We start from the raw sequence: 115,343 nt of genomic DNA, 5'->3' as shown, positions 1-115,343 counted from the left end.
TGGGTCGCCGACGGCCGCGCGGCCGGCGTCCGCCGCCGCGGCACCGTGGTCGGCCGCGCCAGCGTCGACGGCGAAGAGGGTGACCTCGTGGAGATCGGCCTGCTCTACCCGGAATCGGCCGCCGACTGGATCAGCGCGCAGGGCCCCGACGTCGTCGTGTTCGAACCCGACGTGCTGGCCAAGAGCGTCCAGGACCGGCTGGAAGCCGTCGTCGCCCGGCAGGTGAGCGCGCGGTGAGCGGGTCCACCGACCGGATGCCGAGACTGCTCGCCCTCGTGCCGTACCTGCTGGCGCGCCCGGGTGTCCGCATCGACGACGCGGCGCAGGACTTCGACGTCTCGCCGAAGCAGCTGCGCAAGGACCTCGAGCTGCTGTGGATGTGCGGGCTGCCCGGCTACGGCCCCGGCGACCTGATCGACCTGTCCTTCGAGGGTGACACGATCATCGTCACGCACGACGCGGGGATGAGCCGCCCGCTGCGCCTGACCGGCGGCGAAGCGACCGCGCTGCTGGTGGCGCTGCGCGCGCTGGCGGAGACCCCGGGCGTGGTCGACGGCGACGCCGTCCGCCGCTCCATCGCCAAGATCGAAGCCGCCGCCGGGCAGGCCCAGCCGGCCGGCGTGGTCGTCGGCGGGGGAGTGCGCGAGGGCGAGAAGACCGCGCGGACCCGCGAGGAGGTCGCCCGCGCGCTGCGCGACGGGCGCGCGCTGCGGATCCGCTACTACACCGCCTCGAAGGACCAGATCACCGAGCGCACGGTCGACCCGATGCGGCTGCTGATCGTCCAGGCGGTGGGCTACCTCGAGGCCTGGTGCCGCCGCGCCGAGGACGTCCGGTTGTTCCGGCTCGACCGGATCGACGAGCTGACGGTCCTCGACGAGCCGGCCCGGCCGCCCGCGCATGCCCACCCCACCGACATCTCCGAGGGTGTCTTTCGCGAGCGTCCCGACCAGCGGGAGGCCGTCCTGGTCCTCGACCCGGACGCACGCTGGGTAGCCGAGTACTACCCGTGCGAGGAGCTCGACGAGCTCGACGGCGGCCGGCTGCGGATCCGGATGCGCTACGCCGACCAGTCGTGGATGGTGCGCCTGGTGCTGGGATTGGGCGGAGAAGCGCTGGTGGAGAGCCCGGCCGACCTCGCTTCCGACGTCGGCCGCCGGGCCGCCGACGCCGTGGCCCGAGCCCGTCACCTACCGTCAACCTGCGGCCACTAGGCTGACGGCGTGCCGTACCTGCCCACCGCCGTGCTCATCGTGCTCGGCCTCGCCGGCCTCGTGGTCCTGCTGGTGCGGACCGTCAAGGTCTTGCGTGCCTTCCGGCAAACCACAAGCATGGTGGCTACGAACACCCAGGACCGGGCGGGGCTCGTGCGCGCCCGGTCGGCGGCGTTGCGCGTCGCGTTCGCGCAGCGCCACCGCAAAGCGGAAAACCAGTAACATCCCTACCAGACGCAGATAGGAGGCCACCATGCTGAACGGATTGCAGCCGTGGCATTTGATCATCTTGGTGCTCGTCGTCGTGCTGCTGTTCGGGGCCAAGAGGCTTCCCGACGCGGCCCGGTCCATCGGCAAGTCCATGAAGATCTTCAAGGCCGAGACCAAGGACCTCACCGGCGACAAGGCGCACGAAGACGCCGAGCCCGTCGAGACGAAGCAGATCCCGGCCACGCCCGCCGCGCCCGCTTCGACCGACCAGCAGGTCGCCGACCTGCAGCGTCAGCTCGACGAGCTGAAGAAGCAGCAGGCGGCCGAGCAGCCGCAGAAGAACGTCAGCTGAGCGGCTCCGGCCACACCCGGTCCCCGGTCCACGGAGCGCGCCGCACCCGGCGCGCTCCGGCGGACTCCGACGAGAACGGAACAACCCGTGGCGGAATCCGCCTCCGGAAACGGTGACAGCCGCAGCTCCAAGCGGCGCAAGCGCAGCCGTCGCACCAACCCCGACGGCACGATGACGCTCATCGAGCACATCTACGAGTTCCGCCGCCGTCTCGGCTTCGCGCTGCTCGCCGTCGTCATCGGCGGCATCTTCGGGTTCATCTGGTTCGGCACCAAGCTCGGCCCGATCCCGTCACTGGGCGACCTCGTCAAGGACCCGTACTGCGCCATCCCGCCGCAGCGCCGGCTCGACAGCGCGGAGGGGTGCCGGCTGCTGCAGACCGTGCCGTTCGAGGCCTTCATGACGCAGCTGAAGGTCGGCCTCGCGGCCGGGGCGGTGCTCCTCTCGCCGGCCTGGCTGTACCAGCTCTGGGCGTTCATCGCGCCCGGCCTGTACAGCAAGGAACGCAAGTACGCGCTGACGTTCGTCGGGTTCGCGTCGGTGCTGTTCGCCACGGGCGCCGTGCTCGCCTACATCCTCTTCCCGCACGCCCTGCAGCTGCTCATGGGCTTCGGGCAGGACGCGTTCGTCACCGCGCTCACCGCGGACAAGTACATCTCGTTCCTGCTGTCGCTGCTGATCATCTTCGGGATCAGCTTCGAGCTGCCGCTGCTGGTGGTGATGCTCAACCGCGTCGGCGTCGTCAAGTACGTGCAGCTGAAGAAGTGGCGCCGCGGCATCGTGTTCGCGTTGTTCGTCTTCGCGGCCTTCGCCACCCCCGGCTCGGACCCGTTCTCCATGCTCGGCCTCGCCGGCGCGCTCACCGTGCTGTTCGAGATCGCCGTCCAGATGGCCCGCTTCCACGACCGCAAGCTCGAAAAGGCCCGCGGCGACGAAGGCTGGGACCAGCTCGCCGACGACGAAGCCGCGCCGTTCGACTACACGCCGAGCACCGTCGACGACGAGCCGTCCACCCCGACCGCGTCCGGCGGCCGCTCGAGCACCGACGACGTCACCTAGTGGGGATCCACGCCGCGCTCGCCGTGCACCCGGCGTCGGGGCACGGCGCGGCCGCCCGGGTCGCCGACACCGTCGCCGAGCGGCTGCGCACCGCCGTGGACCGGCTCGACGTCCTCGTCGCCCACTCCGTCGAGGAGTCCCGCGCGCTGATGCAGTCGTCCCACGCCGCCGGGCTCGACGTCCTGGTCGTGCTCGGCGGGGACGGCGCCGCCCACCAGGGCGTCCAGTTCTGCGCCAACCACGACGTCGCGCTCGGCCTGGTCCCGGCGGGCACCGGCAACGACTTCGCCCGCGCCCTCGGCCTCCCCGGCGAGCCGCTCCCGGCGGTCGACGCCCTGGTCGCGGCCCTGCGCTCGGGCGCCCGCCGGCGGATCGACCTCGGCCGCGTCGGCGACACGTGGTTCGCGACGGTGCTGTGTGCCGGGTTCGACGCGAGTGTCAACGAACGCGCCAACCGGATGCGCTGGCCGTCCGGGCCGCGCCGCTACGACGTGGCGATCCTGGCCGAACTGGCGGGGTTCCGCTCCCGCCCGGTGGTCGTCGACACCGGCACCGGCCGCCTCGAACTCGACGCGACGCTCGTGGCGATCGGCAACACCCGCTTCTACGGCGGCGGCGTCCCGATCTGCCCGACGGCCGACCCCGAGGACGGCGTCTTCGACGTCACGATCATCGGCCACGCCACCCGCCGCGGCCTGATCCGCCTGCTCCCGGGCCTGCGCACGGGCAAGCACCTGACCCACCCGGCCGTTCGCACGCTGCGCGCCCGCTCGGTGACCCTGGCCGGCAACACCTGGCCCGCCTACGCCGACGGGGAACCGCAGGGCACGGTCCCGGTGACGGCCAGCTGCGTGCCGGGCGCGCTCACGGTGCTGGCCTAACGGTCGTAGCCGCCCGCCCGCGCCACCAGCTGCCGGAAGTGGGCCGGGGTCAGCAGCCGTCCCGCCTCGGCGAAGTAGACGCCGCCGCAGCGGTGGCAGAACCAGCCCTGCTCCCACACCTGCCGCGCCGCCGGGACCCCGCGCCGCTGCCGCCGGTGCGCCCGCACCCGCCGCACGTACAGCCACACCAGCACGCCGGCCGCGACGTACACGCACACCGAAGGCAGCGAGAACAGCGCGACACCCAGCGCCTTCGCCGCCGCGCCGCCGGGCGGCGGATCGTCGGACGCCGAGAACGGCAGCACCAGGAAACAACTGCCCACCATGGCCAGCACGATCGCCGCCGCCAGCAGGCCGCCGCCGCGGCGCGGGGGAGGGAAGGGGTCCAGCGCCCGGGCCACCGCCGTCACCGACACGCCGCTGACCTGGCTTTTCGTCACGATCACGGCATCACCGGCCGGCACCGCGACCGACGGGCCCTGACCGCGGTAGAACGAGTGGCCGCCGTGGTAGGCCGCGGGCACGTGCTGCACCCGGTCCAGCAGGCCACAGCTCGGACACGGTTCGGTCATGCCCGCTCCGACGCCGCCGGACGGCGCCCGGTTCCCCGGATATCGCAGTGTATAACGCCCTATACCGCGGGCCGGTTTTCTTGATCGACAATTTCACCAGCAGAACAGAAAAGCCGCACTGACGAGGAGCGCCACGCCGTCGGTCACGCGGCGTGCGGACCGGCGGGGTGATGTGAAACCCTGACGACGTGGCCGATAGCCCTTCTTCGTCCCCGGCCGAGGCCTATGCGGCCTCCGCACGCCGCGGGAAGTACCCCCAGCTGACGCGCTTCGCCGCGGAGGCGTCCTTCGAGTTCGACCCGTTCCAGATCCGCGGGTGCGAGGCCCTGGAAGACGGCCACGGCGTGCTGGTCTGCGCGCCCACCGGGGCGGGCAAGACCGTGGTCGGCGAGTTCGCCGTGCATCTGGCGCTCGCCGAGGGCCGCAAATGCTTCTACACGACGCCGATCAAGGCGTTGTCGAACCAGAAGTACGCCGACCTCGTGGCCCGCCACGGCGCCGACGCCGTCGGGCTGCTGACCGGGGACACCTCGATCAACGGCAACGCGCAGGTGGTCGTGATGACCACCGAGGTGCTGCGCAACATGCTCTACGCGGGCTCGTCCACGATCATCGACCTCGGGTACGTCGTGATGGACGAGGTCCACTACCTCGCCGACCGGTTCCGGGGCGCGGTGTGGGAAGAGGTGATCCTGCACCTGCCCGAGCACGTCCGCGTGGTGGGGCTGTCGGCGACGGTCAGCAACGCCGAGGAGTTCGGCGAGTGGCTGGTGGAGGTCCGGGGCGACACGACGGTCGTCGTGGACGAGCACCGGCCGGTGCCGCTGTGGCAGCACATGCTGGTGGGGAACCGGCTGCTGGACCTGTTCGCCGGGGACGACGTGCACGCGCCGGGCGCCGAGCTGCGGATCAACCCGACCCTGCTGCGCCGGACGGAAGAGATCGGCCGCCAGTACGCGCCGGCGGGGTTCCGCGGGCCGCGGGGCCGGCGGGGTGCGCCGCCGCGGATGCCGCGGTTCCGGCCGCCGTCACGGGTCGACGTCGTCGAGCAGCTGGACCGGGCCGGGTTGCTGCCGGCGATCGTGTTCATCTTCTCCCGCGCCGGTTGTGACGCCGCGGTGGCGCAGTGCGTCCGGTCGGGGTTGCGGCTGAACGGGCCGGGTGAGGTCGAGGAGATCCGCCGGGTCATCGAGGAGCGCACGGCGGATCTGCCCGAGGGTGATCTGGGCGTGCTGGGGTACTGGGAGTGGCGGGAGGCGCTGGAGCGCGGGATCGCCGGGCACCACGCCGGGTTGCTGCCGGCGTTCAAGGAGACCGTCGAGGAACTGTTCGTCCGCGGGCTGGTGAAGGTCGTGTTCGCCACCGAGACCTTGGCGCTGGGGATCAACATGCCCGCCCGGACGGTCGTGCTCGAGCGGCTGGTGAAGTACAACGGCGAGGCGCACGTCGATCTGACGCCGGGGGAGTACACCCAGCTCACCGGCCGGGCCGGGCGGCGGGGCATCGACGTGGAGGGGCACGCCGTCGTCGCGTGGCAGCCGGGCGTGGATCCGAAGCAGGTCGCGGGGCTGGCCTCGACCCGGACCTATCCGCTGCGGTCGTCGTTCCGGCCGGGGTACAACATGGCGGTCAACCTGGTGGCGCAGGTCGGGGCGGCCGAGGCGCGCGAGCTGCTGGAGCAGTCGTTCGCGCAGTTCCAGGCCGACCGGTCGGTGGTGGGCACCGCGCGCCGGATCGAGCGGAACAAGGAAGCGCTGAAGGGCTACACGGCCGCGGTGACCGGCGACTTCGACGAGATGCTCGAGTACGTCGAGCTGCGCGCGAAGATTTCGGCGCGGGAGAAGGCGTTGTCGCGGCAGAACACGGCCGTGCGGCGGGCGGGGACCGCGGAGTCGCTGGAGAAGCTGCGCAAGGGTGACGTCATCGCGGTGCCGGCCGGGCGGCGGGCGGGGCTGGCGGTGGTGGTCGATCCGGGGCTGGACCCGATCCGGGAGCCGCGTCCGGTGGTGGTGACCGAGGACCGGTGGTCGGGGCCGTTGTCGGTGGCGGACTTCCCGGCGCCGGTGGAGGCGCTGGGGCGGATCAAGCTGCCCAAGCACATCGAGCTGCGGTCGCCGCGGACGCGCCGGGACATCGCATCGACGCTGCGCAACGCCGGGATTTCGCTGCCGGGCCGGCAGAAGCGGCGGTCGGGGGCGAACGAGGACGGCGAGCTGGCCGTGTTGCAGCGGGCGCTGCGGGCGCATCCGTGCCACGGGCTGGCCGAGCGCGAGGCGAACCTGCGCTGGGTGGAGCGTTATCAGCGACTGGCCGAGGAAACGAAGCAGCTGGAGCGGAAGGTCGCGGCGACGACGCACTCGCTGGCGCGGGCGTTCGACCGGATCCTGGCTCTGCTGGGTGAGCGCGGGTACCTGGCAGCGGCGCGGAGCGCCTCCGTTGAGGGTGCTGGCGGGGGCATGGATGGATTGGGGCCGGAGTCGGCCGGGGACGGCGAGGATCGCGTCACCGAGCACGGCCGGCGGCTGACGCGGCTCTACAGCGAGTCGGACCTGCTGGCGGCGGAGTGCATCCGGCACGGCGTGTGGCGGAAGCTGAACCCGGCCGAGCTGGCCGCGGTCGTGTCGACGCTGGTGTTCGAGGCGCGCCGGGACACCGCCGGTGAGCCGCGGCTGCCGGGCGGGGCGGTGCCCGAGGCGTGGCAGGAGACCGCGCGGCTGTGGGTGGAGCTGACCGAGGACGAGCGGCGGCACCGGCTCGACCGGACCCGGGAGCCCGACGCGGGGTTCGCGTGGCCGGTTTATCGGTGGGCTCGTGGTGAATCCTTGGAGAAGGTCCTCACCGCGGCCGAGGCCAACGGCCAGGAGCTGTCGGCTGGTGACTTCGTGCGCTGGTCGCGTCAGGTGATCGACCTGCTCGACCAGATCCGGGACGTGCTCGGCAAGGCGGATCCGGTGGGTGCGGCGGCGGCGGAAGCGGTGAAGGCACTCCGTCGCGGAGTCGTGGCCGCGGGCGCGGCGTGAACTCGGTGTTAGGCCTGTTCGGTGGCTGCGCGGGCGGTGAGCGTCGACACGTGTGCTCGGCTCCGACCTGTGGTTGGATCGCGTGCGACACCGTGTGTGCGCGGCTTGCCGGTGTATCGGGGTGGACAGCGAGATGAGCGAAGCAGGCGGAGGCAGACGATGAGCACGCCGTATGGCGGCAACGACCCACAGCAGCCCCAGTACGGGCAGCAGCCGGGCGGCGCGTACCCGCCGAGCGGCTCGCAGGAGCAGCCGCAGTGGGGGCAGTCGCAGCAGCCTTCTTACGACCCGAACCAGCAGCAGCAATGGGGCCAGCCGCAGCAGCCCCAGCAACCGCAGCAGTGGGGGCAGCAGCCGGGCGGGTACACCCCGCCGCAGCAGCCGCAGTGGGGGCAGCAGCCGCCGCCCTACGGTCAGCAGCCCGGGGGTGGGTACCCGCAGAGCGGGCCGCAGGCGCAGCCGCAGTACGGGCAGCCGTCCGGTGGGGCGTACCCGCCGAGCGGGCCACAGGCGCAGCCGCAGTACGGGCAGCAGCCGGGCGGCCAGTACGACTACGGCCAGCAGTTCCCCGGCGCGGCCGCCCCGGAGGGCGAGAAGCCGGCGAAGTCGAAGAAGGGCCTGCTGATCGGCGTGGTCGCGGTGATCGTGGTCGTCGCCGTGTTCCTGGTCCTCGGGTTCGTCGCGCCCGGGTTCCTGAAGACGCAGGTCTTCAACAACACGCAGATGCAGACCGACGTGCAGAAGCTGCTGACCGAGACGTACAAGATCGACGGCGTCACCGGCGTCACCTGCCCCGCCGAGCAGAAGGTGGAGGACGGGGCGAAGTTCACCTGCACCGCCACGATCGCCGGGAAGCCGCAGCAGGTGCCGATCACGGTGAAGGGCAACGGCGGCAACTACGAGGTTTCCCCGCCCGTCGCCAAGTAGCGACCCCCAGCGACTCCGAGGTCCGGCTGCCGGTGTCTTCCGGTGGCCGGGCTTCGGCGTTTCCGGAGATGATCCGGGCATGAGCGACTTCGAGATCCGGACGCTGGGCACCGGGGAGCACCGGGCGGCGAGCAACCTGTTCCGGGAGACCGTGCACTTCCCGCCGTCCGACGACGCCGAATGGGTGTACGCGGCGCGGTACTACCAGCCCGGGGGTGCCATCGGGGCGTTCGATCCGGAGCTGATCGGGACGGCGCGGTTCTTCGACGCGGAGCTGACGGTGCCCGGCGGGACGCGGCTGCCGATGGTGGGGGTCACCTCGGTGGGGGTGCGCGCCGATCGCACTCGTCGTGGGGTGCTGCGGGCGCTGATGACGACGCAGCTGGCGGACTTCGCCGCGCGCGGAGTGGTGTTCGCGAACCTGCTCGCCTCCGAAGCCGGGATCTACAGCCGGTTCGGCTACGGCTTGGCCACGCGGTACCGCACCTACAGCGTCGACCGGCGCCGGGGGCGGCTGCGGCCGGACGCGCCGGTGGGCGGGGAGCTGGAGCTGCTGGACCTCGACCGGGCGCTGGAAGTCTGCCCCGGTGTGTACGACGGTCTCGAGCACCGGCCGGGGATGATGTCCCGGCCGGAGGTGCTGTGGCGGCTCTACGAGATGCAGCTGCGGCGGCACGCTTCGCCGGTGAAGGCGGTCGTGCACCACGGGCCCGGTGGGCCGGACGGGTTCGCGACCTACTCCGTCGGGGGCGCGCTCGTCCACCCGTGGACCAAGACCCTGGAGGTGGCGGACCTGTTCGCCGGTTCCGCGACCGCGTTCGCGGGGCTGTGGCGGTTCCTGCTCGGCATCGACCTGGTCGATCGGGTCGTCGCGGATTCGCGGCCGCTGGACGATCCGATCGAGCTGCTGCTGGCCGACCACCGGAGCGGGAACGTCGACCGGATCGGGGACGAGCACTGGATCCGGCTCGTCGACGTCCCGGCGGCCTTGGCCGGCCGGACCTACGGGCACGCCGACCCGGTGGTCGTCGAGGTCGCCGACCCGCTGCTGCCCGGCAACAGCGGTGCCTACCTCGTCGGCCCGGACGGTGCCGGGCGCACGGACCGGCCGGCCGGGCTGCGCCTGGACGTCACCACCCTGGCCATGGTCTACCTCGGTACCTGGCGGCCTTCGGCGCTGGCGGCGGCCGGCCGGATCGAGGTTCGCGACCCGGCCGCTCCCGAGGCCGCGGACCTGCTCTTCGGCACCCGCGTGGCGGCCTGGAGCGGCAGCCACTTCTGAGCCGCCGCGGAAAACCGCGTGCCGGGCCGGATGTCCCGCGGCAAGATCGGGAGGATGACCGCCTTCGACGTCCGCCCGATCACCGAAGAGGAGCGGCGCAGCACGTTCGACCTGCTGCGCCGCGCGCTGCACCGGCCGCGCGCCACCGACGGCTTCTGGGCCCGGGTCGGGGTGTCCTGGCCTGCCGCGCACAAGTTCGGTGCGTTCGAGGCCGGGAGCCCCATCGGGATCGTCAGCGCCTACGACACCGAGATCGCCGTTTCGGGTGGGCGGACGCTGCCGGTCGCCGCGGTGGAGGGCGTCGGCGTCCGCGCCGACCGGACCCGCCGCGGGGTGCTCAGCGCGATGATGGCCGCCCAGCTGGCCGATTTCGTGGCGCGCGGACTGCCCTTGGCGGTCCTGCACGCCAGCGAACCCACCATCTACGGGCGGTTCGGCTACGGCTCGGCCGCGCTCGGCAAGATCCTGCGGGTGACGCGGCCGGCGGCCCGGCTCCACGAGCGCGTCGCGACCGGTGGTGAGGTCCGGCTGCTGACGCCCGAGGAGGCGGTGAAGGAGATTCCCGGGCTGTACCGGCGGATCGGGCTGCACCGGCCGGGCATGATCGGGCGTCCGGAGCGGTGGTGGCCGATGGCGCACGACCGGCACGTGAACGCGGACGACGGCCACCAGGTCGCGGTCCACAGTGGACCGGACGGCGACGACGGGTTCGTCGTGTACGCCACGATCGGCAGCCGGTCCGTGGACGCACCGGACCGCGGTGCCGTGCTGGACGTCCACGACCTGCACGCCGCCGGCCCGGCCGCGCGGGCCGCGCTCTGGCGGTTCCTGCTGTCGGTGGACCTGGTCTCCGAGGTGCGCGCGCGGCACCGGCCGGTCGACGAGCCGCTGGCCGTGATGCTGACCGACCACCGGCACGCGGCGACCGTCGCCGTCGAGGACGACCTGTGGCTGCGGCCGGTCGACGTCGCGGCCGCGCTCGCCGCCCGCACCTACCGCGCGGCCGGCCCGGTGGTGCTCGCGGTGACCGACCGGCTGCTGCCGGCCAACACCGGGCACTACGAGGTCGGCCCGGACGGCGCCCGGCGCACCGACGCGGCCGCGGAGCTGGCCCTCGACGTCGACACGCTCGGCATGCTCTACCTGGGGCAGTGGGCCGCGACGACGCTGGCGGAGGTGGGCCGCATCGACGTCCGCGACGCGGCGGCGCTCGGGCGGGCCGACGAGCTGTTCACCACGACCGCCGCGCCGTGGTGCGGCACGGCCTTCTAGGCGCCGGGCAGGGCCTTGAGCAGCCGTTCGACGGAGTTGCCGAGGTTCCACCGCTCGGCCAGCTCGGCGACCCGCTCCGGGTCGGCCGGCGTCGCGGGCACGGTGTCGGGGCGGGACTGCTCCACCGGCGCGTCGACCGCCACGCGGACGACGGTCGGGGCGACGGCGAGGTAGTCCGCCGCGTCCTTCAGCCGCAGCCGGGTCTTGAGCGGGAGCGCGGAGTCGCCGGCCGCGGCGGCGGCGAGGAGGGCGTCGAGCGAGCCGAACTGCGTGATCAGCTTCGCCGCGGTCTTCTCGCCGATGCCCGCGACACCCGGCAGGCCGTCGGAGGGGTCGCCGCGCATCACCGACATGTCCGCGTACGCCGGCCCGGCGGTCTCGCGGGGCAGGCTGTAGCGCTCGGCGATCTCGGCCGGCCCGAGCACTTCGGCCTTGGCCCAGCCCTTGCCGACGTAGATGACCGACGCGGGCGAGGGTTCGCTGCGCACCAGCTGGAAGAGGTCCCGGTCGCCGGTGATCACCTCGACCGGGTCGGTCTTTTCGCGGGTCGCCAGCGCGCCGATGACGTCGTCGGCCTCGTAGCCGGCGGCTTCGGCGGTGGCGAAGCCGAACGCTTCGAGCAGGTCGAGGATGATCGGCACCTGCGGGGTGAGCGTGTCGGGCACCTCTTCGACGTCCGGGCCGCTGCCGGTCTCTTCGGCCACCCGGTGCGCCTTGTAGCTGGGCAGCAGGTCGGTGCGGAACTTCGGCCGCCAGTCGGCGTCGAGGCAGCAGACCAGCCGCGCGGGTCGCCGGTCGGTGAGGATCCGCGCGATCGTGTCGGCGAACCCGCGCACGGCGTTGACCTGCGTCCCGTCCGCGGCGCGCATCGAGTCGGGCAGGGCGAAGAAGGCGCGGAAGTACAGGCTCGCGGAGTCGAGCAGGGCAAGGGATCCGGTCACCCGCACAGCCTGCCATGCCCCGGCCCCGGGCGAGGGGGAAGCCACGCGGCTCGGCACGGGTTCTCCGGTGTGCGGCGAACGGAGGCGCGCCGGGCCGGTTCGGGCGCTGTACTGATCCGGCGCAGGGGAGTGCCGCGCTCGCCCGCGCGCAAGCGGCGAGCCGACGCTACGCGGTGCCATGCTTCCCGGCGGGTGCCGGCTGTGTCACCCGGCCCGGCATGTCGTGGGCCCGGGCGCGTCCGCCGGTCGTGGCGCCCCACTAGGCTCGGCCTCATGTCGCGCCGATCCCTCCACACGTCCGCTCCCGATGCCGCCGCCCTGCGGGCGCGGCTGGACCGTGCCCGCGCTGCCGCGGCCGCCGCGGGCACCGATGCCCTGCTGATCGCGCCCGGCTCCGACCTGCGGTACCTGCTCGGGCAGGCCGGGGGCTCGTTCGAGCGGCTCACCACCCTCGTCGTCCCCGCCGACGGCACCCCCGCGCTGGTCGTGCCGAAGCTGGAGGCGCCCGGGTACGCCGACGTCCCCACCGACGACCTCGGCGTCGAGCTGCTCACCTGGGTCGACGGCGACGACCCGTACAAGCTCGTCGCCGACCGGCTCGGCAAGCCCGGCCGGGTCGCCGTCAGCGACTTCACCCCGGCCCTGCACGTGCTCGCGCTGCGGACCGCGCTCGGGGAGGCCGAGCAGACCCTGGCCGGTCCGGTCGTGCGGGAACTGCGGATGCGCAAGGACACCACCGAGATCGCGTCGCTGCGCGAAGCCGGCGCGGCGATCGACCGGGTGCACGCCCGCGTCCACGAGTGGCTGCGGCCGGGCCGCACCGAGGCCGAGGTCGGCGCCGACATCGCCGCGGCCATCGTCGAGGAGGGGCACGTCCAGGCCGACTTCGTGATCGTCGGCTCCGGCCCGAACGGCGCCAGCCCGCACCACGACGTCTCCGGCCGCGTCATCGAGCGGGGTGACGTCGTGGTCGTCGACATCGGCGGCCCGCTGCCGGCCGGCTACAACTCCGACTCCACCCGCACCTACGCCGTCGGCGAGCCGCGGGATGCCGACGTGGCCGAGACCTACGCGGTGCTGCAGCGGGCTCAGGCCGCCGCGGTCGCCGCGGTCGAGCCGGGCGTCACCGCCGAGGCCGTCGATGCCGCCGCGCGGGACGTCATCGCCGAGGCGGGCTTCGGCGAGTACTTCATCCACCGCACCGGGCACGGCATCGGCCTGGACGTGCACGAGGAGCCGTACATCATCGCCGGCAACGCGCTGCCGCTGGAGCCGGGCATGGCCTTCAGCGTCGAGCCGGGCATCTACCAGCCGGGCCGCTGGGGCGCCCGGATCGAGGACATCGTCATCGTCACCGAAGACGGCGTCGAGTCCGTCAACAACCAGCCGCACGAGCTCGTCGTGCTGGACGCATGACGCCCGGCGGCCTGGAGCCGCTGGACCAGTCGATCGTCCAGGAACTCGCGGCCGACGGGCGGCGCAGCTTCACCGACCTCGCCGAGCGCGTCGGGTTGTCGGTGTCGGCGGTGCACCAGCGGGTGCGCCGCCTCGAGCAGCGCGGGGTCATCCTCGGTTACACCGCGCGGCTCGACGGCGAGCAGATCGGCCTCCCGCTGACGGCGCTGATCTCGCTGACGCCCAACGACCCGGCGGCGCCGGACGACTACCCGCAGCGGATCCAGCACATCAAGGAGATCGAGTCGTGCTACTCGGTGGCCGGCGACGAGTCCTACATCCTGCTGGTGCGCGTCCAGTCGCCGCTGGCCCTGGAGGACCTGCTGCGCCGGATCCGGGAGGCGGCTAAGGTGTCCACCCGGACGACGGTGGTGCTCTCTACGCCGTTCGAGGGACGTTCGCCGACGTTCTGACACCGGCGCTCCGTCCGGCGGCCGGGGCGCTGGTACGGTAAAAGGTATGGCAACACGTAAGGTCACTCTTTCGCTGGACAGCGGCGCGCTGGAATTCGCCGAACGAGCCGCGAAAGCCCACGGAATCTCGGTCTCCTCCTGGCTGTCGAAGGCGGCCAGGCGCGAGGCGGTGCGCACGGGTTACACCCCGCAGAGGCCGGAACCGGCCGTCGCGGAATCGGACGAGGCCGAGCGCAACGCGGCGGAAAAGGATCTGCGTGCGCAGGGGTGAAGTCTGGACGTACCACCCCCCGACCGATCCGGCCCGGCAGCGCACGGTGGTGCTGCTGTCCTCGGACGGGGTGAACGAGTCCGAACGGCCCTGGCTGCTCGGCACCGAGCTCCTCGATCGCGACCCGATGGACATCCTCGGCGTGGCGGTCGACGCCCGTTACTGGGTGTCGACGCTCAACCTGACCCGGCTCTACCGCCCGTGGTTCGACGAGCGGATCGCCGAGATCGACCAGGACGTCCAGGAGCGCATCGACATCGCGTTGCGGGCCGCCCTCGACCTCTGACCCGCGTACCCGGAGAGTCGGTACGCGAACCGGCCCTCGGGGTCAGCGGGCCACGACCTCCGGGACCGCGTGGAGCTTGCCGTCCGCGCCGGCCAGGCAGGAGGCATTGCCGTCCTTGGCCGCGATGAACTCCGTCAGGCAGTTGGCGATCGCCGCGTGGCCGGCGGCGTTGGGGTGGAACGACTCCTGCAGCGCGTGCCCGGCGCGCTCGGCCTGGGCGAGGTCGGCCAGCTGCAGCGTCAGCCGGGTGAACCACTCCGTCGCCGGGTTCGCGCCGCCGCTGCAGGCCTCGTGCTTGACGCCCGCCTTGGCCAGGTCCAGGAAGCGGGCCCCGGTCTGCCGGGCGGCCGCCTTCAGGCCGGAGGACAACACGCCGATGCCGGTCTGGGCGATCCAGCGCAGGTCTTCGGTGCGGAACGGGCAGCCGTCGAGGGTGCGCAGGTTCTCCGGCAGGTCCGGGCCGATCGGGGCCGCGTAGGACTGCAGGATCAGCTGGTAGTCCGCCGGGACGTAACCGGCGGCGGCCAGCACCGCCTTCACGTCGGAGACGGCCTTCGCCACCTTCGGCACCATCGCGTCCACTTTGGACTGCCAGGTCTGCTTCAGTGCCGTGCTGCACGGCGGGCCGCCGGCGTCGAACCACGCCTTGAAGCAGTCGTTGACCTGGTTGGAGAACTTCGGCTCGTCGTTCGCGCCGACCGCGATCACCACCGCGGCCACCCGGTGGTCCTTCACCAGCGCGGCCAGCTGCTGCGCCTGCGAGCCCTCGGTCCACTGCTTGACGTCACCGAGCGCGACCTGCTCGGCGGGGGCGCCGGAGCAGCCGAGGTTGACGTGCGCGGTGATGCCGGGGGCGGCGATCTTCCCGGCGAAGGCGTTGGGGGAGCGGTGGCACCAGTTGCCGCCCTGGCCGTTGGTCGTGGCGGTGTACTGGCCGGCGCCTTCGCCGGAGACGGTGCTGTCACCCATGGCGACGACGGTGAGCGGGCCGGTGCCCGGCGGGCCCTGCCGCGGCTGCGGCTGCCCGGGCTCGCTTTCGGAGCCGAAGAAGACGAAGGACCCGGCCAGCAAGGCCACGCACGCGAGGACGAGGGCTCCCCAGTACCACCGAAGACGTCGCATTGCCGTCGATTCTACGGATCGGGTGATCGGCTCCGGCTTCGGACACCGTGCGTCACGGCAGCCACGTCCGCACCAGCCGGACGAGGGACTGCGCCAGCGCCGCCGAGCTGATCTCCCGGTCCCGCCGCCAGTGCCGGACCTGCTCGGCGGAGAGGGCCGCGAGCAGGACGTCCGCGGCGATCCCGGCACCGTCCGCGCCGCCGGTTTCGAGCAGGTGCCGGCAGTGCTGCCGCCACAGGGTGTGCGCGCCGGTCCGGAACCGGGCGCCGGTCGTGGCGGTCTCGGAGAGCAGGACGAGGTCCAGCTGCCGGTCGAGGAGGTCGAGGTAGGCCTCGATGAACGCGCCGAGGCGGTCCGCGGGTTCCGCGCCGGGGCCCAGGGGCGGCGGGCCGGTGAGGATCTGTTCCTGCAGCTCGCGTTCGCGCTGGTCGAGCAGGGCCATGGCGAGGCCGCTCTTGTCGCCGAAACGGCGGTAGAGCGTGCCTTTGCCGACGCCGGCGGCCCCGGCGACGTCGTCCATGGTGACCGCGTCGACGCCGCGTTCGGCGAAGAGTTTCTCGGCGGCTTGCAGGACCCGGATCCGGTTGCGGGCGGCGTCCGCCCGCTCGCGGACGGGGGCGCCGAGCACCGGCAGCTCGGCGGGCGTTGACGAAGCGGACTGCGGTCCGCTACGGTTCGAGGACATAAGCGGACTCTAGTCCGATTCTTCGCCCGGCGAAAGCCGGCACCCGTCCGAGGAGCCCCGGCATGCCCGATCTGCTGCACATTTCCGCGTCCCCACGAGGGGAAGAGTCCGCATCGCTGCGCCTGGCAGCTACTTTCCTGGACACCTACCGCAGCCTCCACCCGGACGCCGACGTCGACGAGTGGGACCTCTGGGACGGCTCGCTTCCCGCGTTCGGCCCGGCCGCGGCCCGCGCCAAGATGACCGTCTTCGGCGGCGGGACCCCGCAGGGCGGGGAAGCCGAAGCCTGGGCGGCCGCGCAGGCGGCGTTCGCCCGGTTCGACGCCGCCGACCGGATCCTGTTCAGCGTGCCGATGTGGAACTCCGGCGTGCCGTACGTGCTCAAGCAGTTCGTCGACGTCGTGTCCCAGCCCGGCTGGATCTTCGGCGTCGACCCGGTCACCGGCTACCGGCGCCTGCTCGAAGGCCGCGGCAAGCGCGCCGCGGTCATCTACACCAGCGCCGTGTGGGCCCCCGGCCTCGGCCCGGAGTTCGGCGCCGACTTCCAGTCGCCGTTCTTCACCGGCTGGCTGAACTGGACCGGCATCGACGACGTCACCGAGGTCCGGTTCCACCCCACTCTCACCGGCGACGCCCGCGAACTCGGCCGGGTCGCCGACGCGGCCGCCCGCGACGCCGCCAAGACCTTCTGAAAGGGAAAACCGTGACCGAGACCATCGACCGCGAAGCGGTCCGCGCCGGGCTCGCCGACGGCACCCTCGTCCTCGTCGACGCGCTGCCCGAGTCCTCCTACACGACACAGCACCTGCCGGGAGCGATCAACCTCGTCGCCGGCGACGTCGCGGCCGAGGCGCCCCGGCTGCTGCCGGACAAGGCCGCCGCGATCGTCACCTACTGCTCCAACCCCGCCTGTGCCAACAGTGGCCAGGTCGCCGCGCAGCTGGCCCGGCTGGGCTACACCGACGTCCGCAAGTACGCCGCGGGCATCGAGGACTGGGTGCGCGCCGGCCTGCCCACCGAAAGCGGTCAGCCCGCCTGAGTCAGGTCCGTGGCCGCCGCCAGTTCGGCCGCGACGTCGGCGATCGACCGTACCGCCGGGTTGTCGTTGCCCGGCACCCACACCAGTTCCGTGCGGGCGACATCGCCCTCCAGCGGGACGAACGCCACGCCGGTGCGGCGGAGGCTGTGCGACGAACGGGCCAGCCGGGTGACGCCGACCCCGGCCGCGACCAGCCCGAGCAGGCCCTGCACGGTGGCGGCCCGCTGCACCACCCGCGGGGTGAAGCCGGCCGCGGCGAAGTCGGCGTCGTAACCGCGGTGCCACGGCTCCCAGCTGCCGCGCGGGGTCAGCACCCACGGTTCGTCCGCCAGGTCGGCCAGCTTCAGCGAGGCCCGTCCGGCCAGTGGGTGGCCGGTGGGCAGCACGGCGCACACCTCTTCGGTCAGCAGCGTCCGGGACACCAGGTCGCCGACCAGCGGCGGCCGGGTGAACGCCAGGTTGAACCGGCCCTCGCGCAGGCCCTCGACGAGCTCGGCGATCGATGCCTCCGCCGTGGTCACCGCCAGCCCGGGAAACCGCTCCCGCACCGCGCGGACCACCGGCGGCAGCAGGTAGTTCGCCGTCGTCGCGAGGAAGACGAGCCGGACGTCGCCGATCTCGCCGCGCACCGCCCGCCCGAGCGTCGCGACGGCTTCCTCGGCGCGCGCCAGCACCGCCCGGGCCTCGGGCAGGAACAGCCGGCCGACGGCGGTCAGCCGCGCCCCGCGCGCGTCGCGGTCGAACAGCCGGACGCCGAGGGCCCGTTCCAGCACGGTGATCTGCTGGGACAGCGACTGCTGCGCGAGGTGCAGGCCGGCGGCGGCGCGGGTGAAGCTGGTCGCCTCGGCGACGGCGACGAAGTAGCGGAGCTGCCGCAACTCGGGGGTCACAGGCTCAGACTGTAGCCGCGGCAGGACATCGGTGTTGGCGCCGCGGCCGTGATCATCCCCAGGATGGAAGGGAGGAAAGCACTGGGAGGAAACGAAGATGACGAACACCGACGGCCGCGTCTGGCTGATCACCGGCTGCTCCGCCGGCTTCGGCCGGGAGATCGCGCTGGCCGCACTGGCCGCGGGCGACCGCGTGCTGGCCACCGCCCGCCGCCCGGAAACCCTCGAAGAACTGCTGGACCGCGGCGGCGACCGGCTCCGGACCGCCGCACTGGACGTCACCGACGCCGGGCAGATCGATGCGGCGGTGAAGGCCGCGCTCGAGGCGTTCGGCCGGATCGACGTCGTGGTCAACAACGCCGGCAACGGCTCGGTCGGCGCGGTCGAAGAACTCACCATGGACGAGCTGCGCGCGCTGCTGGACGTGATGTTCTTCGGCGCGGTCGCGGTCACCAAGGCGGTGCTGCCGCACCTGCGCGCGCAGGGCAGCGGCACGGTCGTGCAGATCAGCTCGATGGGCGGCCAGGTGTCCCTGCCCGGCTTCGGCGCCTACTGCGCGGCGAAGTTCGCCCTGGAAGGCATGTCGGAGGCGCTGGCCGCGGAGGTGGCGCCGTTCGGGGTCAAGGTGCTGATCGTCGAGCCGGGTGCGTTCCGCACCGAGTTCGGCGGCGGCCGCATGCACCGCTCCCGCACGATCGACGCCTACGCGGTGTCGACCGGCGGAACGCGCGAAGCGGTCGAAAACATGGACGGCACCCAGCCCGGCGACCCGGCCAAGGCGGCCGCGGCGATCGTCCAAGCGGTCGGCAGCGACGACGCGCCGCTGCGGCTCGCGCTGGGCGCGGACGCCGTCGAAGCCATCCGCGCCCACCACGAGACCGTCGCGGCGGACCTGGCCGCCTGGGAGGAGGTCAGCCGGGCCACCGCACTCGACTAGGTCTCAGCCCTGTGCGTCCTGCAGCACGCCGAGGACGTTGCCGTCGGCGTCGGTGAAGGTCGCCACCAGGCGCCCGTTGCCGACGTCCTTCGGCTCGTCCTTGACCGTCCCGCCCGCCGCGGTCACCTCGGCGAGCTTCGCCTCGATGTCGTCGACGTGCCAGTAGGTCACCGGCCCGGTCATGCCCTGCTGCGCACCGTTCGGCACCAGGCCGATGTGCTGGCCTCCGGCGTCGTAGCCGACGTAGTAGGGCGCGTCGGCCTGCGGCTCGATGCCGAGCAGCGCGGAGTAGACGGCCTTGGCGGCGGCCAGGTCGGTGACGGGGTGCAGGACGGTCTTGATCCCCTGGGTGCTCATCTTCGGTGCTCCTGAAGTCGTGGTCTGCGGTACGGGTACGACGCTATTCCCGGCCCGTTGACCAGCGCTTCTCGATTCCTGATCGGTTGGTGCGGCCACCGCCGCTACACTCCGGACCGGCATCCGACGGCGATGGGGGGACCGCGGTGAGCGGGAACAGGGTGTTGGTGACCGGGGCGAGCATCGCGGGACCCGCGCTGGCCCATTGGCTGCGGCGGCGGGGCGCCGAAGTGACCGTCGTGGAACGGGCCCCCGGGCTGCGTCCCGGCGGGCAGGCGGTGGACGCGCGCGGGGTGGCCAAGGAAGTCATCAAGCGGATGGGGCTGGACGCCGCGGTGCGCGCGGCCCGCACCGAGACCGCCGGCGCGCACACCGTGGACGTCGACGGGAACGTGCTGGAGACCTTCAGCGCCGAGGACAACGGCGGCGACGGCTACATCGCGGACATCGAGATCCTGCGCGGAGACCTGTCCCAGGTGCTCCACGACGACACGTGCGACGAGGTCGAGTACGTCTTCGACGACCGGATCGCCGAACTCGGCCAGGACGCGGACGGGGTCGACGTCACCTTCGCGAAGGGCGACCGGCGGCGCTTCGACCTGGTGATCGGGGCGGACGGACTGCACTCCGCCCTGCGCGGGATGGTCTTCGGGCCGCGCGAGCGGTTCCTCCGCCACCTCGGGCTCGTCCTGGCCTTCTACAGCGTGCCCAACGAGTTCGGGCTGGAGCGCTGGATGATCGACTACCAGGAGCCGGGGTCCGGGCGGTCCGCCGGCCTGCGGCCCCTCAAGGATCCCACCCGGGCGATGGCCATGCTGTCCTTCCCGGCGGACGGCTTCGACGTCGACCACCGCGACATCGAAGCGCAGAAGAACCTGCTGCGGGAGCGGATGGCCGGCCTGGGCTGGCAAGCCCCGCGCATCCTCGCGCACCTCGACGACACCCCGGACTTCTACCTCGACCAGGTCGCCCAGGTGGTGATGGACCGCTGGTCGGCCGGCCGGGTCGGGCTGATCGGCGACGCGGCCTTCTGCTCCTCGCCGATGTCCGGCGCGGGCACCGGCCTGGCCCTGGTCGGCGCCTACCTGCTGGCCGGCGAACTGGCCGCCGCCGGGTGGGACCCCGAGGCCGGGTTCGCCGCCTACGAGACGCGGATGCGGCCGTACGTCGAGGCCAACCAGGAAATCGGCCGGCTGCACGTGCAGAGCCGCGACGGCGCCGCCGCGCACGCCGAGCCCGACATGGAGGCGCTCATGCCGCTGATCGAGCGGGCGCTCAACGGCGTCGAGCTGCCGGACTACGCCGGTGTGCCGGACTCCGCGAATCCGGTCAGTCCAGCAGGGCGGTGAGCACTCCGTCGAGCAGGCGGACGCGGCGGTCGGCGATGCGGTGGACTTCCTCGTCGTGGGTGGCCACGATCACCGCCGCCCCCTCCGCCGCACACCGGCGCAGCAACCGCAGCACCCGGGGCGTCGAGCCGGCGTCCAGGTGTGCGGTCGGCTCGTCGGTGAGCAGGACCCGCGGCCGGCCGGCGACCGCGCGGGCCAGCGCCACCCGCTGCTGCTGCCCGAACGAGACCTCCAAGGGGTAGCGGTCGCCGAGCTCGCCGATGCCCAGCTCGTCCAGCAGGCCGGCGACCCGTTCGGCGATCGCCGAGCGCGACGGGCGCGGGACGTCCGAGCGCAGCCGCAGCGGCAGGGCGACGTTTTCGGCGATCGTCAGCTCGTGGGCCAGCCCGAGCGCCTGCGGCAGCACCGCGCAGGTGTGCCACGGCGGCGCGCCGCTGATCGGGACGCCGTCGAGCAGCACGCAGCCGGAGTCGGGGGAGTCGAACCCGCACAGCAGCGCCAGCAGCGCGCTCTTGCCCGACCCCGACCGGCCCGACACCGTCACCAGCTCACCCGCGCCGACCCGCAGTTCCAGCCCGCGCAGCACCTCGATGTCCCCGCTGGGGTGGGCGAAACTGCGACGCAGCCCGACCGCTTCCACGACTGTCATGCCGGCAGCTCCCGTTCTTCGACGCCCTCGAGCGCGCCCTTGTGCAGCCGGGCCACCCGCGCGCCGAGGTCGATCAGGCGTTCGTCGTGGGAGGCGACCAGGACCGCGAAATCCTGGTCCACCAGGTACCGCAGCGTGTCCAGCACCAGGTCGGCCGACGCCTCGTCCAGCTGCGACGTCGGCTCGTCGGCCAGGATCACCGTCGAGCGCGCGGCGAGCACGCACCCGAACGCCAGCCGCTGCTGCTGCCCGCCCGACAGCGCCGGGATCTTCCAGCCGCCGGTGCCGGCCAGGCCCAGCTGCCCGAGGATGTCGTCCGGGTGGCACTCGGTCCCGGCGGCCTCGGCCGCGGCGTGCAGGTTCTCGGCCACGGTCAGGTAGCCCAGCAGGTTGTCGCCCGGGTTCTGGAACACCAGCCCCAGGTGGTGGCGCCGCAACGCCCGCCGCTCGCGGTGCTTGAGCTTGCGGACGTCGGCACCCTGGAACGTCAGCGTGCCGCGCGCGGGCGGCTCGAACAGCCCCAGCACCCGCAGCAGCGTCGACTTCCCCGACCCCGACGGGCCGGCGAGCACGGTCATCCCGCGCGCGGGTACGTCGAGGCTGACGTCGTCGACGCCGGTGACGACCCCGGTGGGCGTCGGGTAGTCGACGCCGATGCCGCGCAGGGAAAAGATCGGTTTCTCAGGCACGGATCAGCTCCGCGGTCCGGGCGGTGCGCACCGAGCGCACCGCGATCCAGCCGGCCAGCGCGACCACCGCCACGCCGATCACGACGACGGTCAGCACGAACGGCAACGGATCCGGCAGCTCCGAACGCGGCGCCAGGAACGTCGCCGGGTCGAACCGGGGCACCGACAGGCCCGCCACCGACACCCCGCAGACGACGCCGACGACGATCGCCAGCCCGCTCAGCGTCCCCAGCTCCATCAGGTGACTGGCCAGCAGCGTCCGCGGCCGCATGCCCATCCGCAGCACCAGCGCCCCGGCCAGCGCGTTCTGCCGCCGCCGGACTTCGACCGCCACCAGCAGCGCCAGGATCGCCACCACCCCGAGCACCGCGCCCAGCAGCGCGACGAACGAGAACGTCCACGACACCACGAAGAACGGCAGACCGTCCAAAGCGGACTCGCGGCTGATCCGGTTCGGGATGAACACCCCGGCAGCGCGCAGCGCGGTGGTCGCCTCGGCCATCGGGGCCGTGGTCAGCACGCTCCACTTCGGAATGCCGTCCAGCTGCGCGTGGCTGAGCACCGTGCGCGAGACGACGTAACCGGGGGAGGTGCCGATCATCGGGAACACCGGCAGGTCGCCGGCGACGACCGCGGCGGGCAGGTCGTCGGGCAGCCGGGCGTCCTGCTTGGCCGTGTGCCCGACCCGGATCACCGGCGTGCCGCGCGGGTCCGGGTGCGAGATCTTCTCGAGCAGCCCGGCCAGGTCGTCGCCGGGCACGCGGTCCACCGCGGCGCCGCGGGCGAACGTCGCCGGGTCGATCACCAGCACCACGCTGCCGGTCCCGGTCAGCTCGCCGACCACCGTGCTGGTCCCCGCCAGCGACGCGGGCATCGGGACCTGGCCCATGCCGATCGGGCTGTCGGTGTCCAGCCGCGCGTTGCTGCCGACGAAGATCGCCGATTTGGTGTCGAGGGCTTCCTCCTGGCCGTCGGCGATGCCGATCCCGGTGGCGAGCGTCCCGATGGCGAGGGTGCCGATGACGAGCACCCCGGTCACCGGGGCGCGGGCGCCGGCCAGCCGCCGGATCGCCAGCTGCAGCGCCGGGCGCGACCAGAACCGGGCGCGGTGCGAGGCGTGCAGCGCCAGCCACGCCAGCCGCGCGGTCAGCAGGCCCACGGTCAGCACCACGAACACCGGGTAGGTCAGGGCCAGCGGGTCCACCTGCGGCAGGGGGTTGCCCAGCCGGGACGTCGTGCCGTAGTGCGCCAGGCGGGTCCAGCCCAGCCACGCCATGCCCGCGGCCGCCAGCTCCCACGGGAAGTACGCCAGCAGCCGGATTCGCCGGCCACGGCCGCGGCGGATCCGGCCGAGCTCGAACTCCCGGTGCACCCGCACCGCGACGACCAGCGCCAACAGCGCCAGTGACACGGCCAGCGTCACGGCCGCGACGCCGGCGGCCCCGAGTTCGGCCGTCGGATCCGGGGCGCCGGGCGGGCCGTACACGCCGAGCAGCAGCCGCGCCGCGATCGCGCCGGCCGCGCCGCCGAGCAGGATCGGCAGGCCCAGCTCGGCGACGGCGAGCCCGCCGAGTGCCGCCGGGCCGCTGCCGCGCGCGGAGAGCAGCCGCAGCTGCGCGTGCCGCCGCTGGTACCACTGCAGGGCGACGGTGCCGAGGCCCGCGCAGCCGACCAGGACGCTGATCAGCGCGAGCGGCAGGATCGAGACGAACACGTTGTCCTGCGCCTGGCGGGAGATCTGCACCGAACGCTGGAACGTCGGGACCTCGGCGGCGATCAGCGAACCGAGCCCCTGGGCGGTCAGGTCGGCGCGGACGTCGGCGACCAGGTCCTGCGAGCGCTGCAGGAGGTCCTCCGCCGCGCTCAGCGTCGTCGGCGCCGGCTCGTAGAAGGAGACGTGGAAGTACTGCATCGTCGGCAGGCCGATCGCCTTGATCGTGTCGTCGAAGGTCTTGCGGTCGGTGGCGAAGACGATGGAGTCGATCGGGTCGTCCACCAGCCGGTCGATGACGGCGCCGGACTGCTGGGAGCACCACCACCGCGGCGGCGGGTCGAGCAGGTCGCCGTAGATGCCGGTGACCGGCGGCAGCGGAACGCCCTGGAGGCTCGGTTTGGTGCCGACGCCGATGTGCTCGGCGCCGGCCACCACGTTGCCCAGCCACAGTCCCGGCGCACGCGTGCCCTGCTGCAGCGTCAGGTTGTCCAGGCCCACCTGGTCGCGGTAGCCGAGGCGGATCTTGTAGTGCGGGTCGCCGTTGAACTCGGTACGCGGGAGCACGTTCGTGAACTGGCCGACGACGGGCGCGCCGAACCCGTGCGCGCCGGCGTGCCGCCGGATCGCGCCGGTCACCGCGGGGATGTCCCGCACCGGCATGTTGCCCTTGCCGAACATCGGGCCGTAGCTGTCCGGGCAGGTGATGCCCGTCTGGTACCGCACCGTCGCACCGCCGGCCGCGGACGCCTGCAGGACCGCGGCCGTGCCGAGGAAACACGCCAGCAGGGCGGTCACCGCCGCCACGACCAGCGTCAGCGGGCTCGAGAGGGCGGCCTTCGGGGCCGCCCGCCACGGCTTCGTCACTGTGCGTCGTCCATTCTTCCCCCACGCCACCCGCATGGACCAGGACGCTACCGGGCACCCCGCGCGGTTGGAACGTTTTTGTCATGATCGTTGCTCACCCCTTGTGTTCGCGTCGAGGGGTGGCCCCCGAGCAATCATTGCCGCCATCCGGCCGGTTTAGTGGTCTAGACCCTTGACGTGCTGATTGGTCTGATCCAATCCTGAACGCGTTCCCGCCGTGCTCCGCCGCCGCACGGCTCCCCGCCGGCTGTGGAGCGCAGATGCGTCGACACAGATCTTTCGCCCGATTGTCCGTTTCCCTGGCCCTGGCGGCGTTCTCGGCCGGTTCGCTGGTCGCCGCGGCCGGCACCGCCCACGCCGCCACGCCGCTGCCCGCGCACGTCTTCGCGCCGTACTTCGAAGCCTGGACCGGCGAGAGCCCCGCCGCGCTGGCGCAGCAGTCCGGCGCCAAGCACCTCACGATGGCGTTCCTGCAGGCCGCCACCAAGGGCTCCTGCACGGTGTACTGGAACGGCGACACCGGGATGCCGATCTCCACCGGCACCTTCGGCGCCGACATCGCCACCATCCGCTCCCGCGGCGGCGACGTGATCCCGTCCTTCGGCGGCTACACCGCCGACAACACCGGCACCGAGATCGCCGACAGCTGCGGAGGAGCCGACTCGATCGCCGCCGCCTACGAGTCGGTGATCACCACCTACGACGTCCCCCGGCTGGACATGGACATCGAGGACAACTCGCTGACCAACACCGCCGGGATCGACCGCCGCAACAAGGCCATCAAGAAGGTCCAGGACTGGGCCGCGGCCTCCGGCCGCCCGCTGCAGATCTCCTACACCCTGCCCACGACCACCCGCGGCCTCGCCGACAGCGGCCTGAACGTGCTGCGCAACGCCGTCACCAACGGCACCCGCGTCGACGTCGTCAACATGATGACCTTCGACTACTACGACAACGCCGCCCACGAGATGGCCACCGACACCCAGACCGCCGCGAACGGCCTGGTCTCGCAGCTGGGCGCGCTCTACCCGGGCAAGACGCCGGCGCAGCTGTGGGCGATGGTCGGCATCACCGAGATGATCGGCGTCGACGACTTCGGCCCGGCCGAGACCTTCACCACCGCCGACGCCGCCACCGTCTACGACTGGGCCGTCGCCAAGGGCATCAGCACCCTCTCCTTCTGGGCGCTGCAACGCGACAACGGCAGCTGCCCCGGCGGCGCCGCGGCGGACAACTGCTCCGGCATCGCCCAGGACACCTGGTTCTTCAGTCACGCCTTCGAGCCCTTCACCGGCGGCACTTCCTTGCCCGGCAACGACTTCTCCCTCACCACCGCCCCCGCCTCGGCCGCGGTGGACCCCGGCGGCTCGGTGACGGCGACGGTGACCACCGCCGTGACGTCCGGCTCCGCCCAGCAGGTCACGCTGTCGGTCACCGGCGCGCCCGCCGGCATCACCGCATCGGTCAGCCCCGCTTCGGTGACCGCCGGCGGCAGCGCGACGCTTTCGGCCGGCACCACCTCGGCCGCCGTTCCCGGCAGCTACCCGCTCACCGTGACCGGCACCGCCGCCTCCGGCCGCCACAGCACCACCTTCACCCTCACCGTCAAGGGCACTCCGCCCGCGGGCGGAGTGGTCAACGGCGGCTTCGAAACCGGTGCGCTGAGCCCGTGGACCGCCCCCGGCGACGCGATCGTCGCCGCACCGGCCCACTCGGGCACCCACGCGCTGCAGGTGACGCCCTCGGCGTCGGCCACCGGCGAGGCGGCGCAGAACGTCACGCTCGCCCCGAACCACTCCTACACGCTCACGGCGTGGGTCCAGGGCAGCTACGCCTACGTCGGCGTCCGCGGCGGGGCCACCGCGAGCGCGTGGACCTCGAGCAGTGGCTGGACGCGGCTGTCGGTGCCGTTCACGACCGGCGCTTCCGGTGCGGTGACGGTGTACGTCCACGGCTGGTACGGCCAAAGTGCCGTCTACGCGGACGATTTCTCCCTCGGCTGAGGCTTCCGGCGGCGGCCCGGTTGGGCAACACGGAGGTTGGCCGGGCCGCCGCCGGGCGCGAGACTGCGGGGGACGATCTTTCGCCAGCCAGGAGGAACCGATGCCGCACATCCCGCTCGACCCGCAGCTGCCCGGCATCCGGTCGCTGATGGCCTTCCGGCCGGAGACCGCCGTCCCGCTCAACCACCTCGCGCAGACCTTGCTGCGCGGCCCGAGCAGCCTGACCGTCGGCGAGCGCGAACTGATCGCGGCGGTCGTCTCGAACGGCAACGAGTGCCGCTTCTGCCACGGCAGCCACGCGGCCGCCGCGGCCGAGACCCTCGACGGCGGCCGCGCGGTGGTCGACGCGGCCTGCGTCGGGATCGACGACGCACCGGTGGGGGAGAAGATGAAGGCGCTGCTGCGGATCGCCCTCGCCACGCGCGAGACCGGCCGCGCCGTCACCCCCGAGCTCGTCGCGGCGGCCCGCGCGGAAGGCGTCACCGACGTCGAGCTGCACGACACGGTCCTGATCGCCGCCGCGTTCTGCATGTTCAACCGCTACGTCGACGGCCTCGCCACGGTGGCCCCGGACGACCCGGCGGTCTACGCTCAGATCGGGAAGGTCCTGGCCGCCGAAGGCTACGGCCGCTGATCCCGGATTTGCGGCTTCGGATAGGCTCCCGCCGTTGAAGGGGGGAAACTTCGATGGCGAAATTCGTGCGGCCCGCACTGTGGACGGTCGGGGTGCTCGCCGCGGGCGGGTTCGTCTTCTGGCTGCTCCTGGCGCTGAACATCCCGTACAAGAGCACCGCCGCGCCGGACACCACGCCCGGCACCGTCCCGGTGACCACCCCGGCGAGCACCACGGTCCTGCCGTCGGGCCCACCGTCGGAAGGGACCGCGTATGTCACCGACGTCCGGCCGGGCCCGGACGACCACAGCGCCGTGCTGCACGTCAACCTGCCGACCTGCGCCGACGCACCGCACACCCAGGTCACCGAGGCCGGCGACCGCATCGACGCCGGCGTCCGGTACCGGCCCCGGCCCGATCCGGACTGCAAGCAGGCCTCGGCCGACTTCCCGTTCCGGACGGCCGCACCGATCGGGGAGCGGCCGGTGATCGTCAACGACGCCGAAAGCTGGGGACTGGTGTCCGGCGGCTGGAAACGGTGCGACCGGTACGTCGGCTGCCACCCGCCCGCCGACCACTGCGACCCGGCGTATGTCGGGCAGCTGGAGTTCAGCGCGGAAGCCGAATTCCCCGGTACCACGCGGGCGTGCGACCAGAACTGGCTGGTCCACGATCTGCAGCGGCACAGCGGCCAGGCCGCGACGCGGGTCGCCTACCGCTGGGCGGGCAGCTTCTGGGAGAGCTTCGCCGGGGCCAAGGGCGGCGGCTGCGCCGAAATCCTGGCTGTCGAACCGAAGTTCCCCACCGCTCTCTGCGAGCACCTCAGCCCGCCTGGGTGACGGTGATCGCTCGCCGCACTCGCCCGGCCACCGTGCGCGGCCGATCCACTCGGGCTCGGCCACGGCGACGGTGGATTCCGGGAAACGGAAGCGGTTTGGAAGCCGGATCCCGCAGAATGCGGGGGAACGCGAAGGAGCTCATCGATGAAACGTGCTGTAGCTGCCGCTTTGCTCACCGCGGCCGCGCTCGTCGTGCTCGCCCCCGTGGCGTCCGCGACGAATGACCCACAACCGGTCGGCGGGATGGGCGGCGGTCCCTACATCGGCGACGTGCCGCAACCCGGTCCTGGGGGCCGGTGACCACAGAGGTCACCGCCGGACGCCCGTTTCAGGGCACCAGCACGACGCGGCCCGGGCTGCTCCACGCCCGGGCCGCGTCCTGCAGCGGGGCGCGCTCGTAGCCGGCCGTCAGCGCGCCCGCCATCGTCTGCGCCACCACGGTCAGCAGCGCTTCGCGGCGCTCGTCGGTGGTGAGTTCGTTGTTCGTGTAACCGTGGATGCGCAGCGACCGGCTGCGCAGGACGGCCGAGGGGACCGGGCACACCTCGCCGGCCGCGCTGCCGAGGTTGATCAGCCGTCCGCCCGGGCGCAGGGTGCGCAGCGCCGCCGCGGCCGGGAGCCCGCACAGCGGGTCGATCACCAGGTCGACCGGCCCGGCCACCGCGCCGAGCCGCTGTGCCAGCGCTTCGGCGTCTTCGCCGTCCTCGAGCCGGACCGTGCCGTCGGCTCCGAGCCGGCGGGCCCGCGCCAGCGCCGCGTCCGACCGCGCGCACGCCACCACCCGGCCGGCTCCGGCCACCCGCGCCAGCTGGACGGCCGACTGCCCGACCACGCCGCCCGCGCCGAGCACCAGCACCGTCTCACCCGCGGCGAGTTCTCCCTTGCCCGTCAAGCACATCCACGCCGCGACCGCGGACAGCCCGAGCGCCGCGACGAGGGCGTGATCGGCTCCCTCCGGCAGGGCGACCACGTCGGCGGACGCGGCCACGGCGCACTCGGCCATGCTGCCGTCACCCGGGCGCATGCCCGCCGCCGTGGCGAACCAGACCGGCGCCCCCGCTGCCACTCCGACGCCCTGTACTCCTGGCACATAGGGCGTGGCGGGCACGCCGAAGTAGGACGTGCCGGACGCGCATAGCAGGTCGAGCGGGGTGATCGGCGCCGCCGTCACCCGCACCGCGACCTGACCGGGCCCGGGAGCCGGCTCCGGCCGTTCGGCCACCACCGGGGGCTGCCCGGCCGTCCGGACCTCAGCCGCGCGCACCGTCGGTCACACCGGCTGCAGGACGAAGTCGTACCGCGCTTCGAGCCACGGCTGCGCCGATTCGCCGCCGTCCGGCGTCGGCCCGGGCTCGCGCGGCTCGAACGCGACCACCAGCTCCTGCTTCGTGCCGAACACGACGTCGCTGTCCAGGTACTGCGCACCCTCCTGGAACAGGTGCGTGATCAGCGGCTCGAACCCGGCGGCGTTGATCAGGAAGTGCACGTGGGCGGGCCGGAAGTGACTGATGTCGGTGTCCCGGACGAGCGCGCCGACCGGGCCGTCCATCGGGATCGAATACCCCTTCGGCGCGATGGTGCGCAGGCAGTAGGTCCCGTCGGCGCGGCTGGTGTACTTCGCGCGCAGCCGGGCCTCGTCGACGTCGGCGACCTGCGACTCGTACGCGCCTTCCTCGTCAGCCTGCCAGACGTCGAGGACCGCGCCGACGACGGGGAAGCCGTCCAGGCCGCGGACCGTGCCGGTGACGTAGAGCGGCGTGCCGGGCAGGCCGTCGGACATGTCGCCGCCGAACTCCTTCTCCGGCGAACCCTCGATGTGGAAGGGGCCGAGCACGGTCGCCGGGGTCGCCTTCGCGTCGAAGGCGTGGTTCATCTGCACCACCAGCATGCTCAGGCCGAACACGTCGGAGGCGAGGATGAACTCCTCCCGCTTCTCGTCGCTGATCCGCCCGGTCTCGGTCAGCCACCGCATCGCGGCCATCCACTCGGTCTCGCTCAGCCGCACTTCGCGGGCGAAGGCGTGCAGGTGGCGCACGAACGCGGCCAGCACCTCCGCCGTCCGCGGGTCGTGCGCGCTCGCCCAGCGCTGCGCGGCGAGCTCGGTGATGTTGTCCTCGGTGACCAGCTGCATCGGCGTTCCTCTCACGCGTGCGGATCCGGCGGGACCGACCGGTTGTTCAGGTCGACGGACAGGAAGATGTCGTTCGCGACGGGGTGGCGCAGCTCCTCGGCGAGCTGGCCGATCAGCCCGGCGGTCCGGGCCAGCAGCGCGAACCCGCGCAGCAGCTCCAGCGGCAGGCCGAGGTCGGCGAGCGCGGCGCCGCAGACGCCGGCCCCGTTGAGCGGCAGCGTCTTGCCCAGCACCCGTGGGTGCACCCGGCCGATCGCGGCGAACAGCTCCAGGTGCGGGCCGCGCAGGCCCTCCTCGTCGGCGATGGCGAACAGCCGCGGGGTGCGCGGGTCGCCGTCCTTGTGCACGTGGTGCCCGAGGCCGGGGACGAACTTCTTTTCCGCACGGCGCTTTTCGACGGTTTCCAGCGCGAGCGCGTCCCACTCGCCGTCACCGGCCGGCCGGGTGTCCACTTCGGACAGGACGTCGTGCAGGAACCGGCCGCAGTCCTCGGTGACGCCGAGGAACCGCGACCCGCCGCCCAGCAGGCCGGCCGCCAGTGCGCCCTGGACCGAGTCCGGCGCGGACAGGTACGTCAGCCGCGTGACGATCGCGGTCGGGGTGAAGCCGTGGTCGGCCAGCGCGGCGAGCACCGCCTCGAAGACCCTTGTTTCCCCTTTGGACGGACGTCGCTGCGTCGCCAGCCAGAAGGCGAGCTCGCCGAACCCGACCGTGCCCATGACGTCCTCGGCCAGGTCGTGCCCGAGCAGCGTGATCTTGTCCGTTGTGGACGCGCCGAGGGCGGTTTCGTAGACCGGGTCAGCCATCGGCGGCCTCCGTCAGCCACGCCCGCAGTTCGGCGCCGTGTTCGTCGAGCTCCGGCGGCGGCAGCCGGTAGCCGGCCGGGGTCGCCGAGAACCGGATGGGGTGGCGGGTCGTCGGGACCGCGCGGTCGCCGTCGCCGACCTCGACGATCGGGTCGAGGCCGAAGCGTTCGGCCATCGCGAACCCGCCGTCGATGGTGTTGATCGGTCCACACGGGACACCGACCTTCGTCAGCGCGTCGAACCAGTCGACGGCACCGCGTTTCGCCAGCCGCTCGACCAGGATCGGCCGGAGCTCTTCGCGGTTCTTCGTGCGGTCGGCGTTGCGGGCGAACCGCGGGTCGTCCGGGACGTCGGGCAGGTCGAGCACTTCGCACAGCCGGCGGAACTGCCCGTCGTTGGCCGCGGCGACGATCAGGTCGGCGTCGGCGGTCGGCAGCGGTTCGTAGGGGAACACGCTGGGGTGGGCGTTGCCCATCCGGTACGGCACCACGCCACCGGCGGCGTAGGCCGAGCTGTGGTTGACCAGCCCGGTCAGCGCCGAAGACAGCAGGTTGACCTCGACGTGCTGGCCCGCGCCGGTCGCGTCGCGGTGCCGCAGTGCGGCCAGGATGCCGATCACCGCGTGGTTGCCCGCCATGACGTCGAACACCGAGATCCCGGCCCGGTACGGCGGGCCGTCCGGATCGCCGGTCAGGCTCATCAGGCCCGAGATCGCCTGCACCATCAGGTCGTATCCCGGCACGTGCGCGCCTTCGCCGGCTCCGAACCCGCTGATCGAGGCGTAGACGCTGCCCGGGTTGGCCTGGCGGACCGTCTCGTAGTCCAAGCCGTACTTGGCCAGGCCGCCGGGCTTGAAGTTTTCGATCAGGATGTCCGCGCGGGCCGCCAGTTCGCGGGCGACGACGGCGTCGGCCTCGTCGCGCAGGTCGAGCGCGATGGACCGCTTCCCGCGGTTGACGCCGAGGTAGTAGGTCGAGACGTCCCCGCGCACCGGCGGCATCCACGTGCGCGTCTCGTCACCCTGCGGGCCCTCGACCTTGACGACGTCCGCGCCCAGGTCCGCGAGCAGCATCGTGGCGTACGGGCCGGCCAGCACCCGGGAGAAGTCCGCGACCAGCAGCCCGGACAGCGGGCCGGGGGGTGGTTCCACGCGACGCCTCCACTCGTGTCCGCCTGTCGGACTAGTGTCCGCAGTTTGCTCCCGAGTGCCGTCGCGGTCAAGGCAGCTTACTCAGAGGCGACTTGGGCAAGGCAGTGTCAAGGCAGTGCGGGGACGGTGACGTGCGGGACGCGGTCCAGCCGCGCGAAGTCCGCGCCGATCTCGCCGGCGGTCTGCAACAGCAGGGGCAGGTGGTGCTCCAGCAGCTTCTCGACCGAGGTCTCGGCGGCGTGGCAGTTGACGTTGACCCCGGCGATCACCCGCCCGGACCCGTCGCGCAGCGGCGCGGCCACCGACCGGATGCCCAGCGCGAGCTGCTCGTCGGTGAGCGCCCAGCCGCGGGCTCGGACCTCCCGCAGTTCGGCGTCGCGCTCGGCGCGGTCCGGCTGCCAGCGCGGCACCAGCCCCGACCGGGACGCCTGGGCCAGCACCGCGTCCAGCTCCGCCGGCGGCAGCGCGGCCAGCTGGACCTTGCCCAGCGACGTCGGCAGCGCCGGGAACCGGGTGCCGATCTGCACGCTCAGGCCCACGATCTTCGGCACCGCGACCCGGGCGACGTAGACGATGTCCGACCCGTCGAGCTGGGCGATCGAACACGACTCGTTCGTGCGCGCGACCAGCCGTTCCAGGTGCGGCCGGGCGACGTCCCACAGGCCCATCGACCGCACGTAGGCGACGCCGAGGTCGAGCACACGCGGGGTCAGGGCGTAGCCGCGCCCGTCGGTGCGCACGTAGCCGAGTTCTTCGAGGGTGAGCAGGATCCGGCGGGCGGTCGGGCGGGCCAGGCCGGTGGCGCCGGCCACCTCGGCGAGCGTCATCTCCGGCCGGTGCGGCCCGAACGCCGTGATCACCTCGAGCCCGCGCGCCAGCGCTTCGATGAAATCGGGACCGGTGCCCTCGCGTGGCATGCGCGACCTCCCTCTGCAGTCCTGCCCGCAGCGTAGCCGGGGGGATTGACACCGGCGCGGCACTGGGCAAAGGTGACTGCGCCCATCGATTGTCCGTACAGCGGACGAGTGTACGCAACGGAGGCAGTCATGTCCGGATCGATCGTCCTGCGGGGTGGCACGGTGCTGACCTTCGACGACGCCCGCAGCGTTCTCCCCGGCGAAGACGTCCTGGTCGAGGGCGACCGGATCGCCGCGATCGGACCCGCGCTGGAGGTCCCGGCGGGCACGACCGAGATCGATGCCTCCGGCGGCATCGTCATGCCCGGCATGATCGACACCCACCGCCACCTGTGGCAGACGGCCATGCGCGGCTACGGCGCCGACTGGACGCTGACCCAGTACTTCGTCTGGTACTACCTCGAATGGGGCAAGGTGTTCCGCCCCGAGGACATCTACGCGGGCAACCTGCTCGGCGCGTGGGAAGCCCTGGAAGCCGGCGTCACGACCACCGTCGACTGGTCCCACGGCCTGCAGACCACCCGGCACGCCGACGCGGCGGCCGACGCGCTCGAAGCCGTGCCCGGCCGGTTTGTCCTCGCCTACGGCAACATCCAGGACGCCCCGGCGAACTGGACGGCCACCGGGGAGTTCCGCGACTTCGTCTCGCGGCGCACGGGCGGCGACCTCGGCTTCCAGCTCGCCTTCGACGTCACCGGCGACCCGGCGTTCCCCGAGAAGCCGGCCTTCGAAGTGGCCCGCGACCTCGGCGTGCCGGTGACCACGCACGCCGGCGTCTGGGGCGCGACCGGCGACGACGGCATCCGGCTGATGTACGACCACGGGTTCATGACCCCCGAGACGATCTACGTCCACGGCGCCTCGCTGTCGGCCGACTCCTACCACCGCATCGCCGCCACCGGCGGGTCGGTGTCGGTCTCGACCGAAAGCGAGCAGAGCGCCGGCCAGGGCTACCCGCCCACCTGGGCGCTGCGCAAGTACGGCATCCCGGTGTCGCTGTCGATGGACACCTCGGTGTGGTGGAGCGGCGACCTGTTCTCGGCCATGCGCGCCACCCTGGGCGCCGACCGGTCCCGGGAGCACCTGGAGGCCCACGCCAAGGGCGAGACGGTGACGCACGCGGCCCTGCGCGCCGAACAGGTGGTGGAGTGGGCCACCCGCGGCGGCGCCGCGGCCTTGGGCCGCCCGGACCTGGGCAGCCTCGAAGCCGGCAAGAAAGCCGACGTCGTGCTGCTGAAGAACGACGACTCCCCGGTGTCGTTCCCGCTGCTGAACCCCTACGGGCACGTGGCGTTCCAGGCCCAGCGCGCCGACGTCCACACCGTGCTGGTCGACGGCCGGGTGGTCAAGCGCGACGGCAAGCTGGTCGGCGTCGACCTGCCCGCCGTCCGGCGGCGCGTCGAGGAGACGGTGGAGCACCTGCGCACGCAGCTGGGGGAGGAGGCGTGGCGGCAGGGGATGAACCCCGACGTCCCGGAAGCCAAGATCCTCGACAACCCGTACACCTACACCGACTACCAGAGCGAGACCACCCACGGCGGCTGAGCTACCGTTCTGCACCGTGGTCCAGGTCTTCGTCCAGCCCGCATACGGCACCGCGGACACCCGCCGCTACGGCGCGGAATCCCTCGACCGGATGGTGGCCTTCCGCGAGCTCGCCGACCTGCTCGAGCCCGCGGACCTCGCTCGCCTCGACGCCCTGCACCCGGGCGGCCGGGCCCGGTTCTGGGGCGCCAAGGACAAGTACGACCGCCGGATGGACACCGTGACCACCGGCGACGTCGTGCTCTTCACCGGCCGCAAGCACGTGCAGGCGACGGCGGAGGTGGGCCACGGGTTCCGCAACCCCGCCTTCGCCCGTCGTCTCTGGAACCCCGACCCGGGCAAGTGCCTGTTCAGCAACGTCTACAGCCTGCGCCGCTACCGGCGCGTCGAGCTGCCCTACGAGGCGATCTGGGCACTGCCCGGGTTCAACCCCGGCGACAACTTCATGGGCCTGCGGTTCCTCGACGAAGCGAAGTCCGCCGCGGTGCTGGGGCTGCTTTCCGGCGCTTCCGCGCACTGAGCACGGCGCTCAGCAGCGCGGCACGACTCAGCAGCGCGGCACGACTCAACAGCGCGGCATGACGTCGTCGAAGGACGCGCAGTTGTCCTGGTACCAGGGGCTCGACTGCCACTGGTCGGCCGTCAGGATCCGGGACGTGTCGCCCGCGACGAACTTCCAGGGGCCGTAGTAGGAGTTGCTGAACCAGTAGTTGCCCTGGTCGCGGGTGATGGCGTCCTGGACGAGCGTGCCCTTGTACGGCGACCAGGACGGGTAGGTCCCGTAGTTGGACAGCAGCGCCATCTTGCCGCAGACCCCGTTCGTGCAGCCGGCGGCGACCGGGTCGAAGCGGAACGTGTTGTCGTGCACCTCGACCAGCTGGGTCTTCCAGCGGCAGTCGTCGTACAGCGGCGGGGAGGCGATGCCGGGCGCCGAGCACTGCGTCCGGTCGGTGACGAGCTTGGTACAGGTGTTGATCGAGGTGTTGGCCGGGCTGTTGCAGAACCGGTCGGCGTTCTCCCACGCGGTGATGCCGGACCAGTTGTCCTCGAAGGTGTTGTCGTAGATGTCGATGAGGTGCGTCCGGGCCGGCACCCGGGGCTCGCCGCCCGACTCGGACAGGTAGACGCTCGCCACCGGGAAGTTGTCACCGCGGTCGGCGCGGCGCTTGCCCGCCACCAGGCTGTTGCGGCGCAGGACGTTGTCGCGGAACACGAGGTTGTAGCTGATCTCGTAGAACAGCGCCTCGGCGTCGTTGTCCTCGATGAGGTTGTTCTCGATCAGGAAGTCGTTGTTGTCGGTGTCGGCCCAGAGTCCGGCGCCGTGGTTGTGGTGGATCCAGTTCCCGCGGACGTCGGCCTTGTCGACCACCCAGAACTTGACCCCGCCGCTGCAGCCGCACCCGGGACTGCGCGTTTCCCAGTCATCGGTGTTGTTGCCCGAGATCTCGTTGCCTTCGATGATCAGCGCGGTGAGCGTGCTGTCCGATCGGTAGGCGTTCATACCGTATTGCCCGTTGTTGCGCAGACAGCTGTGCCGCACCTCCTGGCGGGCGCCGGCCATGATTCCCGCGCCTTTGTTGTTCTGCACGGTGGTGTTTTCGATGATCCAATGTTCGCCGGAATCGTGGTTCACCACGCCCTGGTCCTGCGGGGCGACGAAGTTCTGGATCGTCAGCCCGCGGATCACCACGTCCTTCGCCTGCTGGGTGAAGGCCGCCCGGTTGATGCCCTGCCCGTCGAGCACCGCGCCGGGGGCACCGAGGTAGACGTCGCCATCCTTGGGGATGATTTGCCCGTACGGGTCGGTGGCCAGCGTGTGCGTGCCCGGGGGCAGCCAGAACGTCGTCCCGGGCGGCGACTCCTGCGACTTGTGGTAGAGGTCGCCGGGGACCGCGGCGTCGACGGTGACGGCGCCCGCGGGGGCCGTCATGTTGGCCAGTGGCTGGTGATCGCACACCGGTCCGGGGGTCACCTCGGCGGCGGCCACCGCCGGGCCGGGAGACACGACGAACGCGGCCAGCAGAACGACAGTCAGAATGGATCTGATCGGCGACATGCCGTGAACCTACGCAATTGACCGCGCAACGGCTTGGGCCGAACGAGTCCATTCATGCGCTTTTCGGGTGTACCAGGTAACCCAAAAAGCAGTGATTACTCCACGACTGTGAATACCGTGGGAACAATCGGTGGACAGTTCTGTTATCGTGGCCCCGCGGTGCTCGTGGCCGGAATTCCCCGCCGAGGCGGGGCTTCGGGACGCGCATCCGGCGCCCCGCGGGTGGGCCACCTGCCGCGTTCCGGGCAGCCGGCCGGCCGAACTCCGCGGCCGTCGACCGGCCGACGGCGGCCGGGCCGCCCCGCCGCGGCGCCGATCTCCGCACCGCGGTCTTATCCGCTAAACGGAGGACTACCTGAGCGAGTGATTTACCGCCATTCATTCCGGCCACTGCCGCGGCGGCGAACTAGGCTGGTCCGACCCCATTCCCCGGCTGTCCTCCACATGGTGCGTTGGCCGCACCGATCGGGTATTTGCGCAGGTCAACGCCGCATCGGAACCCCATGGGGGCGGTAACGTCACCTATCGGACAGAACTTCTGCCCCGGCGTCCGGGCCCCGAATGAAACCCGGTTGCCGCACTCAGGAAGGAACCCCGAGAAATCATGTCCACATTGCGACGACTGGCTGTCGCCGGCGCTTTCGCGTTGCCGCTTTCCCTCGTCATCGCCGGCCCGGCGACGGCGCATCCGCTCGGCTGGCCGAACGACTCCTGGAGCGCCGAAAGCTCCAGCAGCTGGGCCGGCATCGGCGGCGCGGGCACGACCGACACCGACGAAGGCTCGACCTGGTGGGGACACCACTGGTCGGATTCGGACGCGGCCGTGGCCGGGATCGGCGGCGCCTACGTCACGCACAACGGCGAGTCCGGCGACGACGGCTGGAACCACGCCTGGCACCACCCCGCGCACAACGGCTGGCAGGACGGGGACGACGACGACTGCGACTACGACGCCGGCGACCAGCACCACTACGTCTACGGCGACAACGACGACGCCCCCGACGTGGTCGACCACCACCACCACGTCATGAGCCACCCCGACCCGGTGAACCAGGAGCCGGTGGGCTACGTCGCCCACCCGGTCTACGACGCCGACGACGATGGCGCCGACGACGTGGGGTACTACGCCGAGCAGCACTCGGCGGGCGTGGACGGCGCGACCTCGGCGCACGTCGTGAGCCACGCGGGTGAGCACCACGCGACGTACGACGCGGAGAAGTACACGGCCGGCCCGCACGGCGCATCGTCGGAGGGTGCGCACGCGCTGGCCGTGCCGGACTACGCGGGTTACCACGCGTGGTACACCGCGGCGGGTGTGGGCGGTGCCGCGGCGCACTCGGTCACGGCGGTGGCCGACGCCACGGACCACGACAACGTCTGGGCCGACCACGACGCGGACAGCGACTACGACTACGACCGGGGCTGACGTTCCCGGTCACAGCCGAGGCTGAGCGAGCCGGGTCCGCACCGCGCGGACCCGGCTCGCTCCGTGCGTGAAAGCGTTCAGGGCGGCTTCCCGGCCGGACCGGGACAGCCAGCAGGACCTTGTAGCACCGCGCTTGCCGGGCGATGGCGAAGGCCGCCTCGACCAGCGCCGCGCCCACGCCCGACCGCCGGTATTCGGCAGCGACCACCACGTTCTCGACGAGCATGAACGACCGTGCTCCCCGCGTGAGGTTCGGCAACGTCGCACCATCGATCGGCCCTGGTCGTGATCGTCCGGTACACACTTTGCCCGTACGGGCAGCCGGGCGTACCCGAAGGTTCGCCGCTGCGCGGCTGGCCGGGGAGCCCGGGCGCGATCATCGTGGAGACACCGCCAGTGCGAGGAGGTCCGCCGGTGATCCACGAGGTCGACGAGGCGCTGCGCCGGCTGGTGAAGGACGAGGCGCTGCGCGGCAGCGAGGTCGACGTCGCCTTCGACGCGCCCACCAAGGACTGGGCCGCCCGGCGGAACGCGCCGACGGTGAACATCTACCTCTACGACGTGCGCGAGGACATGCGGCGCCGGTCGCGGGGGCTGCTCAACGAGTACGACCAGCGCGGCGAGGTCGCGGCGCGGCACCTGCCGCCCAAGCACGTCAAGCTGTCCTACCTGGTCACCGCCTGGACCCAGCGGCCGGAAGACGAGCACCGCGTGCTGTCGGACCTGCTGCTCGGGCTGCTGCGCCACGAAGCCGTGCCGGCCGAGGTGCTCAGCGGGTCGCTGGCCGAGATGGGGCTGCCGGTGCCGATGACCGTCGCGCTGCCGCCACCGGAGGACCGCGCGTTCGCCGACGTGTGGACCGCGCTGGGCGGCGAACTCAAGCCGTCGCTGGACGTCGTGGTCTCCGCGCCGATCCACAGTGGACGCGTCTACCCGGCCGGGCCGCCCGCCAAGGAAGGCCTCAAGCTCGACACCGGTGACGGCGAGCTCCTCGGGCACCACGTGTCCGCGACCGGGGCCGTCGAAGGGCAGCGCCGGGTCGCGATGGCGCGCACCCACCGGAAGCCGCGGTGAGCCTGGAGTACCTGTTCGAGCGGCTGGCCCGGCTCGAACAGCGCATCCGCGACGCCGTCGACAGCCGTCGCGCGGCCGACCCGAACCCCGACGACCCGTTCCGCGGCCTGTACCTGTCCAACGAGACGATCGATGCGCTGCTGGAAGGGCTCCGCGAGCCGTTCACGCCGTTCACCGACTCCGTCCCGGACGGCAGGCTGCGCCCGCTCGCCGAACGCGCGGGACTCACCGGCGTCGACGTCGAACTGCTGCTGGTCGCCCTCGCCCCCGACCTGGACAGCCGGTTCGAGCAGTTCTACGGCTACCTCAACGACGACGTGACCCGCCGCCGCGCCAGCGCCGGGCTGGCGCTGCGCCTGTGCGGCATCCCCGAGGCGTCGGCGGCCGGGCGCGCCCGGCTCGACGCCGACTCCCCGCTGGTCACCTGCGGCCTGCTCACCGTGGGCGAAGACGAACGGCCGTTCCTCTCGCGCACGCTGCGCGTCCCCGACCGGGTGGTCAACCACCTGCTCGGCGACGACCGGCTCGCGCCCGAGCTCGCCGGCTGCGCGCACCTGGGCACCGAACTCGTCGAAGTGCCGGGCCGGGAGCGGCTCGCCCGCGCGATCCGCGGCCGGGTCGGGCTCGTCTACCTGAAGGAACAGCCCGGTGGCGGGGCCGAGGAACTCGGCGTCGGCGCGCTGGCCGCGGCCGGCTACCCGGCGCTGGTGGTGGACGCGGAGCGCTGGCAGGCCGAACCCGGCCACGCCGAGCTCACCGCCTCGCTGCGGCGGGAGGCGCTGCTGCGCGGCGCCGGGATCGTGCTGGGCCCGGTCGAGGACCCGCGGCTGGAGGCACTCGCGCACCCGGCGATCCCGCTGGTGGCGCACGGCACCGGAGCCTGGGACCCGCGCTGGAGCGCGACGCCGCCGCTGCAGCTCGACGCGCTGCCGCTCTCCGCCGCCGACCGCGCGGAACTCTGGCGCAGCCGCCTCGAGGGCCGGCTCGCCCCGGGCGTCGACCCGGGGGAGGAGACCGCCCACTTCGTGCTGGGACCCGGGCAGATCGCCCGCGCGGCGAAGGCCGCCTCGGTGACCGCGCTGGCCGACGACGGGCTGGTCCGCACGGCCCACGTCCGGGCGGGGGCGCGCAGCCAGAACGCGGCCGGGCTGCAACGGCTCGCGCGGCGGATCGAACCGGTCGTCGGCTGGGCCGACCTGGTGCTGCCGGCGGGCGTGCTGTCCCTGCTGGACGAACTCGCGGCCCGGGCGCGCTACCGCGACCAGGTGCTCGACGACTGGCGGATGCGCCCGGGCGGCGGCCGCGGCCGGGGGGTCACCGGGCTCTTCGCGGGGGACTCGGGGACCGGCAAGACGATGTCCGCCGAGGTGATCGCCTCGTCGCTCGGGCTGGACCTCTACACCGTGAACCTGGCGACCGTGGTCGACAAGTACGTCGGCGAGACGGAGAAGAACCTGGAGCGGATCTTCACCGAGGCGTCCGGGGTCAACGGCGTCCTGCTCTTCGACGAGGCGGACGCGATCTTCGGCAAGCGGTCGGAAGTCCGCGACGCGCACGACCGGTACGCCAACATCGAAAGCGCGTACCTGCTGCAGCGGATGGAGACGTTCGACGGGATCGCGGTGCTGGCCACGAACCTGCGGGCGAACCTCGACGAGGCCTTCACCCGGCGGCTCGACGTCATCGTCGACTTCCCCCTGCCGGACGTCGAACTCCGCCACCGGCTGTGGGACCGCTGCCTGGGCGTCCGGATGCCGCGCGGGGCGGACCTGGACCTGGGCTTCCTCGCCGAGGCGTTCGAACTGGCGGGCGGCCACATCCGTTCGGCCGCGGTCACCGGCGCGTACCTGGCCGCCGAGGCGGGCCGCCCGGTGGCGATGAGCGACCTGGTCGGCGCGGTCGCGCGGGAGTACCGCAAGCTGGGCCGGCTCTGCCTCGACCGGGAGTTCGGGCCCTACCTGGCGATGGTGACGGACGGCTGAGCTGCCCGGAGGGGCAGGTTTCGCTGCCCTTCCGGACGGGCCCGCCAGTCTGGCGCGCGGCGCGGCGGCGGGGCAAGCTTTACGGGCGGCGGAGGGAGCTGTCATGCGCGGGCACAGTCACGAAAACGACCTCGAACCGGCCCTGCGGCCGAAGGGCGACCGCATCGAGCGGGACGACCACGACCTGCTGGGCCGGGCGGCCGCGGCCGGCCGCACCGACGTCCTGGGTCCGGCGGGCATGCTGGGCTTGCAGCGCGCGGCGGGCAACGCGGGGACGGCTTCGCTGGTGGAGGAGGACCGCTCCCCGGTCCACGACGTGGTCGGTTCGGGTGGCGGAACGCCGCTGGACACCTCGACCCGCGTGGACATGGAGTCCCGCTTCGGCCACGACTTCGGCGACGTCCGGGTCCACACGGACGGGGCGGCGCACGACTCGGCGAAGTCGGTGAACGCGCAGGCGTACACGGTGGGGTCCAACATCGTGTTCCAGCGCGACAAGTACGACCCTTCGTCCGATTCCGGCAAGCACATGCTGGCGCACGAGCTGACGCACGTGGTGCAGCAGCGGAGCGGGCCGGTGGACGGGACGGACGCCGGGGGCGGGGTGAAGGTGTCGGATCCTTCGGACCGCTTCGAGCGCGAAGCCGTGGCGAACGCGGACCGGCTGATGTCTTCGCCGGCTCCGGCCGGGCCCGCGGTGCAGCGTTGCGAGGACGGCGGCCACGCTGCGCATTCGGAGGATTCCGCGGCCGTTCAGCGGGAGGAAGCGCCGGAGGCCGAGGAAGGCGAAGAAAAGATGGCGCAGACCTTCGTGCAGCGTGAGGAAGAGGCCGAAGAAGAGGCCTGATCGGCTGCGCCGTCCGAGAACGCCCGGCCGGGATCACTCTTTCCCGTCGGGGCCGGTGAAGCCCGGGATCTCCACGTCCTTGCGGTACCGCTCGGCCGCGCCCGTGTCGGCGTCCTTGGACCCCTTCTTGCTGTTGCACGACCCGCACAGGACCTCGAGGTTGCCCGGGTCCGCGTAGAACTGGGAGCGGTCGGTCTGGCTCTTCTCCCGGCCCTGGGTGTTCCAGTGCCCGGCCACGGACTTCCGGTGGTCCAGCGCGTAGTTGTCGGCGTTGTTCGGCTTGACGCGGGCGGCGACGTGCGGGGCGATGCCGAGGAACGGGACACCCGGGCAGGTGAACGTCCGCCCGTCGGGCCGCATCACCGCGGCGATCTTGGCGGCGTCGTGGCCGCTGTACTTGTGGGAACCGCCGTAGAAGACCGCGCGGACGTCGTGGTACTCGGGCCGCAGCGTCTTGCCGTCGATCGTGTACTGCGTCTGGCTCGCGCCGCCTTCGGCCGGGGCGAGTTCGGGGCCGCCGTTCGGGGTGTTGGCCAGGAACTTGAGCACCGGGAACGCCGGCCGCCCTTCGGAGCTCTTGCTCCGGCCGCCGGCGTTGCGTTCCAGCTCGTACTGGAGCGTCACCCAGCCGTCGGGGCGGACGTCGGTGACCTTGGCGACCCGGTTGGTCGCCTTCACGACGAACCGCTTGCCGAGGTAGACCTTCGCTTCGTCGACCGGGGCCATCGGCCCCAGCGGGAGTTCGCCGGTGTCGTCGGTCGGGTTGACTTCCAGGTGGGTCTTGAACTTGCCGTTGCTCGTGGGCACCAGCGCGATGGTCGTGAGCTGGTAGGTGTCCTTGATCTTCGGCAACGCCGCTTCGACGGTGTGCTGGGTCGCGTTCGGCTTGCGCATCTCGGCGTCGGCCGCCTGCTTCGCCTGGGCCAGCGCCTGCTGCTTCTGGCCGGCGCTGCGCGGGTCCGGAACCCCGCTGCCCTTCTTGCCCTTGAACTTGCTCCAGACCTTCTTGCCCGCCTTGACGATGGTCCCCACGACCGAGTCGATCACCTTGCCGACCGGGGCCTGGACCTTCTCCAGCACCGACTTGATCTTCTCCGAGATCCCGCCCAGCCCCAGCAGGCTGGCCAAGAACCCCAGCACCATCGGCAACGCCTTCGCCAGCGTCCGCTCGATCAGGCCCGCCACCGCACCCGAGCCGCCCCGGGCGATCGACTCCACCGAGTCCAGGACCGAATCCACGAACTCCTTGATCTGCGCGGCCTTGTCCACGAAGAACATCACGATGTCGTAGATCGCCTTGCAGGCCTTGATGAACGCCGCCGCCGGGTTGAGCATCGAAATGATCCAGGTGATGCCCGCCTTGACGATCTTCTCGATCACGAATTCCTTGATCTGGCCGAGCACCATTTCCTTCAGGTCGCCCAGCTTCGCGACGATCCAGCGCCACAGGCCCGGCACGCCCTCGGTGAGCAGGATCTTGACCACGTCGAGGGTCTGCTCCAGCTTCGCCAGCACCGGCTCGGGGATGAACCGCAGGATCCGCGCGCGGACGCTGGCCCAGGTCAGGCCCAGCAGCGACAGGACCATCTTCAGGATGCCCTTGGCGTCCAGCGCCTCCGGGATCTCGATGCCCGCGCTCGCCAGGTTGCCCAGCAGCCACCCCTTCAGGCCCTCCTTGAGGTGCTCGACGATGTTGGCGCCGAAGTTCATCACGCCGGTCTTGACCGCGTTGACCAGGTTGCCGAGGAACTCGATCGGCTTCGCGATGATCAACCCGACCGCGTTCGCGGCCCGCGAAAGCACGCCGAGCAGCATGTCCTTCAGCTTCAGGATCGTCTCGATCGCGCCGCCGACGGCTTCCTTCGCCTTGCTCCACAGGCCCTTGTTCTCCGCCTGCAGCGTCTTGATCTCCTCGTCGACGGCGTTGCGGGCCTCGCCGTACTTCTGGGCCAGGTCTTCGACCAGCGCATCCTGCTTCTCGTCGACGGACTTCTCGAGGTCGTCGAACTGGCCGCCGAACTCCTTCGCCGCCTCGCCGGCGATCTTGCGCAACGCCGGCGACTGGGACGCCACCTTCTGCTGCACGCGGGCGCGGCCGTCGGCGATCAGCTGCTTGGCCTCGCCCAGCTTCTGGCCGACGAAGTCCGCGATGTCGCCGATGACGCCCTGCATCTTCGACTCGTAGACCTTCTTGGCCTCGAGGAAGAGGTTGTTCGCTTCGGCGGGCAGGTCGGCGAAGAGGTCGTACGCCCACCGCGCGGCGCCGGTGATCCCGTCGTAGCGCTCGTCCTTGAAGCGCTTCATGCGCGCCTGGTGGTCGGCGGTGAACGCGGCCTTGGCCTGCGCCTCGCCGGCCTCGAACTTCTTCGCCACCTGGTCGTCGAGCGCGCCCAGCACGCCCTCGACCTTGGTCTTGGTCTCGTCGAAGATCGCCTTGATCTCGCCGGTGATCCGCGCCCGGTCCTGCTCGTCCTTCGACTTCGTGGCCGACTTCGCCGCCTGGCCCCGCTGGGCCGACGACGACCGGGCGCCCGTCATGCCCGCCATCGCCGCCTGCCCGGACGCCTGGGCCGCGCCGGTCACCGCGGCCAGCTGCCCGGCCTCGGACTCGCGGACCGCGGCCGGCGCCGAAGCCGTGTGCTGCTCGCCTTCCCGCTTCGCGGCCAGCGCGCCGGTGAACTCCGGCTCGTTGGACTCGGCCAGCTGCTGGTCGGTGACGCCCGCCTCGGCCATCGCGCCCTGGGTCTCGCACTGGCCTGCCCGCAGATCCGTCTGCTCGGGCGGCGCCTTGTCCGGGGTTGCCTTGCGCGCGTCCGGCGGCGCCAGCACGGGCGCGGCCGGTGGTTCCGGCAGCGGCGTGACCGGCTTTTCCACGGCCCGGCCGGGGTCCGGCGGTTCCTTCGTCCGGTCGGTGACGTCCTTGGCCGAGGCGTCCTTGCCGCTGGTGACCTTGCCCAGCACCTCGGCCTTCACCTGGTCCGCCTTGCCGGAGGTGGCGAACTTGTCGGCCTCGTCGAGGTTTTTCGGCGCCTGCTTGGCGATCGCGGCGTTCACCGCCGCGATGAAGGCCGCCTTGTCGAAGCCGGCCGGTTTCGCCGCGGCCATCTTGTCCGCCTGGGCGGCCTTGGCCTGCGCGTCCTTGTCGTCGGGCGGCGCCACCGCGGCGTCCTGCGCCTTCTTGACCTCCGCGCCGGCGGGCGGGTGCGCCTTCGCCGTCTTGGCCTGGCCGCCGACGTCCTTCTTCAGCGACTGGAACTTCGGGTCGGACGCGGGGGTCACGCCGGGCGGAGCGACCGGGGGAGCGGGACAGCCCTGCCGCTGCAACGCGACCAGGCCCGAAACCGCCGCGTTGCCCGCCGAGGCCTGCAGGCGCAGCAACGCGGGAGGGGTCGCCCGGCGGGCCGGCCGGACCGGCTGGGCGGACTGCCCGGACGGCTCCCGTGGCGCCTTGTCCCGGCCCGTTGGCATGGGTTCAACTGTCGGCCCTGCCGGGCCGGTTGCCAACGACCGGACGGGCGGGCACGGCTGCCCGAACGGGCAGTTGCCTTTAAGGGCAGAGATCGGTTCCCGCGGGCCTAGCCGCACGGTCGTTCCGCGGAGAACGCCCTGGCAGCAGCATCGCCGGGGACAAGACTTGTGCGTCGACAAGGGAGGCACGCATGCCCACCTATCTCACGCCGGGGGTGTACGTCGAGGAGATCGAGGCGGGCGCACGGCCGATCGAGGGCGTGGGCACCGCGGTCGCCGCCTTCGTCGGCTTCGCGGCGGACGGTCCCTTCAACACCCCGACGCTGGTGTCCAACTGGGGCCAGTTCACCCAGACCTTCGGTGACTTCATCGAGGGCTGCTACCTGGCCCAGTCGGTCTACGGCTACTTCCTCAACGGGGGCAGCAACTGCTACATCGTCCGCATCGGCGGGTCGCGCGCCCAGAACAACGGCGCCGCGCCGAAGCAGATCGAGGCCCGCCAGGCCGTGCTCGGCGGCTACCGCTTCGTCGCGAAGGAGCTGCCGGAGGGCAAGCAGGGCGGCGAGATCACCGTCGAGGTGGCCGAACCGACCGGCGACAACCCGGCCGAAGACCGGTTCACCGTGCTGGTCAAGCAGGACGGCAAGGTCGTCGAAACGCACAACGTGACGACCAAGCGCACCAAGGAGAACGTCGTCACCGCGGTGCGGGAGAAGTCCAGCCTCATCACCATCGAAGAGGTCGCCACCGGCGGCGCGGTCACCAAGCCCGACAAGGGCACCGCGGTGCTCTCGGCGCCGCCGAAGGACCCGGAGGCACCCCCGGTCCCGCGCCGGGTCGCGGCGAACGACTACGTCGGTGACGTCGCCGACCGGACCGGGTTCGGCGGCCTGGAAGCCATCGACGAGATCACCATGGTCGCGGCACCGGACCTGATGGCCGCCTACCAGCGCGACCTGATCGACCTCGACACCGTCAAGGCCGTGCAGCTGGCCATGATCGCCCACTGCGAGCTGATGGGCGACCGGATGGCGATCATCGACCCGCCGCCGGCGCTCAACCCGCAGGAAATCCGCAGCTGGCGGATGGACGCGGCCGGGTACGACTCGAAGTACGCCGCGCTGTACTACCCGTGGGTCCAGGTCCTCGACCCCGCCTCGGGCACGAACGCGTTCATCCCGCCGAGCGGTCACATGGCCGGCGTGTGGGCCCGCACCGACGCCACCCGCGGCGTCCACAAGGCCCCGGCCAACGAGGTCGTCCGCGGCGCGCTCGCGCTGGAGACGCACCTGACGAAGGCGGAGCAGGAACTGCTCAACCCGATCGGCGTCAACTGCGTCCGGTCGTTCTCCGGCAAGGGCATCCGGGTCTGGGGCGCGCGGACGCTCTCGAGCGACCCGGCGTGGCGCTACCTGAACGTCCGGCGGCTGTTCAACTACCTCGAGGAGTCGATCCTCGGCGGCACCCAGTGGGTCGTGTTCGAGCCGAACGACGACGCGCTGTGGGCGCGGATCCGGCGCACGATCAGCGCGTTCCTGGTGATGGAGTGGCGCAAGGGCGCGTTGTTCGGGCTCACCCCGGACGAGGCCTTCTTCGTCAAGTGCGACCGCGAGACCAACCCGGCCGAGGGGATCGACCTCGGCCAGGTCATCTGCGAAGTCGGCATCGCCCCGGTGAAACCGGCGGAGTTCGTGATCTTCCGGCTGGCCCAGATGTCCGGCGGCACCAGCCTCGTCAACGAGTGATCCATCCATGCCCCCGCCACCACCCTCAATCGAGGCGCTGCGCGCCACAGTGTTGATGAAAGGGCTTCGCAATGGCACTTCCCGATCTTGACAAGGCGGTAGGCCACTCCTTCGGGCTCGAGATCGACGGCGTCCAGATCAAGCAGATCTCCGAGGTCTCCGGCCTCAAGATGGAGCAGGACGTCATCGAGCTCAAGCAGAACACCGCCGACGGCAAGTACGTCATCAAGAAGCTCCCCGGCCGCCCCAAGGCCGGTGAGGTCACGCTGACCCGCGGCCTGACCGAGGACAACAGCTTCGAGAAGTGGGTCAAGGACGCGCACTTCGGCAAGATGGCGACGGCCCGCAAGGGCGGCGCGATCATCGTCTACGACTACGAAGGCACCGCGCTCAAGCGCTACAAGCTCACCAACGCGTGGCCGAAGAGCCTGGAGATCGGCTCGCTGAAGGCCGGCGACACGAGCGTGCTCACCGAGAAGCTCGTCATCACCTACGAGCAGATGGAAGTCGAGTGAGCCGATGCGCAGGGTGATGGCGTCGGCCCCGGTCGAGGAAGCCCCCGCCGCGCCGGCGGGGGAGCCCCGGGCGGAACGGCCGAAGCTGCGGACGGAGTTCGCGTTCGAGCTCCCGCGCGGGTACGTCGACGACGAGGGCAAGGTGCACCACTCCGGCGTGATGCGCCTGGCCACCGCGCGCGACGAGCTGATCCCGCTGCGGGACGACCGGGTGCGCGAGAACTCGGCGTTCCTCACGGTGGTGCTGCTGGCCCGGGTGGTCACCCGGATCGGCGACATCACCGACGTACACGCCGGGGTCATCGAGAACCTGTTCGCCTCCGACCTGGCGTTCCTGCAGGACATGTACCGCCGGGTCAACAGCGAGGGCCACACCCGGGCGGGTGTCGCCTGCCCCGAGTGCGGCCACAGCTTCGTCGTGGACGTCGCCGGTGGCCGCCTGGGGGAATCGTGACGTACGCGGCCGACCGGCTGCACGAGGAAGTCGCGTACGTGGCCTACCACCTCCACTGGTCCCTCGACGACATCCTCGACCTCGAACACCCCGACCGGTTGACCTACGTCGCCGAGATCGCCCGGATCAACACCCGGATGAGCCAGGGACGGTGACGCACGATGTGGTTTCGCCGGAAGGAGGCAGGGCCGCCGCCCGTGCTTGCGCCTGAGCCGGCCGCGCTGCCGGTGAAGCGCGCCGAGTGGCGGAGCGTGGCGCCGATCCAGCGCGTCCTGGCCGAGCACCCGCTGGTCAACCCGGTGCAGCGGTTCAGCTCGACGCTGTCGTCCTGGCAGAGTCCGGGCTACCTCGAGCCGCTCGGTCACCGGGTCGGCCCGGCGGAACCCGCCGGCGTCATCGGCGATCTGGTGCGTCCCGCCCAGACGCCCCTGCCGCTGGTGGAGCCGCCGTCCCGGCTTCGCGGCGCTTCGGTGCAGCGGGCCGCCGGCGGCGGGCAGGCCGGGGAACCGGTGGACTTGCCGCTGGTGCTGCCGGTCGTCGCCGCGCGCGAGGCCGTGCCGCCGCTGACGTCCGCGGCGGCCGAGAGCGGGCCGCCGGTGCGGACCCTCCAGGCGATCGCCGAGCCGTCCCCTGTGGACACTCCGGCGGCCGACGTCACCCCGGTGGTCCCGGTGGCGGCGCCGGAACCGCCGGCACCCGAACCGGCACCGGCCGAGCCGGCGCGGCTCGAGTTGCCGCTCGTCGAGCGGACCGAGCAGGCGGTGCCACGGCGGCTGGGACTCGGCGCGCCGATGCTGCCGGAGTCCGGTGCGCTTCCGGTGTCGCGCCTGGCGGACGACGTTGCGCCGTTCTCGCCTCCACCTGAGCCGGTGTCGCGGACGACCGGTTCGCCGCCGGTGAACACGTTCCGCCCAGTCGAGACCACGGAGCCGCCCGGGACACCGGGCGGCTCGACGAGCGTTTCCCCGCCGTTGCGCAGCGAGAACCCGGGGGCGCCGCTCCCGGTTTCGCGAGCGGTCGACGGCTCAGCCGGCTCGGAGGCGGGGGGTGCTTCGGTTCCGGTGCTGGGAGCCGGTGGATCGGCGGGGCTTCCGCCGGCGGAGCCGATGCTTCAGGTGCCGAGTGCGACCGAGGCGCTTCCCGTCGTCCCGACGGCTCAGGAGTCAACGCTGCCGGTGTCCCGCGCGGTTGAGACGGCGGCGCAGGATTCGTCACCGCTGGTGTCGCAGGCGGCTGAGACCTCGCGACCGGCTGCCGAGCCGCCGCCACCGATGGGATCGGCGACGCACGGGCCGTTGCTGCCGGTGGCGCGGGCGGTCGAAACTTCGGCGCTGACGGTGGAACCAGCGGGGCACGGGCCGTCGCTGCCGGTGTCGCGAGCGATCGAACCCTCGGCGTTGCCGGTGGGACCCGCGGCGCAGGCCTCTGGGGCGGCCGAACTGCCGGTGGCGCCGACAGTGCAGGATTCCTCGCTGCTGGTGTCCCGGGCGGCCGCGGTTCAGGAGCCGATGGCGCGAGCGGCCGGGACCTCGACGCTTTCGTTGCCGGGCGCGGAGGGCACTTCGGCACTTTCCGGGGCACCCGGGGCCGATGAGTCGCCGGTTTCTCGGGTGGTCGAGTCCCCGACACTCGCTGCCGCGTCCGCTACACCGGGACCGCCGCTTCCGGTGCTGCGGGCTGTCGAGACATCGGGGCGCCCGGTTGCGTCGGAGCCGCCGCTTCCGGTGTTGCGGGCGACTGAGACCTCGGTGCTCTCCGTGGCACGAGCGGCCGAGGAACCACCGTTTGCGGTGACACGCGGTCTCGAGCTCCCGGCAACCCGGGCGAGCGAAGGTTCCCTGCTTCCGGTGGCCCGGGCAGCCGAGGATGCCCCTGCCGCGACGGCAGAAACGACACAGAGTGCCCCGCTGACGGTTGCGCGCGCCATCGAAGGGCCGCTCCCGGCGGCCGGGGCGCTCGAAGGCGCGGCGAGCCCGATGGCGGGAGCCGCGGTGCCGCTGCTCCCGGTGGCACGAGCGATCGAAACCCCGGGCCTCGCTGTGGCTCGCGCGGCTGAAGGCTCGGCAACCCCGCTGCCGGGAGCTGCCGCACCTCCGCTTCCGGTGGCGCGGGCCGTCGACGGGTCGGCGCCGGTAACCGGGGCCGCCGTGTCGCCGCTTCCGGTTGCGCGGGCTGCCGATGGATTGGCACCGGTGACCGGGCCCGCCGCACCGCCGCTTCCCGTGTCACGGGCCTTCGATGGGTCAGCGGCGGTGACCGGACCCGCCGTGTCGCCGCTTCCGGTGGCGCGGGTCGTCGATGGATCGGCGCCGGTGACCGGGGCCGCGCAGCCGCTGCTTTCGGTGGGGCGGCTCGCGGATGGATCGGCGCCGGTGACCGGGGCCGCGCAGCCGCTGCTTTCGGTGGGGCGGCTCGCGGATGGATCGGCGCCGATGACGGGGGCCGCGCAACCGCTGCTCTCGGTGGCGCGGTCCACCGATGGATCGTCGACCGGGACCGCCGGGGCACCGCTCTCGGTGGCGGGAGCTGTCGATGGGTCAGCGCCCTTGGCTGGAGCCGCCGCACCGCCGCTTCCGGTCGCGCGGGCCGTCGATGGATCGGCGCCGATGACGGGGGCCGCACAGCCGCTGCTCTCGGTGGGGCGGCTCGCCGATGGATCGTCGACCGGGACCGCACTGCCGCCGCTCTCGGTGGCGAGGGCCGTCGATGGCATGGCCTCCGTGACCGGAGCCGCGGCACCGCCTCTCCTGGTCGCACGAGCGATCGAAACCCCCGCCCTGCCCGTCGCTCGCCCCGCCGATACCCCGGCACCCCACGCCGACCTCGCGTTCCGCACGAGCGAAACCCTGCCCGTCGCGAGGATTGCCGAGCCGGTCCGACCGTCCACACCGGACCCGCCACCGCCTCCCGCGCCGGTCGTCCAGCGCGAGCCGGAACCGCCGGCCGCACCCGTACCCGATCCGGCGCCCGCGCCTGCGCCGGTTCCGCACCAGCAGCCGCCGGAAACCGAAGAGCTCGTCAAGAAACTGTTCGATCCGCTGCTGCGGCGGCTCAAGACCGAACTCCGTCTCGACCGTGAGCGCCGGGGCGCGCTCACCGATCGCCCGCACTGAAGGAGGAGCCGACGATGCCGGACACCGAAGAGGCCGTTGCCGTGTGCTATGTCGTCAAGCTGGACGACAAGAACCTCGGCAACCTCGGCGCATTCTCCAGCTGTGACGGGCTCGGCTGCGAATTCGTCATGGAACAGCGGGAAGAGGGCGGCAACAACGGCATGGTCTGGCAGCTGCCGACCCGGATCAAGTACTCGAACATCAAGCTCTCGCGCCCGGTCACCGAGGCCAGCTCGCAGATCACCAAGTGGTTCGCCAGCCTGGCCGGCGGGATCGAACGCAAGACCGCCACCATCGAGGCGCGCACCCTCGAAGGCAAGGTGATCGCCAGCTGGGCCCTCGAAGGCGTCGTCCCGGTGCGGTGGAGCGGGCCGCAGCTCTCGCCCGACTCGCCGAAGGTCGCCACCGAGACCCTCGAACTGGCCCACCACGGCTTCCTCAGCCCGGCGAAGAAAGGCTGACCGATGCCCTCGCCCGTCACCTTCACCTCGGCCGGCTCCCAGTCCACGGCGGCCTACAGTTCAGGCGCGCCCAGCAACCTCCAGCGCGCGGTGCTGAAAGTCCACAAGCCGCCCCAGTCCGGCGGGACCGGGCAGCCGCCCGGCGACTGGATGTTCGACATCGAGTTCCAGTTCAACCCCAAGGAATTCTCGGTCAGCAAGAACGCCAAATGGGGCCGGGACGCCCAGCCCAACGCCAAGAAGAGCGCGCCGCCGCAGTTCAAGGGGTCCGATCCGGCGAAGCTCTCGCTGGAGATGTTCATCGACGCCACCGACAAGATGAACGACGCCGTCGTCAAGAAGGTCGAGCAGCTGTTCACCTGCTGCGTGGCCACCGAGGACAGCCGTCAGCACAAGAAGCCCTCGCCGCCGTGGGTGATCTTCAAGTGGGGCGGGATGACCGGCTTCCCCGCCTACGTCGCCAGTGTCACGGCGAAGTACACGCTGTTCACGCCGGCGGGGACGCCGGTGCGCGCGATCTGCACGGTGAACCTCGAGGAGATCTCGGGCGAGCTGGGGGGCCAGAACCCGACGTCCGGCGCGCTCGCCGCCCGGGACACGCACGTGCTCGTCGCCGGGGACTCCCTGCCCTCGGTGGCGTTCCGCGCCTACGGCGACGCCGGGAGGTGGCGCGAGATCGCCGACGCCAACGACATCGACGACCCGATGCGGCTGCGGCCCGGCACCCGGCTCCTGGTGCCGGCGCTGGAGGAGCTCGATGGCTAACGAAACCTTCACGAACACCCTCGTGGTCGAGGTCGAAGGCACCGCGCTGCCCGACGACGTCCGGGTGATGCTCGGCTACGCCTACGTCGACGACAGCCGGAACCTGCCGGACACCTTCGTGCTGCGCTTCCGCGACCCCGGTGCCGTCGTGCTGGAGAAGGGCAAGTTCAAGGTCGGGGCGAAGATCAAGCTCAAGGTCCAGACGTCCGACCCCGAGGGCCCGCAGGACCTGCTTTCGGGCGAGGTCACCGCGGTCGCCGTCGACCTGGACCCGCACGGCACGTTCACCGAGGTCCGCGGGTACGACCACGCGCACCGGCTGTTCCGCGGCCGCCGGGTCGCGGCGTACCCGAACATGACGATCGCCGACGTCGTGCGCAAGGTCGCCCGGCGCGCGAACCTGCCGGCCGGGAAGATCGACGACGTCAAGGGCGTCGGCGGCCGGCCGAACGCCCAGCTGAGCCAGGACAACGTCAGCGACTGGGAGTTCCTGTCCCGGCTGGCCGACGTGGTGGGCGCGCAGATCGCCGTCCGGGACGGGAAGCTGAACTTCGAGCTCCCGGAGAAGCCGTCCGGCGCACCCTCGCCGACCACCAAGGCGACCGCCGACCCGCTGGTCCTCGAGGCCCACGGGACGCTGCTCAGCCTGCGCGCCAGCGTCACCGCGGCCGAGCAGGTCCCCGAGGTGCGGGTCAACGGCTGGGACTACGAGAACAAGCAGCCGATCACCGCCACCGCGACCCCGAAGAACGCGGGCACGGACGTGCCGGGCGTGGACCCGGTCGCGCTGGCGGGCAAGTTCGCGAGCCCGCCCTTCCTCGACGCCGCCGCGCCCCGGCGCACCCAGGGCGAGGCGGACGCGACCGCCAAGGCGCTGGCCGACCGGTTCGGCAGTGCCTGCACCGAGCTCGACGGCGTCGCGAAGGGCAACCCGAAGCTGCGTGCGGGCGCCGCCGTCACGCTCACCGGCGTCGGCCAGCCCTTCTCGGGCAAGTACACGCTGACCAGCACCCGCCACCTGTTCAACGACGAAGTCGGCTACACCACCGAGTTCGCCGTGTCGGGGCGCCAGGAACGCTCGCTGTACGGCTTGGTCGCGGGCGGGGCGAAGCCCTCGTCGTGGCCGGGTGTCGTCCCCGCGCAGGTGACCGACCTCAAGGACCCGGCGAAACTCGGCCGCGTCAAGCTCACGTTCCCGTGGCTGGACAAGGAGTTCACGAGCACCTGGGCGCGCACGGTCCAGCCGGGGGCGGGCAAGGACCGCGGCGCGCTGGTGCTGCCCGAAGTCGGGGACGAGGTCCTGGTGGGCTTCGAACACGGCGACTTCGAAGCGCCCTACGTGCTCGGCGGCCTCTACAACAGCAAGGACACCGCGCCGTCGAAGTTCACCAAGGCGGTCGTCGACGGCAACAGCGGGGAGGTGGCGTTGCGCGGGTTCGTCTCGCGGAAGGGCCACAAGCTCGAATTCGCCGAGGACGACGGGATCATCCTGTCCTCCGGGGACGCGAAGTTCGTGGTCAAGATCGACCAGAAGAACCAGGTCATCGAGGTGACCAGCGGCAAGAGCGTCACGGTCAAGGCGCAGAACGGCGTGAGCATCGACGCGGGCAGCGGGCCGCTGGAGCTCAAGGGCCAGAAGGTGTCCGTGAAGTCCCAGACCGACGCCAGCATCGAGGCGAGCAGCCAGCTGAAGCTGAACGGGACGGCGGGTGTGAAGGTCGAGGGCGCCACCGTTTCGGTCGCCGGCCAGGGCCAGACGGAGCTGACCGCCAGCGGTGTCGTCACCGTGCGCGGCAGCGTGGTCAAGATCAACTGACGGGGGAGCGACATGCCACCAGCCGCGAGGGTCGGCGACCCGACCGGGCACCCGGGCGTCATCGCCGGGCCCGGGGTGCCGACCGTGCTGATCGGCGGGCTGCCCGCCGCGAACGTCGGGACGCTGCACACGTGCTCGTTCCCGCCGCCCGCGGTGCACCCGCCGACGCCGATCGCGCCGCCGGGCTGCCCGACGGTGCTGATCGGCGGCATGCCGGCGGCCCGGATGGGGGACATGGCCACCTGCGGCGCCCCGATCGTCATGGGCTGCCCGACCGTCCTGATCGGAGGCTGATGTGAGTGTGACCGGGAAAGACTTCCTCGGCCGGGGGCTGGCGTTCCCGCTGCACACCGACGCGACTGGCTCGATCGCGCTGGTCGGCGGCGAGCGCGAGGTCGTCGAGAGCATCCGGCTGATCCTGGCGACCTCGCCGGGCGAACGCCCGATGCGCCCCGAGTTCGGCTGCGCGGTGCACGACCTCGTGTTCGCCCCCGCCGACGCGGCGACCGCCGGGCAGATCGCCTACGAGGTGCGCACCTCGCTGGAGCGCTGGGAGCCGCGGATCACCCTCGACGACGTCGTCGTCAGCTTCGACCAGGCCGACCGGGGCACCCTGCTGATCGACATCCGCTACCGCCTGCGCGGTACCAACGACCCGCGCAACCTCGTCTTTCCCTTCTACGTCATCCCGCCGCACGAGTCCGCCGCGCTCGATTCCCAAGCGGACGGTGCGTGATGACCCTCCCGATGCCCAACCTCGACGACCGCCGGTTCCAGGACCTGGTCGACGAAGCCAAGTACCTGGTCCAGCGCAACTGTCCGGAGTGGACCGACCACAACGTCTCCGACCCCGGCGTCACGCTGATCGAGACGTTCGCGCAGATGGTCGACCAGCTGCTCTACCGGCTCAACCGGGTGCCCGACCTGCACTACCTGCGCTTCCTCGACCTGATCGGGGTCCGGCTGTTCCCGCCCGCCGCGGCGCGGACGGACGTGACGTTCTGGCTCTCGGCCGCCCGCGACGTTCCGGTCGTCGTCGCGGCCGGCAAGCAGGTCGCGAGCGTGCGCAACGAGGTCGAGGACCCGGTGGTCTTCACCGTGGAGCGCACGCTGAACATCGTGCCGTGCTCGTTCGCGCACCTGGCGACCAGCACGGCCGACACCGGCCAGCCACCGGTCGACCGCACCGACGAACTGCTGGTCGGCGGCGGCCCGGCGGCCTTCGGCGAGACCCCGGCCCCCGGCGACGCGGTCCTGTTCGGACTGTCGGACGCCGTCCCCGGCTGCGCGGTGCTGCTGCGGCTGGACTGCGAAGTCGAGGGCCAGGGCGTCGACCCGCGCGACCCGCCGTGGCTGTGGGAGGCCTGGGACGGCACCGGCTGGGCGGCGTGCGAGGTCGACCGGGACAGCACCGCCGCGTTCAACCGGTCCGGCGACATCGTCGTGCACGTCCCGCCCGGGCACGCGATGTCGGTGCTCGCCCGGCAGCGGGCCGGCTGGCTGCGCTGCCGCCTGGTCGAGGCCAACCGGAACCAGCCGTTCTACCAGCGCTCGCCGCGGCTGCACGCGGTCGAGGCCTCGACCATCGGCGGCACGGTGGCCGCCGTGCACGCCGAGATCGTCCGCAACGAGATCGTCGGGACCTCCGACGGCACCCCCGGCCAGCGGTTCCCGCTCGGCCGTCCGCCGGTGGTCGTCGGGGACGGCGAGCTGGTCGTCGAGGTCTCGGGCCCGGACGGCTGGCAGCAGTGGACGGAGGTCCGCTCCTTCGCCGACTCCGGCCCGGACGACCGGCACGTCATGCTCGACCGCGTCGGCGGGCAGGTCGCGTTCGGGCCCGCGGTGCGCCAGCCCGAGGGCGGGCTCCGGTACTACGGGGCGTTCCCGCCCAAGTCCGCCGCGATCCGGGTGCCCGAATACCGGTCCGGGGGCGGGCGGCGCGGCAACGTCGCCCGCGAGGTCCTCGAGGTGCAGCGGGACCCGATCCCGTTCGTCAGCAGCGTGGTGAACCGCCGTCCCGCGATCGGCGGGGTGGACGGCGAGTCGGTGCAGGACGCGGCGGTCCGCGGCCCGCTGCTGCTGCGCACCCGCGACCGCGCGGTCACCGCCGAGGACTACGAGCAGCTCGCGCGCGAAGCGGCACCGGAAGCCGCCCGGGTGCGGTGCATCCCGGCGCACGGCGCCGACGGCCGCGAGACCGGCGCGATCCGGGTCCTCGTCGTCCCGGCGGTGCCCGACACCGGCGAACTCGCCTTCGCCACCCTGATGCTCGAAGCCGGCATGCGCGGCCGCATCGAGCGCCACCTCGGCGAACGCCGCTGCGTGGGTGCGCTCGTGTCCGTGGAACCGCCGTTCTACCAGGGCGTCACGGTGGTCGCGCGGCTGCGGGCCCGGCGCCGGACGACGGCCGGCACGCTGGGCGCCCGGGCGAGCCAGGCCCTCTACGACTACTTCAACCCGATCAGCGGCGGCCCGGACGGCGACGGCTGGCCGTTCGGGCGCCCGGTGCAGTCGGGGGAGGTGTTCGCGGTGCTGCAGCGGCTTCCCGGGGTCGAGCTGGTGGAGGACGTGCGTCTGTTCGCCGCGAACCCGATCACCCGCGAACGCGGCGAGCAGGTCGACCGGCTCGACCTGCCGCCCAACGCGCTGGCGTTCTCGTTCGGGCACCAGGTCCGGGTCCGGGAGGCGGGCGCATGAGGACGGGGATCCCGGGGCTGCCGAGCCCGCACCCGATCGGCGAGCAGCTGCCCTCGGTGTACGCCGAGGACCGGTTCGTGCAGGGCTTCACCGGCGCGCTCGACGAAGTCCTCGCCCCGGTCATCTCCACTTTGGACAATTTTTCGGGCTACCTCGACCCGGGTGTGGCGCCCGCCGACTTCGTCGGCTGGCTGGCCCACTGGGTCGCGCTGGGCGTCGACGAGAGCTGGCACCCGGACCAGCTGCGGCAGCTGGTCACCCGCTCGGTCGAGCTGCACCGGTGGCGCGGCACGCGCCGCGGCCTCACCGAGCACGTGCGGCTGCTGACCGGCGGCGCGGTCGAAGTGACCGACAGCGGCGGGGTCGTCGCCGACCCGCAACCGGGCGCGCCGCTGCCGGATCCGGGACCGCCGTGGGTGCAGGTGCGCGTGCGGGTGCCGGACCCGGCCCGGGTCGACGTGCGCCGGCTGACGGCGACGGTCGTGGATGCGGTGCCCGCCCACGTGCGGGTCACGGTGGAAGTGCTGGAGGGCTAGCGGATGGTCATCTACGCGGAGTGCGGGCACCAGGGGCCCGCCGACGTCGAGTTCTGCGGCGAATGCGGCCGCTACCTGAAGTGGGACGACGACGGCCCGGTCGCGGTGCGGTCGCAGCCGGTGGTGCAGCAACAGCAGCAGCAACAGCAGCAGGTCGTGCAGCCCGCCGAGCCGATCGCCCCGGTCCGGCAGCCGGTGCAGCAGACCGTGGAGGAGCAAATCCTCAACCCGGGTGACCTGATCTGCGGCCGGTGCGGCAAGGGCAACGCGCCGGCCCGGAACTTCTGCAGTCGCTGCGGGGCGTCCCTGGCCGAGTCCGAGGTCGTCAAGACGTCGTGGTGGCGGCGGTTGTTCGGCCGCAAGCCGAAGGAGCTCAAGGCGGGGGCGCGGCCCGGCAAGGACGGCGTCCGCCGCCGGACCGGCCGGACCGGGGCCGCGCGCCGGACCGTGGGCAAGGTGCTCCGCCGGGCCATCGCGATGGCGCTGATCTTCTCGGCGCTGATCTACGCGCTGTACCAGCCGTTCCGCGGCGCGATCAACACCGCGGCGGTGGGGCTGTGGAGCCAGGTCACCGGCATCTTCGAGGCGAAGCTGAACCCGATCCACCCGATCAAGGTGACCGCGACCGCGCAATCGAACGGCCACGCGGCACCGCTGGTGACCGACAACGCCAAGAACACGTTCTGGTCGGCCCCCGGCGACCGGGAACAGGTGCTGGTGTTCACCTTCGACCACCCGGCCGACCTGCGGAAGGCGATCGTGTACTCCGGTGACGCGGCGAACTTCCCGGCCGCGCACCGGCCGCAGAAGCTGCACCTGGTGTTCTCCACCGGCAAGACCTACGACATGGTGCTGGCCGACACGCCGGACGCCCAGGAAGTCCCGATCGAGAACAGCGCCGGCGCCACGAGCGTCGAGCTGCACGTGACCGGGCTGTACCGCTCGCTCAACGGCACGGACGTCGCGATCTCCGAGATCGAGCTGTTCGAAGCCGGCTGAGTCACCGAAGTCATTTTTTGGGGAGGACCGACCATGCGCGCGAACCGAGCGGTGGCGGGCATCGCGGTCGTCGCGGTGCTCGGCGGCTGGGCGCTCAGCGGAGCGCTCGCGCCGACCGAGGCACAGGCGCCGGCACCGGTGGCCTCGCCGTACCGCGTCGGGTACGTCAGCGAGGCCACCACCGGCCTGTACCAGGCGACCGGCGAAGGTGCGGAACCGGCGCTGCCCCGTGCCGTCGGCGGCGTCGACTCCGACGCGTCCGCGGGCACCGGGGGCATCGTGTGGGTGAGCCACCGCGCCGCGGCCGCCGGTGGCGCCGAGCGGGACGGCGAGCTGTGGTTCCTCCGCGACGGCGCCCCGACGGCGCTGCAGCTGACTAACGACGACGCCGTCGACCTCCACCCGGCGCTCTCGCCGGACGGCCGCACGGTTGCGTTCGCCTCCGAACGCACCGGCAGCCGGAAGCTCTTCGTGATCGGCGTGGACGGCCGCGGCCTCCGCCAGGTGACGTCCGGCCCGGCCACCGACGACTCGCCGAGCTGGTCGCCCGACGGCACCCGCCTGGCCTTCAGCAGCACCCGCGACGACCCGGCCGGGGACATCTACACCGTCGGAGTCGACGGCGGGACACCGGCGCGGCTGACCACCGACCCGGCCGCCGACACCCAGCCCGCGTGGGGCCCGGCGCGGATCGCGTTCACCACGACCCGCTTCCACCCGGCCGGCGACGTGGTGCTGATGGCCGAAGCGGGCGGCGCGGTCACCCGGGCCGTCCCCGACCCCGGGGATTCGTCCGAGCCGGCGTGGTCGCCCGACGGCCGCCTGGCCTTCACGACCCGCGCCAAGGACCCCTCCGGTGACGTCAGGCAGATCGTGGGCGAGACGGTGACGGACATCTCGGCGCTGAAGGACATCGGCGAGACCGAGCCGACCTTCCGCTCGGACGGCCGTCCGGTGTTCACCGAGCTGCGGGCGAGCGGCACCACGGACATCTGGAGCGCGGACGCGGCCGGCGGCGACCGCCGGGACCTCACGAACCGGCCGGGCGCCGACGAGTTCGACCCCGCGTTTTCCGCCGACGGCTCGCAGCTGGCCTACACCCAGGGCGGTCGCGGCGATTCGGTGGCGACCGAGATCATCGTGGCGAACGCCGACGGCAGCGGACCCCGACCCCTGACCGGCCCGACGGACGGGACCAAGCGCGAGCGGCACCCCGCCTGGTCGCCGGACGCCACCGCGATCGCGTTCACCGTCACCGTGGGCGGCGGCGAAAGCAGCCGGGACGTCGTCCGGATCGCCCGCGTCGCGGACGGCCGCATCCTGGGCGAAATCCCGATCCCGCCGTACCTGTCCGGCAACGACTCGCAGCCGGTGTGGTCGGCCGACGGCACGAAGGTCACGCTGACGCGGGCGGCCTCGCGGATCGCGCCGCCGCCGCCGGGCCGGGTGGACCCGTCGGTGGTCGACATCCCGGTGGGGCAGGGCTCGTCGGCGGCGATCGAAAAGAAGGTGCCGACCGACAAGGTGCCTGCCAAGCCGGACATCGTGCTGCTGATGGACCAGACCAGCTCGATGGGCGACGCGCTGGCGGCCATGAAGGCGAGCCTGACCCAGGTCATGACCACCATCAGCACGGCGCAGCCGGACGCCCAGTACGCCGCCGTGGCGTTCGGCGACCGCGACGACGTGGCCGACAAGAACAACCCCAACGGCCGTCTGTTCCAGGTGCAGCGGGACCTGACGAAGGACCAGGCCGCGATCACGAAGGCCTTCGAGAACATCACCATCGGCGGCGGGATCGACACCCCGGAGGACTGGATCTACGCCCTGGACCGCCTCGCCACCGGCGCGGTCACCTTCCGGCCGGACAGCAGCCGGATCATCGTGCTGGTCGGCGACGCACCCAGCCACGACCCGAGTGGCGACCACCTGCACCACGACCAGGGCGTGACGCTCACCCAGGCGATCGAGCACCTGAAGGCGCAGGGCATCCGGGTGGTCGGGGTGTCGGCCGCGGGCAGCGGCGGTGGCCTGGACAGCGACCCGGCCCACCAGGCGACCCAGGTGACGACCGCGACCGACGGCGTGCTGGCCAGCACGGACCCGGCCAACATCAGCGCCGTGATCACCGAGAAGATCGGCGACCTGCGGGTGAAGGTGCAGCCGGTGCCGTTCTGCGACCCGGGGCTGACCCTGACGTTCACCCCCGAAGGAACGCAGCAGGTGCCGGGCGGGACGACCGCGAACTTCACCGAATTCGCGGCCGTCGCGCCCACCGCGCCACTCGGGGCCTTCCTGCACTGCCGGGTCGAGTTCCGGCTGGCGGGCGAGTCCACCGTGCGGGCCGGCTACACCGAGGACGTCACCGTCCGGGTCAAGGACCCGCGGCTGCCGCTGATCACCCTGCACGACAAGACCGTCACCGGCACCGCGCCCACGGTCGTCGAATACCCCGTGACCGCGATCGACGCCGACCGCGAAACCCGGCTCACACCGTTCTGCTCACCGTCGTCCGGCAGCCTCTTCCCGGTCGGTGCGACGACCGTGACCTGCACCGCGACCGGGCGGGGCGGCACGGCCACCGAGTCCGCCGTGGTGTCGGTCGACCCCGGCGGGGAGTACCGGCAGGAGCTGTGGCAGGTCGCGCTCGCCGCCGGGCCGGACAGCGTGGTCCCCGGCACCCAGCGGAACCTTTCGCCGTCGTTCGGAACGCCGTGCGGCGTGGGACGGCAGGGTTCGGCGGACGTTTCGCCGGACGGCGCCGCGCTCGTGTTCCAGAACGACCGCAGCCAGCTCTGCGTGGCACCCGCCGACGGCGGCCGCGCCCGGGTCCTGGTGCAGTCCGGCGACGAGGGCGAATCCTTGAACGATCCCGCCTGGTCACCGGACGGCACGCTGGTCGCCTACGACAGCGCGTTCTCCGAATCGGTGCCGAGCATCCTGATCGTGCCGTCGGCCGGGGGCACCCCGAGGCCGCTGATCGACGGACCGGGCGGTGCCGGGCAACCGGCGTTCCAGCGGGTCGCCGACGTCGGGGTGACCGCCACCGCCGTCCCGGCCGCCATCCCGTTCTCCGGGCTCACGACGTTCGAGTTCGTGGTCACCAACCACGGCGTCGCCGCGGCGCCCGGGGTCGGCCTGTTCGTGCGGCTGACCGCCGGGTTGCGGCCGCAGGCGCCGATCACCAGCGCGGGCACCTGCACGCCGGACCTCGTCTGCGCCTTGGGCACGCTCGCGCCGGGTGCGCAGGCGCGGGTGCGGTTCAGCGCCACCGGCGCCGAACCCGGGCCGCAGGCCGCGACCGGCACGGTCACCACGGCGGGCCAGGACGCCGACGCGCGGGACAACTCCGCCACGGCCGTGGTCACCGTCGGCGAGAAGCCGGTGCCGCCGGTCACGCAGGGATCGCTGTCGGTGGGCCTGGCGGTGTCGGCGGTGCCGCTGTTCGTCGGCGGTGACGACGTCGTGCTGACCTTCCTGGTGCACAACGGATCCGGGGCACCGATGCCGGACGTCCGCCTGGTCACCCAGCTGCCACCGCAGCTGCCCGCGACCTCCGTGTCGCCGGGGTGCGCGCCGGGCGGCGGCAGCTGTGCGCTCGGGACGCTGGCGCCCGGCCAGACCGTCGAGATCCGGATCGCGCTGGCGGCCAAGGCCGCGGCGGACACCCCGGTGGCCGGCACGGTCAGCACCAGCGGGCCGGACACCGACCCCCGCGACAACACGGCCTCCGCGCGAGTGGTGATCCGCCAGCCGGTGGTCACCGTGGACCCGGGCGTCGGCCCGCTGGGCTCGGTCCCGCGCGTGACGGGCACGGACTTCCCGCCGGGCGCGACCGTCGGGCTGGCGTGGTCGGCCGGGATCTCCGAGACCCCGGGCCTGGCGACCGTGGGTGTCGACGGGAAGTTCGAGGCGCAGTTCCTGATCTTCCACCACGACCTGACCGGGCCGCGGACGGTGTCGGTGACCTCGGTGAGCGGGCCGAAGTTCGGGACGGCACAGTCGAACCCGATCCTGGTGGTCCTGCGCACCGAACAACCCCCGTTCATCACGCGCGGCTGAGCCACGGTCGCGCTGCAGTGAATGACTCATTCCTGGCGTCCGACGCCAGGAATGAGTCATTCACTGCGTTCGGGACCGCTGCCCGTAGGGGCAACCACCGGCGCACGGCCGCACACCCGTCCGCTGGTGCCGGATCCGCACCACGAAAGGGAGACTTCGGCGCATGGGAGCAACGGCGACGCTGTCCGAGGCCGGCCTGGTCGCGGAACCCGGCCAGGAGACCAGCTGCACGGTGACCGTCCGGAACGCCGGGCAGGTCGTCGACCAGTTCGCGATCGACGTGGTCGGCGACGCGAGTGGCTGGGCCACTGCGGAACCCGCGACGGTCAACCTGATGCCGGGGGAGACCGGGACGGTCACCGTGCGGTTCGCGCCGCCGCGGTCCTCCGACGTCCCCGCCGGGACGATCCCCTTCGGGGTGCGGGTGTTCTCGAGCGAGGACCCCGCCGGCTCGGTCGTCGAGGAGGGCACCGTCGAGCTCGGCGCCTTCACCGAGGTGACCGCCGAGATCGTGCCGGCCAAGGTGGAGGGCAGCTCCAAGGCCGACTTCGAGGTCGCCGTCGACAACCGCGGCAACCGGCCGGTGGCGGTCGAGCTGAGCCCGCTGGACCCCGAAGACGAACTCGACTTCCGGCTCGAGCGCGACCGGGCCGAGCTGGCGCCGGGCACCGCCGCGTTCATCCGGATGCGCACCCGGCCGCGGAAGCGCTTCCTGCGCGGGCAACCCGTCCGGCACCGCTTCCAGGTGTTCGTCGTCGCCGACGGGGCCGAGCCGCTCAAGACCGAGGGCACCATGGTGCAGCGGCAGCTGCTGCCGAAGTGGCTGCTGCCCGTGCTCGCCGCGTTGCTCATCCTGCTGCTCGCGCTGGTGACGCTGTGGTTCACCGTGCTGCGGCCCGCGGTCAAGTCGGCCGCCCGCGAGGCTGCCGAAGAGCAGAACCACGAGATCGTGAAGGCGGCGCAGGACGCCGGCGCCGGGGCGGACCAGGCGAAGAAGAACGCCGACCAGGCCAAGCAGAACTCCGAACAGGCGATGAAAGCCGTCGGCCTGACCCCACCGGGTGACGCGTCGGCGGCTCCCGGCACCGGCGCCGGTCCCGGGACGCCACCCCCGACCCGCGTCTCGAACGCCGCGGCCGACGGGACACCGACGGACTTCCGGGTGGCCGCGGACGCGAAGACCGACTCGAACGTCAACCGGTTCGCCGAATTCCCCTACACCCTGCCGGACGCCACCAAGACGCTGGTGATCACCGACCTCATCCTGCAGAACCCGCGCGGTGACGCCGGAACCCTGCGGCTGCTGCGGGATTCCGGCGGCACCAAGACCGTGCTGCTGGAGGTGGGGCTCTCGAACTTCCGCGACCTCGACCACCACTGGCTGCAGGCCTGGCGCTTCCAGCCGGGTGACAAGATCGTGCTCGCGGTCAGCTGCCAGAACCCGGCCGACCGGGGCCACTGCACCCCGTCGGTCTCCTTCTCCGGCCGGGTCGAGTGAGCCGTGCTAGATCAGCCCTTCGCGCATGGCGAACGCCACCGCGTGGGCGCGGTTGCGGAGCTGGAAGCGGTTGGTGATGTCGTGCAGGATCGACTTCACCGTCCGCTCCGAGTAGCTCAGCTGGTCGGCGATCTCCTTGGTCTCGAAGCCGTCGGCGACCAGCCGCAGCACCCGGGTTTCCCGCTGGGACATCCCGGCGAGGTCCCAGCCGTTCGGGCGCAGCACGTCCCGCTGCAGCCGGGACACCCGCGACAGCAGGCGGCCCAGCAGGTCGGGCGGCAGCGCGCCTTCGCCGACGGCCGCGGCTTTGACCAGCCGCACCAGCGTGTCCGGGGTGGCGTCGGCCCGGCGGATGATCGCCGACACGCCGTTGCCCACGACGTCCAGCAGCTCCGAGTCCTCCACCTCCCCGGCGACCAGGACGACGCCCGTGTGGCCGGCGCACTGGAGGCTGCGCAGCAGCTGGCGGGCTTGTTCGTTCAGCCGCTCCACGATGACCAGCACCACGGCGGGCTCGCCGGAGTCCTCGTCGGCGAAGCGGATTTCGGGACGTGACCGCAGTGCGGCCGTGACGCCCGCGTGGGTGATGGTGTCGGTGGCGTGCAACAGCACGGGAACCTGGTCGGTGATCATCGGTGAGGCCCTCCCTCGAACGACGTCGGATCGTTCCACCCCCAAGGATCGCGGTGCGGACGCCCGCCGAACAGGGACATGGAGTCCCGACCTGTCCCGCTTTCCTTACTCCGATCGGGCAATGCCGGCCTCTTTGGCCTTGGCGATGGCCTGGCTCCGGTCGGTGACCCGGAGCTTGCGGAAGATGTGGGACACGTGGTTGCGCACGGTCTTCTGGCTCAGCACCAGCTCTTCGGCGATCGAGGCGTTGCCCATGCCCCGCGCGACGAGCCGCAAGATCTCCTGCTCGCGCAGGGTGAGCCGCGGGAACGACTCGTCGCGCGGGGTCGCCGTCCCCAGCAGCGACAGCACCCGGGTCGCGATCGCCGGGCTGAAGATGGCTTCGCCGTCACCGATCACCCGGACCGCGCGGATGATCTGCTCGTTGCGCGCGCCCTTGAGCAGGTAGCCGCGGGCGCCCGCGCGCATCGCGGCGAACACCGCGGCCTCGTTCTCGAACATGGTCAGCATGAGCACGCCGGTGTGCGGGCTCGCGCTCACGATCCGCCGCGTCGCCTCGATCCCGTCCAGGTCCGGGAGGTTCAGGTCCATCAGGACGACGTCGGGTTCCAGCCGGCCGGCGTCGGTGACCGCGGTCAGGCCGTCGGCCGCCTCGCCGGCGACCTCCATGCCGTCGGTGGCGTCGAGCATCGCGCAGAGCGCCGCGCGGAAGACGGGGTGGTCGTCCACCACGAGGACACGCAGGGAACCGAACACCGCCTCACTTCCCCGCGGCGAGCGGCAGCCAGGCGGCGATCCGCGTGCCACCGGAGGAAACCGGCTCGACCCGGCAGCCGCCGCCGAGGTCGCCGGCGCGTTCCCGCATCGACCGCAGCCCGCTCCCGCCGACGTCGGGCAACGCCCCGCCGTCGGTGCCGACGCCGTCGTCGACGATCTCCACGTGCAGGTCGCCGTCCAGCGGCCAGAGGTGCACGGTGCACTCCCGCGCCCCGGAGTGGCGGGCGACGTTCACCAGCGCCTCGCGGATGATCCGGTAGGCGGTGACCTCGACCTCCGCCGACAGCGGCGGCAGCTCGCCGCGCACCTCGACCCCGACCCGCAGCGGCCCGTGTTCGGCGGGCACCCGCCCGGTCAGCGTGGCGGCGTACCGCCGCACGGCCAGGACCAGCCCGGCCTCGTCGAGGGCAGGCGGCCGCGCGTCGGCCACGATCCGCCGCAGGTCGGTGATCGCGCCGTAGAGCTCGTCTTCGAGCCGGGCCAGCAGGTGCTCGGTGGCTGCCCGGTCCCGCCCGATCAGGTCCCGGGCGGCGCGCAGCCCCAGCACGGCGGCGGTGAGCGTCGGCCCGAGACCGTCGTGCAGATCGTGGAGCACCCGTTTCAGCCGGTCTTCGTACCCCGCGGGTCGACCGACGTCGGCGACCACGAATGTCCGGCGCATGTTCTCCCCGTCCGCCAGAAATGGTCCGGAACCCCCTTTCGCGAACCGGGGTACCAGCTCTCGTGCGGGTAGCCCAGCCGGCTGCTCCATTTCGCGTAGCGGGATGGTCACCCGCTGTACTAATCGCCGCATCCTGCCCCGGCGTTTCATTCCGAACCGTCGCCACAGGTCACGGTATGGTCCCGATGCGGAAACGCTCGTAACGGTGCAGGTCCACGTGATGATCCGGTTGGCCCAGTGCCGGCGGGCCGTCAAAAACCATTCATGAACTGCGCGGGGAACCGGTGGAAATTCGACAAAGCCGGGACGCTGCACTTTCGGGAAGTCGCACGGCGGATGGAGCAGAAGACGGCGGACAATTGGCGGTATGGCAACAGGGCCGGGTGGCCGTTTCGTTTCTCCTGCTGTTTCGCGGGCCGGGGGAGCCCGCCGTTCACCCGCGGATCTCGGCGGGGCCGGACACGGGGAGCTCGACGAGCTGGGTAACGGCACCGGCGTCGGCCGTGCTGTGCCGGACCAGTTCGGTGAAGAACCGGGCCACGTGGCCGGTCGCCAGGTGCGCCCGGAAGGCGTCGGTGTCGTCGTAGATCTCGTAGAGGTGAAAGGTCCCCGGCTCGGCGGCCTCGCGGAACGACCGGAACTCCCGGCAGCCGGGCTCGCGCCGCACCGCGGCGGTCAGGGTCGCGATGGCGGCGGCCAGCTGCTCCTCGTGGCCGGGGATCGCCCGGACGACGGCCACCATCGGCCGTTCCCCGGGCGGCAGGTCGTCGCCGACGTCGGGCATGAACCGCCGGTCGCCGGTGCTCACGGGACCACGACCGGCGTTCCGGGCAACGCCAGCCGGACGGGGATCTCCGGGGCGATGCGGGCCACCGCGTCGGCGTAGTGGCGCGGGTCCTGGTCGCCCTTGGTGATCATCCGGTCGCCCAGGCGGCCGCTGTGGAAGGCGTAGTGGTGCGGTACCGCCAACGCCGGCTTCAGCGCCGCGGTCAGGCCGGCCGCCTCCTCGGCGTCCATCACCACCTGCTCGAGGTGCATCGGCCGGATGCACAGGCCGTTCGTCGGCAGGATGGCCAGGTCGACGGGGCCGAACCGGTCCGGGATCGTGTCGAGCTCCGGGACCCGCAGCGAGTCGCCGCCGAAGAAGACCGTGCGGCCGCCGGCCTGGATGACGAACGTGACCTCGTGGACGCCGTGCTTGCCCGGCGTGGCCGTCACCGTGAGGTCGCCGACCGTCGCGGCTTCCCACGCTTCGACGACGCGGACGTCGCGGAAACCCTTGTCCCGCGCGATGGCCGCCACCGTGCCCGGCCCGATCAACGGGGTGCCGAGGTCGAAGCCGCCGTCGACGAGGCCGTCGAGGTCGCAGTGGTCGTAGTGCTCGTGGCTGACCACGACCGCGTCGACAGAGCCCAGGCCGGCGACGGTCGAGGCGACCGGTTCCCCTTGGTAGTAGGTCGGGGCCTGGGTGAACCACGGGTCGGTCAGGACGCGGATCCCGCCGATTTCGATCAGCTGGCAGGCGTGCCCGATGCGGGTCACGCTCAACGAAGTGGGCATGCTGGTTCTCCTGTGTCAGTTGCCGAGGTCGAGCAGGGCGCCGAGCAGTTCCTCGGGCGTCTCCATCTGCGGCAGGTGGCCGGTGCGGGGGAGCAGGGTGAACGTCGACAGCGGAATGGCGTCGGCGAAGGCCTTTCCGTACCCCGGTCCGGCGATGCCGTCGCTTTCGCCCCAGATCACGTGCACGGGGAGGTCGAGCTCGCCGAGCCGCTTGGCGAGCGTCGGGTCGGCCATGGCCGGGCCGGTGTAGCCGATCAGGGCCTGCACGTCCGGGCTCGGCCCGGTACCCCCGCCCGCCGGCGGCACCGGAGCCTTGCTCGGGTCGTGGTAGGACAGGGCCCGGATTTCCGGCAGGGTCATGGTGCTGATGTCGGTCAGCGGGTGCCCTTCGGCTTCGATGCCGATCCCGTCGACGATCACCGCGCCGCTGACCCGCGGGCTCTTCTGGAGGGCGATCTCGGCGGCCAGCCAGCCGCCGAAGGAGTTGCCGAGCACCGTGACGTCGGTGAGGTCGAGCTGATCCAGCAGGTCGACGTACAGCCGGGCCAGTTCGGTCACGCCGGTCAGGGTGTCGGCCTTCGGGGTGCCGGCGAAGCCCGGGTGCGTGGGCAGCAGCACCCGCGAGTGGGTGCGTTCGGCGAGCAGGTCGGCGAAACCGGCCATCGTCGCGACGCCGCCGCCTCCGTGGAGCAGCAGGAAGGGCCGGGTGCGGTCGCGGTCCTGGAGGGTCACCTCGACGGGGCCGAGGGTGCGGGTTTCGGTACGGGTGGGCCGGAGCGAGCCGGCCGCGGGGAGTGTCGTCATGGTTCCTTCTCGGTCTCGGTGTTGGTACCTAAGGAACCTTATATAAGGTTGTTTAGATAAGCAAGCTGACCTCGATGAGTTAGGGTGACGCCATGAAGTACCGTCCCGGCGACGTCTCCCTGGCCGTCAAACGCCTGCAGTACCGCCACCACCGCGCGCTGAGCCGCGCGCTCGCGCCACTGGGGCTTTCACTCGTGCAGTGGGACACCCTGCGCCACCTGCACCGCCGTCCGGACGCTTCGCTGCACGAACTCGCGGTGCTGACCTTCCAGACCGACCAGTCCTTCGGTTCGCTCGCGACCCGGATGGCCGAGCGCGGCCTCATCGAACGCGTCCCCGGCCCGGGCCGCGCGGTCCGGCACCGGCTGACACCGGAAGGCGCGCGGCTGCGCGCCGAAGGCCAGGACCTCGTCGACGGCATCGCCGAGTCGTCGTTCCGCGACCTCTCGCAGGCCGAGCTCGACCAGCTGGGGGAGCTGTTGGACCGCGCTTTGGGACCGGACCCGACCGCTTAGACCGGTCGGCGACGAGCCGGACGGAGGAGAGTTCGGAGGCGTCAGCGACTTCGCCGAGTACTAAGAAAAATGTATAACGTCATATACGGTGCGGGTGATTCAGCGAAATTCATGACCAAAAGCACTGACCAAACCGCATCGACCGCCCCGGGCGGTCAGCCGGTGACCTTCCGGGCCACCCCGCCGTAGAGCTGCGTGTTGGTGTACGGGTCGTCCGAGACGTCGCCCGGGCCGCCCGGGCGCCACAGTGCGCAGCCGACCAGGCCCGGTTCGATCAGCTGGAAGTCGCCGAACATCGTCTCGACTTCGCCGTAGGTGCGGGTGGTGGCCTGGTCTTGGCCCCTGGCCTGGTTGAACGTGCCCACGAGGCTGTTCATCCGGTTGCCTTCCTGGTCGCTGACCATGTGCGAGATCGCCAGGTAGCTGCCGGCCGGAAGGCGGCGGCGGTACTCGTCGAGCAGCGCGTGCGGCTCGGCGGCGTCCGGGATCCAGTGCAGCATCGCCACCATCAGCAGGCCGATCGGTTCGCCGAAGTCGAGCCGGCGCACCTCCGGGTCGGCGAAGACCCCGTTCGGGTTCGTGAAGTCGCCGTGTGCGATCGTGGCGTGTTCGCTGGTGCGCAGCAGCATCTTGCTGTGTGCGACGGCGATGGGGTCGCGGTCGACGTAGACGACCCGGCACCGCGGGTCGATTTCGCCGGCGATCTGGTGGACGTTGCCCACGGTGGGGATGCCGGAGCCGATGTCGAGGAACTGCCGGATACCGAGGCTCATCAGCGTGCGGACGACGCGGCCGAGGAACGCGCGGTTGAGCCGGGCGACGTCGCGGATGCCGGGCATGACCTTCTCGGCCTGTTCGGCGGCCTCCCGGTCGGCCTGGAAATTGTGCGCGCCGCCCAGAAGATAGTCGTAGGTGCGGGAACTGCTGGGTTTCGTCGTGTCGATACCCGGAGGAACCCATTCCTCTTGCCGGTGTTGTGTCATCGTGTCCACCCTCGTTCGCTGTCGAACGAAGAACATACTCACTCCCGCGGCGGTCCTGATTACGCCATCGGTGTGATGGCAATTCAGCCGATGGGTGCTGTCGCCTGCGGCCGATCGGGCCTAGGGTGGCAGTCCTCCTTCCGGACAGCCAAGGAGAGGAAATGGACGTCCCGGTCGCGCCCGGCCGTCGGATCCTGCTGGGACACACGCCGTCGTTGTTGCGGCAGCGGGTCGGTTTCACGTCTTCGTTGCGGGTGCACGGCGATATCGTGCGGCTCTTCCTGGGTCCGCTGGAGACGTATTTCCTGACGAGCCCGGAGTTGGTCAATCACGTTCTCGTCGCCGAGGGGTCGAGCTTCTCGAAAGGGATCATCTTCGATCGTTTCCGGCCGTTCATGGGAAACGGGCTCGTCATGTCGGAGGGTGCGTTCCACCTGCGGCAGCGCCGGTTGATGCAGCCGGCGTTCCACGGTGCCCGGCTCGCCGCGTACGCGGACACGATGGTGCGGGTCACCGGGGAGCTGACCGGGACCTGGCGGGCGGGCGAGGTCCGCCGGCTGGACGCGGACATGCAGCGGCTGGCCATCACGGTCGTCGGGGAGACGCTCTTCGCCACCGAACTGGGGCGGCGGGCGGTCGCGGAGGCACGCCGGTCGATCCCGGTGGTGCTGAAGGCGGGGATGATCCGGGCGCTGTCGCCGCGGTTCCTCGAACGAGTTCCGGTGATTCCGGCCAACCGGCGGTTCGACCGGGCCGTCGAGCGGCTCCGGCGGATCGTGCAGGAGGTTATCGTCGGGTGGCGTGCGGCGGGGGAGGATCACGGTGATCTGCTGTCCATGCTGATGCTGGCCCGGGATCCCGGCACCGGTGAGGGGATGACCGACGATCAGGTCTACGACGAGGTGATCACGCTGCTGACGGCGGGCAGTGAGACCAGTGCGGTCGCGCTGACGTGGCTCTTCCACGAGCTGGCCCGGCACCCGGAGGTCGGGCGGCGGGCGCGGGCGGAGGTGGACGCGGTGCTGGCCGGCCGTGCGGCCACTTTCGGCGACGTGGCGAAGCTGGCGTACCTGCGCCGGATCGTCAGCGAGGTTTTGCGGATGTATCCGATTTGGATCCTCATGCGGCGAGCCCTGCGGGACGTCGAACTCGGCGGGGTGCGGCTGCCCGCCGGTACGGAGGTCATGTTCAGTCCGTTTTCGCTGCACTTCGATCCGCGGTTCCACGAAGCTCCGGAGCGGTTCGATCCCGATCGCTGGTTGCCCGAGCGGGCGGCGCGCATTCCGAAGGGTGCGTATGTCCCGTTCGGCGCGGGTGGGCGGCAATGCATCGGGCAGGCTTTCGCGCACACCGAGATCACTTTGGTGGCGGCGTCGGTGCTGGCCGGGTGGGAGTTGTTCCCGGTGCCGGGGGTGCCGGTGCGCCTGTCGGTCACTTCGGCGGCTTATCCGGACCGGATGCCGATGACCGTGGTTCCGCGGCGGGCGGCTTGAGCGGCACCGGAAATCGATCACCTTTGTGGTGATCGGCTTTTTGATCGACGCAGTTTCTTGATCTGCATGGCTTTCTTGATCGTTTTGTTCGGTACTGTTCTCTTTCGGAGGTAATTTTCCGTGTTCGGATTCCGTGGTGGGATGAAGCGCGTCGCCGGGCGTCGGCGGCGGGCCACCGTGCTCGTGCTGGTGGCGCTCGGCTTCCTGGTGGTGCCGGTGTCCGCCAGGGCGGAGGGTGCAAGCTGCCGGGAGCTGTACTTCCCGGTGACGCTCGTGGCGCTCCCGCAGACGATGCACGGCACCCTGTGTGTGCCGGCCGGTGGCGCGGGCACGGTGCAGGTGCTGATTCCCGGCGGTACGTACAACAGTTCCTACTGGGACATCGGGTACCAGCCGGAGGTCCGGTCCTACCGGCTGGCGATGAACAACGCCGGGTACGCCACGTTGGCGCTCGACCGGCTGGGTACCGGGGGCAGCACGACGCCGCCGAGTGCGGTGCTGACGACGATCACCGAAGCCGCCGTGGTGCACCAGGTGATCCAGGCCGTCCGGTCGGGTGCGCAGGGGCCGCGCTTCGGCAAGGTGATCCTCGCGGGGCATTCGTTCGGCTCCGGTACCGCCAGCATCGAGGCGGCGACGTTCCACGACGTCGACGCCGTGCTCGTGACCGGGCTGGCCCACCGGTTGAACCTCACCGGGACGGCGGCGGTCTTCGCTGCCACCTACCCGGCTTTGCTCGATCCGCGGTTCGCCGCCGCCGGGTATGACCCGGGGTATCTGACGACGCTGCCGGGTACCCGGTACTCGATCTTCCATTCGCCCGGGCCGAAGGTGGACGGGGCGATCGCCTTCGACGAGGCGACTAAGGACACCTCGGCGTACGAGCAGGCGGCCGACCTGTTCCCGATCGGCATCATCGCGCCGTACTCGCTGCTGATCGACCGGCCGGTGATGATCGTGCTGGGCCAGGACACGGTCTTCTGCGGGCTGCTGGCGACCAACTGTTCGTCCGCGGTCGGGATCAAGACTTCGGAGACGCCGTATTACGGTGCCGGGGTGGACCTGACGACGTATGCGCTGCCGGGTTACGGGCACGCGATCAACTACGCGCCCAACGCGCCCGACTACTTCCGGGCCGTGATCGACTGGGCGAACCGCAAGGTCGGCCGCTGAGGCACTCGCCGGGGCACGGGCGTCGACCTCGAAAGTTTCGCATTCCCGCCCCTGTGTAAATTTCACGGCTCGGTTGTCCTTTGTGGACCACCGGCAGGCCTTTGAGGAGGCAAAGTGCCCCGGCGCGGGTGCGGGAACACCGCGCCCCGCCCGGGTGGATTGACAATTCCGCTCCCGGAAGTCCAGTCTTGCCCGACGCATGTTAGCGATAACAGTTGTCGTCTTGCTCATGCGCATACCGATCTGGCCGTCCAACGGCGGGTAGCTGACCGGGAGAAGGTCGTCATGAACAGAAGAAGTTTCAGCCGCGGGAGCCGGCACCTGATCGCCGTGCTCGCCGCCGCGGCGACGGTCGCGGTGACGGCGTTGTTCGGGGCCGGTGCGGCCCAGGCCGACGTCACCGGCGCCCTGCGCGGCGTCGGTTCGGGTCGCTGCCTGGACGTCGTGAACGCCAGTCAGACCGACGGCACCGGCGTGCAGATCTACGACTGCTCGGGCGGGGCCGGTCAGCAGTGGACGTCGACGGCCAGTGGCCAGCTGACGGTGTTCGGCGGCAAGTGCCTGGACGTCGCCGGCAGTGGGACCACCGCCGGCACCAAGGTGCAGATCTGGACCTGTCACGGCGGCGCCAACCAGCAGTGGCGGGTGAACGCCGACGGCACGGTGGTGGGCGTGCAGTCCGGGCTCTGCCTGGACGTCACCGGCGCCGCGACGGCCAACGGCACCGCGGTGGCGCTGTGGACGTGCCACGGCGGGACCAACCAGCAGTGGACGGGCCTGTCGGGCACGCCGACGACCACGACCACCACGACGACCGGGGGGAACACCAGCTGCACCCTGCCCTCGTCCTACCACTGGTCCTCGTCCGGTGCGCTGGCGCAGCCGAAGAACGGGTGGCTCTCGCTCAAGGACTTCACCAACGTCGTCTACAACGGCAAGCACCTGGTCTACGGCTCGACGGTCAACTCGTCGGGCTCCTACGGCTCGATGGCGTTCAGCCCCTTCACGAACTGGTCCGACATGGCCTCGGCCGGGCAGAACGGGATGAACTCCGGCACCGTCGCCCCGACGCTGTTCTACTTCGCGCCGAAGAACATCTGGGTGCTGGCGTACCAGTGGGGTGCGTGGCCGTTCATCTACCGCACGTCGAGCGACCCGACCAACCCCAACGGGTGGTCCTCGCCGCAGCCGCTGTTCACGGGCAGCATCTCCGGCTCCGGCACCGGCCCGATCGACCAGACGCTGATCGCCGACGGCTCGAACATGTACCTGTTCTTCGCCGGTGACAACGGCAAGATCTACCGGGCCAGCATGCCGATCGGGAACTTCCCGGGCAGCTTCGGGTCGTCGTACACGACGGTCATGAGCGACTCGCAGGCCAACCTGTTCGAGGCGGTCGAGGTCTACAAGGTCCAGGGCCAGAACCAGTACCTGATGATCGTCGAGGCGATGGGCTCGGGCGGCCGCTACTTCCGCTCGTTCACCTCCAGCAGCCTCGGCGGTTCGTGGACCCCGCAGGCGGCCAGCGAGAGCAACCCGTTCGCGGGCAAGGCCAACAGCGGTGCGACGTGGACGAACGACATCAGCCACGGCGACCTGGTCCGCACCAACCCCGACCAGACCAAGACGATCGACCCCTGCAACCTGCAGCTGCTCTACCAGGGCAAGGACCCGTCGGCCGGCGGCGACTACAACCGGCTTCCGTGGCGGCCGGGCCTGCTGACGCTGCGGCGTTGATCGCCTGAACGACTGTCGAGAAGAGGGGCCCCGGCCGACCACGGCCGGGGCCCCTCTTCGTCCTGCGGGCCCTTTCGCGCCGAATTCACCGGGAATTGCAATGCTTTTGGTGACACCCGGACGGGTTGAAAAGGTTTATGGGAAATCGGTGGGGTTCGGGGTCGTGTTCACTCGTCAAGGCGATCATGATCTTGTTCCGGTGGCAGCTTCGCCGAGCCGTCGGTTAGCGTGATCCCGGCCCGGGAAACGGCGCGCCACAAGCGCTTCGCCGACCGGCTTCCCCGAAGGCGTCCGATCAGCGGATCCGAAGAGCCTTCATTTTCGATCACGGCAGGGTTGGCTGCTGAACCGGAGAAGGACATGTCATTCGGCAATGGCGCGACGACGAATCCGCGCTCGCGGCGGCCCCGCACCGGGCGCGCCGGCGGGGTGCTGGCGGTGCTGTTCCTGGCGCTGGCCTCGGCCTGCCCGGTCGCGCACGCCTACCCGCCGCGGGTGCAGGTGTTCGTGGCGAACAGCGGTTCGGACAACGTCACCGTGTACGACACCCGGATGCAGGAGGTGGTCGCCACCGTCCGGGTCGGCCGGTCGCCGGTGGGCGTGGGCGCGGCACCCGGCGGGGATCGGGTCTACGTCACCAACGAGCTCTCCGACACCGTTTCGGTGATCGACGCCCGCACGTACTCCACCCTGGCCACGGTTCCGGTGGGCCTGCACCCGTTCGGTGTCGCGGTGGCCGGCTCCCACGCCTACGTGACGAACTTCGGGGCCGACACCGTTTCCGTGATCGACACCACGACGAACAAGGTCGTGCGGCAGATCGCGGTGGGCCGGTTCCCGCACACCCCGGCGGCCGGTCCGGACGGGCGCCGGGTGTACGTGACCAACAACGGCGCGGCCACCGTTTCGGTCATCGACGTCGCGTCCGACCAGGTCGTGGCCACGCTGCCGGTGGGCCGCTTCCCGGCCGGGATCGCGACCAGCCCGGCGGGCGACCGCGTCTACGTGGCGGCGACCGGCGCGAACAGCGTCAACGCCATCAGCGCCGCCGGCCCGACGCTGATGACCACGCAACCGGTGGGGGAGGTGCCGATGGGGGTCGCGGTCACCCCGCGCGGTCAGGTCTACGTCGCCAACGCCGGTTCGGACACGGTGTCCCTGCTGGGCCGGAACCCGCCGGTGACGATCCCGGTCCAGGACGAGCCCGAAGGCGTGGCGGCGGCGCCCGACAGCAGCTACGTCTTCGTCACGAACTCGGCGTCGGGCTCGATGTCGGTGATCGACATCGCGACGAACGCGGTCGTCGCGACCGTGCCCGTCGGCAGCGAACCGGAGGGCCTCGCCGTGACGTCCTGACCCCGGTTCACGCCGGGTGGCGGGACGGCGGGGCCGAGTAGGTCACGGTCGTGCCACCGCGCACGCAGGTCGCCGCCGAGACGGCCGGCGCGACCGACGGCGCCACGACGTCGGGACCGCACTCCGGTGGCGGCGGGGCGTCGTTCCCCGCCGAGGCGAATCCCACCACCGCGGCCACCGCCGCCGCCACGACCAGCACGCCGGCCCCGGCCCACGCGAGGCCGCGCACCGGCCGCACCGGCGTATCCGGCGGCGAGACCCGCGGGCGGACCACCTCGGTGATCTCGGTGACCTCGATCGCGAACGGCTCCGACCGCTCCGTGCGGAAACCCTCTTCGTCGGCGAGGAACCGGTCGTACACGGCGAGGGCGGTGGTCCTCGTCCGGGTCAACGCGGCCGCGGCCGGCGCGGGATCGCCGTCCGGGCACAGGAATCCGTGCAGCAGCACGAGCGGGCGACCGTATTCGTCCCGCGGTTCGCCGCGGGCTTCCGCCGCGGTCACGGTGTGCTCGGCCCAGACGAGCACACCGTGCGGCGTCGCCGCGGCGCGCGAGGGCACGTCGTCCAGCGGCGTCGCCGTGGCTTCGAGGAATCCGTGCTCCCGCAGGAAGCCGGGGACCAGCAGGGCCGAGTAGCCGCGCCGCCGTCCGCGGGCGATCAGGAACGGCCACGCCCGGCCCGTCACCAGTCACCCCAGCGGTCGCCGCCGAGGCGGGAGACGGGCAGTTTCGCCTCGAGCACCGCGACCTGCCGCTGCAGCTCGCCGACCACGCGCCGGCGGGCCTGGACGTAGTGCTCCGCCAGCCGGTCGGCCTCGCCGAGCCGGGCCAGCCGGGCGCCGCGGTCGGCCGCGTCGTCGTGCGGGGGCAACGTGTCGAGCAGCAGCATCAGGCCGGACTGGGCGATCACGCCCGCGCCGATCGCCGACGCCAGCACCCGTGCCGCGTGGGCCGTGAAGTAGCTGCCGAGCGTCCGCAGCGCCTCGGCCGGGCCCATCCGCAGCCGCCGTTGCGCGGCCGCGAGCAGCTCCGCGCGGGTCGCCCGGTCGAGGGCGAGTTCGGTCTGGCGCAGGATGTCGGGCACCACCACCGACAACGCGGCTTCGACGTTCCCGGGCCGGAACCGGCCGTCGGGCTTCTTCCGGACCGTGCCACCGGAGAAGACGGCGAAGTCGTGCCCGACCGCGGTCACCGGGATCAGCCGCACGACCCGCCGGGCGCTGTGCACCTTGACCAGGTCGGCGAACCCGGGCGTCGCCATCAGCCGGTCGCGGACGATCCGCAGCCGCTCGTTCTCGTCCGGGTGCAGGTGGTCGAGCAGGTCCCACTTGGTGATGACGAAGACGATCGGGCTGCGCACCGGCAGCATCGCGTTGATCATCGCGTCGAGGGACGCCTCGAGCATCAGCTCGCCACGCTGGTCGCCCTGTTCGGCCTGCAGCAGGCGGAAGCCGTCGATGATGCCGACCAGCGCGTCGGCACCGGCGATCGCCTCCAGCAGCGTCGCCTGCGCGGTCGACCCCGGCGCGTCCGGGTCGGTCAGCAGCTCACCCGGGTATTCGAGGTAGCCGAGCTTGACGACGGGTTCGGCCGCCCCGCCGACGTCGGCCATCACGCTGAACTCGAATTCGCGCAGTTCACCGCGGGTCGTGCCGCGCGGCCACTCTTCGTGGACGTCGGCGGCCTTGCGGTACCACCGGTTCAGCTCGATCAGCTGCTCGTGCGGCACCCGCAGGTAGAAGCCGCGGTCGCCCGGGACCTGCAGCCGCCGGTAGATCCCGGTCAGCAGCAGCGTCTTGCCCGAGCCCTGCAGCCCGAGCGTCACGATCCGGAACGTGGGCACCCCACCCGGCGGTCCGGCCAGCAGCGCCGCGGGCCGCTGCGCGCGCCGGCGGCGGCGCATGAGCAGCAGGACGACCACCAGTGTCAGCGCGAGAACGATCAGCGCGAGGCTCACGGTTTCTCCCCTTCCCTCACCGACTCGGAGACGCGAGCAGTCCCGGAAATACGCCGGGTTCCGGGACGAGGCGCGGGTGTATCTCCCCCGGCGCTTCCGGACTCTGACCGGCACAGCTCCCACAGCGGAAGGACCGACCATGCCGGATTCGCAGACCTACCACGCCCGCGCCGACGCCGAACGCGCCCGGCTGCTGACGGGCACCACGTCGCCGTTCACCATCACCGTCCGGTTCGCCGGTGGACTGACCCGGGTACAGCAGGACGCCTTTGCCGCGGCCGCCGACCGGTGGGCGACGGTGATCGTCGGCGACCTGCCGGACGTCGTCCTCGACGGGGAACCGATCGACGACGTGCTGATCGTCGCGAAGGGCGCCGACATCGACGGGGTCGGCCACATCCTCGGCCAGGCGCACATCACCCACGTGCGGCCGGCCGGCCCCGAGCGGTGGGCCCTGCTGCCGGTGCGGGGCGAGATGACGTTCGACAAGGCCGACCTGGTCAAGATGGAAGCGACCGGCATCCTCGGCGACGTCATCACCCACGAGATGGGCCACGTCCTCGGCGTCGGCTCGCTCTGGGGCCCCAAGGGACTGCTGGTCGGCAAGGGCACCAGCGATCCGGCGTTCACCGGGCCGGCGGCGATGGCCGAGTATCACAAGCTGCGCGGCTCCGGCGACCTGGTGCGGGTGCCGGTGGAGGACACCGGCGGGCCGGGGACCCGGGACGTGCACTGGCGGGAGCGCACCTTCGGCAACGAGCTGATGACCGGTTTCGTCGGCCACGCCCCGAATCCGCTCAGCCGGATCACCGCCGCCTCCCTCGGCGACCTCGGCTACCAGGTCGACGTCGACGCGGCGGACTCCTACGAGCTGCCCGCCGCCGAGGTGGCGCTGACGGCCGCGGGCGTGGCGGTGCACGCCCTGGCGGTCACGCCGGCTCCGGTGGAGCTTCCCCGGCAGGCCGTGCGCGGCTGACCGCTCGAGATTCGTGGCCGGTTCCGCGGTGGCGGAACCGGCCACGCGTGCTTCAACAGCTCGAATGCATCTTCAGGTGGGCGATGTCGTCCCACAGGGTCTTGTCGAAGCCGGAGGAGGCAGGCCACCGCTTGATACACCGGTGTGAATGCGCTCCCGGGTCACGGCGGTTGGTTCTGGAACTGGAACTGGACGCGCACCGAGTCGTCCAGGGGGACGATGATCGTCGAATTGCTCGCCGACCACTTGTCGGCCACCAGGAACATCCGGTCCTTGCCGTGGATGAGCAGGCGCAGGTGCCGGTACCGGTAGTGGAACGTCTGTCCTTCGGAGGCCGGGAGTTTCGTTTCCTGGACGCCGGGACTCCGCAGGAACAGGCTTTCTTTGGTGTCGAGGATGACGCTCGGCAGTTCGTCGAGGCGATTCGCCCGGTCCATCGCGAGTCCCCGGCCCGACCACTGCGCCAGTGTGGCGGTCATCCAGAACGCGCTGACGGCGACGACGAGGTACACGAACGCCGTCGAGGTCCGGCGCAGCGGTGTCGCGGGCGCCGGGGACCGGAGGAGCCGGCCGACGGCCGCCCCGGAGCCGAACAGCGTGCTGCCCGCCGCGATCAACAGCGGGGTCATCAGCCCGTAGGGCCGCCAGTCACGCAGGAACGGGTATCCGAGGAGCAGCAGGAGACCGCTGGTCAGGGCGGCCAGCCCGGCCACCTGCCCGCCGCGGCCGAGCCGGCGCATCCGGCGGACCGTCCGGGCGGCGGCCTCGGGGTGGATGCGCCGCCGGACGGCGGCGTGCACCGCGACCGAGCCGGCCCCGGCCGCGGCGTACACCAGCAACGGCGTCAACAGCGGCTGCGGGCTGCGCATGATGTAGTCCTGCGTGCCCAGCCCGATCGTGTCGACGTCGACACCGAAGTATTCGTACTGCGAACGCGCCGAGACGTAGCCGAAGTAGAACAGCAGCGCGCTGAGCAGCGTCAGCGGCGGGATGACGGCCTTGCCCGCCTCGACGAGGCGTTCGAGCCGGCCCGACGGGGTGCTGTCCTCGGCCACCGCGTCACCGGCTCGAGCTCGGCGGGGCCTCGGTCGCCGGCGATTCCGGCTCGGTGGCCGTCTCCGGCCGGGACAAGCCGATCGCTCCCGGGTTCATCCGGGCCGTCAGCTCCCGGCACGAGCTCTCCTGCCCGGGCGGGCAGGTGAACCCGCCGGTGAACTTCAGCTGTGCGCCCTGCGCGGTCCCGGGTCCGGTGACCTCGACCGAACAGTGGTCCTTGCCGGTGTGGAAGGTGAACGAGGCGCAGCTGGGCAGGCGGCCGCACTTGCCGCCCACGTGGAAGCCGGTCGGCGGGTCGGCCTGGATCCGGCTGACCTTGACGCCGCCCGCGGGCAGCGTTTCCGGCTGCAGCCAGCTCGCGTCCGCACACAGTTTTTCGTGACCGGCGGGGTTGGCGTTCCCGCCGATCGGCAGTTCGGGGATCGAGATCGCGACCCCGTGGTCACCCGTTCGGGGGCTCTCCGGACCGGTCGGTTCGGTGCCGGGGTTCGAAGGTGGAGTTTCGGCGGTGGTGGCATCGGCGGTGGTGGTGTTCTGGTCGGTGCTGCGCGGCGCATCGGGGCCGGCCGGGGTCGAGCAGCCGGCCACCCCCAGGGTCAGCGCCACGATCGCCAGGGCGGGCCGGCGCGTTCGGAACAGGTTCATCGGGTTTCCTCCTCGGCGTGCAGAGCAGCCGGAGAGGACGGTGATACACGGGCCCGCGTCGGCGATCGCGCTGCCGGCGGACCGGTTCGGCCGCCGGGGAGAGTGAGCCGGCCCTCCCACGCTTGACCTTGACACTGTGACAAGGTCTTCACTGCGTGGAGGAGGTGATCCCGATGAACCCGGCCCACACGGACGCCCAGAACCACGACCGCTTGCTCGCCGCGCTCGGCGGCGGGAACTCGTCCACACGTCTGCAGGCCGCGCTCGCGGCAGGCACGCGTGCCGACCCGGCTCTCACCGACGCCCTCGTCGCCCGGTGCGCGATCGAGCCGGACTTCTTCGTGCGCGACATGCTCACGTGGGCGTTGACCCGGCTCCCGGCGGAGACCACGGTGCCCGTGCTGCTCGCCCAGCTCGGCTCCGGGCGAGCCCAGGCCCGGAGCCAGGCACTGCACACGCTGTCCAAGATCGGCGACCGGACGACGTGGCCCGCCATCACCAGGTCGTTGCTGCACGACGCCGACGACGAGGTCGCGCGCAGCGCGTGGCGTGCCGCCGTCGTGCTGGTGCCCGCCGGAGAGCGGCCGGCGCTGGCCGCCGAACTGGCCGGGCAGCTCGGCCGCGGCGACCGGACCGTGCAGCTGAGCCTCAGCCGCGCGCTCGTCGCCCTCGGTGCGGAGTGCGAACCGGCCCTGCAGGCAGGACTGGCCAGTGCCGACCCGGCGGTGCGGGCACACGCCCGCGCCACCGAACGGCTGCTGCACGACCCCGACGCCGGTTTCGACCTGGCCGTCGACGAGGCGGACCGGATCGTCGCGCTCGGCCCGGAGCGGACCGGGGGCGCCGGGTGCTGATCGGCGAGGTGGCCCGCCGCTGCGGGGTGAGCACCCGCATGCTCCGGCACTACGAGTCCCTCGGGCTGGTGCGGCCGACCGGGCGCACCGTGGGTGGCTACCGCGAGTACTCCGCGGCGGACATCCGCCGGATCTTCCACGTCGAAGGCCTGCGGTCGCTCGGCATGTCGCTGCGGCAGATCGGCCGCGCTCTGGAGGATCCGGCCTTCACCCCGGCCGCCATGGTCGGCGACCTCGTCCGGCGGACCGAAGACCGGCTGCACCGGGAGCGGGAACTGCTCGAGCGCCTCCGGGCGATCGACGCCTCGGCGCCGTCGGGCTGGCAGGACGTCCTGCGCGTGGTCGAGCTCCTGCGCGGCCTCGGCTCGCCCAGTGCCGCCCGCCGGCAGCAGGCGGTCCTGGCGCCGGCCGAGGACGCGCCCGTTCCCGTCGACCCGCTGGCCAAGGCGATCCTCGCCGAAGCCGATCCGTACGTCGCCGGGGCTCTGCGGTGGGCCCTCGCCCGGGCGGGTGGTGACGGGGTCGGCAGCGTCGCGGCCGGCCTGCGTTCCGGCGACGCCGAGACCCGGCGGCGCGCGCTGCGGGCGATCGCCGAGCTGCCCGGCGCCGAGGCGGACGCGGTGCTCACCGAGGCGCTCGGCGACCCCGACCCGGCAGTGCGCCGGCTCGCCGCGCTGGCCTCGGGCCGGCGCGGCGCGATGGCCGCCGTGCCGGTACTGGCCGGCATGGTGGTCGAAGGCACGAACGACGTCGAGGCGGCCGAGGTGCTGGGCACGCTGTCGCTCGACGACGGGCACGCGGACCGGATCACCGAAGTGCTGGCCGGCGAGCTCGCCGCGCACCCCGGGGATTCCGCGGTGCGGATCCGCCTGGCCCAGGCGCTGACCGAGCTGCCGGGAAGCGCCGCCCGCGATGTCCTGCGGCAACTGGGCCGCGACGAGGACCACGCCGTCGCCCGCGTCGCCTCGGCGCTCCTGGAAGCACTCGAAGCGTCCGGCGGCTGAGCGCGCTGCCGGATCGGCTCTAGCGGCGCCGGCGGGCAGGACGATCGCGCCCATCCGGATCGCCTGCGGGGCAACTGCCGGTCACGCCGGAGACAGCTCAGCCGGCGAGCTCCGCCAGGTAGTGGAACCGCCGCTGGCTGAGCACCAGCGCGTCGTCGGAAAGGGTGAACACGTCGGCGAAGTCGAACTCCGCGCGGCCGGTGCCCGGGTCGCGAGCGAGGCGGCGGCCGGTCACCACGACGCTGTCGGCCGCGGCGATGATCTTGTACAGCTCGTGCAACGCCGGCGGGGCCGCGCGGGCGGCTTCCGCCGCTGCTTCGCGCCCGTACGCCGGCGCCGCGCCGACTCCGCGGATCTGCACGTTCTCGTCCAGCAACGACGCGTAGCCGTCGAACTCGCCCGTGTCGAGGTACCGGTAGAGCAGCCGTACGTGATCGACGCCGCACGGCGTGGTCGCCGCGCTGGCGGTCAGGCTGGGGAGGTCACCGACCATGATCGCTCCTTGGGGACGGTGCTGTCGGCATCGACTTTGGCGGATTCGCGCATTCCGCCGCAATCACGGCGCTATCACCGGCGGCACGGCCACGTCCGCTGCGGCAGTCGGGCGATATGCCGGTGCAGAGATGGTCGTGTGTGACACCACCCCCTACATTCGAACATCGGGGGTCGCCAGACCGGTCTGTCCGGGACAGAGCCGACGAGGGCGCTGGGGTACGAACACGACGAGGATGGCAGTGACGACAACCGAGACGGCCGACGCAACGCTGCGCATCCTCGGTCCGATCGAAGTGGAAGGGCCCACGGGGGCGGTCCACGTCCCACCCGGCCGCCAGCAGGCGGTGCTGGCGTTCCTGCTGATGGAGGCCAACCAGGTCGTCAGCATCGACAGCCTGGTGGACGCGCTGTGGGAGGAAAACCCGCCGGACACGGCGCGGACGCAGGTGCAGATCTGCGTGTCCCGGTTGCGCCGCAACCTGACCGACGGTGGGGTCGGCGTCACCATCGAGACGCGGCCGCCGGGCTACCGGCTGCGGGTCGAGCCCCGGCGGATCGACGCCCAGGTCTTCACCGGGCTGGTCGCCCGGGCCCGCACGCTGATCAAGGAGGGCCGGGCGGCCCAGGCGGCGGCGACGTTGCGCGCGGCCGTCGCGCTCTGGCGCGGCCCGTGCCTGAGCGGGCTCTCCAGTCCCACGCTGCGCACGCGGGCGCTGCGCCTGGACGAGGATCACCTCACCGCGACCGAGGACTACCTCGAACTGGAACTCGGGCTCGGCAAGCACCGCCAGGTGGTCGGCGAGACGGCCCGGCTGGTGCGCGAGCACCCGCTGCGGGAGCGGTTGCGGGCGCTGCTGATGGTCGCGCTCTACCGCTCCGGCCGCCAAGCCGAGGCGCTCGAGACCTACCGCGTCGGCCGCGACCTGCTGATCGACGAGCTCGGCCTGGAACCGGGGCCGGACCTGCGGGGCCTGGAGGCGGCGATCCTGGCGGGTGCGCCCGAGCTGCGCTACCACCCGCCGGAACCCGAAGGGGACACCCCGGAGCCCGCGACGCCGCGGGTCCGGGTGCCCCGCCAGCTGCCCGCCGCCACCGCGGACTTCGTCGGACACGACGATGTCCTCGCCGAAGCGACCGGCATCCTGACCCGCGGCCCGGACAGCACGGCGCTGGGTGTGCTGGTGGTCGTCGGGCGGCCGGGCGTCGGCAAGAGCACGGTGGCGGCGCTGCTCGGGCACCGGCTGGGCGAGCAGCACTTCCCGGACGGGCAGCTCTACTGCGACCTGCGCGGCACCCGCGCCGAACCCAGCGGCGCGGCCGAGGTGATCGGCCGGTTCCTGGTGGCCCTCGGCATCCCGGGCCCGATGTTGCCCGAGGGCCTCGCGGGGCGCGCCGACATGTACCGCACCCTGCTCGCCGACCGGCGGGTGCTGGTCGTGCTCGACGACGCGGTCAGCGAACAGCAGGTGCTGCCGCTGCTGCCCGGCAACCCGCGCTGCGCGGTGCTCGTCACCAGCCGTTCGCGGCTCGCCGGCGTGCCGGGCGCCCGCCGCGTCGAGCTGGACGTGCTGCGCCCCGAAGAATCGCTGGAGCTGATCGGCCGGGTGATCGGCCACGACCGCACCGACCGGGAGCGGGAAGCGGCCGGTGCCTTGGTGCGCACCGTCGGCGGGCTTCCGCTGGCGCTGCGGATCATCGCGGCCCGGCTCGCCGCTCGTCCACATTGGACACTCGCGTCCATGGTGCAGCGGCTGGCCAGCGAGCGCCACCGCCTCGACGAGCTCGCGCACGGCGAGATGACCATCCGCGCGAGCCTGTCGCTGACCCACGACGGGCTGGACCCGCGCTCGCGCCGGCTGTTCGGGCTGCTGAGCCTGCCGGAGGCGCCGTCGCTGTCCGGGTGGGTGGCGGGCGCCGCGCTCGACGACGACCGCCGCCACCCCTCGGACCTGCTGGAACCGTTGGTGGACGTGCAGATGCTCGACGTCGCCGGGATGGGCCCCGGCGGCGAGTTCGCCTACCGGTACCAGGACATGGTGCGGTTGTTCGCGCGGGAGAAGCTCGCCGAGGTCGAGGCGAACGGCCGCGCGGCCGCGCTGGACCGGGTGCTCGGCGGCTGGCTGGCGCTGGCCGAGGACGCGCACCGGCGGATCTACGGCGGCGACTACACGGTCGTGCACGGGCGGGCGCCCCGCTGGCGGCCGGACCCCGACCACGTCGAGCAGCTGCTCGCCGATCCGCTCGGCTGGCTGGCCGACGAACAGGAGAACCTGTGCGCCGCGGTCCTGCAGGCCGCCGCGGCAGGACTGGACGAACTGGCCTGGGACCTCGCCGTCACGTCGGCCACGTTGTTCGAGGCCCGCGGGCTGCTGGACGACTGGGAACGCACGCACACCGCCGCGTTGACCGCCACCCGCGCGGCCGGCAACACCCGGGGCACCGCGGTGCTGCTCAGTTCACTCGGCACGCAGCACCTCACGACCGGCCGGGCGGCCCGCGCCCACGAGCTGCTGACCGAGGCCCTGGCGCTGTTCGTCGAGCTCGGCGAACCCGTCGGCCTGGGGCTGTGCCGCCGCGACCTGGCGTTGCTGGCCCGGCGCACCGGGGACGAAGACCTGGCGATGGAGCTGTACTCGCGGTCGCTGCGGGACTTCGACCGCGCCGGCGACGTGGTCGGCCGGGCGACCGTGCTCACCCAGCGGGCGCACGTGCTGGCGCGGCGGCACCGGATCGAGGCCGCGCAAGGAGATCTGGCCGAGGCGCTCGGCATCTATCGCGAACTGAAGTACGCGGGCGGCATCACGCACGCCATGCGCCGGGTCGGTCAGGTGCAGTCGCGCGCGGGGGAGCACGACGCCGCGGTCGGAACGCTGTCGGAGGTGCTGGCCATGGTCCGCGACAGCCGCGACGTGATCGGCGAAGGCCACCTGCTGCACAACCTCGGCGAGGTGTGCGCCGCCGCGGGCCGCCTGGATGCTGCTCGCGGGTACTTCGAACAAGCGCTCGCGGTGCGCGAGACGATCATGGACCACCAGGGCATGGCCGCCGTGCGCGCGGACCTCGCGGTGGTGCTGGGGCGGCTCGGCCGGCCCGTCGGCACCGGGCCGCTGCCCGGCGAGGCGGTCACGGGGTTCGCCGAGCTCGCCGTGGCGGAGACGGATTCCGGCGCCGGTCGCTGAGAGCCGCGTCCCGAGCTCAGTCCCACGGGTTGCCGTCGGTCGGCAGGTCCTGGGCGATCCGGACGACCTGGGTCTGCTGACCGGTGCCGGCCGCGGCGTGGCCGGCACCCGGGTGCATCGAACCGGCCGCGATGGCGAACGCCGCGGCGGCGAGAGCGGCGGTGGTGGCGATGCGGGCGGTGAGCGTGCGGGCCATGACCGAACCTCCGTGATCGGGGATTTCCGGGGTTTTCCCGGCGACGAGATGAACGTTATGGACGCCTCGAATCCCGGCGCTATCTCGCCCTTATCCCCGCCCTTGCCCGCCTCCGAGCTGCGGAAATCCCGTCGGCACGACCGTTTCGGCCGGACTTTTGCCCTGGCTTAACCCAGCGATAACGCGGGGATAGCGGAATGCCGCGAGATGGTCTCACCGGTCTGGTGGCCCTGCCGTTTCCCGGGCCTTGGAAGGGGAGAGAATGAAGTTTCGCATCCTGGGGGATCTGAAGGTCGAGGGGGCCGGCGGGCCGTTGTCCCTGACCTCGCACCGGCAACGGGCGGCGGTCGTGATGCTGGTGCTGGCGGCCAACCGCGAGGTGGCCGTCGAGCGGCTGGCCCAGGCCATCTGGGACGAGTCGCCGCCGCCGACCGCGCGCGACCAGATCCAGATCTGCGTGTCGATGCTGCGCAAGCGGTTCGGCCAGGAGGGCGTGGCCGCCTCCATCGTCACCGGGCCGGTGGGCTACGCGCTCGAAGTCGATCCCGCCGAAGTCGACCTGCTGGTCTTCGAGAACCTGGTCGCCGCCGCCCGCCGGGCACTCGACGCCGGGCAGCCCGAGCAGGCGGAACGCGACTTCCACGCCGCGGTCGGCATGTGGCCGGCGACGGGGAACCCGCCCGGCGGAAGCCAGGTGCTCGACGCCGTGGCCGTGCGGATGGCCGAGCAGCGGCTGACGGCGATCGAGGAGTGGGCCGCGGTCCGCCTCGACGTCGGCGAGCCGGACGGCCTGGTCCCGGTTCTGCTGGACCTGGTCGCGCTGCACCCGCTGCGGGAACGGTTGCGCGGCCTGCTGATGCGGGCGCTGCACCGCACCGGCCGCCGGGCCGAAGCCCTGGACACCTACCGCGCCGGGCGCGAGGTGCTCGTCGACGAGCTCGGCATCGAACCCGGTGAGGAACTGCGCCAGCTGCAGCAGCACATCATCGCCGACGAGCCGAAGCCGCGACGGCCGGCGCACCACCGGGTCCGGCTGTCCGCGTCGCGGTCCGGGCCGGCGCGCGACCCGGTCACCGGCCGGCCGGTGCGGTTGTCCGGCGAGGACAAGGCCCTGCTCGTGCTGGGGCTGCTGTCGGGTGCGCTCACCGTGGCGGAAGCGGCCCGCAAGTACCACCAGCCCGAACCGGACATCGAGCTGTGGCAACGGCAATTCCTCGACGGCGGCCGGGCCGGCCTGGCCGACACCGGCCCCCGGCGGGACCCGGAGCTGTCCGCCCGGGTGGCGGAACTGACCACCGCGCTCGGTGAGGCCCACATCGAGCTGCGGACGTGGAAACGCAGGGCTTTGACGGAAAACAACCCCTTGAAGGTGGCGACGTGAGCACGGATCCGGCTCTCCTGGAAGTTTCCCTCCGGTCCACGCTGACCGGCCTGATCGACGAGCAGACGGCCCGCACCCCGGAGGCCGTCGCCGTGGTGACCGCGGACGGCCCGCTGACCTACGCCGAGCTGGCCGGGCGCGTGCGGGCCCTGGCCGCGCACCTGCGGACGCTCGGCGTCGGGCCGGAGACCGTCGTGGGCATCTGCGCGGTGCGCGGCGCAGCCATGATCGTCGGCGTACTGGCGATCCTGCGCGCCGGCGGTGCCTACCTCCCGCTGGACCCGGAGTACCCGGCGGACCGGCTCTCCTACATGCTCGGCGACGCCCGAGCCGAGCTGCTGCTCGTGCACGAGCCGACCGCGGCCGCGGCCCGTGCCCTCGGCTGCGCCGCGACCGTCGACATCGACACCCCGCTCCCGGCCGCCGACGACGAGGCGCCGGCCGCGAAGCCGGACAACCTCGCCTACGTCATCTACACCTCGGGCTCGACCGGGCGGCCGAAGGGCGCCTGCCTCGCCCACGCCGGGGTGGTCAACCGGCTGCTGTGGATGCAGCGGGAGTACCCGATCGGCCCCGGCGACGCGGTGCTGCAGAAGACGCCGTTCAGCTTCGACGTGTCGGTGTGGGAGCTCTTCTGGGCCCTGATGACCGGCGCCCGGCTCGTCATGGCCGAGCCCGGCGGGCACCGCGACGCCGCGTACCTCGCCGCCACCATCCGCGAGCACGAGATCACCGTCGTGCACTTCGTGCCGTCGATGCTCGCGCAGTTCCTGCAGGAACCCGCGGTCCGCGGCATCACCAGCCTGCGCCACGTCGTGTGCAGCGGGGAGGCACTGCCCTCCGACGTCGCGCAGCGAGCGATGGAACTGCTGCCCGGCACCCTCGAAAACCTCTACGGCCCCACCGAAGCGTCGGTCGACGTGTCCTACCACCGGTGCGACCCGGTGGCCGACACCACCACCGTGCCGATCGGCCGCCCGGTCGCCAACACCGGGCTGCACGTGCTCACCGACGACTTCTCGGTGGCCGCCGACGGCGAAGCGGGCGAGCTCTACCTCGGCGGCATCCAGCTCGCCCGCGGCTACCACCGGCGCCCGGGCCTGACCGCGCAGCGCTTCGTACCCGACCCGTTCGGCTCGGGTGGGCGGCTCTACCGCACCGGCGACATCGCGACGCGGCGCCCGGACGGCGAAATCGAGTACCTCGGCCGCACCGACCACCAGGTCAAGATCAACGGGTTCCGGATCGAGCTCGACGAGATCGGCGTCGCGCTGCGCACCCACCCCGCCGTGCACGACGCCGTCGTGGTCGCACACACGACCCCGGCCGGGCACCAGCAGCTGCTCGGCTACCTCGTGCTCGCCGGCGACCGCGAGTGCCCCCGCCCGGCCGAGCTGCGCGAGTTCCTGAGCCGGACGCTGCCCGCGCACATGATCCCCGCGCGCTGCCTGACGATCGAGGAGATCCCGTTGAGCCTCAACGGGAAAATCGACCGCAAGCAGCTGCCCGCGCCCGACGACCGGGTCGCCGCACCGGACACCGCGGCGAGCACGGACGTCGAACGCACCCTGGTCGAGATCTGGCGCGGCGTGCTGGCCGGCGCCGGACCCGACGACGACTTCCTCGACCTCGGCGGCGACTCCATCGTCGCCCTCACCCTGGTCGCCCGGGCGCGCGCCGCCGGCCTGCGGATCACCGCCGAGCACATCCTGCGCCACCGCACGATCCGCGCGGTCGCCGGACTCGCCGAAGCGGTGACCGCGCCGGACGACTCCGGTGCGGCCGTGGCCGCGCCCGGTCGCGACGCCGGCGCCGTGGCCGCCATCGCGGCCCTCGACGACGTGGCCGACGTCTACCCGCTCACCCCGCTGCAGGCGGGGATGCTGTTCCACAGCCAGTACAACGACGACGCCACCGACTACTTCCAGCAGTCCGTGCTGCGGGTGAGCGGCCCGTTCGACCCCGGCGTGTTCGCCGCCGCCTGGCGGGACGTGGCGGGCCGCCACCCGGCGCTGCGCTCGCGGGTCGCCTGGGCCGGGCTCGACCGGCCGGTGCAGGTCGTCGAGCACGCCGTGCGCACGTCGGTCACGGTGGTCGAGGCGGCCGACCTCGACCGCGTGGTCGCCGAGGACCGGCAGGTGGGCTTCGACCCGGCCGCGGCGCCACCGCTGCGGCTGACCGCAGTGTGCCTCGGCGAGCGGGACTGGGCGGTCGTGCTCAGCCACCACCACCTCGTCCTCGACGGCTGGAGCATGGCGCTGGTCGTGCGGGAACTGGTGCAGCGCTACCGCGAGCACGCCCTGGGCGAGCCCGCGGAAGTCACCGCGGGGCCGGCGTTCCGCCGCTACGTCGACTGGATCGACCGGCAGGACCGGGAGCGGGCCGCGAGTTTCTGGCGCGACCGGTTGCGCGGGTCTGCGGGTCCGTCACCGCTGCCCGGGAACGCCGGGCACGACGACGCGCCCGGCGGCGTCGGCGAGATTCCGGTGCGCCTCGCCGGGGCGCGGGCCCTCGCCCTGCGTGACCGGGCCCGCGCCGAGGGCCTGACCCTGAACTCGGTGGTGCACGGCCTGTGGGGACTGCTGCTGGCACGCTACGGCGAGCGGCAGGACGTCGTGTTCGGCTCGACGTTCTCCGGCCGCCCGCCGGAACTGGCCGAGGTCGACACCACCGTCGGCCTGTTCATCACCACGCTGCCGGTGCGGCTGCCGGTGCCGCCCGGCGCAGAGCTGGCGCAGTGGCTGCGCGAGGTGCAGTGGAACCTGCTTCAGCTGCAGGACTACCAGCACTGCTCGCTGCCCGACATCCGGGCCTGGAGCGGCGTGCCCGCCGGCCAGGCGCTGTTCGACACGATCGTGATCGGGCAGAACCAGCCCGCCCCGCAGGCGCACGACCCGGCGACCGGGCTGTCGATCAGCTCGCACGACACCGTCACCAAGACCGGCTACCCGCTGGTGCTGCTGGTCGAGGAGCACGGCGAGCGAATCGAGCTGCTGCTGCGCTACCAGCGGTCCCGCTTCGACGAGGCCGCGGTGCGGCGCATCGCCGGGCACCTCGACGCGGCACTGGCCGCGTTCGCCGCCGATCCGGGCCGCCGGCTCGGCGACGTCGAGCTGATCACCGCCGAGGAGTCCGCTTCCTGGCCGGTCTTCGGGGCGCAGGTACCCGAACCCGTCGCCGGGGCCACGATCCACGGGCTCGTCGAGGCCACGGCGCACCGGGTGCCCGGCGCCGTCGCGGTCCGCGGGCGCGACCACGAGCTGACCTTCGCCGAGCTGAACACCCGCGCCAACCGGCTGGCCCACCACCTGCGCGAGCGCGGGGCCGGTCCCGAGACGCTGATCGGCGTCTGCGCACACCGCACGCCGGAGCTGCTGGTGTCGTTGCTGGCCGTGCTCAAGGCCGGCGGAGCGTACCTGCCGCTCGCCCCGGACAACCCCGCCGAGCGGCTCGCCACCATCATCGCCGACGCCGGCCTGCGCTACCTGATCGTCGACGACGACCTGCGCGAGCTGGTCGCCGGGTCCGGCGCCGAGCTGATCGCCCCCGGCAGCGGCACCGACGACCGCGATCCGGTGCCACTGTCCACTCCGGACAACCTGGCGTACGTGATCTACACGTCCGGGTCGACGGGCAAGCCCAAGGGCGTCGCGGTCACCCACCGCGGGGTGGTCAACCACCTGCGGTGGTGCCTCGCGCAGCTGCCGGAAGACGCGCGCGGCGGCGCGCCGGTCTTCTCCTCCTACGGCTTCGACCTCATCGTGCCGTCGCTGTACGCGCCGCTGCTCGCCGGGCAGCCGGTGCGGCTGCTGCCCGACGGGCTCGACGCCGGCGAACTCGCGGACCAGCTCGCCGAGGGCGCGCCGTACAGCTTCGTCAAGCTCACGCCCGGATTGCTGGAGCTGCTCGCCGAACACCTGTCCCCGGAACGCGCGGCCCGCCTCGCGCGGGTGCTGCTGGTCGGTGGCGAAGCGTTCCCCGACCGGGTGCGGGCACGCTGGCACCGCCTCGCGCCGGACACGGCGATCGTCAACCACTACGGCCCCACCGAGGTGTCGGTCGGCTGCTCGTCGTTCCGCACCGGAGCCGAGCCCGCCGGGACCACGCTCGTGCCCATCGGCCGCCCGCACCGGAACCAGAGCACCTACCTGCTCGACGAGCGGCTGCGGCCGGTGCCGGTCGGGGTGCCCGGCGAAATCTGCGTCGGTGGCGTCGGCAACGCCCGCGGTTACCTCGACCGGCCGGGCCTGACCGCCGGGAAGTTCGTGCCCGACCCCTTCCGGCCGGTGCCCGGCGCCCGGATGTACCGCACCGGCGACCGCGCGGTCCGGCTGCCGGGCGGGGACCTCCTGTTCCTCGGCCGGCGCGACGGGCAGGTCAAGATCCGCGGCTACCGGGTCGAACTCGGCGAGATCGAGCGCGCCCTGTCCGGGCACCCGGACCTGCGCGGGGTGGTGGTGACCGCGCCGGCCGACGACACCGGCCGGCAGCGCCTGATCGCCTACGTCGTGGCCGCCGCCCACGCCCCGGCCCCGGCCGAGCTGCGGTCCTGGCTCGGTGACCGGCTCCCGCCGTACCTGGTGCCGGCCACCTACCTGGTGCTCGACGAGCTGCCGCTGACCGCCAACGGCAAGGTCGACCGCACGGCGCTGCCGGTGCCGGAAGCGATCGACCGCGCGGTGCAACGGGAGTACGCGGCCCCGCGCGGCGACACCGAGCGGATGCTCGCCGAATGCTGGGCGCACGTGCTGCGGGTGGAGCGCGTCGGCGTGCACGACAACTTCTTCGAGCTCGGCGGCGACTCCATCATGACGCTGCAGGTCGTCGCGGGGGCCAGGCAGGCGGGCCTGCGGATCAGCCCGAAGCTGATCTTCCGGTACCCGACCGTCGCGCAGCTGGCCCCGCAGGCCACCCCGATCACCACCGCGACCCCGCACCGGGCCGCGGCGAAGACCGGCGAGTGGTTCCCGCTCGCGCCGATCCAGCGGGCGTTCGCCGAGCGGGACCTGCCGGACCACCACCACTACAACCAGTCGGTCGTGCTCACCCTCGACGACGCCGACCCCGGCCGGATGGCGGCCGCGCTGCGGGCCCTGGTGGCGCACAGCCCGGCGTTGCGCACCCGGTTCGACCTCGGGGCGCTCCGGCAGCGGGTGGTGGACCGCGAGGACGCGGACCTGCTGTGGTGCCGGGACTTCGCGAGCGCGGACGCCGGCGCGCTCACCGCCGCGGCCGACGCGGTCCAGTCCTCATTGGACATCGTCGCCGGACCGGTGGTGCGGGCCGGGCTGTTCCGCACCGGCGACGGGCCGGACCGGCTGCTGCTCGCGGTGCACCACCTCGTCGTGGACACCTTGTCGTGGCGTTCGCTGATCGAAGACCTGGCCGCGGCCTACGAAGGCACGCCGTTCGCCGCACCGACGTCGTCCTACCAGGACTGGATCGCCGCACTGGACACCCTCGACGTGGCCGCCGCCGGGCCCGGGGCGGTCCCGGCGTTGCCGGTGGACCACGACCACGGGCCCGACACCGTCGCCACGGCGGCGTCGGTGCACGTGCGGCTGTCCGAAGAGGACACCGAGCGGCTGCTGCGGGACGTGCCGCGGGTGCACCGCGTCCGGGCCGAGGACCTCGTCGTCACCGCCGCGGCGAAGACGCTGGCGCAGTGGTCCGGCGGCCCGGCGGTGCTCGACGTCGAACGCCACGGCCGCGACGGCGCCGCCGAGGACCTCGACCTCTCCCGCACCGTCGGCTGGTTCACCCAGGTGCTGCCCGTGCGGTTCGACGAGCCCGAACTGCACCACGTCAAGGAGGTGCTGCGCGGCCTGCCCGCCGTGGGCAGCACCGGCCCGGTCTCGCCGGTCGTGGTCAACTACCACGGCCGGGTGGATCGCTCGATCCCCGATGCCGGCCCGTTCACCGTGGCGGCGACGCCGCTGGGTGCCGAGAAGAGCGCGGCCTACCCGCGGCCCCGGCCGATCGAGATCGAGGCCGGCGTCCGCGACGGCGTCCTGCACGTCGAGTGGATCTACCCGGCCACCCGGCTGCGCGCGGACACCGTGCGGACCCTCGCCGAGGCGTTCCTCGCCCACCTGCGGGAGCTGACCGCGTACTGCGTCGCCAACCCGGGCGGGCACACGCCGTCGGACTTCCCGCTGACCCGGCTCACCCAGCGCGAGGTGGACCACCTGGCGGCGAGCGGCCCGGGCGGCTCGGCGCTCGAGGACGTCCACCCGCTCACCGCGATGCAGGAAGGACTGCTGTTCCACAGCCTGCTCGACCCCGACGACGACATGTACCTCGGCCGGCGGACCTACCGCCTCGACGGGCGGATCGACCTCGGCGCGTTCGCCCAAGCCTGGCGCGAGGTCGGCCGCCGGCACCCGATCCTGCGCAGCACGATCGTCTGGGACGGGCTGCAGGAGCCGGTCCAGGCCGTGTGGGCCGACGCCGGCATCCGGGTGACCGACGTGGTGCGCACCGGCGGGTTCGACCTCGCGGCGGCGCCGCCGATCGAGGTCGCGCTGCGGCCCGAGGGCGACAGTGTGCGCGTGGTGCTGAGCTACCACCACATCATCGTCGACGGGTGGAGCGTGTCCACTGTGGTCTCCGAGGTGATGGAGGTCTACCAGGCACTGCTGGAGGGCAGCACCGCCCGCCCGGCCCCCGCGCCGCCGTTCGGGCAGTTCGTGGCCTGGCTCGCGCGCTCGGACGCCGAGCAGACGCGCGGCTACTGGCGGCAGACCTTGGGCGACCTCACCGAGGCGACCCCGCTGCCGGTCAAGCCGCCGCAGGTGCCGGGCACCAGCTCGGCCACCGTCGACGTGGACCTGTCACCGGCGTTGCACGAGTCGGTGCGCGGGTTCCTCGCCCGGGCCGGCCTGACGCTGGCGACCCTGGCGCAGGGCGCGTGGGCGAGCGTGCTGGCCGAGCGCACCGGCCGGGACGACGTCGTGTTCGGTGCCACCGTGGCGATCCGGCCCGGCGAACTGGCCGACGTCGGCCGGATGGTCGGGCCGCTGATCACCACGCTCCCGGTCCGGGTCCGCCTGGCTCCGGCGCCGGACACCCGCGCCTGGCTGGCCGACCTGCAAGAGCGCCACGCCGAGCTGCGGGAACACGTGGCGAGCGCGCTCACGGACATCCACCGGCTGACCGCGGTGCCGGCCGGCGAGCAGTTGTTCGACACCATCCTCGTGGTGGAGAACTTCCCGCGGCCGGTCATCGCGGGCCCGCAGGCGTCGCTGACCGCCGTGCGGGAGTTCGAGCGCACCGGCTACCCGATCGTCCTCGGCGTGATCGACGCCGACCCGATCCGGGTGCAGGTGCTCTACGAGCAGGCCGACTGCGATCCGGCGTTCGCCCGCGACCTGGCCGAGGACACGGTCCGCGCGTTCGCGCGGTTGTGCCGGGCCTGACCACCCGCGACGACGGTGCCGCCCGCCGGGACTCCCGGCGGGCGGCACCGTTTTCGCCTCACGCCGGCTCCCAGCCCCGCTCCGCGACGAGCTCGCGCAGGGCAGCGTACCGCTGCTCGAACTCCGCGTCGTCGGCCGCGGACAGGAAGAACTTGTGCACGAAGTCGGTGGAGTTGTCCACCTGACCCGCCCGCCTGCTGCCGAAGCACAGGTGCACGCCCAGCTCCGGCGGCAGCGACCCGGCGTCGAAGGGCACCGCGACCGCGTCCGGCCGCGAGTAGAACCCGACCAGCCCCCAGACCCGGCCCAGGCCGTCCGACGGCGCCGGCGTCAACGGCTCCACCCCCGACTGCGCACGCAGCGCCGCCGAGATCAGGTCGACGCCGTGCGCCTGCCGGACGATGTAGGCGATGCCCCCGCCACCCGGCCGCGCCGCGATCTCGCAGAAGACGATCCGGTCGTCGGCGGTGTGGAACACCTCCAGGTGCGTGACGCCTTCGCCGAGGCCCAGGTGCCGCACGACCTCGGCGTGGTACTCGCCGATGCGCCTGCTGAGCTCGCAGTCCTGCAGGGTGACGCTGCCCTGGACGCCCGACGAGCGGAAGTCGCCGGGCTGGGTGAGGTAGCGCGAAACCGACCCGAACACCGCCTCGCCGTTCTCGACGACGCCGTCGCAGTGGTACATCACGCCGGCGACGAACTCCTCGACCTCGACCCCGCTGGGGTCCAGCGCGAGCAGCTCCCGGCGGGCCGCGTTCACCTCGTCCACTGTGGACACGATCCGCACGGTGGTGGACCCCATGCCCATCCGGGACTTCACCACGTACCGCTCCGTCGCCCACGGCAGCTCGGTGAGATCCCGGTCCACCTCGACGAACCGGGGCACGCCCGGGCAGCCGGCGTCGCGCAGCGCGCGTTTCATCACGACCTTGTCCCGGAACCGCAGCGCCGAGTCCACGTCCTGGCCCGGCAGGCCCAGCTCCTCGCGCAGCTCGGCGGCCACCACCATCAGCTGCTCGCTGATGGTCACGATCCGGTCCGGCCGGGTGGTGGCGGCCAGTTCGTAGACCGCCTTGCGCACGTGCTCCTCGTCGTAGATGTCCGTGCAGGCGGCCACGTGCGGGAAGTCGGCCGGGTCGTGGCCGCCGAGCGCGCCGTTGTACTCCGTGGACACGAGCTGCCGCTCGGCCGGCGCCACCGGCACCCGGCACGCACCCTGGAAGAACAGTTCGCCGTAGGGGTGGCTGTTGATGACGAGCACGCTCATGACACGGCCTCCGGAACAGGATCGGGGATGGGTTCGGTGGTGACGTCGCGATCGGTGCGGACGCGACGGATGGGGGACAGGAGCATCCAGAGGGCACCCGCGGCACCGCCGGCGACCGCGACCCAGATCGTGGGCCGCAGCCCGATCTGCTCGCCGAGCACACCACCGAGCACCGCGCCCAGCGGCTTCATCGACCAGTTGACCATCCGGATCGTGGCGCCGACCCGGCCTTGGATGCGCACCGGCGTGGTGGTCTGGCGCAGGCTCACCAGGTTGACGTCCAGCACCGACAGGCCCAGGGTGGTGAGGAACTGCGCGGCCACGAGCATCAGCACCACGGCGAGCACGTCGCCGCCCGCCGAAGCGACCAGAACCGGGGCCAGGCCGAACAACGCCGTGCCCACGATGACCGCGCGGCCGGTGCCGAGCCGCTTGGCGACGGTGCCGGCGAACACGCCGCCGACCACCGCACCGAGCCCGCCCAGCAGCAGGATGGTGCCGTAGAGGGCCGCGCCGATGTGCAGGACCTCGACCACGTAGAGCGCGAAGACCGCCAGCAGCACGAAGTTGAACAGGTTGACCAGGCTCATCGCGAACGCGGGCATGGCCAGCACCGGCGTGCGCAGCAGGTACCGCGTGCCCTCGACGACGTCGGCGAGGATCCGCCGCTTCGGCCCGGGCTCGCAGGGCGGGTCGTCCTTGATGCGGGACAACAGCACCGCCGAGACCACGAACGACACGGCGTCGATCGCGATCGCGATCGGCGCGGTGAACGCCTGCACGGTGACGCCGCCGAGGCCGGGACCCGCGACCTGGGCGCCGGAGCGCGCCACCGTCACCGCCGAGTTCGCACCGACGATCTGCTCCTTCGGGATCACCTGCGGGATGTAGGAGGTGTAGGCCACGTCGAACCACACGCTCGCGCACCCCGCCAGGCAGGCCACCAGGTAGAGCTGCGTCATGCCCAGCACCCCGAACAGCGCGGCCACCGGCACCGACCCGAGCAGCACGGCGCGGCACCAGTCGGCGATGATCAGGATCCGCCGTCGCCGCAACCGGTCCACCCACGCGCCGACCCACAGGGCGAGCACCGGGTACGGCAGCACCGCGAGCGCGGCGAGCAAGCCCATCTCCGCCGGGGTCGCGTCGAGCATCAGCACCGCCGAGAGCGGCAGCGCCACGATCGTGACCTGCGAGCCGACAGCCGAGAAGGTCTGCGCGGTGGAGAGGGTCAGCAGGTCGCGGTTCATCCGGCTCATTCGTCCGCCTTCCGGTAGAAGCCGATGCGGAACTCGTTGGTGTGCGCGCCCAGACCGTGGTCCAGCCACATGGCACCGGCACCGGGCAGCATCTCGGTGACCCGGAACGGCTGCGTGCTGGACTGCACGCCCTTGACGAAGATCTCCACCAGCAACGGGTTGCGGAAGTCGACGAAGATCGGCTTCGGCTCCTCTTCGAAGCTCACGAACACCTGGTCGGGCAGGCCGTGGTCGTGCTTGATCCGCCAGGCCAAGCGCTGGTTGTCGAACTGGAAGATCTTGCGCTTGGCCGGCTCCGGCTCGATCCACCAGGTTTCCCGGGCGAGCACGAAGCGCCCGACCCGCAACCGCGGCAGGTGATCGGCCGCCGGGCCGCCGAGGAAGTCGGTCATCCGGTAGGCGCGCACCCCGGTGAAGCACCCGAACAGCGACCCGGTTTCGTCGGCGAGCCACTGCTGCGGCGCCACCACCAGCTCCACCTCGCCGTGCCGGTCGCCGTGCAGCGCGAGGCGATGGCCCCGGTCCCGGATGGTCAGCTCGTCCGGGGTGAGCCGAAGCCGCTCGGGCTGGGCCGAGCGCGCGGAGAACTCGATCTGCGGGCTGCCGAAGGGCACCCGCACGGACATCTTGCCGCGGTGGGCCTTGAGGGGTTCGCAGATGACCGTGTCGCTCAACGCCTCGCGGTGCGCCGCGCAGTCCTCGGCGAGCGAGCCGGGGTCGGGGTGCAGCAGGGCGAACGTGCTCGCGAGGACCTCGTGGAGGGCGTGCACCTCGCCCAGCACCCAGGTGAATTCGCCCGCCCGCACGGCGTCGTCGTCCGCGGCCGACAGGTGCAGGTCCGCGCTGCACAGCGCCCAGGCGTCGAACGGCGCGTCGCCGAGGTGCTCGTGCACCCACGACAGCGGCAGGACCACTTCGGACCGGTGCCGGTTGGCGTGCAGGACGGCCGACAGCGGCGCCGGGTACTCGGCGCGCTGCTTGTCGTCGAGCACCTGCAACCGGGTCGAGAGGTCCGTGTCGGCGGCCGCGGCGAGAGCCTGGTCGACGGTGACCACCGACCCGGCCCCGAACGTTTCGGTGAACCACCGGTGGCATTCCGCGCGCCGGGCCCGCAACCGGGCCAGCGGCAGCTGGAAGAGCAGCTCCAGCAGCTGCGGGAACTCCTCCCGCAGGCTGGCCGCGGCGGGACCGGCCAACGTCGCCGCCCCCCAGTCCTGCCGGCAGTCCTCGTACCAGAGCGTGCGGTCGGAGGCGATCTGGCCGCCGTCCCGCGCGGTAGCACCGGCCCCGGTCCCGGCGTAGCCCTCGTTCAGCGCTTCCACCGCGGCGATCCGCGCCGGGAGGCCGCGGGCGTCCTGCACCCGCTGCCGCAGCGCGTCCAGCCGGTCCAGCTCGGTGAGCCACCGCTCGCGCGGCGCGGCGGGCAGCGCGGCGACGCGCTCCCGCAGGAACGCGAACGGTTCGGGCGCCCCGGAGGGGATCGTGATGTCCACTTCGAGCGCCGCGCAGTCCACCAGCTCGGTGAGCTGCGCGGCCAGGCGCTCCGGATCGGTGCCCGACGCGGCGGCAACGTCGGCGATGGTCCGTTTCCCGTCGCACAGCGCGAAGAGCTCGCGCAGCGGCGGCCCGGTCAGTTCGGCCACCGGCTCGACCAGCGGCGGGTGCCCGGCGAAGTCGACCCGCCGCGCGCCGCCGTCGGTGAGGAACGTCTGCGTCGCCGGTCTCGGCGTCAGCGCGGGCCACACCTGAGGGTCCGCCGACACCAGCCGGGCCAGCTGCTGCACCGACCAGTTGCTCCAGAACACCCGGTTGCGCAGCTCGCCCGGCCCGGCGAAGGCGAACGGCTCGTCCGGGGTGCCGGTGCGGACCCAGGCCAGCGGCCCGAAGAAGCTCGAGGTCTCGTTCTTCGTGCACAGCCGCTGCAGGTACATGGTCAGCAGCTGCACCCGCCGCTTCACCCGGTGGTTGAGCGTCGCGGGCACGTCTTCGTGCACCCAGTCCCGCAACCGCTGGTAGGCCTCCGGACTGGACAGGTAGACGGCCTCGAGGGCACGTTCGTCGCGCCCGGCCCGGACCAGCTCGCCGACCGACGCGCGCAGCACGTCGTCGAACCGGTCGGGCAGCGCGGCCCAGTCACCGCCCGCGGCCGCCGTGCGCAGTTCCTCGGCGAACTCGTCGTCGCGCAGCGGGGCGAGGAGGTCGAACGGGAAGCCCGCTCGACGCAACATGGCCCACGAGGACATGCTCCATGCGCTCATACCCGGTTCCCTTCTCGAGATTCGGCGGCCGCGCTCAGCGCGGCCTTGAGGTGACGGGCGGTCTCCGCGGCCCGCGGCGGGTAGACCACGTCGTGGTGGTTGCCGGCGAGCTCGACGACGTGCAGCCGCCCGTCGGTGCGCTCCTGCCAGCCCTGCGGGTCGACCTTCGGGTTGGGCAGCGCCGGGTGCTTGTCCCGGGCCCGGAACAGGTGCACGTCGGCACGCACCCGGGCGGTGTTGGCGTACTTCTCCGCGGCGTAGCCGTTGGCGGTGAACACCCGCATCATGCGGCGCACCGTGGCCGAGCCGGCGCGCGGCGCGAGCCGGCCCTTGGCGTGCGCGTCGCGCAACAGCACGTCGAAGAAGTCCTGCTCGTCGAGGTCGGCGACGCCGTCCGCGCCGAGTTCGGCGCCGATGCGGAACCGTTCCGCGTCGGACTTGTCCCGGTACCACTGCTCGACGCCGTCGCGCCCGAACACGCGGGCGTCGATCGGGCCGAGGAACTCGATCTCCTCGCCCTCGGCCTCCAGCCGCAACGCCATGGCGTAGGCGACGTTGCCGCCGTAGGACCAGCCGGCCAGTGCGTAGGGCCCGTGGGGCTGCACCTGCCGCAGCTCGACGAGGTACCGCTCGACCATGTCCTCCAGCCGGTCCAGCGGTGGCTCGTCGGTGTTCAGCCCGACCGCCTCGATGCCGTAGACGTCGCGGTCGTCGGCGAGTTCCCGGGCCATCGCCGCGTAGCAGCAGACGTCGCCGCCCTGCGGGTGGATCAGGAACAACGGCGTGCCCGTGCCGCCCCTGCGGGCCAGCGGCACCACCAGCCCGGCCGGGACGTCGTCGAGCGCCGTGCAGAGCCCTTCCACCGTGGGCCTGGTGAACACCGTGTTCAGCGGCAGCACCACGTCGAACTCCTGCTTGATGGCGTCGACCAGCTGCACCGCTTTGAGGGAGTGCCCGCCGACGGCGAAGAAGTCGTCGTGCACGCCGATCGGGCCGCGTTCGAGCAACCGCTCCCAGACACCCGCCATGCGCAGCTCCACCGCGTCGCGGGGCGCCACGACCTCCCCGCCGAGCGCGGCGAGATCGTCGACCGGGGTGGCCAGCAGCGCCCGCCGGTCGACCTTGCCGGTCGGGGTCAGGGGCAGCTCCGCCAGCGTGGCGAAGCGGGACGGCACGAGGTGGCTCGGCAGCTGCGCGGTCATCCGGGCGGCGATGGCCGCGACGTCGGTGACGTCGGTGTCGAGCACCAGGAACGCGACCAGCTCCCGCTGCAGCGCCTCCCCGCGGGGCACCACCGCCGCGGCCCGGACCCCGGGCAGCGCGGTGATCGCGGCTTCGATCTCGCCCGGCTCGATCCGGATGCCCCGCAGCTTGAGCTGCTGGTCCACCCGGCCGTGGAAGCGCAGCCGGCCGTCCGGGGCCCAGCGCACGAGGTCGCCGGTCCGGTACATCCGCCCGCCGGCCGGTCCCCACGGATCGGGCACGAACCGCGCGGCGGTCGCCCCGGCGGCGCCGGCGTACCCGCGGGCGAGCCCGGGGGTGGCCAGGTACAGCTCGCCGACCGCGCCGGCCGGCACCGGCCTGCCCTCGCGGCCGAGCACGTACCCGCGGGCGCCGGGGATCGGCCGGCCGATCGGGGCCGCGCCGTCGATCCCGTCGCGGCCCTCGAGCGTGTGGTAGGTCGAGGTCATCGTGCACTCGGTCGGGCCGTAGTGGTTGACCAGCCGCATCCGCGGTCCGATTTTGGCCGCGTCGCGCACGTGCTGGGCCCCGAGCACCTCGCCGCCGACCATCGCCAGCCGCAGGCTCGTCCCGTCGTAGCCCGGTTCACCCGCGCCGATGGCCAGCGCGGACACCATGGACGGCACGAGGCTCATCAGCGCGGTCACCCGGTGTTCGGTGACGATCCGGGTGATCGCGTACGGGTCCTTGGCCTGCTCGTCGGTGAGCACGACCAGCTGCGCGCCCTGGCCGAGCGTGCCGAAGATCTCGCGCACGGACGCGTCGAACCGGGTGCCGGCGATCTGCGGCACGATGTCCTGCCCGGACAGGGCGGTGACCGCCCGCAGGTACCGCAGGTAGTTCGCCGGCCCGCGGTGCGTGGTCGCGATGCCCTTCGGTGTGCCGGTGGAACCGGAGGTGTAGAAGATCGCGGCGAGCCGGTCGAGGTCGGCCCCGACGCCCGGGTCGGTGGCCGGGTGCGCCGCGAGGTCCACGGCGCCGACGTCCACGACCGAGCTTTCCGCCGGCGTGTGCTGCGCAAGTGGCCCGGCCAGGTCGGCGCCGGCCAGGACGAGCCGGGAACCGCAGTGGCGCAACACTTCCGCGTTGTGCGCGGCCGGGTGCGCCGGGTCGACGGCGACGTAGCCGCCGCCCGCCTTCAGCACGCCCAGCAGCGAGACGACCAGTGCCGGGCCGCGGTGCTGGGCGATGCCGACCGGTTCGTCGGCCCGCACCCCGCGGCCGAGCAGCCAGTGGGCCAGCCGGTTGGCGCGGGCGTCGAGCTCCGCGTAGCTCAGCCGCTCTTCGCCGAACCGCACGGCGATCGCGTCCGGGGTGGCGGCGGCCTGCGCCGCGACCTGCTCGTGCACCGGCGCCACCGCGGCGTCCGGCGTCGCGGCGGGGAGTTCCTCCGGCGTGCTCGGGGTGAGCCGCGAGAGCGGGATGTCCGGCGCGGCGACCGCCTGCTCGACCAGCGCCTGGAACGCGGCCGCGAACCGCTCGACCGTGCGGTGCTCGAACAAGTCCGTGGCGTAGACGAACGAGCCGTGGATCCGCGTGCCCCGGTCCAGCAGCGACGCGACCAGGTCGAACTTCGCGGTCGTCGCGGCCGGGTGCAGCTGCTCGGCGGTCGTGCCCGCGAACTCCAGGTGCCCGACCGAGTCGTCGTCCATGGTGAACAGGACCTGGAAGAACGGGTTGCGCGAGGCGTCGCGCTCCGGGCGCAGCTGCGCGACCAGGTCCCCGAACGGCACGCCCTGGTGGTCGAGCGCGGCCAGCAGGCCGTCCCGGGCGCGCCCGGTCAGCTCGGCGAACGTCGGGTCGCCGGTGACGTCGGCCCGCAGGGCCAGGAAGTTGATGAAGCAGCCGATGAGCCGCTCGACGGCGGGGTCGGCCCGACCGGCGACGGGCGTGCCGACGATGGTCTCCCCGGCGTGGGTGTATTCGGCGAGCAGGTACTGGAAGGCGCCCAGCAGGGTCTGGAACGCCGTGGTGCCGTGCTCGCGGCCGTACGCGCGGATCGCGGCGGTCAGCTCCGCCGGGAACGCCCAGCGGACCTCGGCCCCGCGGCCCGAACGGACCGGCGGCCTCGGGTGGTCCGTGGCCAGCTCACCGCTGGGCGCGTCCGCGAGCTGCGTCCGCCAGAATTCCAAGTCGTTCGCCACGGCGCCGGCGTCGCGGTGGTGCTGCCAGTAGGCGACGTCGCCGTAGCCCAGCGCCAGCTCCGGCAGCTCCGGCGTCCGGCCGACCACATGCGCGGCATAGGCGGTGGACAGTTCCTCGCGCAGCACGGTCCACGACCAGCCGTCCATCGCCGCGTGGTGCACGACGACCACGAGCAGCTGCTCGTCCGGGCGCAACCGCACCACGCGCATCCGCAGCAGCGGCGGCGCGGTCAGGTCGATCGGGGTGGCGATCTCCTGGGCCACGGCGGCGTCGGCCTTGACCGGCAGGTCGGTCTCGGCGACCGCGGTCAGGTCCGTCACCTCGACCCGCGGACAGCCGGCCTGCGGCACCTGCACCGGCTCGCCGTCGTGGGTCTCGAACCGGGCGCGCAGCACCTCGTGCCGGTCGGCCACCGTGGTCAGCGCCGCCTGCAACGCGGCCAGATCGAGCTCGCCGGTCAGCCGCAGCACGGTGTGCACGTTCAGCTCGCCCGCGCGTTCCCCGAGCCGGTCGAGGAACCACATCTGCCGCTGCGTCGGCGAAAGCGGGGCCACGGTGCCGGCCGGACGGCGGGTGAGCCCGACCGATTCGGCGCTCGCGTCCGCCCCGGCTTCGGCCAGGACGGCACACAGCCCGGCCACGGTCGGGCCGGTGAACAGCCGCTGGACCGGCAACGTGACCCCGTACTGGGCGCGCAGCCGCGTCACGACACGGATGGCGTGCAGCGAATGGCCGCCGACGGCGAAGAAGTCGTCGTGCACGCCGATCGAGGGCAGCCCCAGCACGTCGGCGACGACACCGGCCACCGCGTGCTCCAAGGGAGTGCGCGGCGCGACCGAGCCCGCGCCTGCCGTCGGGACGCTCGGCTCGGGCAGCGCGGCGCGGTCCACCTTGCCGTTTGCGTTGAGGGGCAACGTTTCCAGCTCGACCAGGGCCGAGGGCACCATGTACTCGGGCAGGTGGCGCCGCAGGTGCTCGCGGACCGCGTCGAGGTCGCCGGTGCCGTGCCAGACGACGTACCCGGTGAGCCGGCGGTCGCCGTCGCCGCCGAACACCGTGGCCGCCGCACGGGCGACGTCGGAGTGCGTGGCGAGGATGGTCTCCACTTCGGACAGTTCGATCCGGTGGCCCCGGACCTTCACCTGGGAGTCCGCGCGCCCCAGGTACTCGAGCGTGCCGTCGGCGCGCCACCGCGCCAGGTCCGAGGTCCGGTAGAGCCGCCCGGCCGAGCCGGCCGGGTCGGGGACGAACCGCTGCGCGGTCAGGCCGGGCCGGCCGTGGTAGCCGCGGGTGACGCCGTCGCCGCCGAGGAAGATCTCGCCGACGACACCGGGCGGCACCGGTCGCATCCGCGCGTCGAGCACGTGCACGGTGGTGTTGTCCAGCGGCGTGCCGATCGGCAGCGGCCGGTCGGGTGCGGCGTCGCCGATCGCCGTGCGCACCGACCAGACCGTGGTTTCCGTCGGGCCGTAGTAGTTCCACAGCTGCGCGACCTTGGCGGCCAGCTCGGCGGCGAGCACCGGCGGCACCGCCTCGGCGCCCGCGACGGCCCGCAGGTGCGGGGCCGTGAACCCGGTGTCCAGCAGCATCCGCCACGTCGTCGGCGTCGCCTGCATCACCGAGACCCCGGCTTCGGCGATCAGCGCGGCCAGCGCCTCGGGGTCCATGGCGGTGTCGCGCGGGACCACGGCGATCGTCGCGCCCGCCAGCAGCGGCGTGATCAGCTCCGGGACCGACATGTCGAAGGCGTAGGAGGCCAGCGCCGCGACCGTGTCGCCCGGCCCGATGCCCAGATCGCGGATCATCGACGCGGACAGGTTCAGCACGCCCCGGTGCGGCACCATCACGCCCTTGGGGCGGCCGGTCGACCCGGACGTGTAGATCACGTACGCCAGGTCGTCGGGGCTCGGACCGGCCGGCGGACCGGGCACGCTCGCGGGCAGGTCGTCCACGCACAGCGCGGTGACGCCCGCCGGCAAGTCCAGCCGGTCCAGCAGGTCCGTGGTGGTCAGCACGAGCGCGGCGCGCGCGTCACCGAGGATGTGCCGGATGCGGGCCGCCGGGTACTGCGGGTCCACGGGCACGTACGCGGCGCCTGCTTTGAGGACGCCGAGCATCGCGGCGATCATCGAGCAGGTCCGGCCGACGTAGAGCGCGACCCGCGCGTCGGGGCCGGCTCCGCGTTCGCGCAGGACCGCGGCGATCGCGTCGGACGCGACGTCCAGCTCGCCGTAGGACATCAGCTCGCTGCCGCAGCGGACGGCGGTGGTGGCCGGCTGCCGGCGGGCGACGACGGCGAACAGCTCGGGGATCGTCGCGGAGCTCGCGTAGCGGACCGTGGTTTCGTTGCGGGCGGCCAACGCGGCGGCGTCGTGGCCGGTGAGCACGGCCAGCTCGCTGACCCGCGTACCGGGTGCGGTGACGGCGTCGAGCAGCAACGCCAGGTAGCTGCCGGCGAACCGGTGGGCGGTGGCCGCGGTGAACAGCGCCGAGTCGTACTCGAGGGTGCCCGAGAGGGTCTCGCCGTCGATCACGGTCAGCGCGAGGTCGACCTTGGCCGTGGCGCTCGCGAGCGGGAGCTCCGAGGTCGTGAGCCCGGGTGCGGCCAGCGTCGTGCCGGACTCGCCCTGCACGGTGAACAGCACGTCGAACAACGGGTTGCGCGAGGCGTCGCGCACGGGCTGCAGGGCCTGCACGAGCCGGGTGAACGGCACGCCCTGGTGGTCGTAGGCCGCGAAGGTGTCCTCGCGGACGCGGTCGAGCAGGGTCACGAACGGCGGGTCGTCGGCCAGCGCCGGGCGCAGCACGGAGGTGTTGACGAACAACCCGATCAGCGGCTCGAACCGCACCTGCGGCCGCAACGCGATCGGCGTGCCCACCGCCACGTCGTCCTGCCCGGTCCACCGCGCGAGCACGGCGGTGAAGGCCGCCATCAGCACGGCGTAGGGCGTCACGCGGTGCGTGGCGCAGAATTCGCGCACCGCCCGCGCGGTCGCCGCCGGGAAGGCGAACGGCACGCGTGTGCCTTCGCCGGAGCGCACCGCGGGCCGCGGGTGGTCGGCCGGCAGCTGCAACGGCGTCGGCGCGGCCAGCCGGGTGCGCCAGTACGCGAGGTCGGCGTCCGCGCCGGTGCCCGCGAGCAGTTCTCGTTGCCAGGCCGCGTAGCCGGCGTACTGACCCGGCAACGGCGCGAACTCCGGCGCGCGGTGGGCGAGAGCCGCCCGGTAAGCCGCGCCGAACTCCCGCCAGAACACGCCGAGCGACGTCGCGTCGACCGCGATGTGGTGCAGCACCGCGACCAGGTACCAGTCGTCGTCGGCGCACCGCACGAGCGACATCCGGACCGGGACGTCGTGCGCGAGGTCGAACGGCCTCGCCGCTTCCTGCCGGGCGTAGGTCAGCGCCTGTTCCGCGGGCTCCGGCACCCCGGTCAGGTCGACCACCGGGACCTGGGTGCCGGCGGCCAGCACGACCGGCACCGGGGTGCCGTCGGTGTCGCGGTAGACGGTCCGCAGCACGTGGTGGCGCTCGAGCACGGCCCGCAGCGCGGTGATCACCGCGGCCGGGTCGAGGGCGCCGCGGACGTGCAGGGCGCGCGGGATGTTGTAGAGCGGGGTGCCCGCGGCCAGCTGGTCGGCCGTCCACACCCACCGCTGCTGCTCGGAGAGGACGGCCGGACCGGCAGCGGGCGGCGGGGACTCGTCGGTGGCGCGGTCGTGGGCCGCGCGCAGCCGCCGGTTCAGCGCCTCGCGCACCGCGGGGGACATCGTGGGTGTGGACATGGCTGCCTTCCCAGGTGGAGGGGGTGCGGGTGGGCCGGTCAGGCGACGGCGAGGCGGACCGGGCGGAACAGCTGTGCGGCGGCGGCGGCGAGCACCGCGGTCGGGTCGATCACCGGCACCACGGGCCGCGGGTCGAGGGCGAAGACGATCGGCAGCTCGGTGCAGCCGGCGATCACCGCGCCCGCTCCGGCCGCGCGGAGTTCGGTGGTGACGGCGCGCAGGCGGCCGGCGGTCCGCTCGGACACGTCACCCGCCTTGACCGCCCGGATCACGGCCATCACTTCTTCCTGGTCCGGCGGTGCCGGGACCAGCAACGGCCGCCCGGCCTCGGCGAACGGTGCGGCGTAGAGGTCGCTCTGCGCCGCCGCGGTACCGGCGAGCAGGCCGACGGGCACGCCCGGTGGCAGCAGGCCGGTCACCTCGGCCACCGTCGCGTCGACCATGCTGAGGAAGCGCGCCCCGGTGACCGCGGCGACCACGGGCAGGAACAGGTGCGCGGTGTTGCAGATGGCCACCAGCACCGAGGCGCCCATCGCCAGCAACGCGCTCGCGCCGGTGATCAGCGCCGGGGTCGGGTCGGGCCCGCCGTGGCACAGCGCGTCGGTGCGGTCGGGGACCCTCGGGTCGTTCCAGACGACCACCGGCACGTGGTCCTGGTCCCGCTCCGCCTCGGTCGCCCGGACGAGCTTGTCCAGGAAATCGACGGTGGCGGCGGGCCCCATGCCGCCGAGCACTCCCAGCATGATCAGCTCCTCCCGGTCGGGGTCGCGGCGCAGCGTTCGCAGGAACGGCCGGCCGCGAAGTGGTTGATGTCCGCGGACAACGTGGTGAGCAGGTCGCCGGCGGGCTGCGGACGGCGCGCGCAGGCGTCGTTGTGCCGTCGCACGGCGGGGGAGAAGGGCAGCGCGCCGAAGTCGCGGTAGCGGATCGCGCCCCGGGCATCACGGCCGGGCACGACCACGGACTTCGCGTGCACGCTCGCGCTGAACGGCACGTCGAGCGTGCCGCGGGCGAACGCGGAAACGATGCGGGGCAACGGATCCGCCGCGTCGAGCACCGGGTCGAGCAGCTCGGTGACCTCCCGCCGGAGCCAGCCGCACTCCTCGGCGAGCAGGCCCTCGTCCAGCTCGACGAAGTCCAGCAGCGGCGACAGACCCAGTTGCGCGCACCGGATCCCGTCGGCGTTGACCTCCGCGCTCGGGATGCCGCTGGCCTCGTGGACGGTCTTGTTGATCACCTTCGCCGCGCCGCCGAGCCGGGCGGTCAGCGCGCCCAGCAGGATCAGCGACCGGGCGCAGCCAGGGCACCGCGGGAACACCCCCATGAACTCGTGCAGCACCGGGTGGACCTCGACGTGCGCGGGCAGGTACCGCCCGGCCAGCGCCGGGATGGCCCGCAGCGCCGCGGTGTCCTGGTAGACCTCGCCGCTCTGCGGGTAGGCGATCGACACGCAGCGGACCCCGGCATCGGCGGCGAGCCGCGCTTCGGCGAACGCACACGCCAGGCTGATCGACGGGGGCATCAGCACGCCGGTCAAGGTGCCGAAGAGCTCCCGGTCGACGACCACGCCCGCGGCGGCGAGTTCTCCGCAGGCGGTGTCGACCTCGCGCCACGACTCGAGCGAGTCCCGCAGCGGAACGTCCTTGCAGTAGGGCAGGTTGTAGCCGATGCCGCCGCCCTCGAACGAGGTGATCCCGGACGCCAGGGTGCACGCGAACAGGTCGCGGGCCTCGGGGGAGCCGTGCCGGACCTCCAGGGGCACCCCGGCCGCGGCGGCGAGCTCCCGGCCGCGTTCCCACCCGTGGGCGAGCAGCGGGTAGCCGTTGAGGTCGGCGGGGCGTTCCCGCAGCACCCGGGCGGCGGTGCCGAAGTGGCCCAGCCGCGTGTGCGAGTCGATGGTCACCGACAACAGGCCGGGGCCGGCTTGGTCCAGGGTGCGCAGCGACGCCAGCATCCGGGCGTGCTCGCCGACGCCGCAGCGCGGCTGCACGAACGGCCGCCGGGCCGCCCGCAGCACGTCGACCGCGTGGCGGCGCTCGGGCGCGCTCAGCCACGACACGACCTCCGGCCACGGTGGCAGCGCGGCCGCGGTCGCCGGGCTCACGGTCATCGGGAAATCGGCGGTGGTGGGTGCGGACACGGCTACACCGCCACCTTCGGCCGCAGCGAGTCCAGCAGCGGGACCAGCTCGGCCGCGTCGGTCAGGACGCGGTCGACGCCGAGCTCCAGCAGCCGGCGCCGGGCGTCGGCGGACCGGTCGACGCCGACGGCGAGGTTGCCGCCGACGACCACCGGGCACCGCAGCTCGCCTTCGGCGCGCAGCGCGGGCAAGTCCCGCAGATCGGCGTACGCGTGCCCGTTCAGGCTGCCGATCAGCACCGCTTCCGCGGTGGGGTGCCGGCGCAGCGCCGCGGCGAAGTCCGCCAGCGGTGTGCACGTGCCCAGGTTGACCACCTCGAAGCCGGCCTGGCTCAGGTGCATGGCGATCAGCCGGTTGGCCACGGCGTGGGCGTCGCTCTCCGCGACCCCGAGGATCACGAGTCTTTGCGGGGCCATGCAGGTCCTTCCGTCGTGCCGGTTCGCGTGGATTGGCTCTGCACAGCGGACTCCCCGCCGGTATCGCCGCGCCTTCACCGGACCGGTGGCGGCCCGCCGTCCGGTGATGGCGCGGTGAAGGCGGCTCGAAGGCGGCCGCCGGTGTCATCGCTGGCATCGACCGAGCCGAGAAGACGGAGCTGCAGATGACCATCGCTGTGACGGACCTGGACGCGGCCCAGACGGCGCCGTCGTTCACCGTGGTGCCCGGTGCCGTGGTGCACCAGGTGCTCGACGGGGCGCGACGCGAGGTGATCGACGTCGTCGAGGAGGCCTACCGCACCCACGGCGCGGGGGCGACGGTCAACCCGCCGTCCTCCTTCCTGCGGTTCCCGGAGCGGCCGGCCTCACGCATCATCGCGCTGCCCGCCTCGGCGGGCGGCGCGATCGGGGTGGACGGGATCAAGTGGATCTCCAGCTTCCCCGAAAACATCGCCAGCGGGCTCCCGCGCGCCTCCGCGGTGATGATCCTCAACGACCAGCGCACCGGGTACCCGACCGCCTGCCTGGAGGCCTCGATCATCAGCGCCGCCCGCACCGCGGCGTCCGCGGCGCTCGCCGCGCGCACCCTCACCGCGGGCCGGCCGGCACCGCGCCGGCTCGGCATCGTCGGGGCCGGGCTGATCAGCCGCTACGTCTACGAGTACCTGCAGGCGGACGGCTGGGAGTTCGAGCGGATCGGCATCCACGACCTGTCCACCGACCACGCCGGCGGGCTGCGCGAGCGCATCGAGCGCGACGGCGTGCCCGCCGAGGTGCACCCGGATGCCGAGAGCCTCGTGCGCGGCAGCGACCTCATCGTGTTCGCCACCGTGGCCGCCACCCCGCACATCGACGCGCCGGAGTGGTTCGACCACCACCCGGTGGTGCTGCACGTCTCGCTGCGCGACCTGGCGCCGTCGGTGATCCGGGCGGCCGCCAACTTCGTCGACGACGCCGACCACTGCCTCCGGGCCGCCACGTCGGTCCACCTCACCGAACAGGAGACGGGCAACCGGAACTTCCTGGCGGGCACGTTGTACGACGTGCTCACCGGCGCCGTCGCCCCACCCGCGACCGACACCATCGTGTTTTCCCCCTTCGGGCTCGGCGTACTCGACCTCGCGGTGGCCAAGCTCGTCCACGGCCGCGCGCAGGACGCCGGAGCGATCACCGTCGACGGGTTCTTCCACGAACTGCGCCGGCACGGCTGAGCGGCCGCGCGCCGGACGGGAGGTTCGACCAGTCATGCCGGTCATCACCGGACCACACCAGTACGTGGAGGACGATCTCTTCATCGACCTCGGCCCCACGTTCCACCCGGGCCTGCACCTCAAGTGCGAGGGCTTCAACTTCGGCGGCTCGGTCAAGCTGAAGGTCGCGGCCGAGATGGTCGACCGGGCGCAGCGCAGCGGTGTGCTGCGCCCGGATTCGATCCTGGTCGAGTCCTCGTCGGGCAACCTCGGTGTCGCGTTGAGCGCGGTCGCGGCCAACCGCGGCCTCGGGTTCGTCTGCGTCACCGACAGCCGGTGCAACCCGACCACCGTCGCGCTGATGCGCGCGCTCGGCGCCACCGTCCACGTCGTCACCACCCCGCACCCCACGGGCGGCCTGGTCGGTGCGCGGGTGGCGCTGATCCGCGAACTGCTCGCGGCGGACGACCGTTGCGTGTGGACCAACCAGTACGCCAACCCGGCGAACTGGACCGCGCACTACCGGCGGACCGCCCCCGCCATCCTGCACCGGTTCCCGGAGCTCGAGCTGCTGTTCGTCGGCGCGGGCACGACCGGCACCCTGATGGGGTGCGCGCGCTACCTGCGTGACACCGGCAGCAGCGCACTGATCATCGCGGTCGACACCCACGGCTCGGTCAGCTTCGGCGGCCCGCCCGGGCGGCGGCTGATCCCGGGGCTGGGCATGGGGTTCCGGCCGCCGTTGCTCGACCGGTCCTATGTGGACGACGTGGTGCTCGTGGACGAGGCCGAAACCGCGCGGACCTGCCGGGCGCTGGCCCGGCAGGGGTTCCTGCTCGGCGGCTCCACCGGCACCGTGGTGGCCGGGGCGCTGGCCTGGCTGGCCGGCTCGGCGCGACAACCGGGCACGGCCGTCGCCATCTCGCCCGACCTCGGCGAACGCTACCTGCAAACCGTCTACGACGACGAATGGCTGCGGGCCGGCTACGGCCCGGATGTGCTCGAACCGGGGGCAGGCACCCGCCGCCCCGAGCCGATGACCGCGGTCGGGTGAGCGGTGGCCGCGCCGACCGATCGACTGGGACCGAAGGAGAAACCATGACCACATTGGACCGGCTGATCGCCGCGCAGGCGGCCCGCACGCCGGACGCGCAGGCCGTCGTCGACGCGCGGCGGGCGCTGACCTACCGCGAGCTGGACGAGCTGGCCAACGCCACCGCGGCCCGCCTCAAGGCGCTCGGCGTCGGCCCCGAGGTGCGCGTCGGCGTCGTGATGGACCGGGCGGTGGAGATGGTCGTCGCCGTCCTCGCCGTGCTGCGGGCCGGCGGCGCCTACGTGCCGGTCGAGCCCGACTCCCCGGACCAGCGCGTGGCCGACACCCTCGACATCGCGGGGGCCCGGATCACCCTGACCCAGCCGTCCTGTGTGGACCGGATGGTGTCGCTGGGCCAGCAGCCCGTGCTCGTGGCGGCCACCGGCTCCCCCGTGCCCGTGTCCGCGCCGACCGGCGGGGACAACCTCGCGGCCGTCTACTGCACGTCCGGTTCGACCGGCCGGCCGAAGGGCGTCGGGTGCCCGCACACCGGCTGGATCAACCGGATGCGCTGGATGCAGGACCGCCACGACCTGCAGCCGGGCGAAACCGTCCTGCACAAGACCACGCTCACCTTCGACGACGCGGCCGTGGAGCTGTTCTGGCCGCTGATGCACGGCGGCCGCGTGGCCGTGCTGGAGCCCGGCGCGCACCGCGACCCGCGGGCCATCATCGACGCCGCCGTCAAGTACCGGGTGGTGCACCTGCAGTTCGTGCCGAGCGTGCTGGACCTGTTCCTGGACGCGCTCACCGACGACGACATGGCGGGCCTGGCGTCGCTGCGGTCGGCGTTGAGCAGCGGCGAAGCCCTGCGCCCGATCACCGCCCGGCGCTTCTCGGCCCGCTTCGGCGACACCGTCGAGCTGGACAACACGTGGGGGGTGACCGAGGCGTCGATCGACTCGACCCACCACCGGGTGACGACCGAGGACGGCCTGTCCGCCGACGAGAGCGTGCCGATCGGCACCGACATGACCGCGTGCGAGGTGCGCGTCCGCGACGCGCGGCTCGACGAGGTCCCGGCCGGGGAGATCGGCGAGCTGTGCATCGGCGGCGAAGGCCTGGCCCGCGGCTACCTCGGTGACCCGCGCCGCACCGCGCTGGCGTTCGTGCCGGCTCCCGGCGGCCGGCGCGTCTACCGCACCGGCGACCGCGCGGTCCGCCGCGCCGACGGGACGATCACGTTCCTCGGCCGCGTCGACAACCAGGTGAAGATCCGCGGCGTCCGCGTCGAGCTGGGCGAGGTCGAGGCCGCGCTGGTGGCCCACCCGGCCGTGCTGGGCGCGGCCGTGGTGGCGGTGCCCGCGATCGCGGGCGGCAAGCAGCTGGCCGCCTACGTGGTGGCCGAACCGAAGACGACCGGCGCCGACCTGCGGGCCTACCTCGGGGACCACCTCACCTCCTACGCGATCCCCAGCACGATCACGTTCGTGGCCGCCTTGCCGTTGCTGGCCAGCGGGAAGGTCGACCGCAACGCGCTGACGGCGGTGGCCCCCACCGCACCGGAGGAGGAGCCGGCGGCGTTCCTGGCGCCCCGGACGACCACCGAGGAGACGGTCGCCGCGATCTGGTGCGCGGTGCTCGGCCTGGACCGCGTCAGCATCGACCGGGACTTCCTCGACGCCGGCGGCCACTCGCTGCTGGCGGTGCGCGTGCTCAGCCGGCTGCGGCAGGCGTACGAGCTGAACCTGCCGATCAAGCTGATCTTCGAGTACCCGACCGTGCAGGACACGGCCGCGCGCATCGAACAGCTCCTCCTGGCCGACCTGGCCGAAGTCCACTGAATTTCCGCACACCGAAAGGGCACCCACGATGTTCGAGAACACCGGCACGTTCCAGGTCGTCGTCAACGACGAGGAGCAGTACTCGATCTGGCCCGCGGACCGCGACCTGCCCACCGGCTGGCACGCGGAGGGCACGACCGGGCCGCAGGAGGACTGCCTGGCCCACATCGACGCGGTGTGGACCGACATGCGGCCGCGCAGCTTGCGCGAGCGCATGGCCGCAGCGCACTGACCCCGGATTCCCGTGAGGTGGACGGGTTTTCTGCTCGGCGGAGGACCCGTCTCATCTCGGGGTCAGCGCAGTACGGTGCAGCGCATCGAGAAGGACAACCGATTTTGATCATTCTCGCCGAATTGCCGCACAGGGCATTCTTGCCCGGACGTTCTTTTCTTTCCCCGCGCGGATCGCGTGGCTTCCTGGCGTGCCGCGTCCAACCCGGACAATTGACATAAGACGTCATACGACTTACGTTATTTGAATTCCAGGGTCGACGGAGCCCTCTGGACAGTCCCCGTGCGGGAGTGTGATCAGCGATGATTCAGCGACGTCGGTGGCTTGTCGTCATCGTGGCGGCGATGGCGGTGGCGGGGTGTTCTACCTCCACGGGTACCTCGCCGAGCGGGTCGAACTCCGCGGGGACCGTCGGGGGTGATCTGACCATCTGGGTGGACGCGGCGCGCCTGCCCGTGGCGCAGGCCTATGCCAAGGCGCATCCCCAGGTCCACGCGAACATCGTCACCTTCGACGGCGACGGCAACGGGGCGACCACGTTGCAGACGAAGATCCAGCTGTGGAACCGGACCGGCAAGGGCTGGCCGGATGTGCTCTTCAGCGAGCAGGTCAACGATCCGGTGTGGATGGCGCAGAAGCCGTTCGAATTCGCCGCGCCGGTCAAGGATCTCCTCAAGCAGGACGTGCTCGGCCAGTGGCCGGCGAGTTCGACCGCCCAGTGCACGATCAACGGTACGCAGTACTGCGTGCAGGACAACCTCGCCCAGGTCGTGCTGTGGGTCAACAAGACGCTGATGGACCGGTTCCACTACGCGGTGCCGAAGACCTGGCAGGAGTGGGCGAGCCTCGGTGAGAAGGTCGCCACGGAACACCCGGGCTACATCGTCGGCAACGTCGGGGATTCGTTCAGCCACTGGATCTACCTGTGGGGCAACCAGTGCCCGCTCGAGCAGGTGCACGGCACCAGCGTGCACATCGACGCGACGGACTCGCACTGCACGCGGGTGGCCGGTCTGCTCGACCCGCTGATCAAGAACGGCACGGTGCCGCCGCTGAGCGTGTTCACCCCCGACTTCGCCCAGAAGTACGGGGGCGCCGACAGCAAGGTCCTGCTCATGCCGGGGCCGTCGTGGTACGCCCAGGCGGTCTTCGACCAGGCGCTGCACGTCCCGGCGAAGCAGATCACGGCCGCGCCGCCGCTGCAGTGGGGGACCGACACGCCGGTGACCACCGGCCAGGTCGGCGGTGGGCCGTGGATCATGTCCCGGCACTCCACCAACCTCACGACCGCGGCGGACTTCGTCACCTGGGCCACGACCGTGTTCAACCCGAGCGGTGCCGACGCCCGGCCCGGTTATCCGGCCTACGCGCCGCTGGCCACCAAGTGGCTGGAGCAACAGGCCGCCAACCCCTACTACGCCGCCGATCCGACTCCGGCGCTCAAAGCCGCCGCCGACCAGATCTGGCCGGGCTGGAACCTGGTCTCCTACCCCGACCAGCCCGTCTGGTCCACCAGCGTGATCACGGAGCTGGTGGCGGGCAAGCCGCTGAGCTCGTTGCTGGAGCCGTTCGGGAAGGCGCTCAAGCAGGCGGCACAGGCGGCCGGGTATGCGGTCGACTAGGGCCTGTATCGAAGTTGTCTCCGGCAGGTTGAGCTGGAGTTGACCGTGCTGGGCGTGTCGGCGGCCGAAATA

At 72.4% G+C, this 115,343-nt stretch carries 97 protein-coding genes (1 of these 97 running past the window's edge); 59 read left to right on the top strand and 38 right to left on the bottom strand.

Going from position 1 to position 115,343, the window contains the following annotated elements; all coding sequences use genetic code 11:
• The 6 genes from ISP_RS25450 to ISP_RS25425 all read left to right on the top strand — a co-directional run.
• A protein-coding gene (locus ISP_RS25450) for a helix-turn-helix transcriptional regulator (protein ID WP_013226715.1) crosses the window boundary here: on the top strand, positions 1–237 show its final stretch. Its footprint begins 747 nt before the window's first position; 237 of the gene's 984 nt are visible here — the last part of the coding sequence; the start codon falls outside the window, past its left edge; the stop codon is at positions 235–237.
• Positions 234–1,214, top strand: a complete 981-nt coding sequence (locus ISP_RS25445; protein WP_013226714.1) for a helix-turn-helix transcriptional regulator — start codon at positions 234–236, stop codon at positions 1,212–1,214. The genes ISP_RS25450 and ISP_RS25445 overlap by 4 nt, the downstream gene beginning before the upstream one ends.
• 9 nt (positions 1,215–1,223) lie before the next feature.
• The gene (locus tag ISP_RS25440) at positions 1,224–1,436 is read left to right on the top strand and encodes a bacteriophage holin (protein ID WP_013226713.1); all 213 of its coding nucleotides are present in this window, start codon (positions 1,224–1,226) and stop codon (positions 1,434–1,436) included.
• A gap of 31 nt (positions 1,437–1,467) precedes the next feature.
• A complete protein-coding gene (tatA, locus tag ISP_RS25435; protein ID WP_013226712.1) occupies positions 1,468–1,776 on the top strand; it encodes a Sec-independent protein translocase subunit TatA in 309 nt (102 codons plus the stop codon).
• 87 nt (positions 1,777–1,863) lie between these two features.
• Positions 1,864–2,835 carry a twin-arginine translocase subunit TatC gene (tatC, locus tag ISP_RS25430; RefSeq protein WP_013226711.1) on the top strand — a complete coding sequence of 324 codons (972 nt, stop codon included), beginning with the start codon at positions 1,864–1,866 and terminating at the stop codon, positions 2,833–2,835.
• Positions 2,835–3,716, top strand: a complete 882-nt coding sequence (locus ISP_RS25425) for a diacylglycerol/lipid kinase family protein (protein ID WP_013226710.1) — start codon at positions 2,835–2,837, stop codon at positions 3,714–3,716. Before tatC ends, ISP_RS25425 begins: the two co-directional genes overlap by 1 nt.
• Here ISP_RS25425 and ISP_RS25420 read toward each other — a convergent pair.
• Positions 3,713–4,288, bottom strand: a complete 576-nt coding sequence (locus ISP_RS25420) for a hypothetical protein (RefSeq protein WP_013226709.1) — start codon at positions 4,286–4,288, stop codon at positions 3,713–3,715. The two genes, ISP_RS25425 and ISP_RS25420, sit on opposite strands and share 4 nt — an antisense overlap.
• A 188-nt stretch (positions 4,289–4,476) precedes the next feature.
• Between ISP_RS25420 and ISP_RS25415 the strand changes: the two genes are divergently transcribed.
• The 4 genes from ISP_RS25415 to ISP_RS25400 all read left to right on the top strand — a co-directional run bounded on the left by ISP_RS25415 (position 4,477) and on the right by ISP_RS25400 (position 10,789).
• A complete protein-coding gene (locus ISP_RS25415) occupies positions 4,477–7,308 on the top strand; it encodes a DEAD/DEAH box helicase (protein ID WP_013226708.1) in 2,832 nt (943 codons plus the stop codon).
• Positions 7,309–7,467: 159 nt separating this feature from the next.
• Positions 7,468–8,235, top strand: coding sequence for a DUF4333 domain-containing protein (locus ISP_RS25410; protein ID WP_013226707.1), 768 nt, complete (start codon positions 7,468–7,470; stop codon positions 8,233–8,235).
• 79 nt (positions 8,236–8,314) lie between these two features.
• Positions 8,315–9,517 carry a GNAT family N-acetyltransferase gene (locus tag ISP_RS25405; protein ID WP_013226706.1) on the top strand — a complete coding sequence of 401 codons (1,203 nt, stop codon included), beginning with the start codon at positions 8,315–8,317 and terminating at the stop codon, positions 9,515–9,517.
• Between the two features lie 54 nt (positions 9,518–9,571).
• Positions 9,572–10,789, top strand: a complete 1,218-nt coding sequence (locus ISP_RS25400; RefSeq protein ID WP_049878254.1) for a GNAT family N-acetyltransferase — start codon at positions 9,572–9,574, stop codon at positions 10,787–10,789.
• Here the strand turns inward: ISP_RS25400 and ISP_RS25395 are convergent.
• On the bottom strand, positions 10,786–11,730 hold the full coding sequence (locus ISP_RS25395) for a 5'-3' exonuclease (RefSeq protein ID WP_013226704.1): 945 nt from the start codon (positions 11,728–11,730) through the stop codon (positions 10,786–10,788). The two genes, ISP_RS25400 and ISP_RS25395, sit on opposite strands and share 4 nt — an antisense overlap.
• A gap of 273 nt (positions 11,731–12,003) precedes the next feature.
• On the opposite strand from ISP_RS25395, the gene ISP_RS25390 reads away from it, so the two are divergent.
• Genes ISP_RS25390 through ISP_RS25375 form a run of 4 tightly spaced genes read left to right on the top strand, consistent with a single transcriptional unit; the run spans position 12,004 to position 14,155 of the window.
• Positions 12,004–13,146, top strand: coding sequence for a M24 family metallopeptidase (locus ISP_RS25390; RefSeq protein ID WP_013226703.1), 1,143 nt, complete (start codon positions 12,004–12,006; stop codon positions 13,144–13,146).
• A complete protein-coding gene (locus ISP_RS25385) occupies positions 13,143–13,598 on the top strand; it encodes an Lrp/AsnC family transcriptional regulator (protein WP_003092399.1) in 456 nt (151 codons plus the stop codon). The genes ISP_RS25390 and ISP_RS25385 overlap by 4 nt, the downstream gene beginning before the upstream one ends.
• Positions 13,599–13,644: 46 nt before the next feature.
• Positions 13,645–13,869, top strand: a complete 225-nt coding sequence (locus ISP_RS25380) for a hypothetical protein (protein WP_013226702.1) — start codon at positions 13,645–13,647, stop codon at positions 13,867–13,869.
• Positions 13,856–14,155 carry a hypothetical protein gene (locus ISP_RS25375; protein WP_013226701.1) on the top strand — a complete coding sequence of 100 codons (300 nt, stop codon included), beginning with the start codon at positions 13,856–13,858 and terminating at the stop codon, positions 14,153–14,155. Before ISP_RS25380 ends, ISP_RS25375 begins: the two co-directional genes overlap by 14 nt.
• A 42-nt stretch (positions 14,156–14,197) precedes the next feature.
• Here ISP_RS25375 and ISP_RS25370 read toward each other — a convergent pair whose 3' ends face one another.
• Complete coding sequence (locus ISP_RS25370) at positions 14,198–15,277, bottom strand: GDSL-type esterase/lipase family protein (RefSeq protein WP_176742147.1); 1,080 nt, start codon at positions 15,275–15,277, stop codon at positions 14,198–14,200.
• Between the two features lie 52 nt (positions 15,278–15,329).
• On the bottom strand, positions 15,330–15,962 hold the full coding sequence (locus tag ISP_RS25365; protein ID WP_013226699.1) for a TetR/AcrR family transcriptional regulator: 633 nt from the start codon (positions 15,960–15,962) through the stop codon (positions 15,330–15,332).
• A gap of 62 nt (positions 15,963–16,024) precedes the next feature.
• Here ISP_RS25365 and ISP_RS25360 point away from each other — a divergent pair, with 62 nt between their 5' ends.
• Together ISP_RS25360 and ISP_RS25355 are read left to right on the top strand one after the other, a co-directional pair.
• Positions 16,025–16,654 (top strand): FMN-dependent NADH-azoreductase, encoded by a 630-nt coding sequence (locus ISP_RS25360; RefSeq protein WP_013226698.1) that lies wholly within the window; start codon positions 16,025–16,027, stop codon positions 16,652–16,654.
• 11 nt (positions 16,655–16,665) lie between these two features.
• Positions 16,666–17,001, top strand: coding sequence for a rhodanese-like domain-containing protein (locus tag ISP_RS25355; RefSeq protein WP_013226697.1), 336 nt, complete (start codon positions 16,666–16,668; stop codon positions 16,999–17,001).
• Here ISP_RS25355 and ISP_RS25350 read toward each other — a convergent pair.
• Positions 16,989–17,891, bottom strand: coding sequence for a LysR family transcriptional regulator (locus tag ISP_RS25350; protein ID WP_013226696.1), 903 nt, complete (start codon positions 17,889–17,891; stop codon positions 16,989–16,991). The two genes, ISP_RS25355 and ISP_RS25350, sit on opposite strands and share 13 nt — an antisense overlap.
• Positions 17,892–17,988: 97 nt before the next feature.
• Here ISP_RS25350 and ISP_RS25345 point away from each other — a divergent pair, with 97 nt between their 5' ends.
• Complete coding sequence (locus ISP_RS25345; protein WP_013226695.1) at positions 17,989–18,828, top strand: oxidoreductase; 840 nt, start codon at positions 17,989–17,991, stop codon at positions 18,826–18,828.
• 3 nt (positions 18,829–18,831) lie between these two features.
• Here the strand turns inward: ISP_RS25345 and ISP_RS25340 are convergent, their stop codons facing one another.
• Positions 18,832–19,185 (bottom strand): VOC family protein, encoded by a 354-nt coding sequence (locus ISP_RS25340; protein ID WP_013226694.1) that lies wholly within the window; start codon positions 19,183–19,185, stop codon positions 18,832–18,834.
• Positions 19,186–19,331: 146 nt separating this feature from the next.
• Here ISP_RS25340 and ISP_RS25335 point away from each other — a divergent pair, with 146 nt between their 5' ends.
• Entirely contained in the window at positions 19,332–20,534 is a 1,203-nt protein-coding gene (locus ISP_RS25335) for an FAD-dependent monooxygenase (RefSeq protein WP_176742146.1), read from the top strand.
• On the opposite strand, the gene ISP_RS25330 is transcribed toward ISP_RS25335, so the two are convergent.
• From ISP_RS25330 to ISP_RS25320, 3 genes are read right to left on the bottom strand one after another with little or no spacing between them, the layout of a single operon-like run.
• Positions 20,515–21,183, bottom strand: a complete 669-nt coding sequence (locus tag ISP_RS25330; protein WP_013226692.1) for an ABC transporter ATP-binding protein — start codon at positions 21,181–21,183, stop codon at positions 20,515–20,517. The two genes, ISP_RS25335 and ISP_RS25330, sit on opposite strands and share 20 nt — an antisense overlap.
• Positions 21,180–21,872 carry an ABC transporter ATP-binding protein gene (locus ISP_RS25325; protein WP_013226691.1) on the bottom strand — a complete coding sequence of 231 codons (693 nt, stop codon included), beginning with the start codon at positions 21,870–21,872 and terminating at the stop codon, positions 21,180–21,182. The genes ISP_RS25330 and ISP_RS25325 overlap by 4 nt, the downstream gene beginning before the upstream one ends.
• Positions 21,865–24,450, bottom strand: a complete 2,586-nt coding sequence (locus ISP_RS25320; RefSeq protein ID WP_013226690.1) for an FtsX-like permease family protein — start codon at positions 24,448–24,450, stop codon at positions 21,865–21,867. Before ISP_RS25320 ends, ISP_RS25325 begins: the two co-directional genes overlap by 8 nt.
• 260 nt (positions 24,451–24,710) lie before the next feature.
• Here ISP_RS25320 and ISP_RS25315 point away from each other — a divergent pair, with 260 nt between their 5' ends.
• From ISP_RS25315 to ISP_RS25300, 4 genes are all read left to right on the top strand, one after another.
• Positions 24,711–26,453, top strand: coding sequence for a glycosyl hydrolase family 18 protein (locus tag ISP_RS25315; protein WP_049878146.1), 1,743 nt, complete (start codon positions 24,711–24,713; stop codon positions 26,451–26,453).
• 100 nt (positions 26,454–26,553) lie between these two features.
• On the top strand, positions 26,554–27,087 hold the full coding sequence (locus ISP_RS25310) for a carboxymuconolactone decarboxylase family protein (RefSeq protein WP_013226688.1): 534 nt from the start codon (positions 26,554–26,556) through the stop codon (positions 27,085–27,087).
• 53 nt (positions 27,088–27,140) lie between these two features.
• On the top strand, positions 27,141–27,905 hold the full coding sequence (locus tag ISP_RS25305) for a hypothetical protein (RefSeq protein WP_013226687.1): 765 nt from the start codon (positions 27,141–27,143) through the stop codon (positions 27,903–27,905).
• Positions 27,906–28,049: 144 nt separating this feature from the next.
• On the top strand, positions 28,050–28,205 hold the full coding sequence (locus tag ISP_RS25300; RefSeq protein ID WP_155258932.1) for a hypothetical protein: 156 nt from the start codon (positions 28,050–28,052) through the stop codon (positions 28,203–28,205).
• 28 nt (positions 28,206–28,233) lie between these two features.
• Here the strand turns inward: ISP_RS25300 and ISP_RS25295 are convergent, their stop codons facing one another.
• From ISP_RS25295 to ISP_RS25275, 5 genes are all read right to left on the bottom strand, one after another.
• The gene (locus tag ISP_RS25295) at positions 28,234–29,169 is read right to left on the bottom strand and encodes a quinone oxidoreductase family protein (protein ID WP_230468345.1); all 936 of its coding nucleotides are present in this window, start codon (positions 29,167–29,169) and stop codon (positions 28,234–28,236) included.
• Between the two features lie 6 nt (positions 29,170–29,175).
• Positions 29,176–30,036: a dioxygenase family protein gene (locus tag ISP_RS25290; RefSeq protein WP_013226685.1), complete on the bottom strand. Its 861-nt coding sequence runs from the start codon at positions 30,034–30,036 to the stop codon at positions 29,176–29,178.
• A gap of 11 nt (positions 30,037–30,047) precedes the next feature.
• Positions 30,048–30,842 carry a citryl-CoA lyase gene (locus tag ISP_RS25285; RefSeq protein ID WP_013226684.1) on the bottom strand — a complete coding sequence of 265 codons (795 nt, stop codon included), beginning with the start codon at positions 30,840–30,842 and terminating at the stop codon, positions 30,048–30,050.
• On the bottom strand, positions 30,835–31,992 hold the full coding sequence (locus ISP_RS25280; RefSeq protein WP_013226683.1) for a CaiB/BaiF CoA transferase family protein: 1,158 nt from the start codon (positions 31,990–31,992) through the stop codon (positions 30,835–30,837). The genes ISP_RS25285 and ISP_RS25280 overlap by 8 nt, the downstream gene beginning before the upstream one ends.
• A 107-nt stretch (positions 31,993–32,099) precedes the next feature.
• Entirely contained in the window at positions 32,100–32,909 is an 810-nt protein-coding gene (locus ISP_RS25275) for an IclR family transcriptional regulator domain-containing protein (RefSeq protein WP_013226682.1), read from the bottom strand.
• A gap of 129 nt (positions 32,910–33,038) precedes the next feature.
• Between ISP_RS25275 and ISP_RS25270 the strand changes: the two genes are divergently transcribed.
• Entirely contained in the window at positions 33,039–34,454 is a 1,416-nt protein-coding gene (locus ISP_RS25270; RefSeq protein ID WP_013226681.1) for an amidohydrolase family protein, read from the top strand.
• Positions 34,455–34,470: 16 nt separating this feature from the next.
• Complete coding sequence (locus ISP_RS25265; protein ID WP_013226680.1) at positions 34,471–34,974, top strand: hypothetical protein; 504 nt, start codon at positions 34,471–34,473, stop codon at positions 34,972–34,974.
• Between the two features lie 45 nt (positions 34,975–35,019).
• Here ISP_RS25265 and ISP_RS25260 read toward each other — a convergent pair whose 3' ends face one another.
• Positions 35,020–36,510 carry a right-handed parallel beta-helix repeat-containing protein gene (locus tag ISP_RS25260; RefSeq protein WP_013226679.1) on the bottom strand — a complete coding sequence of 497 codons (1,491 nt, stop codon included), beginning with the start codon at positions 36,508–36,510 and terminating at the stop codon, positions 35,020–35,022.
• Between the two features lie 604 nt (positions 36,511–37,114).
• Here ISP_RS25260 and ISP_RS25255 point away from each other — a divergent pair.
• A complete protein-coding gene (locus ISP_RS25255) occupies positions 37,115–37,936 on the top strand; it encodes a hypothetical protein (protein ID WP_013226678.1) in 822 nt (273 codons plus the stop codon).
• Here the strand turns inward: ISP_RS25255 and ISP_RS48295 are convergent.
• Positions 37,851–38,162 (bottom strand): GNAT family N-acetyltransferase, encoded by a 312-nt coding sequence (locus ISP_RS48295; RefSeq protein WP_071831583.1) that lies wholly within the window; start codon positions 38,160–38,162, stop codon positions 37,851–37,853. The genes ISP_RS25255 and ISP_RS48295 overlap by 86 nt on opposite strands.
• A gap of 188 nt (positions 38,163–38,350) precedes the next feature.
• Here ISP_RS48295 and ISP_RS25250 point away from each other — a divergent pair, with 188 nt between their 5' ends.
• The 3 genes from ISP_RS25250 (at position 38,351) to ISP_RS25240 (ending at position 41,839) form a co-directional block, all read left to right on the top strand.
• Entirely contained in the window at positions 38,351–39,010 is a 660-nt protein-coding gene (locus ISP_RS25250; RefSeq protein ID WP_013226677.1) for a Pvc16 family protein, read from the top strand.
• A complete protein-coding gene (locus tag ISP_RS25245) occupies positions 39,007–40,992 on the top strand; it encodes an ATP-binding protein (RefSeq protein ID WP_013226676.1) in 1,986 nt (661 codons plus the stop codon). Before ISP_RS25250 ends, ISP_RS25245 begins: the two co-directional genes overlap by 4 nt.
• A 103-nt stretch (positions 40,993–41,095) precedes the next feature.
• On the top strand, positions 41,096–41,839 hold the full coding sequence (locus tag ISP_RS25240) for an eCIS core domain-containing protein (protein ID WP_013226675.1): 744 nt from the start codon (positions 41,096–41,098) through the stop codon (positions 41,837–41,839).
• 33 nt (positions 41,840–41,872) lie between these two features.
• On the opposite strand, the gene ISP_RS25235 is transcribed toward ISP_RS25240, so the two are convergent.
• A complete protein-coding gene (locus ISP_RS25235) occupies positions 41,873–45,307 on the bottom strand; it encodes a phage tail protein (RefSeq protein ID WP_230468344.1) in 3,435 nt (1,144 codons plus the stop codon).
• 191 nt (positions 45,308–45,498) lie between these two features.
• Here ISP_RS25235 and ISP_RS25230 point away from each other — a divergent pair, with 191 nt between their 5' ends.
• The 4 genes from ISP_RS25230 (at position 45,499) to ISP_RS25215 (ending at position 48,176) form a co-directional block, all read left to right on the top strand.
• Positions 45,499–47,052: a phage tail sheath family protein gene (locus ISP_RS25230; protein ID WP_013226673.1), complete on the top strand. Its 1,554-nt coding sequence runs from the start codon at positions 45,499–45,501 to the stop codon at positions 47,050–47,052.
• 71 nt (positions 47,053–47,123) lie between these two features.
• The gene (locus tag ISP_RS25225; RefSeq protein ID WP_013226672.1) at positions 47,124–47,567 is read left to right on the top strand and encodes a phage tail protein; all 444 of its coding nucleotides are present in this window, start codon (positions 47,124–47,126) and stop codon (positions 47,565–47,567) included.
• Positions 47,568–47,571: 4 nt separating this feature from the next.
• On the top strand, positions 47,572–48,021 hold the full coding sequence (locus ISP_RS25220) for a hypothetical protein (protein ID WP_013226671.1): 450 nt from the start codon (positions 47,572–47,574) through the stop codon (positions 48,019–48,021).
• Positions 48,018–48,176 (top strand): DUF6760 family protein, encoded by a 159-nt coding sequence (locus ISP_RS25215; RefSeq protein ID WP_003098516.1) that lies wholly within the window; start codon positions 48,018–48,020, stop codon positions 48,174–48,176. Before ISP_RS25220 ends, ISP_RS25215 begins: the two co-directional genes overlap by 4 nt.
• A gap of 206 nt (positions 48,177–48,382) precedes the next feature.
• Here the strand turns inward: ISP_RS25215 and ISP_RS25210 are convergent, their stop codons facing one another.
• Positions 48,383–48,679, bottom strand: coding sequence for a hypothetical protein (locus ISP_RS25210; RefSeq protein ID WP_230468343.1), 297 nt, complete (start codon positions 48,677–48,679; stop codon positions 48,383–48,385).
• 13 nt (positions 48,680–48,692) lie between these two features.
• On the opposite strand from ISP_RS25210, the gene ISP_RS25205 reads away from it, so the two are divergent.
• The 11 genes from ISP_RS25205 to ISP_RS25155 all read left to right on the top strand — a co-directional run bounded on the left by ISP_RS25205 (position 48,693) and on the right by ISP_RS25155 (position 63,968).
• The gene (locus ISP_RS25205) at positions 48,693–51,134 is read left to right on the top strand and encodes a hypothetical protein (protein ID WP_230468342.1); all 2,442 of its coding nucleotides are present in this window, start codon (positions 48,693–48,695) and stop codon (positions 51,132–51,134) included.
• Between the two features lie 14 nt (positions 51,135–51,148).
• Positions 51,149–51,595, top strand: coding sequence for a phage tail protein (locus tag ISP_RS25200; RefSeq protein WP_013226669.1), 447 nt, complete (start codon positions 51,149–51,151; stop codon positions 51,593–51,595).
• A gap of 3 nt (positions 51,596–51,598) precedes the next feature.
• Entirely contained in the window at positions 51,599–52,360 is a 762-nt protein-coding gene (locus ISP_RS25195) for a CIS tube protein (RefSeq protein ID WP_013226668.1), read from the top strand.
• Positions 52,353–54,176 (top strand): VgrG-related protein, encoded by a 1,824-nt coding sequence (locus ISP_RS25190; RefSeq protein ID WP_013226667.1) that lies wholly within the window; start codon positions 52,353–52,355, stop codon positions 54,174–54,176. Before ISP_RS25195 ends, ISP_RS25190 begins: the two co-directional genes overlap by 8 nt.
• A 12-nt stretch (positions 54,177–54,188) precedes the next feature.
• A complete protein-coding gene (locus ISP_RS25185) occupies positions 54,189–54,470 on the top strand; it encodes a PAAR domain-containing protein (RefSeq protein WP_013226666.1) in 282 nt (93 codons plus the stop codon).
• 7 nt (positions 54,471–54,477) lie between these two features.
• Positions 54,478–54,912: a GPW/gp25 family protein gene (locus ISP_RS25180; RefSeq protein WP_013226665.1), complete on the top strand. Its 435-nt coding sequence runs from the start codon at positions 54,478–54,480 to the stop codon at positions 54,910–54,912.
• Positions 54,912–56,873: a putative baseplate assembly protein gene (locus ISP_RS25175; protein WP_013226664.1), complete on the top strand. Its 1,962-nt coding sequence runs from the start codon at positions 54,912–54,914 to the stop codon at positions 56,871–56,873. Before ISP_RS25180 ends, ISP_RS25175 begins: the two co-directional genes overlap by 1 nt.
• Positions 56,870–57,409: a phage tail protein gene (locus ISP_RS25170; RefSeq protein ID WP_013226663.1), complete on the top strand. Its 540-nt coding sequence runs from the start codon at positions 56,870–56,872 to the stop codon at positions 57,407–57,409. The genes ISP_RS25175 and ISP_RS25170 overlap by 4 nt, the downstream gene beginning before the upstream one ends.
• 3 nt (positions 57,410–57,412) lie before the next feature.
• Positions 57,413–58,408 carry a zinc ribbon domain-containing protein gene (locus ISP_RS25165; RefSeq protein ID WP_013226662.1) on the top strand — a complete coding sequence of 332 codons (996 nt, stop codon included), beginning with the start codon at positions 57,413–57,415 and terminating at the stop codon, positions 58,406–58,408.
• A gap of 33 nt (positions 58,409–58,441) precedes the next feature.
• Positions 58,442–62,470, top strand: coding sequence for a VWA domain-containing protein (locus ISP_RS25160; protein WP_013226661.1), 4,029 nt, complete (start codon positions 58,442–58,444; stop codon positions 62,468–62,470).
• Between the two features lie 163 nt (positions 62,471–62,633).
• Positions 62,634–63,968 carry a COG1470 family protein gene (locus tag ISP_RS25155; protein WP_013226660.1) on the top strand — a complete coding sequence of 445 codons (1,335 nt, stop codon included), beginning with the start codon at positions 62,634–62,636 and terminating at the stop codon, positions 63,966–63,968.
• Positions 63,969–63,974: 6 nt separating this feature from the next.
• Here the strand turns inward: ISP_RS25155 and ISP_RS25150 are convergent, their stop codons facing one another.
• The 6 genes from ISP_RS25150 to ISP_RS25125 form a co-directional block, all read right to left on the bottom strand.
• Positions 63,975–64,601: a response regulator transcription factor gene (locus tag ISP_RS25150; protein ID WP_013226659.1), complete on the bottom strand. Its 627-nt coding sequence runs from the start codon at positions 64,599–64,601 to the stop codon at positions 63,975–63,977.
• Between the two features lie 105 nt (positions 64,602–64,706).
• Positions 64,707–65,357, bottom strand: a complete 651-nt coding sequence (locus tag ISP_RS25145) for a response regulator (RefSeq protein ID WP_013226658.1) — start codon at positions 65,355–65,357, stop codon at positions 64,707–64,709.
• A 4-nt stretch (positions 65,358–65,361) separates the two neighbouring features.
• A complete protein-coding gene (locus ISP_RS25140; RefSeq protein WP_013226657.1) occupies positions 65,362–66,039 on the bottom strand; it encodes a sensor histidine kinase in 678 nt (225 codons plus the stop codon).
• A 433-nt stretch (positions 66,040–66,472) separates the two neighbouring features.
• Entirely contained in the window at positions 66,473–66,847 is a 375-nt protein-coding gene (locus tag ISP_RS25135; RefSeq protein ID WP_013226656.1) for a putative quinol monooxygenase, read from the bottom strand.
• Positions 66,844–67,599: an MBL fold metallo-hydrolase gene (locus ISP_RS25130; RefSeq protein WP_013226655.1), complete on the bottom strand. Its 756-nt coding sequence runs from the start codon at positions 67,597–67,599 to the stop codon at positions 66,844–66,846. The genes ISP_RS25135 and ISP_RS25130 overlap by 4 nt, the downstream gene beginning before the upstream one ends.
• A gap of 15 nt (positions 67,600–67,614) precedes the next feature.
• Positions 67,615–68,403 (bottom strand): alpha/beta fold hydrolase, encoded by a 789-nt coding sequence (locus ISP_RS25125; protein ID WP_013226654.1) that lies wholly within the window; start codon positions 68,401–68,403, stop codon positions 67,615–67,617.
• A 92-nt stretch (positions 68,404–68,495) separates the two neighbouring features.
• Between ISP_RS25125 and ISP_RS25120 the strand changes: the two genes are divergently transcribed.
• Positions 68,496–68,918: a MarR family winged helix-turn-helix transcriptional regulator gene (locus ISP_RS25120; protein ID WP_013226653.1), complete on the top strand. Its 423-nt coding sequence runs from the start codon at positions 68,496–68,498 to the stop codon at positions 68,916–68,918.
• A 155-nt stretch (positions 68,919–69,073) separates the two neighbouring features.
• Here ISP_RS25120 and ISP_RS25115 read toward each other — a convergent pair whose 3' ends face one another.
• Positions 69,074–69,901 (bottom strand): SAM-dependent methyltransferase, encoded by an 828-nt coding sequence (locus ISP_RS25115; protein ID WP_013226652.1) that lies wholly within the window; start codon positions 69,899–69,901, stop codon positions 69,074–69,076.
• 161 nt (positions 69,902–70,062) lie between these two features.
• On the opposite strand from ISP_RS25115, the gene ISP_RS25110 reads away from it, so the two are divergent.
• The 4 genes from ISP_RS25110 to ISP_RS25095 all read left to right on the top strand — a co-directional run bounded on the left by ISP_RS25110 (position 70,063) and on the right by ISP_RS25095 (position 75,660).
• Entirely contained in the window at positions 70,063–71,394 is a 1,332-nt protein-coding gene (locus ISP_RS25110) for a cytochrome P450 (protein WP_013226651.1), read from the top strand.
• 141 nt (positions 71,395–71,535) lie between these two features.
• Positions 71,536–72,567, top strand: coding sequence for an alpha/beta hydrolase (locus ISP_RS25105; protein WP_014467163.1), 1,032 nt, complete (start codon positions 71,536–71,538; stop codon positions 72,565–72,567).
• Positions 72,568–72,852: 285 nt separating this feature from the next.
• Positions 72,853–74,304, top strand: coding sequence for a non-reducing end alpha-L-arabinofuranosidase family hydrolase (locus ISP_RS25100; RefSeq protein ID WP_013226649.1), 1,452 nt, complete (start codon positions 72,853–72,855; stop codon positions 74,302–74,304).
• A 360-nt stretch (positions 74,305–74,664) separates the two neighbouring features.
• Positions 74,665–75,660, top strand: coding sequence for a beta-propeller fold lactonase family protein (locus ISP_RS25095; protein ID WP_013226648.1), 996 nt, complete (start codon positions 74,665–74,667; stop codon positions 75,658–75,660).
• A 7-nt stretch (positions 75,661–75,667) separates the two neighbouring features.
• Here the strand turns inward: ISP_RS25095 and ISP_RS25090 are convergent, their stop codons facing one another.
• Positions 75,668–76,345, bottom strand: a complete 678-nt coding sequence (locus ISP_RS25090; RefSeq protein ID WP_013226647.1) for a hypothetical protein — start codon at positions 76,343–76,345, stop codon at positions 75,668–75,670.
• Entirely contained in the window at positions 76,342–77,616 is a 1,275-nt protein-coding gene (locus ISP_RS25085) for a P-loop NTPase family protein (protein WP_013226646.1), read from the bottom strand. Before ISP_RS25085 ends, ISP_RS25090 begins: the two co-directional genes overlap by 4 nt.
• Before the next feature lie 139 nt (positions 77,617–77,755).
• Here ISP_RS25085 and ISP_RS25080 point away from each other — a divergent pair, with 139 nt between their 5' ends.
• A complete protein-coding gene (locus ISP_RS25080) occupies positions 77,756–78,592 on the top strand; it encodes a leishmanolysin-related zinc metalloendopeptidase (protein WP_013226645.1) in 837 nt (278 codons plus the stop codon).
• Positions 78,593–78,753: 161 nt separating this feature from the next.
• On the opposite strand, the gene ISP_RS25075 is transcribed toward ISP_RS25080, so the two are convergent.
• Together ISP_RS25075 and ISP_RS25070 are read right to left on the bottom strand one after the other, a co-directional pair.
• Complete coding sequence (locus ISP_RS25075; RefSeq protein ID WP_013226644.1) at positions 78,754–79,647, bottom strand: hypothetical protein; 894 nt, start codon at positions 79,645–79,647, stop codon at positions 78,754–78,756.
• A gap of 4 nt (positions 79,648–79,651) precedes the next feature.
• On the bottom strand, positions 79,652–80,293 hold the full coding sequence (locus ISP_RS25070; RefSeq protein WP_013226643.1) for a hypothetical protein: 642 nt from the start codon (positions 80,291–80,293) through the stop codon (positions 79,652–79,654).
• Between the two features lie 173 nt (positions 80,294–80,466).
• On the opposite strand from ISP_RS25070, the gene ISP_RS25065 reads away from it, so the two are divergent.
• Together ISP_RS25065 and ISP_RS25060 are read left to right on the top strand one after the other, a co-directional pair.
• Entirely contained in the window at positions 80,467–81,147 is a 681-nt protein-coding gene (locus tag ISP_RS25065; protein WP_176742149.1) for a HEAT repeat domain-containing protein, read from the top strand.
• Positions 81,141–82,151: a MerR family transcriptional regulator gene (locus tag ISP_RS25060; RefSeq protein WP_013226641.1), complete on the top strand. Its 1,011-nt coding sequence runs from the start codon at positions 81,141–81,143 to the stop codon at positions 82,149–82,151. Before ISP_RS25065 ends, ISP_RS25060 begins: the two co-directional genes overlap by 7 nt.
• 97 nt (positions 82,152–82,248) lie before the next feature.
• On the opposite strand, the gene ISP_RS25055 is transcribed toward ISP_RS25060, so the two are convergent.
• Positions 82,249–82,644 (bottom strand): nuclear transport factor 2 family protein, encoded by a 396-nt coding sequence (locus ISP_RS25055; RefSeq protein WP_013226640.1) that lies wholly within the window; start codon positions 82,642–82,644, stop codon positions 82,249–82,251.
• Positions 82,645–82,885: 241 nt separating this feature from the next.
• On the opposite strand from ISP_RS25055, the gene ISP_RS25050 reads away from it, so the two are divergent.
• Positions 82,886–85,825 carry an AfsR/SARP family transcriptional regulator gene (locus ISP_RS25050; protein WP_013226639.1) on the top strand — a complete coding sequence of 980 codons (2,940 nt, stop codon included), beginning with the start codon at positions 82,886–82,888 and terminating at the stop codon, positions 85,823–85,825.
• Positions 85,826–85,841: 16 nt separating this feature from the next.
• On the opposite strand, the gene ISP_RS25045 is transcribed toward ISP_RS25050, so the two are convergent.
• Entirely contained in the window at positions 85,842–86,021 is a 180-nt protein-coding gene (locus tag ISP_RS25045; RefSeq protein ID WP_013226638.1) for a hypothetical protein, read from the bottom strand.
• A gap of 262 nt (positions 86,022–86,283) precedes the next feature.
• On the opposite strand from ISP_RS25045, the gene ISP_RS25040 reads away from it, so the two are divergent.
• Positions 86,284–87,402 (top strand): AfsR/SARP family transcriptional regulator, encoded by a 1,119-nt coding sequence (locus ISP_RS25040; RefSeq protein ID WP_013226637.1) that lies wholly within the window; start codon positions 86,284–86,286, stop codon positions 87,400–87,402.
• Complete coding sequence (locus tag ISP_RS25035) at positions 87,399–94,820, top strand: non-ribosomal peptide synthetase (RefSeq protein WP_013226636.1); 7,422 nt, start codon at positions 87,399–87,401, stop codon at positions 94,818–94,820. Before ISP_RS25040 ends, ISP_RS25035 begins: the two co-directional genes overlap by 4 nt.
• A gap of 58 nt (positions 94,821–94,878) precedes the next feature.
• On the opposite strand, the gene ISP_RS25030 is transcribed toward ISP_RS25035, so the two are convergent.
• The 7 genes from ISP_RS25030 to ISP_RS25000 are packed head-to-tail and all read right to left on the bottom strand — an operon-like array spanning position 94,879 to position 109,329.
• Complete coding sequence (locus ISP_RS25030; protein ID WP_013226635.1) at positions 94,879–96,087, bottom strand: ATP-grasp domain-containing protein; 1,209 nt, start codon at positions 96,085–96,087, stop codon at positions 94,879–94,881.
• The gene (locus tag ISP_RS25025) at positions 96,084–97,346 is read right to left on the bottom strand and encodes an MFS transporter (protein ID WP_013226634.1); all 1,263 of its coding nucleotides are present in this window, start codon (positions 97,344–97,346) and stop codon (positions 96,084–96,086) included. The genes ISP_RS25030 and ISP_RS25025 overlap by 4 nt, the downstream gene beginning before the upstream one ends.
• Positions 97,343–99,604: a lantibiotic dehydratase gene (locus tag ISP_RS25020; RefSeq protein ID WP_230468340.1), complete on the bottom strand. Its 2,262-nt coding sequence runs from the start codon at positions 99,602–99,604 to the stop codon at positions 97,343–97,345. The genes ISP_RS25025 and ISP_RS25020 overlap by 4 nt, the downstream gene beginning before the upstream one ends.
• Positions 99,601–106,773, bottom strand: a complete 7,173-nt coding sequence (locus tag ISP_RS25015; RefSeq protein WP_013226632.1) for an amino acid adenylation domain-containing protein — start codon at positions 106,771–106,773, stop codon at positions 99,601–99,603. Before ISP_RS25015 ends, ISP_RS25020 begins: the two co-directional genes overlap by 4 nt.
• Before the next feature lie 38 nt (positions 106,774–106,811).
• Positions 106,812–107,516 carry a cysteate racemase gene (cuyB, locus tag ISP_RS25010; RefSeq protein ID WP_013226631.1) on the bottom strand — a complete coding sequence of 235 codons (705 nt, stop codon included), beginning with the start codon at positions 107,514–107,516 and terminating at the stop codon, positions 106,812–106,814.
• A 2-nt stretch (positions 107,517–107,518) separates the two neighbouring features.
• Positions 107,519–108,913 carry a methylaspartate mutase gene (locus ISP_RS25005; protein WP_013226630.1) on the bottom strand — a complete coding sequence of 465 codons (1,395 nt, stop codon included), beginning with the start codon at positions 108,911–108,913 and terminating at the stop codon, positions 107,519–107,521.
• Positions 108,914–108,915: 2 nt separating this feature from the next.
• Positions 108,916–109,329 carry a cobalamin-dependent protein gene (locus tag ISP_RS25000; RefSeq protein WP_176742145.1) on the bottom strand — a complete coding sequence of 138 codons (414 nt, stop codon included), beginning with the start codon at positions 109,327–109,329 and terminating at the stop codon, positions 108,916–108,918.
• 185 nt (positions 109,330–109,514) lie between these two features.
• Between ISP_RS25000 and sbnB the strand changes: the two genes are divergently transcribed.
• The 5 genes from sbnB (at position 109,515) to ISP_RS24975 (ending at position 115,271) form a co-directional block, all read left to right on the top strand.
• On the top strand, positions 109,515–110,561 hold the full coding sequence (gene sbnB, locus ISP_RS24995; RefSeq protein ID WP_013226628.1) for a 2,3-diaminopropionate biosynthesis protein SbnB: 1,047 nt from the start codon (positions 109,515–109,517) through the stop codon (positions 110,559–110,561).
• 34 nt (positions 110,562–110,595) lie between these two features.
• On the top strand, positions 110,596–111,594 hold the full coding sequence (gene sbnA / locus ISP_RS24990; RefSeq protein ID WP_013226627.1) for a 2,3-diaminopropionate biosynthesis protein SbnA: 999 nt from the start codon (positions 110,596–110,598) through the stop codon (positions 111,592–111,594).
• Between the two features lie 44 nt (positions 111,595–111,638).
• Positions 111,639–113,417 carry a non-ribosomal peptide synthetase gene (locus ISP_RS24985; RefSeq protein ID WP_013226626.1) on the top strand — a complete coding sequence of 593 codons (1,779 nt, stop codon included), beginning with the start codon at positions 111,639–111,641 and terminating at the stop codon, positions 113,415–113,417.
• Positions 113,418–113,445: 28 nt separating this feature from the next.
• On the top strand, positions 113,446–113,649 hold the full coding sequence (locus ISP_RS24980; protein ID WP_013226625.1) for an MbtH family protein: 204 nt from the start codon (positions 113,446–113,448) through the stop codon (positions 113,647–113,649).
• Positions 113,650–114,083: 434 nt separating this feature from the next.
• Complete coding sequence (locus ISP_RS24975; protein WP_013226624.1) at positions 114,084–115,271, top strand: ABC transporter substrate-binding protein; 1,188 nt, start codon at positions 114,084–114,086, stop codon at positions 115,269–115,271.
• Positions 115,272–115,343 lie beyond the last annotated feature (72 nt).

Source organism: Amycolatopsis mediterranei (assembly GCF_026017845.1).
In the GTDB taxonomy this organism is placed as follows: domain Bacteria; phylum Actinomycetota; class Actinomycetes; order Mycobacteriales; family Pseudonocardiaceae; genus Amycolatopsis; species Amycolatopsis mediterranei.
The sequence above is the reverse complement of the archived record's forward strand: the minus strand, read 5'-3'. Positions and strand labels throughout refer to the sequence as shown.

Bases quoted from the DNA above. Each gene is read 5' to 3' on its own strand.
- ISP_RS25110 (WP_013226651.1), top strand. From the start codon at position 70,063: ATGGACGTCCCGGTCGCGCCCGGCCGTCGGATCCTGCTGGGACACACG.
- ISP_RS25080 (WP_013226645.1), top strand. From the start codon at position 77,756: ATGCCGGATTCGCAGACCTACCACGCCCGCGCCGACGCCGAACGCGCC.
- ISP_RS25310 (WP_013226688.1), top strand. From the start codon at position 26,554: ATGCCGCACATCCCGCTCGACCCGCAGCTGCCCGGCATCCGGTCGCTG.
- ISP_RS24980 (WP_013226625.1), top strand. From the start codon at position 113,446: ATGTTCGAGAACACCGGCACGTTCCAGGTCGTCGTCAACGACGAGGAG.
- ISP_RS25390 (WP_013226703.1), top strand. From the start codon at position 12,004: ATGTCGCGCCGATCCCTCCACACGTCCGCTCCCGATGCCGCCGCCCTG.
- ISP_RS25360 (WP_013226698.1), top strand. From the start codon at position 16,025: ATGCCCGATCTGCTGCACATTTCCGCGTCCCCACGAGGGGAAGAGTCC.
- ISP_RS25115 (WP_013226652.1), bottom strand. From the start codon at position 69,901: ATGACACAACACCGGCAAGAGGAATGGGTTCCTCCGGGTATCGACACG.
- ISP_RS25240 (WP_013226675.1), top strand. From the start codon at position 41,096: ATGCGCGGGCACAGTCACGAAAACGACCTCGAACCGGCCCTGCGGCCG.
- ISP_RS25170 (WP_013226663.1), top strand. From the start codon at position 56,870: ATGAGGACGGGGATCCCGGGGCTGCCGAGCCCGCACCCGATCGGCGAG.
- ISP_RS25155 (WP_013226660.1), top strand. From the start codon at position 62,634: ATGGGAGCAACGGCGACGCTGTCCGAGGCCGGCCTGGTCGCGGAACCC.
- ISP_RS25140 (WP_013226657.1), bottom strand. From the start codon at position 66,039: ATGCGCCGGACATTCGTGGTCGCCGACGTCGGTCGACCCGCGGGGTAC.
- ISP_RS25025 (WP_013226634.1), bottom strand. From the start codon at position 97,346: ATGAGCCGGATGAACCGCGACCTGCTGACCCTCTCCACCGCGCAGACC.
- ISP_RS25230 (WP_013226673.1), top strand. From the start codon at position 45,499: ATGCCCACCTATCTCACGCCGGGGGTGTACGTCGAGGAGATCGAGGCG.
- ISP_RS25345 (WP_013226695.1), top strand. From the start codon at position 17,989: ATGACGAACACCGACGGCCGCGTCTGGCTGATCACCGGCTGCTCCGCC.
- ISP_RS25270 (WP_013226681.1), top strand. From the start codon at position 33,039: ATGTCCGGATCGATCGTCCTGCGGGGTGGCACGGTGCTGACCTTCGAC.
- ISP_RS25260 (WP_013226679.1), bottom strand. From the start codon at position 36,510: ATGTCGCCGATCAGATCCATTCTGACTGTCGTTCTGCTGGCCGCGTTC.
- ISP_RS25235 (WP_230468344.1), bottom strand. From the start codon at position 45,307: ATGCCAACGGGCCGGGACAAGGCGCCACGGGAGCCGTCCGGGCAGTCC.
- ISP_RS25030 (WP_013226635.1), bottom strand. From the start codon at position 96,087: ATGAGCGTGCTCGTCATCAACAGCCACCCCTACGGCGAACTGTTCTTC.
- ISP_RS25130 (WP_013226655.1), bottom strand. From the start codon at position 67,599: ATGCCCACTTCGTTGAGCGTGACCCGCATCGGGCACGCCTGCCAGCTG.
- ISP_RS25300 (WP_155258932.1), top strand. From the start codon at position 28,050: ATGAAACGTGCTGTAGCTGCCGCTTTGCTCACCGCGGCCGCGCTCGTC.
- ISP_RS25000 (WP_176742145.1), bottom strand. From the start codon at position 109,329: ATGGCCCCGCAAAGACTCGTGATCCTCGGGGTCGCGGAGAGCGACGCC.
- ISP_RS25370 (WP_176742147.1), bottom strand. From the start codon at position 15,277: ATGCGACGTCTTCGGTGGTACTGGGGAGCCCTCGTCCTCGCGTGCGTG.
- ISP_RS25160 (WP_013226661.1), top strand. From the start codon at position 58,442: ATGCGCGCGAACCGAGCGGTGGCGGGCATCGCGGTCGTCGCGGTGCTC.
- ISP_RS25015 (WP_013226632.1), bottom strand. From the start codon at position 106,773: ATGTCCACACCCACGATGTCCCCCGCGGTGCGCGAGGCGCTGAACCGG.
- ISP_RS25105 (WP_014467163.1), top strand. From the start codon at position 71,536: ATGAAGCGCGTCGCCGGGCGTCGGCGGCGGGCCACCGTGCTCGTGCTG.
- ISP_RS25225 (WP_013226672.1), top strand. From the start codon at position 47,124: ATGGCACTTCCCGATCTTGACAAGGCGGTAGGCCACTCCTTCGGGCTC.
- ISP_RS25150 (WP_013226659.1), bottom strand. From the start codon at position 64,601: ATGATCACCGACCAGGTTCCCGTGCTGTTGCACGCCACCGACACCATC.
- ISP_RS25410 (WP_013226707.1), top strand. From the start codon at position 7,468: ATGAGCACGCCGTATGGCGGCAACGACCCACAGCAGCCCCAGTACGGG.
- ISP_RS25095 (WP_013226648.1), top strand. From the start codon at position 74,665: ATGTCATTCGGCAATGGCGCGACGACGAATCCGCGCTCGCGGCGGCCC.
- ISP_RS25195 (WP_013226668.1), top strand. From the start codon at position 51,599: ATGCCCTCGCCCGTCACCTTCACCTCGGCCGGCTCCCAGTCCACGGCG.
- ISP_RS25200 (WP_013226669.1), top strand. From the start codon at position 51,149: ATGCCGGACACCGAAGAGGCCGTTGCCGTGTGCTATGTCGTCAAGCTG.
- ISP_RS25055 (WP_013226640.1), bottom strand. From the start codon at position 82,644: ATGGTCGGTGACCTCCCCAGCCTGACCGCCAGCGCGGCGACCACGCCG.
- ISP_RS25185 (WP_013226666.1), top strand. From the start codon at position 54,189: ATGCCACCAGCCGCGAGGGTCGGCGACCCGACCGGGCACCCGGGCGTC.
- ISP_RS25305 (WP_013226687.1), top strand. From the start codon at position 27,141: ATGGCGAAATTCGTGCGGCCCGCACTGTGGACGGTCGGGGTGCTCGCC.
- ISP_RS25420 (WP_013226709.1), bottom strand. From the start codon at position 4,288: ATGACCGAACCGTGTCCGAGCTGTGGCCTGCTGGACCGGGTGCAGCAC.
- ISP_RS48295 (WP_071831583.1), bottom strand. From the start codon at position 38,162: ATGCTCGTCGAGAACGTGGTGGTCGCTGCCGAATACCGGCGGTCGGGC.
- ISP_RS25175 (WP_013226664.1), top strand. From the start codon at position 54,912: ATGACCCTCCCGATGCCCAACCTCGACGACCGCCGGTTCCAGGACCTG.
- ISP_RS25220 (WP_013226671.1), top strand. From the start codon at position 47,572: ATGCGCAGGGTGATGGCGTCGGCCCCGGTCGAGGAAGCCCCCGCCGCG.
- ISP_RS25365 (WP_013226699.1), bottom strand. From the start codon at position 15,962: ATGTCCTCGAACCGTAGCGGACCGCAGTCCGCTTCGTCAACGCCCGCC.
- ISP_RS25380 (WP_013226702.1), top strand. From the start codon at position 13,645: ATGGCAACACGTAAGGTCACTCTTTCGCTGGACAGCGGCGCGCTGGAA.
- ISP_RS25020 (WP_230468340.1), bottom strand. From the start codon at position 99,604: ATGAGCGCATGGAGCATGTCCTCGTGGGCCATGTTGCGTCGAGCGGGC.
- ISP_RS25315 (WP_049878146.1), top strand. From the start codon at position 24,711: ATGCGTCGACACAGATCTTTCGCCCGATTGTCCGTTTCCCTGGCCCTG.
- ISP_RS25040 (WP_013226637.1), top strand. From the start codon at position 86,284: ATGAAGTTTCGCATCCTGGGGGATCTGAAGGTCGAGGGGGCCGGCGGG.
- ISP_RS25340 (WP_013226694.1), bottom strand. From the start codon at position 19,185: ATGAGCACCCAGGGGATCAAGACCGTCCTGCACCCCGTCACCGACCTG.
- ISP_RS25400 (WP_049878254.1), top strand. From the start codon at position 9,572: ATGACCGCCTTCGACGTCCGCCCGATCACCGAAGAGGAGCGGCGCAGC.
- ISP_RS25275 (WP_013226682.1), bottom strand. From the start codon at position 32,909: ATGCCACGCGAGGGCACCGGTCCCGATTTCATCGAAGCGCTGGCGCGC.
- ISP_RS25120 (WP_013226653.1), top strand. From the start codon at position 68,496: ATGAAGTACCGTCCCGGCGACGTCTCCCTGGCCGTCAAACGCCTGCAG.
- ISP_RS25405 (WP_013226706.1), top strand. From the start codon at position 8,315: ATGAGCGACTTCGAGATCCGGACGCTGGGCACCGGGGAGCACCGGGCG.
- ISP_RS25165 (WP_013226662.1), top strand. From the start codon at position 57,413: ATGGTCATCTACGCGGAGTGCGGGCACCAGGGGCCCGCCGACGTCGAG.
- ISP_RS25330 (WP_013226692.1), bottom strand. From the start codon at position 21,183: ATGACAGTCGTGGAAGCGGTCGGGCTGCGTCGCAGTTTCGCCCACCCC.
- ISP_RS25385 (WP_003092399.1), top strand. From the start codon at position 13,143: ATGACGCCCGGCGGCCTGGAGCCGCTGGACCAGTCGATCGTCCAGGAA.
- sbnB (WP_013226628.1), top strand. From the start codon at position 109,515: ATGACCATCGCTGTGACGGACCTGGACGCGGCCCAGACGGCGCCGTCG.
- ISP_RS25065 (WP_176742149.1), top strand. From the start codon at position 80,467: ATGAACCCGGCCCACACGGACGCCCAGAACCACGACCGCTTGCTCGCC.
- ISP_RS25290 (WP_013226685.1), bottom strand. From the start codon at position 30,036: ATGCAGCTGGTCACCGAGGACAACATCACCGAGCTCGCCGCGCAGCGC.
- ISP_RS24985 (WP_013226626.1), top strand. From the start codon at position 111,639: ATGACCACATTGGACCGGCTGATCGCCGCGCAGGCGGCCCGCACGCCG.
- ISP_RS25070 (WP_013226643.1), bottom strand. From the start codon at position 80,293: ATGAACCTGTTCCGAACGCGCCGGCCCGCCCTGGCGATCGTGGCGCTG.
- ISP_RS25100 (WP_013226649.1), top strand. From the start codon at position 72,853: ATGAACAGAAGAAGTTTCAGCCGCGGGAGCCGGCACCTGATCGCCGTG.
- cuyB (WP_013226631.1), bottom strand. From the start codon at position 107,516: ATGCTGGGAGTGCTCGGCGGCATGGGGCCCGCCGCCACCGTCGATTTC.
- ISP_RS25285 (WP_013226684.1), bottom strand. From the start codon at position 30,842: ATGGCTGACCCGGTCTACGAAACCGCCCTCGGCGCGTCCACAACGGAC.
- ISP_RS25045 (WP_013226638.1), bottom strand. From the start codon at position 86,021: ATGGCCCGCACGCTCACCGCCCGCATCGCCACCACCGCCGCTCTCGCC.
- ISP_RS25190 (WP_013226667.1), top strand. From the start codon at position 52,353: ATGGCTAACGAAACCTTCACGAACACCCTCGTGGTCGAGGTCGAAGGC.
- ISP_RS25255 (WP_013226678.1), top strand. From the start codon at position 37,115: ATGTCCACATTGCGACGACTGGCTGTCGCCGGCGCTTTCGCGTTGCCG.
- tatA (WP_013226712.1), top strand. From the start codon at position 1,468: ATGCTGAACGGATTGCAGCCGTGGCATTTGATCATCTTGGTGCTCGTC.
- sbnA (WP_013226627.1), top strand. From the start codon at position 110,596: ATGCCGGTCATCACCGGACCACACCAGTACGTGGAGGACGATCTCTTC.
- ISP_RS25125 (WP_013226654.1), bottom strand. From the start codon at position 68,403: ATGACGACACTCCCCGCGGCCGGCTCGCTCCGGCCCACCCGTACCGAA.